This is a genomic window from Candidatus Poseidoniia archaeon (assembly GCA_030748895.1).
In the GTDB taxonomy this organism is placed as follows: Archaea; Thermoplasmatota; Poseidoniia; order MGIII; family CG-Epi1; genus UBA8886.
In genome coordinates, this window is sequence record JASMLC010000002.1 from 1 (window position 1) to 114,235 (window position 114,235).

The 114,235-nt window shown below is 64.7% G+C and carries 109 protein-coding genes, 3 tRNA genes, 1 other RNA gene and 1 pseudogene (1 of these 114 cut by a window edge); 57 read left to right on the top strand and 57 right to left on the bottom strand.

What is annotated here, in order from left to right; genetic code table 11:
* Nucleotides 1–58: 58 nt before the first annotated feature.
* Nucleotides 59–448 (bottom strand): acyl-CoA thioesterase, encoded by a 390-nt coding sequence (locus QGG57_00845; GenBank protein ID MDP7006730.1) that lies wholly within the window; start codon nucleotides 446–448, stop codon nucleotides 59–61.
* 68 nt (nucleotides 449–516) lie between these two features.
* Between QGG57_00845 and QGG57_00850 the strand changes: the two genes are divergently transcribed.
* The 3 genes from QGG57_00850 (at nucleotide 517) to QGG57_00860 (ending at nucleotide 3,610) form a co-directional block, all read left to right on the top strand.
* Nucleotides 517–1,281: an isoaspartyl peptidase/L-asparaginase gene (locus QGG57_00850; protein ID MDP7006731.1), complete on the top strand. Its 765-nt coding sequence runs from the start codon at nucleotides 517–519 to the stop codon at nucleotides 1,279–1,281.
* A 31-nt stretch (nucleotides 1,282–1,312) separates the two neighbouring features.
* Entirely contained in the window at nucleotides 1,313–3,271 is a 1,959-nt protein-coding gene (locus QGG57_00855) for a hypothetical protein (GenBank protein MDP7006732.1), read from the top strand.
* Nucleotides 3,272–3,355: 84 nt separating this feature from the next.
* Entirely contained in the window at nucleotides 3,356–3,610 is a 255-nt protein-coding gene (locus QGG57_00860) for a hypothetical protein (protein MDP7006733.1), read from the top strand.
* 55 nt (nucleotides 3,611–3,665) lie between these two features.
* Here the strand turns inward: QGG57_00860 and QGG57_00865 are convergent, their stop codons facing one another.
* The 4 genes from QGG57_00865 to QGG57_00880 form a co-directional block, all read right to left on the bottom strand.
* Nucleotides 3,666–4,031 (bottom strand): hypothetical protein, encoded by a 366-nt coding sequence (locus QGG57_00865; protein ID MDP7006734.1) that lies wholly within the window; start codon nucleotides 4,029–4,031, stop codon nucleotides 3,666–3,668.
* A gap of 179 nt (nucleotides 4,032–4,210) precedes the next feature.
* A complete protein-coding gene (locus QGG57_00870) occupies nucleotides 4,211–5,416 on the bottom strand; it encodes a DMT family transporter (protein ID MDP7006735.1) in 1,206 nt (401 codons plus the stop codon).
* Between the two features lie 21 nt (nucleotides 5,417–5,437).
* Nucleotides 5,438–5,752 (bottom strand): thioredoxin family protein, encoded by a 315-nt coding sequence (locus tag QGG57_00875; protein ID MDP7006736.1) that lies wholly within the window; start codon nucleotides 5,750–5,752, stop codon nucleotides 5,438–5,440.
* A 2-nt stretch (nucleotides 5,753–5,754) separates the two neighbouring features.
* The gene (locus QGG57_00880; protein MDP7006737.1) at nucleotides 5,755–6,600 is read right to left on the bottom strand and encodes a zinc metalloprotease HtpX; all 846 of its coding nucleotides are present in this window, start codon (nucleotides 6,598–6,600) and stop codon (nucleotides 5,755–5,757) included.
* A gap of 84 nt (nucleotides 6,601–6,684) precedes the next feature.
* Here QGG57_00880 and lonB point away from each other — a divergent pair, with 84 nt between their 5' ends.
* Nucleotides 6,685–8,640 (top strand): ATP-dependent protease LonB, encoded by a 1,956-nt coding sequence (lonB, locus tag QGG57_00885; protein ID MDP7006738.1) that lies wholly within the window; start codon nucleotides 6,685–6,687, stop codon nucleotides 8,638–8,640.
* Here lonB and QGG57_00890 read toward each other — a convergent pair.
* The gene (locus QGG57_00890) at nucleotides 8,637–9,452 is read right to left on the bottom strand and encodes a hypothetical protein (protein MDP7006739.1); all 816 of its coding nucleotides are present in this window, start codon (nucleotides 9,450–9,452) and stop codon (nucleotides 8,637–8,639) included. The genes lonB and QGG57_00890 overlap by 4 nt on opposite strands.
* Nucleotides 9,449–10,609 carry a glycosyltransferase family 4 protein gene (locus QGG57_00895; protein MDP7006740.1) on the bottom strand — a complete coding sequence of 387 codons (1,161 nt, stop codon included), beginning with the start codon at nucleotides 10,607–10,609 and terminating at the stop codon, nucleotides 9,449–9,451. The genes QGG57_00890 and QGG57_00895 overlap by 4 nt, the downstream gene beginning before the upstream one ends.
* Between QGG57_00895 and QGG57_00900 the strand changes: the two genes are divergently transcribed.
* Nucleotides 10,599–11,699 carry a glycosyltransferase family 4 protein gene (locus tag QGG57_00900; GenBank protein ID MDP7006741.1) on the top strand — a complete coding sequence of 367 codons (1,101 nt, stop codon included), beginning with the start codon at nucleotides 10,599–10,601 and terminating at the stop codon, nucleotides 11,697–11,699. The genes QGG57_00895 and QGG57_00900 overlap by 11 nt on opposite strands.
* Here the strand turns inward: QGG57_00900 and QGG57_00905 are convergent.
* Complete coding sequence (locus tag QGG57_00905; GenBank protein MDP7006742.1) at nucleotides 11,672–12,736, bottom strand: glycosyltransferase family 4 protein; 1,065 nt, start codon at nucleotides 12,734–12,736, stop codon at nucleotides 11,672–11,674. The genes QGG57_00900 and QGG57_00905 overlap by 28 nt on opposite strands.
* Before the next feature lie 51 nt (nucleotides 12,737–12,787).
* Here QGG57_00905 and QGG57_00910 point away from each other — a divergent pair, with 51 nt between their 5' ends.
* Nucleotides 12,788–14,245 (top strand): oligosaccharide flippase family protein, encoded by a 1,458-nt coding sequence (locus QGG57_00910; protein ID MDP7006743.1) that lies wholly within the window; start codon nucleotides 12,788–12,790, stop codon nucleotides 14,243–14,245.
* A gap of 99 nt (nucleotides 14,246–14,344) precedes the next feature.
* A complete protein-coding gene (locus tag QGG57_00915; GenBank protein ID MDP7006744.1) occupies nucleotides 14,345–15,433 on the top strand; it encodes a CDP-glycerol glycerophosphotransferase family protein in 1,089 nt (362 codons plus the stop codon).
* A 3-nt stretch (nucleotides 15,434–15,436) separates the two neighbouring features.
* Here QGG57_00915 and QGG57_00920 read toward each other — a convergent pair whose 3' ends face one another.
* Nucleotides 15,437–15,880: an adenylyltransferase/cytidyltransferase family protein gene (locus QGG57_00920; protein MDP7006745.1), complete on the bottom strand. Its 444-nt coding sequence runs from the start codon at nucleotides 15,878–15,880 to the stop codon at nucleotides 15,437–15,439.
* A gap of 37 nt (nucleotides 15,881–15,917) precedes the next feature.
* Entirely contained in the window at nucleotides 15,918–17,429 is a 1,512-nt protein-coding gene (locus QGG57_00925; protein ID MDP7006746.1) for a sialidase family protein, read from the bottom strand.
* 148 nt (nucleotides 17,430–17,577) lie between these two features.
* On the opposite strand from QGG57_00925, the gene QGG57_00930 reads away from it, so the two are divergent.
* From QGG57_00930 to QGG57_01005, 16 genes are all read left to right on the top strand, one after another.
* On the top strand, nucleotides 17,578–20,016 hold the full coding sequence (locus QGG57_00930; protein ID MDP7006747.1) for a hypothetical protein: 2,439 nt from the start codon (nucleotides 17,578–17,580) through the stop codon (nucleotides 20,014–20,016).
* A gap of 28 nt (nucleotides 20,017–20,044) precedes the next feature.
* Nucleotides 20,045–20,120: transfer RNA gene (locus QGG57_00935), tRNA-Gln, on the top strand.
* A gap of 92 nt (nucleotides 20,121–20,212) precedes the next feature.
* Nucleotides 20,213–20,389, top strand: coding sequence for a hypothetical protein (locus QGG57_00940; protein MDP7006748.1), 177 nt, complete (start codon nucleotides 20,213–20,215; stop codon nucleotides 20,387–20,389).
* Nucleotides 20,386–20,742 carry a PqqD family protein gene (locus QGG57_00945; protein ID MDP7006749.1) on the top strand — a complete coding sequence of 119 codons (357 nt, stop codon included), beginning with the start codon at nucleotides 20,386–20,388 and terminating at the stop codon, nucleotides 20,740–20,742. The genes QGG57_00940 and QGG57_00945 overlap by 4 nt, the downstream gene beginning before the upstream one ends.
* Nucleotides 20,739–20,879 (top strand): hypothetical protein, encoded by a 141-nt coding sequence (locus QGG57_00950; protein ID MDP7006750.1) that lies wholly within the window; start codon nucleotides 20,739–20,741, stop codon nucleotides 20,877–20,879. The genes QGG57_00945 and QGG57_00950 overlap by 4 nt, the downstream gene beginning before the upstream one ends.
* Nucleotides 20,872–21,876, top strand: a complete 1,005-nt coding sequence (gene dph2, locus QGG57_00955) for a diphthamide biosynthesis enzyme Dph2 (GenBank protein ID MDP7006751.1) — start codon at nucleotides 20,872–20,874, stop codon at nucleotides 21,874–21,876. The genes QGG57_00950 and dph2 overlap by 8 nt, the downstream gene beginning before the upstream one ends.
* A gap of 38 nt (nucleotides 21,877–21,914) precedes the next feature.
* Nucleotides 21,915–22,466 carry a hypothetical protein gene (locus QGG57_00960; GenBank protein MDP7006752.1) on the top strand — a complete coding sequence of 184 codons (552 nt, stop codon included), beginning with the start codon at nucleotides 21,915–21,917 and terminating at the stop codon, nucleotides 22,464–22,466.
* 1 nt (nucleotide 22,467) lies between these two features.
* On the top strand, nucleotides 22,468–23,412 hold the full coding sequence (locus QGG57_00965) for a KEOPS complex subunit Pcc1 (GenBank protein ID MDP7006753.1): 945 nt from the start codon (nucleotides 22,468–22,470) through the stop codon (nucleotides 23,410–23,412).
* Nucleotides 23,413–23,434: 22 nt separating this feature from the next.
* Entirely contained in the window at nucleotides 23,435–23,719 is a 285-nt protein-coding gene (locus QGG57_00970; protein ID MDP7006754.1) for a hypothetical protein, read from the top strand.
* Nucleotides 23,720–23,864: 145 nt separating this feature from the next.
* On the top strand, nucleotides 23,865–24,197 hold the full coding sequence (locus QGG57_00975; GenBank protein ID MDP7006755.1) for a nucleoside triphosphate pyrophosphohydrolase family protein: 333 nt from the start codon (nucleotides 23,865–23,867) through the stop codon (nucleotides 24,195–24,197).
* A 40-nt stretch (nucleotides 24,198–24,237) separates the two neighbouring features.
* Entirely contained in the window at nucleotides 24,238–25,380 is a 1,143-nt protein-coding gene (locus tag QGG57_00980) for a citrate/2-methylcitrate synthase (GenBank protein ID MDP7006756.1), read from the top strand.
* Nucleotides 25,381–25,416: 36 nt separating this feature from the next.
* Nucleotides 25,417–25,989, top strand: a complete 573-nt coding sequence (locus QGG57_00985) for an L-threonylcarbamoyladenylate synthase (protein MDP7006757.1) — start codon at nucleotides 25,417–25,419, stop codon at nucleotides 25,987–25,989.
* Complete coding sequence (gene map / locus QGG57_00990) at nucleotides 25,979–26,869, top strand: type II methionyl aminopeptidase (GenBank protein ID MDP7006758.1); 891 nt, start codon at nucleotides 25,979–25,981, stop codon at nucleotides 26,867–26,869. The genes QGG57_00985 and map overlap by 11 nt, the downstream gene beginning before the upstream one ends.
* The gene (locus tag QGG57_00995) at nucleotides 26,866–28,665 is read left to right on the top strand and encodes a chloride channel protein (GenBank protein ID MDP7006759.1); all 1,800 of its coding nucleotides are present in this window, start codon (nucleotides 26,866–26,868) and stop codon (nucleotides 28,663–28,665) included. Before map ends, QGG57_00995 begins: the two co-directional genes overlap by 4 nt.
* A gap of 21 nt (nucleotides 28,666–28,686) precedes the next feature.
* Nucleotides 28,687–28,818 carry a hypothetical protein gene (locus QGG57_01000; protein ID MDP7006760.1) on the top strand — a complete coding sequence of 44 codons (132 nt, stop codon included), beginning with the start codon at nucleotides 28,687–28,689 and terminating at the stop codon, nucleotides 28,816–28,818.
* Between the two features lies 1 nt (nucleotide 28,819).
* Entirely contained in the window at nucleotides 28,820–29,815 is a 996-nt protein-coding gene (locus tag QGG57_01005; GenBank protein MDP7006761.1) for an SAP domain-containing protein, read from the top strand.
* Here the strand turns inward: QGG57_01005 and QGG57_01010 are convergent.
* Both QGG57_01010 and QGG57_01015 read right to left on the bottom strand, forming a co-directional pair.
* Nucleotides 29,812–30,897, bottom strand: coding sequence for a 50S ribosome-binding GTPase (locus QGG57_01010; GenBank protein MDP7006762.1), 1,086 nt, complete (start codon nucleotides 30,895–30,897; stop codon nucleotides 29,812–29,814). The two genes, QGG57_01005 and QGG57_01010, sit on opposite strands and share 4 nt — an antisense overlap.
* Before the next feature lie 36 nt (nucleotides 30,898–30,933).
* Nucleotides 30,934–31,010, bottom strand: a tRNA-Val gene (locus tag QGG57_01015).
* Between the two features lie 50 nt (nucleotides 31,011–31,060).
* On the opposite strand from QGG57_01015, the gene QGG57_01020 reads away from it, so the two are divergent.
* Genes QGG57_01020 through QGG57_01040 form a run of 5 tightly spaced genes read left to right on the top strand, consistent with a single transcriptional unit; the run spans nucleotide 31,061 to nucleotide 36,404 of the window.
* Nucleotides 31,061–31,342, top strand: coding sequence for a hypothetical protein (locus QGG57_01020; protein MDP7006763.1), 282 nt, complete (start codon nucleotides 31,061–31,063; stop codon nucleotides 31,340–31,342).
* 25 nt (nucleotides 31,343–31,367) lie between these two features.
* Nucleotides 31,368–31,991, top strand: a complete 624-nt coding sequence (locus tag QGG57_01025) for a hypothetical protein (protein MDP7006764.1) — start codon at nucleotides 31,368–31,370, stop codon at nucleotides 31,989–31,991.
* 1 nt (nucleotide 31,992) lies between these two features.
* Nucleotides 31,993–34,134, top strand: coding sequence for a DEAD/DEAH box helicase (locus QGG57_01030; GenBank protein ID MDP7006765.1), 2,142 nt, complete (start codon nucleotides 31,993–31,995; stop codon nucleotides 34,132–34,134).
* 24 nt (nucleotides 34,135–34,158) lie between these two features.
* A complete protein-coding gene (locus tag QGG57_01035; protein ID MDP7006766.1) occupies nucleotides 34,159–34,926 on the top strand; it encodes a hypothetical protein in 768 nt (255 codons plus the stop codon).
* A complete protein-coding gene (locus QGG57_01040) occupies nucleotides 34,923–36,404 on the top strand; it encodes a replication factor C large subunit (GenBank protein ID MDP7006767.1) in 1,482 nt (493 codons plus the stop codon). The genes QGG57_01035 and QGG57_01040 overlap by 4 nt, the downstream gene beginning before the upstream one ends.
* Here the strand turns inward: QGG57_01040 and dinB are convergent.
* Nucleotides 36,401–37,453: a DNA polymerase IV gene (dinB, locus tag QGG57_01045; GenBank protein ID MDP7006768.1), complete on the bottom strand. Its 1,053-nt coding sequence runs from the start codon at nucleotides 37,451–37,453 to the stop codon at nucleotides 36,401–36,403. The two genes, QGG57_01040 and dinB, sit on opposite strands and share 4 nt — an antisense overlap.
* A gap of 55 nt (nucleotides 37,454–37,508) precedes the next feature.
* Here dinB and QGG57_01050 point away from each other — a divergent pair, with 55 nt between their 5' ends.
* Nucleotides 37,509–38,807, top strand: a complete 1,299-nt coding sequence (locus tag QGG57_01050; protein MDP7006769.1) for a tryptophan--tRNA ligase — start codon at nucleotides 37,509–37,511, stop codon at nucleotides 38,805–38,807.
* 10 nt (nucleotides 38,808–38,817) lie between these two features.
* Here the strand turns inward: QGG57_01050 and lipB are convergent, their stop codons facing one another.
* The 13 genes from lipB to idi form a co-directional block, all read right to left on the bottom strand.
* On the bottom strand, nucleotides 38,818–39,492 hold the full coding sequence (lipB, locus tag QGG57_01055; protein ID MDP7006770.1) for a lipoyl(octanoyl) transferase LipB: 675 nt from the start codon (nucleotides 39,490–39,492) through the stop codon (nucleotides 38,818–38,820).
* Nucleotides 39,489–40,901: a dihydrolipoyl dehydrogenase gene (lpdA, locus tag QGG57_01060; protein MDP7006771.1), complete on the bottom strand. Its 1,413-nt coding sequence runs from the start codon at nucleotides 40,899–40,901 to the stop codon at nucleotides 39,489–39,491. The genes lipB and lpdA overlap by 4 nt, the downstream gene beginning before the upstream one ends.
* A gap of 2 nt (nucleotides 40,902–40,903) precedes the next feature.
* Nucleotides 40,904–42,136, bottom strand: a complete 1,233-nt coding sequence (locus QGG57_01065) for a dihydrolipoamide acetyltransferase family protein (GenBank protein ID MDP7006772.1) — start codon at nucleotides 42,134–42,136, stop codon at nucleotides 40,904–40,906.
* A 1-nt stretch (nucleotide 42,137) separates the two neighbouring features.
* Nucleotides 42,138–43,154, bottom strand: a complete 1,017-nt coding sequence (locus QGG57_01070; GenBank protein MDP7006773.1) for an alpha-ketoacid dehydrogenase subunit beta — start codon at nucleotides 43,152–43,154, stop codon at nucleotides 42,138–42,140.
* The gene (locus QGG57_01075; protein MDP7006774.1) at nucleotides 43,155–44,381 is read right to left on the bottom strand and encodes a thiamine pyrophosphate-dependent enzyme; all 1,227 of its coding nucleotides are present in this window, start codon (nucleotides 44,379–44,381) and stop codon (nucleotides 43,155–43,157) included.
* Nucleotides 44,382–44,739: 358 nt separating this feature from the next.
* Nucleotides 44,740–45,330: a 2-oxoacid:acceptor oxidoreductase family protein gene (locus QGG57_01080; GenBank protein ID MDP7006775.1), complete on the bottom strand. Its 591-nt coding sequence runs from the start codon at nucleotides 45,328–45,330 to the stop codon at nucleotides 44,740–44,742.
* 2 nt (nucleotides 45,331–45,332) lie between these two features.
* Complete coding sequence (locus QGG57_01085; GenBank protein MDP7006776.1) at nucleotides 45,333–46,262, bottom strand: thiamine pyrophosphate-dependent enzyme; 930 nt, start codon at nucleotides 46,260–46,262, stop codon at nucleotides 45,333–45,335.
* 41 nt (nucleotides 46,263–46,303) lie between these two features.
* A complete protein-coding gene (locus QGG57_01090) occupies nucleotides 46,304–47,440 on the bottom strand; it encodes a 3-methyl-2-oxobutanoate dehydrogenase subunit beta (GenBank protein MDP7006777.1) in 1,137 nt (378 codons plus the stop codon).
* Entirely contained in the window at nucleotides 47,437–47,655 is a 219-nt protein-coding gene (locus tag QGG57_01095; protein ID MDP7006778.1) for a ferredoxin family protein, read from the bottom strand. The genes QGG57_01090 and QGG57_01095 overlap by 4 nt, the downstream gene beginning before the upstream one ends.
* A 64-nt stretch (nucleotides 47,656–47,719) precedes the next feature.
* On the bottom strand, nucleotides 47,720–48,691 hold the full coding sequence (gene lipA, locus QGG57_01100) for a lipoyl synthase (GenBank protein MDP7006779.1): 972 nt from the start codon (nucleotides 48,689–48,691) through the stop codon (nucleotides 47,720–47,722).
* Between the two features lie 68 nt (nucleotides 48,692–48,759).
* Nucleotides 48,760–50,172, bottom strand: coding sequence for a hypothetical protein (locus tag QGG57_01105; GenBank protein ID MDP7006780.1), 1,413 nt, complete (start codon nucleotides 50,170–50,172; stop codon nucleotides 48,760–48,762).
* A gap of 31 nt (nucleotides 50,173–50,203) precedes the next feature.
* Nucleotides 50,204–51,187, bottom strand: a complete 984-nt coding sequence (locus QGG57_01110) for a polyprenyl synthetase family protein (protein MDP7006781.1) — start codon at nucleotides 51,185–51,187, stop codon at nucleotides 50,204–50,206.
* The gene (gene idi / locus QGG57_01115) at nucleotides 51,178–51,849 is read right to left on the bottom strand and encodes an isopentenyl-diphosphate delta-isomerase (protein MDP7006782.1); all 672 of its coding nucleotides are present in this window, start codon (nucleotides 51,847–51,849) and stop codon (nucleotides 51,178–51,180) included. The genes QGG57_01110 and idi overlap by 10 nt, the downstream gene beginning before the upstream one ends.
* A 76-nt stretch (nucleotides 51,850–51,925) precedes the next feature.
* On the opposite strand from idi, the gene QGG57_01120 reads away from it, so the two are divergent.
* Nucleotides 51,926–53,440 (top strand): aldehyde dehydrogenase family protein, encoded by a 1,515-nt coding sequence (locus tag QGG57_01120; protein MDP7006783.1) that lies wholly within the window; start codon nucleotides 51,926–51,928, stop codon nucleotides 53,438–53,440.
* Here QGG57_01120 and QGG57_01125 read toward each other — a convergent pair.
* A complete protein-coding gene (locus QGG57_01125) occupies nucleotides 53,437–55,140 on the bottom strand; it encodes a hypothetical protein (GenBank protein MDP7006784.1) in 1,704 nt (567 codons plus the stop codon). The genes QGG57_01120 and QGG57_01125 overlap by 4 nt on opposite strands.
* A 120-nt stretch (nucleotides 55,141–55,260) precedes the next feature.
* Between QGG57_01125 and QGG57_01130 the strand changes: the two genes are divergently transcribed.
* Nucleotides 55,261–55,713: a DUF4234 domain-containing protein gene (locus QGG57_01130; protein MDP7006785.1), complete on the top strand. Its 453-nt coding sequence runs from the start codon at nucleotides 55,261–55,263 to the stop codon at nucleotides 55,711–55,713.
* Nucleotides 55,714–55,797: 84 nt separating this feature from the next.
* Nucleotides 55,798–56,709, top strand: a complete 912-nt coding sequence (locus tag QGG57_01135) for a prepilin peptidase (GenBank protein MDP7006786.1) — start codon at nucleotides 55,798–55,800, stop codon at nucleotides 56,707–56,709.
* Here the strand turns inward: QGG57_01135 and QGG57_01140 are convergent.
* The 10 genes from QGG57_01140 to QGG57_01185 all read right to left on the bottom strand — a co-directional run bounded on the left by QGG57_01140 (nucleotide 56,698) and on the right by QGG57_01185 (nucleotide 67,093).
* Nucleotides 56,698–57,294 carry a CoA pyrophosphatase gene (locus tag QGG57_01140; GenBank protein MDP7006787.1) on the bottom strand — a complete coding sequence of 199 codons (597 nt, stop codon included), beginning with the start codon at nucleotides 57,292–57,294 and terminating at the stop codon, nucleotides 56,698–56,700. The genes QGG57_01135 and QGG57_01140 overlap by 12 nt on opposite strands.
* On the bottom strand, nucleotides 57,291–58,754 hold the full coding sequence (locus QGG57_01145; GenBank protein ID MDP7006788.1) for an aminoacyl-histidine dipeptidase: 1,464 nt from the start codon (nucleotides 58,752–58,754) through the stop codon (nucleotides 57,291–57,293). The genes QGG57_01140 and QGG57_01145 overlap by 4 nt, the downstream gene beginning before the upstream one ends.
* A gap of 36 nt (nucleotides 58,755–58,790) precedes the next feature.
* Nucleotides 58,791–60,203, bottom strand: coding sequence for a dipeptidase (locus QGG57_01150; GenBank protein MDP7006789.1), 1,413 nt, complete (start codon nucleotides 60,201–60,203; stop codon nucleotides 58,791–58,793).
* A 180-nt stretch (nucleotides 60,204–60,383) separates the two neighbouring features.
* Entirely contained in the window at nucleotides 60,384–61,799 is a 1,416-nt protein-coding gene (locus tag QGG57_01155; GenBank protein ID MDP7006790.1) for a cytochrome c biogenesis protein CcdA, read from the bottom strand.
* Between the two features lie 9 nt (nucleotides 61,800–61,808).
* A complete protein-coding gene (locus tag QGG57_01160; GenBank protein ID MDP7006791.1) occupies nucleotides 61,809–63,140 on the bottom strand; it encodes a hypothetical protein in 1,332 nt (443 codons plus the stop codon).
* 32 nt (nucleotides 63,141–63,172) lie between these two features.
* Entirely contained in the window at nucleotides 63,173–64,624 is a 1,452-nt protein-coding gene (locus tag QGG57_01165; GenBank protein MDP7006792.1) for a hypothetical protein, read from the bottom strand.
* 33 nt (nucleotides 64,625–64,657) lie between these two features.
* Entirely contained in the window at nucleotides 64,658–64,813 is a 156-nt protein-coding gene (locus tag QGG57_01170; GenBank protein MDP7006793.1) for a GAF domain-containing protein, read from the bottom strand.
* An 18-nt stretch (nucleotides 64,814–64,831) separates the two neighbouring features.
* The gene (locus QGG57_01175) at nucleotides 64,832–65,350 is read right to left on the bottom strand and encodes a hypothetical protein (GenBank protein MDP7006794.1); all 519 of its coding nucleotides are present in this window, start codon (nucleotides 65,348–65,350) and stop codon (nucleotides 64,832–64,834) included.
* Entirely contained in the window at nucleotides 65,350–65,946 is a 597-nt protein-coding gene (locus tag QGG57_01180) for a hypothetical protein (GenBank protein MDP7006795.1), read from the bottom strand. Before QGG57_01180 ends, QGG57_01175 begins: the two co-directional genes overlap by 1 nt.
* Before the next feature lie 46 nt (nucleotides 65,947–65,992).
* Complete coding sequence (locus QGG57_01185) at nucleotides 65,993–67,093, bottom strand: SCO family protein (protein MDP7006796.1); 1,101 nt, start codon at nucleotides 67,091–67,093, stop codon at nucleotides 65,993–65,995.
* Between the two features lie 52 nt (nucleotides 67,094–67,145).
* Between QGG57_01185 and QGG57_01190 the strand changes: the two genes are divergently transcribed.
* Complete coding sequence (locus tag QGG57_01190; GenBank protein ID MDP7006797.1) at nucleotides 67,146–68,918, top strand: hypothetical protein; 1,773 nt, start codon at nucleotides 67,146–67,148, stop codon at nucleotides 68,916–68,918.
* On the opposite strand, the gene QGG57_01195 is transcribed toward QGG57_01190, so the two are convergent.
* Nucleotides 68,915–69,394 carry a peptidylprolyl isomerase gene (locus QGG57_01195; GenBank protein MDP7006798.1) on the bottom strand — a complete coding sequence of 160 codons (480 nt, stop codon included), beginning with the start codon at nucleotides 69,392–69,394 and terminating at the stop codon, nucleotides 68,915–68,917. The genes QGG57_01190 and QGG57_01195 overlap by 4 nt on opposite strands.
* Before the next feature lie 67 nt (nucleotides 69,395–69,461).
* On the opposite strand from QGG57_01195, the gene QGG57_01200 reads away from it, so the two are divergent.
* Entirely contained in the window at nucleotides 69,462–70,064 is a 603-nt protein-coding gene (locus tag QGG57_01200) for a methyltransferase domain-containing protein (protein ID MDP7006799.1), read from the top strand.
* On the opposite strand, the gene QGG57_01205 is transcribed toward QGG57_01200, so the two are convergent.
* From QGG57_01205 to QGG57_01220, 4 genes are read right to left on the bottom strand one after another with little or no spacing between them, the layout of a single operon-like run.
* Nucleotides 70,061–70,513 carry a Zn-ribbon domain-containing OB-fold protein gene (locus tag QGG57_01205; protein ID MDP7006800.1) on the bottom strand — a complete coding sequence of 151 codons (453 nt, stop codon included), beginning with the start codon at nucleotides 70,511–70,513 and terminating at the stop codon, nucleotides 70,061–70,063. The genes QGG57_01200 and QGG57_01205 overlap by 4 nt on opposite strands.
* The gene (locus QGG57_01210) at nucleotides 70,513–71,679 is read right to left on the bottom strand and encodes a thiolase domain-containing protein (GenBank protein MDP7006801.1); all 1,167 of its coding nucleotides are present in this window, start codon (nucleotides 71,677–71,679) and stop codon (nucleotides 70,513–70,515) included. Before QGG57_01210 ends, QGG57_01205 begins: the two co-directional genes overlap by 1 nt.
* Nucleotides 71,676–72,722: a hydroxymethylglutaryl-CoA synthase gene (locus tag QGG57_01215; GenBank protein MDP7006802.1), complete on the bottom strand. Its 1,047-nt coding sequence runs from the start codon at nucleotides 72,720–72,722 to the stop codon at nucleotides 71,676–71,678. Before QGG57_01215 ends, QGG57_01210 begins: the two co-directional genes overlap by 4 nt.
* Nucleotides 72,719–73,399: a transcriptional regulator gene (locus QGG57_01220; protein MDP7006803.1), complete on the bottom strand. Its 681-nt coding sequence runs from the start codon at nucleotides 73,397–73,399 to the stop codon at nucleotides 72,719–72,721. The genes QGG57_01215 and QGG57_01220 overlap by 4 nt, the downstream gene beginning before the upstream one ends.
* A 138-nt stretch (nucleotides 73,400–73,537) precedes the next feature.
* On the opposite strand from QGG57_01220, the gene QGG57_01225 reads away from it, so the two are divergent.
* From QGG57_01225 to QGG57_01250, 6 genes are all read left to right on the top strand, one after another.
* Nucleotides 73,538–74,095, top strand: a complete 558-nt coding sequence (locus QGG57_01225) for an arginine decarboxylase, pyruvoyl-dependent (GenBank protein MDP7006804.1) — start codon at nucleotides 73,538–73,540, stop codon at nucleotides 74,093–74,095.
* A gap of 40 nt (nucleotides 74,096–74,135) precedes the next feature.
* Nucleotides 74,136–75,377: a DUF5711 family protein gene (locus QGG57_01230; protein MDP7006805.1), complete on the top strand. Its 1,242-nt coding sequence runs from the start codon at nucleotides 74,136–74,138 to the stop codon at nucleotides 75,375–75,377.
* A gap of 155 nt (nucleotides 75,378–75,532) precedes the next feature.
* Entirely contained in the window at nucleotides 75,533–77,314 is a 1,782-nt protein-coding gene (locus QGG57_01235; GenBank protein MDP7006806.1) for an AMP-dependent synthetase/ligase, read from the top strand.
* Nucleotides 77,311–77,592: a hypothetical protein gene (locus tag QGG57_01240; protein ID MDP7006807.1), complete on the top strand. Its 282-nt coding sequence runs from the start codon at nucleotides 77,311–77,313 to the stop codon at nucleotides 77,590–77,592. The genes QGG57_01235 and QGG57_01240 overlap by 4 nt, the downstream gene beginning before the upstream one ends.
* A 38-nt stretch (nucleotides 77,593–77,630) precedes the next feature.
* Nucleotides 77,631–77,885 carry a translation elongation factor-like protein gene (locus QGG57_01245; GenBank protein MDP7006808.1) on the top strand — a complete coding sequence of 85 codons (255 nt, stop codon included), beginning with the start codon at nucleotides 77,631–77,633 and terminating at the stop codon, nucleotides 77,883–77,885.
* Between the two features lie 73 nt (nucleotides 77,886–77,958).
* On the top strand, nucleotides 77,959–79,977 hold the full coding sequence (locus QGG57_01250; GenBank protein ID MDP7006809.1) for a S8 family serine peptidase: 2,019 nt from the start codon (nucleotides 77,959–77,961) through the stop codon (nucleotides 79,975–79,977).
* 90 nt (nucleotides 79,978–80,067) lie between these two features.
* Here QGG57_01250 and QGG57_01255 read toward each other — a convergent pair whose 3' ends face one another.
* Nucleotides 80,068–80,544 (bottom strand): methylated-DNA--[protein]-cysteine S-methyltransferase, encoded by a 477-nt coding sequence (locus QGG57_01255; protein MDP7006810.1) that lies wholly within the window; start codon nucleotides 80,542–80,544, stop codon nucleotides 80,068–80,070.
* 98 nt (nucleotides 80,545–80,642) lie between these two features.
* Here QGG57_01255 and QGG57_01260 point away from each other — a divergent pair, with 98 nt between their 5' ends.
* Nucleotides 80,643–82,523, top strand: coding sequence for a hypothetical protein (locus QGG57_01260; protein ID MDP7006811.1), 1,881 nt, complete (start codon nucleotides 80,643–80,645; stop codon nucleotides 82,521–82,523).
* Here QGG57_01260 and QGG57_01265 read toward each other — a convergent pair.
* Nucleotides 82,487–82,681 (bottom strand): annotated as a pseudogene (locus QGG57_01265) (hypothetical protein). The gene QGG57_01260 and the pseudogene QGG57_01265 overlap by 37 nt on opposite strands.
* A 203-nt stretch (nucleotides 82,682–82,884) precedes the next feature.
* Between QGG57_01265 and QGG57_01270 the strand changes: the two are divergent.
* The 9 genes from QGG57_01270 (at nucleotide 82,885) to QGG57_01310 (ending at nucleotide 92,694) form a co-directional block, all read left to right on the top strand.
* Complete coding sequence (locus tag QGG57_01270; GenBank protein ID MDP7006812.1) at nucleotides 82,885–84,150, top strand: FAD-binding oxidoreductase; 1,266 nt, start codon at nucleotides 82,885–82,887, stop codon at nucleotides 84,148–84,150.
* 118 nt (nucleotides 84,151–84,268) lie between these two features.
* Nucleotides 84,269–84,409 (top strand): hypothetical protein, encoded by a 141-nt coding sequence (locus tag QGG57_01275; GenBank protein MDP7006813.1) that lies wholly within the window; start codon nucleotides 84,269–84,271, stop codon nucleotides 84,407–84,409.
* Between the two features lie 363 nt (nucleotides 84,410–84,772).
* Complete coding sequence (locus QGG57_01280) at nucleotides 84,773–85,075, top strand: hypothetical protein (GenBank protein MDP7006814.1); 303 nt, start codon at nucleotides 84,773–84,775, stop codon at nucleotides 85,073–85,075.
* A gap of 86 nt (nucleotides 85,076–85,161) precedes the next feature.
* A complete protein-coding gene (locus QGG57_01285; protein ID MDP7006815.1) occupies nucleotides 85,162–85,914 on the top strand; it encodes a hypothetical protein in 753 nt (250 codons plus the stop codon).
* Nucleotides 85,914–88,211, top strand: coding sequence for an ABC transporter substrate-binding protein (locus QGG57_01290; GenBank protein ID MDP7006816.1), 2,298 nt, complete (start codon nucleotides 85,914–85,916; stop codon nucleotides 88,209–88,211). The genes QGG57_01285 and QGG57_01290 overlap by 1 nt, the downstream gene beginning before the upstream one ends.
* 32 nt (nucleotides 88,212–88,243) lie before the next feature.
* Nucleotides 88,244–90,670 carry an ABC transporter permease subunit gene (locus tag QGG57_01295; GenBank protein MDP7006817.1) on the top strand — a complete coding sequence of 809 codons (2,427 nt, stop codon included), beginning with the start codon at nucleotides 88,244–88,246 and terminating at the stop codon, nucleotides 90,668–90,670.
* Nucleotides 90,670–91,614 carry an ABC transporter ATP-binding protein gene (locus QGG57_01300; GenBank protein ID MDP7006818.1) on the top strand — a complete coding sequence of 315 codons (945 nt, stop codon included), beginning with the start codon at nucleotides 90,670–90,672 and terminating at the stop codon, nucleotides 91,612–91,614. The genes QGG57_01295 and QGG57_01300 overlap by 1 nt, the downstream gene beginning before the upstream one ends.
* On the top strand, nucleotides 91,611–92,579 hold the full coding sequence (locus QGG57_01305; protein ID MDP7006819.1) for an ATP-binding cassette domain-containing protein: 969 nt from the start codon (nucleotides 91,611–91,613) through the stop codon (nucleotides 92,577–92,579). Before QGG57_01300 ends, QGG57_01305 begins: the two co-directional genes overlap by 4 nt.
* Before the next feature lie 38 nt (nucleotides 92,580–92,617).
* Nucleotides 92,618–92,694: transfer RNA gene (locus QGG57_01310), tRNA-Ala, on the top strand.
* Nucleotides 92,695–92,707: 13 nt separating this feature from the next.
* Here the strand turns inward: QGG57_01310 and queC are convergent.
* Entirely contained in the window at nucleotides 92,708–93,376 is a 669-nt protein-coding gene (gene queC / locus QGG57_01315; protein ID MDP7006820.1) for a 7-cyano-7-deazaguanine synthase QueC, read from the bottom strand.
* 28 nt (nucleotides 93,377–93,404) lie between these two features.
* Nucleotides 93,405–96,050, bottom strand: a complete 2,646-nt coding sequence (locus tag QGG57_01320) for a carboxypeptidase regulatory-like domain-containing protein (GenBank protein ID MDP7006821.1) — start codon at nucleotides 96,048–96,050, stop codon at nucleotides 93,405–93,407.
* 84 nt (nucleotides 96,051–96,134) lie between these two features.
* Here QGG57_01320 and QGG57_01325 point away from each other — a divergent pair, with 84 nt between their 5' ends.
* The gene (locus QGG57_01325) at nucleotides 96,135–96,803 is read left to right on the top strand and encodes a nitroreductase family protein (protein MDP7006822.1); all 669 of its coding nucleotides are present in this window, start codon (nucleotides 96,135–96,137) and stop codon (nucleotides 96,801–96,803) included.
* Between the two features lie 9 nt (nucleotides 96,804–96,812).
* Here QGG57_01325 and QGG57_01330 read toward each other — a convergent pair whose 3' ends face one another.
* Complete coding sequence (locus QGG57_01330; GenBank protein ID MDP7006823.1) at nucleotides 96,813–97,685, bottom strand: hypothetical protein; 873 nt, start codon at nucleotides 97,683–97,685, stop codon at nucleotides 96,813–96,815.
* Nucleotides 97,686–97,812: 127 nt separating this feature from the next.
* On the opposite strand from QGG57_01330, the gene QGG57_01335 reads away from it, so the two are divergent.
* Complete coding sequence (locus QGG57_01335) at nucleotides 97,813–100,146, top strand: hypothetical protein (GenBank protein ID MDP7006824.1); 2,334 nt, start codon at nucleotides 97,813–97,815, stop codon at nucleotides 100,144–100,146.
* Here the strand turns inward: QGG57_01335 and dnaJ are convergent.
* The 6 genes from dnaJ to ftcD are packed head-to-tail and all read right to left on the bottom strand — an operon-like array spanning nucleotide 100,143 to nucleotide 106,754.
* A complete protein-coding gene (dnaJ, locus tag QGG57_01340; GenBank protein MDP7006825.1) occupies nucleotides 100,143–101,294 on the bottom strand; it encodes a molecular chaperone DnaJ in 1,152 nt (383 codons plus the stop codon). The two genes, QGG57_01335 and dnaJ, sit on opposite strands and share 4 nt — an antisense overlap.
* A gap of 34 nt (nucleotides 101,295–101,328) precedes the next feature.
* Nucleotides 101,329–102,219, bottom strand: coding sequence for an ABC transporter permease (locus QGG57_01345; GenBank protein ID MDP7006826.1), 891 nt, complete (start codon nucleotides 102,217–102,219; stop codon nucleotides 101,329–101,331).
* Nucleotides 102,207–103,145 carry an ABC transporter ATP-binding protein gene (locus QGG57_01350; protein MDP7006827.1) on the bottom strand — a complete coding sequence of 313 codons (939 nt, stop codon included), beginning with the start codon at nucleotides 103,143–103,145 and terminating at the stop codon, nucleotides 102,207–102,209. Before QGG57_01350 ends, QGG57_01345 begins: the two co-directional genes overlap by 13 nt.
* The gene (locus tag QGG57_01355; protein MDP7006828.1) at nucleotides 103,142–104,011 is read right to left on the bottom strand and encodes an ABC transporter permease subunit; all 870 of its coding nucleotides are present in this window, start codon (nucleotides 104,009–104,011) and stop codon (nucleotides 103,142–103,144) included. The genes QGG57_01350 and QGG57_01355 overlap by 4 nt, the downstream gene beginning before the upstream one ends.
* Nucleotides 104,008–104,907 carry an ABC transporter ATP-binding protein gene (locus tag QGG57_01360; protein MDP7006829.1) on the bottom strand — a complete coding sequence of 300 codons (900 nt, stop codon included), beginning with the start codon at nucleotides 104,905–104,907 and terminating at the stop codon, nucleotides 104,008–104,010. The genes QGG57_01355 and QGG57_01360 overlap by 4 nt, the downstream gene beginning before the upstream one ends.
* A 29-nt stretch (nucleotides 104,908–104,936) precedes the next feature.
* Nucleotides 104,937–106,754, bottom strand: a complete 1,818-nt coding sequence (gene ftcD / locus QGG57_01365; protein MDP7006830.1) for a glutamate formimidoyltransferase — start codon at nucleotides 106,752–106,754, stop codon at nucleotides 104,937–104,939.
* Nucleotides 106,755–106,872: 118 nt separating this feature from the next.
* Here ftcD and QGG57_01370 point away from each other — a divergent pair, with 118 nt between their 5' ends.
* Nucleotides 106,873–107,298 (top strand): NINE protein, encoded by a 426-nt coding sequence (locus tag QGG57_01370; protein MDP7006831.1) that lies wholly within the window; start codon nucleotides 106,873–106,875, stop codon nucleotides 107,296–107,298.
* Nucleotides 107,299–107,817: 519 nt separating this feature from the next.
* On the opposite strand, the gene rnpB is transcribed toward QGG57_01370, so the two are convergent.
* An RNA gene (gene rnpB, locus QGG57_01375) (RNase P RNA component) lies at nucleotides 107,818–108,123 on the bottom strand.
* Nucleotides 108,124–108,203: 80 nt separating this feature from the next.
* On the opposite strand from rnpB, the gene QGG57_01380 reads away from it, so the two are divergent.
* Together QGG57_01380 and QGG57_01385 are read left to right on the top strand one after the other, a co-directional pair.
* On the top strand, nucleotides 108,204–109,919 hold the full coding sequence (locus tag QGG57_01380; protein MDP7006832.1) for a methylmalonyl-CoA mutase family protein: 1,716 nt from the start codon (nucleotides 108,204–108,206) through the stop codon (nucleotides 109,917–109,919).
* Complete coding sequence (locus tag QGG57_01385; protein MDP7006833.1) at nucleotides 109,919–110,470, top strand: AAA family ATPase; 552 nt, start codon at nucleotides 109,919–109,921, stop codon at nucleotides 110,468–110,470. The genes QGG57_01380 and QGG57_01385 overlap by 1 nt, the downstream gene beginning before the upstream one ends.
* Here QGG57_01385 and QGG57_01390 read toward each other — a convergent pair.
* The gene (locus tag QGG57_01390; protein ID MDP7006834.1) at nucleotides 110,467–112,050 is read right to left on the bottom strand and encodes a M20/M25/M40 family metallo-hydrolase; all 1,584 of its coding nucleotides are present in this window, start codon (nucleotides 112,048–112,050) and stop codon (nucleotides 110,467–110,469) included. The two genes, QGG57_01385 and QGG57_01390, sit on opposite strands and share 4 nt — an antisense overlap.
* A gap of 29 nt (nucleotides 112,051–112,079) precedes the next feature.
* The gene (locus QGG57_01395; GenBank protein MDP7006835.1) at nucleotides 112,080–112,823 is read right to left on the bottom strand and encodes a hypothetical protein; all 744 of its coding nucleotides are present in this window, start codon (nucleotides 112,821–112,823) and stop codon (nucleotides 112,080–112,082) included.
* A 24-nt stretch (nucleotides 112,824–112,847) separates the two neighbouring features.
* Here QGG57_01395 and QGG57_01400 point away from each other — a divergent pair, with 24 nt between their 5' ends.
* Together QGG57_01400 and QGG57_01405 are read left to right on the top strand one after the other, a co-directional pair.
* Nucleotides 112,848–113,207, top strand: coding sequence for a ribonuclease P (locus QGG57_01400; protein MDP7006836.1), 360 nt, complete (start codon nucleotides 112,848–112,850; stop codon nucleotides 113,205–113,207).
* Nucleotides 113,204–113,848, top strand: a complete 645-nt coding sequence (locus QGG57_01405; protein ID MDP7006837.1) for a protein-L-isoaspartate(D-aspartate) O-methyltransferase — start codon at nucleotides 113,204–113,206, stop codon at nucleotides 113,846–113,848. The genes QGG57_01400 and QGG57_01405 overlap by 4 nt, the downstream gene beginning before the upstream one ends.
* Nucleotides 113,849–113,889: 41 nt before the next feature.
* Here the strand turns inward: QGG57_01405 and purE are convergent, their stop codons facing one another.
* Nucleotides 113,890–114,235 carry the 3' portion of a 5-(carboxyamino)imidazole ribonucleotide mutase gene (gene purE, locus QGG57_01410; protein ID MDP7006838.1) on the bottom strand. 116 nt of this gene lie beyond the right edge of the window, so the window shows 346 of its 462 coding nt (coding positions 117–462); its start codon lies off the right edge, out of view; its stop codon occupies nucleotides 113,890–113,892.

The following is a 114,235-nucleotide window of genomic DNA, read 5'->3' on the forward strand; positions in this document are numbered from 1 at the left end:
GCCATTGCAAGGGTTGCGGGCGCTGCGAGCGTGACGGGGGCGCGTCCCCTGCTCCCACCTAATCCTGCGGGCGGCTGAGCGGGATCGGCTGGCAGTCGTCGCCGATGGCGACCATCGTGACGCGCGCCTCGGTCACCGGGATGAACTTGCCGCTCTCGGCGAACTGCCGCTGCGCCATGACGTTCACATCGACGCTGACCGAGCTCGTCCCGACGCGGTGCGTGGTGCAGTAGTAGGAAACGAGGTCGCCGACGAGGACCGGCTGCTTGAACTCGACCGAGTCCATCGCGATCGTCACGACTATCCCCACGTGGTGCCGGTGCGCCTCGATCGCGGCGGCCTGGTCAATCTGGCTCAGGATTACCCCGCCGAAGATGGTGCCGAAGGCGTTGGTGTCTTTTGGCATCATCAGCACGCGGATTACCGGCTGCCCCTCTCCATCGCTCATGGGCGGCGAACGGCGCGGTGCTTAAAGCCGAACCGTGCCGCCAAATAGCGCCTCCTTCTGCGCCGCGCATGCGCATCGTGGTCCACGGCGGCGCCGGCCATTCGCCGGAGGAGCAGGATGGCGTTGACGCCGCTGCCGAGGTCGGCTGGGAGCTGCTCGCCGGCGGCGCTGACGCGGTCAGCGCTGCGATCGCCGCGGTCGTTGCGCTCGAGGACGACCCGCGCTTCAACGCCGGCACCGGCTCCTGCCTGCGCGCCGACGGCTCGGTGCAGGTCGACGCGGCGGTGGCGTGCAGTGACGGCCGGCTGGGGACGGTCGCCGCTGTCGAAGATATCGCCAACCCGGTCCGCGTCGCGCGGCTGGTCATGGACGAGGAGTTCGACACGCTCGCCGGCAGTGGCGCGCGAGCGTACGCGCAGACCCATGGTATCACGCCGGCGCCGGTCACCGGCTCGCAGAGGAAATCGGCGACCGACACAGTCGGCGCTGTCGCGCTCGACGCCGAAGGCGTCTTCGCGGTGGCATCTTCGACCGGCGGCGTCAGCGGCCGCCCGGTGGGGCGCGTCGGCGATACGCCGCACTGGGGTGGCGGGCTCTGGACCGACGCGGGAATCGGGATTGCGGCGACCGGCATCGGCGAGGCGATTTCGCGCCGGCTGCTCTGCTTCCGCGTCGCGCAGAAGATGGCCAACGGCCTTTCGCTCGCCGAGGCGCTCGCGTGGGGCGTCGCGCTCTATCCCGCCGACGTGGAAATCGGGCTGATTGCGCTCTCCGAGGGTGAGGGCGTCGGAATCTCCAATGCGAGCATGCCGTGGGCGTTGCGGCAGGACTAAGTCTTTAATCACCGGTATTGTGGCCCGCGGCATGGAACTGACTCGGGAGCAGCAGCGTATAGCAGCGATTGCGATAGCGGGCCTGCTGACAGTTTCGCTGGCGTCTTTTGCCATCTTCAGCTTCAATGATAGTGATGACGATGGCAGCAGCCACTGGTCAGCTAACTGGGTTGACCCAGTCACAGAAATCACCGGTCCGGGAAACCACAACCACACCAACCTGTCCGAGCATTTCCTGGCGACCGACAACATGACCCTGATTGACTACCACAACCTCAACTGTGATGGGCAGTTGACTCCTCCTCCTGACCCAGAAAATGCATGGGTGGGTCGCCCTTGTGACAGTGGGTCCAAGAACACTGCACCGACTCCGGGTGACAACTCAGAGGTAACAATCGAGGGAGATTTCCCGGACTGCATTGAAGGCTGTTACGCATATGTAGCGGCATACAACCAGTTCCACATTCTGGATATTCGTGAACCGAACAATGTCCAGCAACTCTCAACATATTACGCTGATATCGCACGCATAATCGATATCAAGGTGACGCAGGACAACAATTGGGTACTCATCAACCACGAGCTGACTAACAGTGAACTTGATCCTATTCCAAACGGTACTGAGGTTAATTCTGGTGCGAACCGCCTCGATCTGATTGATGTCAGCAACAAGCGTTATCCAGTCAAGCGGGCCGAATGGAACAACCCGCCCGCGGGCTTCCACAACCAGGATGTTCATGTCTACTGTGACTGGTCCAACGCGCCACCAACCCAGCAGGATGAATGCCATGTCTTCCTGTTCGGAGCGGATCCCTACCCGGAAATTCCCGGGGGCGGGTATTACAAGGGCACGCAAATTTTCTGGGCTTCTGACTTCGGCAGCATCATCCCTGGTACGGGCAAGAACGAATCCAATCGGCTGATTGAGCGGCATGGAGCATATTCCCCGGAACCTGGAACGACGTGTGGCGGAACAGTTTTCAATCATGACAACGTCATCCACCGCCATCCCATTACTGACCAGCTCCTGCTCTATGCAGCATATTGGGATGCCGGCCTTCGAATCCTTGACGTGAGCTCTCCTCCACTAATCCCCGATCCGTGGGGTGAAACCACAGACGGCGTCGGTTGGCCACAGGGTAATGAGGTGGGCAGATGGATGGGGTGCTCTTCAGCGAGCGAGGGATGGTATGGCCCTGAGGGTGGTGGTCATGCCGGTATGACTGCTGAAGAGTGGACAAGTCCACCTGACGGTAACGGCAATATTCACTATGTTATCCCCTACGATCACCTGGTCTGCGAAGGTATCTACGCTGGCAGCCCGCAGCCGTGGCCTTCCAAGTGTGGTACTGGCTACGAGGACCCGAACTACGGTCTCAACTGGCGCCACTACACCCTCATTGCCCCTGAGTACGGCAGCAACGCCAACCACACTGGCTGGGTCTGGACGATTGACACGACCGACCCCGCCAAGCCGTTCCTGGTCTCAAAGTGGAGGCTGCCCGGCACTAGCATAAAAGTAGATGAGAACGGCAATGTCACTACGCATCCGCAGCACTACATCCCCGGCGGCTACATCTTCAGCCCGCACAACGGCGACACCGGGCTTGGCGGTAGCGTCTACTGGACGCACTACCACGGCGGCGCATGGGTTACCGACCATGGCGGTATCTGGAGCTCGATTGAGTGGGAGAACGGCAACCCCGAACCGGAGCTTGGATGGCAGGCAATCACCAGCCTCGGTACAACCCACTCGCGTGCTTACTATCTCTCGCACGGGCCTGACTGGATTGACGACCCGGCCACTGAGCTGGAGTACGACCTTGCTGACTGCTGGGCGTCATGCATTATTCCGTTCAACTGGGGGCTGCAGTTTGACCCGCGCGGCTACATCTACATCTCTGAGATGGTGAGCGGGCTCTACGTCGTGCAATACGACGATGACCGGCTACCGGGGTACCTGTTTCCGCCCCTCTATCCCGGCGCTTAACGGGGTCGAAGACAGTGCTAACCGCTATTAGCGCACGCTGCTCGCCAGCCATGGAGCTGCAGGCAGGCACTCACAGACGATGCGTTGCTGGCACGCTTCACCACCGCTCGCGAGCGCAACCGTGGCCTTGGGATGGCAGGTGCGACAGCACAGGTCGGACAGGCGCTTGGCATCGCGCTGGGATACCTGATGATGGGCTTTTTCCTCGACAGCGGGATGGCCAACCTGGACGCCTACCACTGGACCTACCGCGTCAACATCCTGTTCTGGGTAGCCGCCATCGGCTGTACCTGGTGGCTCTCGCAGAAGCTGCGTGGCGAACCGGGGCCAGAGGCATAAGCTCCGGAGCAGAAACCCCGAGCCGCTAACTCAGTAGTTCTACTTCCCTAGGTAGCTAGCGACGCTCCAAGTCCTCTGTGAGGCGATTGTAACGCTCCTCGGAGATGTAATCATCCCGGTTCAATTTTTCCAGTTTTTCCTGCTCTTTTTGATCCGAGTCCCGAGTCGTGGCTTCCTGCCCGGCGTCCGGTGAGTTCACCCCCATCATTCTGGGAACAATCTCCGAGATTAATGCCTGTGTTTCGCTGAGGTCAAGTTCACCGTCGGCATCCGAATCGTATTTCGCGAACAGCGCATCCGCGTCAAAGTCGCCGGGCCATCCCCCGTCCGATTTGGCCTGTTCGACCATCGTATCGTATTCCTCTTTCGACAGCTCCCCGTCACCATCACTGTCCCTTTCTGCCATGACCGCTTTTGCCATCATATATGTCAAGAATCTGAGAACGCTGGTAGGATCATAAATCGCGTAGAGTACTAGTAAAATACAAAATGACTGGGGAATTAGAAGAAAGACGGGGTCTTCACTAGTAATCCAGGATACGTATGTCCCAAGTAACACAATACAAAGAACAAAGGACAGTTCCCTGCGCGTGGGGTCTCTCAAGTTCCAACCACTAGGTCGAAGACCGCAATAATCGCCGCGGCGACCGCGACTGCACGAAGTGTCAGCAGCCACGCCTGCAGCTTCGCCTGCGCCGCCGTCTGCGGTTCGTCAATGGGACAGACGGCACCGCCAACCTCGCTCGTTGAAAAGGCGGCGTGGAAGACGCAGGTGCGGTCCCACGCCTCGAAAATACAGAGCCACCCGCCCGCCAGTGGCAGGAACAGCCCCCAGCTCCATGCTTCCGGCGCACCGGACTGGACCATCAATACCGCCCCGACGGCGGAGAATGCCACCAGTCCCCATCCGAGTCGCTCGCGTCTCCGTACGCCCGTGTCATCGATGTTGGAGCACGGTGTCCCCTCGGCGCGTGCGTAGCGAACCACCAGCCCCAGCAGGATGAGTCCACCGCCGACGATGGTGCGCTGGTCGATGACAGCGCCCCATGCTAGCAGTACCCAGATTGGATTCAGCACCGGCTCGATAAGTGAAATCAGCGACGCCTCCTGCGCCTTGATGTGGCGCACGCCGTTGGCGAACAGCCCGTAGGCGAGCGCCATCTGTACCGTTCCGAGCGCCCCGACCCAGACCCACTCTTCGCCCGCCAGCTGCCTCTCCTGTGTCAGTACGAACGGCAGCAGAACCAGTCCACTACAGACGAAGCAGAGAAACACAAGCCAGCCAGGATCTTCCTCTCGCAGGTAGCGCAGGCAGATGATTACGCCGGCATAGGTCACGCCCGCCCCGACCGCCAGCAGTGCACCGGTCGCTTGGGAGTTGCCGATAACGGCAGATCCAATCACGGCGACGCCCGCCAGCCCGCACGCTATGCCCGCGACGTTTGCGCGTTCAAGCCGCTCATTGAGCCAGAACGCGGAACCGAGCAGCACCCAGAAGGGTGCCAGATATTGCAGGAAGATGACGTTGCCCGCGTCAGTCGACGAGGTCATCGCCTGCACGTACAGGAGATTCATCGCAGCGAAGAATCCGACCAGCGGCAACAGCCCCGGCCGCCAGCGTACCTGTTTCCAGTCGACGAAGAGCGCTATCCCGCCCGCGGCGAAGAACGACCGCCAGCACGCCACCAGCAGTCCGCGCGCCTCCGGGTCGATGGCCTGGATGGCTGGTGCCTTGAGGAAGAAGCCGGAGAGGCTCCAGCAGACCGCCGCGGCCACGACCAGCAGCCGCCCCCGAGTCAACAGCACGCGCGGGCAGACAGGGGGGTGTTAAAGCGCCGCCCGCAGAGCATCGATATCTGCTCCGTTAAGGCCCACGTGCCGTGTGCCGTCACGACGCCATACGGCCACGCCGTCGCGGAACAGCACCATCGTCGGTACAACATTGAGCTCGAAATCGTCCCAGAGCGCGCTCTCTTCGTCGGTGACGTCGCCCATTGCCTTCTCCACTGAAAGCTCTGCTGTCTTGAACTCGGCCATGAAATCGCGGCAGTAGGGGCACCATTTGGCAGAGAAAGTGACCGCCAGCGTGCCATCGCGGGATAGCTTTGTACCATCAAAATCAGTGCCTGTGAGCCGTTCCATCCTTACAGCGCCTCGAGCGCGGCGATGCGCGCTTCCATTGGGGGGTGCGTCGAGAACATGCTCGAGAGCAGGTCGCCGCCGCGCAGCGGGTTGGCGATGCAGAGCGCCGCATGGGTCGGCGAGCCGACCTCCATCGGCCGGCGGGCGTTGCCATGCTCCAGCTTGCGCAGGGCGTTGACCAGCGCCCACGGCTTGTTGGTCAGCGCGGCAGCGGTCGCGTCCGCCTTGAACTCGCGCTGCCGCGAGACCGCCGCCTGCAACAGGAACGCCGCCAATGGAGCGGTAATGATGACCAGAATCAGCAGCGCCGGGTGGACGTTGCGGCCGCGGCCGAAGAGTGAGTTCCACCAGAGCATCCGCGCCGCGAAGGCAATCGCGCCCGCAATTGTCGCCGCGACAGCCATCACCAGCGTGTCACGGTTCTTGACGTGGCCCATCTCGTGCGCCATCACGCCTTCCAGCTCGTCGCGGTCGAGCATCCGCAGCAGCCCCTCGGTCGCCGCCACCACCGCGTGCTGCGGCGAGCGACCGGTCGCGAACGCGTTCGGCGTCTGCGACGGGACGATGGCGACGCGCGGCATCGGCAGGCCGTTCATCTGCGCCACCTTCTTCACGACGCCGAAGAGCTGTGGCGCCTCGCGCTCGTCGATGATGCGCGCGCGGTAGGCGCGCAGCACCAGCTTGTCGGACCAGAAGTAGCTGCCGATATTGATTAGCACCGCAATTATGAAGAACAGCGCCATCGCTCCTGTCGGTGAGGTGTCGTAATATGCTCCTGCAACGAGGCCGACGCCCATCATCAGCAGCGTCAGGAGCGTGAAGAGCAGCAGCAGCCGCAGGCGCGCCATCATGGCCGCCCGCTCACTGCCCCGGATAAAAACGTGCCGCCGCGACTCGAAACCTATATATCACTCGACAGTGCACCGGGGCAGATGGCGAAGAAGGCGAAGCCGCTGGCGGACCCGCGCAAGTGGGTCAAGAAGCTCGACCTCGAGGATACGAGCGACATCGCGGTGCCGAAGCAGCTGGTCGACCAGGTCATCGGGCAGGAGCCGGCGGTCGACATCATCCGCAAGGCGGCCGACCAGCGGCGCCACGTGATGCTCATCGGCGACCCCGGCACCGGCAAGTCGATGCTCGGCAACGCCATGGCCGAGCTGCTGCCGCCGGAAGAATTGCAGGACGTGCTGGTCTACCACAACCCCGAGGACAACAACGAGCCGCGCGTGCGGGTCGTCCCGTCGGGCAAGGGCAAGGAAATCGTCGATGTCCAGAAGGCGCAGGCGATGCTCGAGCGCGAACGCAAGTCGAAGTCGCAGATGCTCATCGTCTTCACGATAGTCGCCTTCGGGATTCTCTGGTTCGCGACGACCGGCTTCAAGGAGCCGATGGTCATCTTCTACTCGCTCATCGCCGCCGCCTTCATCTTCATGGCGCTGCGCTACACCAACCAGCGGCAGGAGAACGCGCTGGTTCCCAAGGGGCTGGTGCTCCACGACCGCGACGACGGCGCGCCCTTCGTCGACGCTACCGCTTCGCACGCCGGAGCGCTGCTGGGCGACGTGCGGCACGACCCGTTCCAGTCGGGCGGTCTCGAGACGCCGGCGCACGACCGCGTCGAGGCGGGTGGGATTCACCGCGCGCACCGCGGCGTGCTTTTCTGCGATGAAATCAATTTGCTGCGGATGGAGTCGCAGCAGTCGCTGCTGACCGCCATCCAGGAGAAGGAGTTCCCCATCACCGGCCAGTCGGAGCGCTCCGCCGGTGCGATGACGAAAACGGAGCCGGTGCCGTGCGACTTCGTGCTGGTGGCGGCGGGCAACCTTGACGCTATCCAGGGCATGCACCCGGCGCTGCGCAGCCGCATCCGCGGCTACGGCTACGAGGTGTTCATGAATTCGACGATTCCCGACACGCAGGAGAACCGCGAGAAATACGTCCGCTTCATCGCGCAGGAAGTCGCCAAGGACCAGAAAATCCCCCACTTCACGCGCGAGGCGATTGGCGAAGTGCTGGTCGAGGCGCAGCGGCGCGCCGGCCGCCAGAAGCATCTCTCGCTGCGGCTGCGCGAGCTGGGAGGGCTGGTACGCGTCGCGGGCGACATCGCGCGCGAGCTGGACGCCGAGACGGTCACGGCGGAGCACGTCGTGCGCGCCAAGCAGATTGCGCGACCGCTGGAGCAGCAGGTCGTCGACCGCTACGTCGAGCGCCGCCGCGACTACAAGACCTACATCACTGAAGGGGCGCATGTGGGGATGGTCAACGGGCTGGCAGTGATGGGCGCCGACTCGGGGCTCTCGGAGATGTCGGGCATCCTGATGCCCATCGTGGCGGAGGTGACGCCGGCCGCGTCGCGCTCCGAGGGGCGCACCGTCGCGACCGGCAAGCTGGGAGAAATCGCCAAGGAGGCGGTGCAGAACGTCTCGGCGCTGGTCAAGAAATATACGGGAGAGGACATCTCGAAATACGATATCCACGTCCAGTTCGTCGGCGCCTACGAAGGCGTCGAAGGCGACAGCGCGTCGGTGAGCATCGCCGCCGCGGTCATCTCCGCGCTGGAAGAGGCGGAGGTGGACCAGTCAATCGCGCTCACGGGGTCGCTCTCGGTGCGCGGGCAGGTGCTGCCAGTGGGCGGCGTCACCGCCAAGATTGAGGCTGCCGCCGAGGTGGGCATCCGCAAGGTGCTCATCCCCGAGGCCAATATGCAGGACGTGCTGCTCGAGTCGCACTACCGCGACAAAATCGAGGTGGTTCCGGTCGCGACGCTCAAGGATGTGCTCGACAATATCCTCATCGCCGGCCCCGGCAAGGAAGGCCTTCTGGAGAAGCTGGCACTGGCGCGCTTCCTGCCCGGCAAACTGCCGGGCACTTTGCCGAGTGCAGCCTAGAAGCGCCGCACTTCGCCGAACTGCTCCAGCTCGGCCGCGATGGGCTCAATATCTTCGTCGGTCACGACCACCGCGGTCCCGAGGTGCGCGACCGTTCCGACCGCGCCCATCGGCAGCTCTGCCAGCGCCGCGGCCGCTTCTGGCGGCATCAGCCCCGTGAGCTCACTGAAGAGCCGTCCCGCCTTGAGGAAGGCGCGCAACGTCGGCGCCGGCAGCGGGTGGGCGGTCGCGGCGCCGTTGATGATTTCGCGCCAGCCGTCGTCCCTGAGCACGTCGCCGGTGTTGCGCCCGTCGCCGCAGAGGCAGAGCGCCAGCGCGCCGTCGAGCGACGACGTCACGACGTCGCCGCCCACGCCCGGGCTGCGGCGCTGCACCAGCCGCGCGCCGGGGCCGTCGCGCAACGCCGCCGCCTGTGCCATCACGTCGCCGAGCCCCGTCGAGTGCTCGATTTCAGACTGGTGCGCGGCACGCGTCGCCTGCTCGAGGCCGACGCCCAGCTCGAGGCACGCCGCGAGCGCGGTCGCGCCCGACATCCCCATCCCGGCGCCGAGCGGCATTTCGCGCCGCAGCCAGAAGGTGAGCTTTTCGGGGCGGTCCAGCGCCAGCTCGACCGCGCGTCGCGTGACCGGGTCCTTCACCTTGCGTTTGCCTTCGTAGAATGCGATACTGGTACGCTTCGCCGGCTGCCGCTCGAGCGCGGCATAGGCGCCCTGCGGCAGGCAGATGCCGAGGCCGGTCGAGCCGTGCAGCAGCGGGTCGTCGTCGGGGTGAATGTGGAACAGCAGGCTCAGGTGCGCCGGCGCGAAGCTCATACGAATCTCGCATAGAGTTCGAGCGTCCGCGTGACGGTGCGCTCCCACGTGCGCTCGCGGAGTGCGAAAGCGTGCCCCGCCGCGCCAAGCCGCTCCATCAATCCCGGCGAGTCGAGCAGCCGCTTTACACCTGCGGCCATCTCGCCCGGTGGCGTCAGCAGTGCGTTCCCTGCGGTCGCTTCACGCACCGACGGCAGCGCGGTCGCCACGACGGGGAGGTGGCAGCCCATGTATTCGAAAATCTTCAGCGGCGAGAAGCCGTAGTCGCGCGTGGGGTAGGGCGCCAGCCCGAGGTCCGCTTCCGCCAGCAGCCGCGGCACGTCGGCGCGTTCCAGCCGGCCGATATGGTGCAGGTTAGGCAGCTCCGGCAGCGCCAGCCCGTAGCCGCCGCCAGCGATGACGACCGCCAGCTGCGGCAGCGCGCGCGCCAGCGCCAGCAGCTCGGCGGTTCCGTGCCACGGCCCCAGCGCTCCGACGAAGACCGCCAGCGGGCCGTCGAGGCCGAGCTGCTCGCGAATGCCGAGCGGCTCGGCTTCCTGCGTGAAGCGCCCTGACTCGTAGCCGTTCTGGATCGCTGCGAAGCCGGTCGCGTCGGGGTGCCAGTGCGCTGCCTGCTGCCGCAGCGTGCGGCTCACTGCAAAGCCACCGGTCGCCAGCGACACCTGCTCGCGGCACGACCGCCGCGCCGCTTCGAGGTAGGGCCAGGTCCGCGCCAGCCGGCTCGCCGTAGTCTCCGACCGCAGCCAGTTATCGTCAATCTGCAGTACCGACGGCACCCCCGCCCGCGCCGCCTCGCGGACGCCGGCCCCGGCGAAGAGGTAGCCGCGGTCGTGCACCAGGTCGAAGCCGCCCGCACCGAGCAGTTCGCGCACCCGCCCGGCGGCGAGCCGCGTGAATAGCAGTCGCTCTCCCGGCAGGCCACGGTCGGGCACCGGCTCGAGCTGCACGCCGTTCTCGCTGCGCGCGGTCCCGCAGCGGCAGAGCAGCGTCACCGCGACTCCCTGCGCTGCCAGCCCTTCGGCCAGCGCCAGCTGGTGCAGCGTCTGCCCCAGCGTGTCCGGCACTCGCACCGACGGCGCGACCATCAGCACCCGCACGTTGCCGGAGGCGGAGCGTCCGCTTTTAGGGGTGTCGCCTTCGGCGAGCGTGGCGCGCATCGGGGTAATCTGCGACCGCGAATTCCTGAAACCGTTCGACCAGCGCGTCTGGAAGGAGGCGCGCACGCTGGCCGACGCGGGCTACGACGTGGAAATTTTAACGCCCCACACATGCAATGAGGTGCAGGTGGTGGATGGCCTTATGGTGCGCTGCGTCTCGACCGCCGGCCCGCCCGGGGCGACCGCGCTGCGGCTGCTGCGGCTGGCGCTGCGCGGGCGCTACGATGCGTTCCACTGCCACGAGCTGGACCCGCTACTCTACGCGCTGCTTCTGCGACCGCTGACCGGGAAGCCGGTGGTATGGGACTGCCACGAGTACATGGTGCCGATGAAGCGTGAGCTGCAGGGGCCGCTGGCAGCGCAACTGACGGCGCTTGCCCTCGAAGTGGCTGCGCCTCGTGCCAGCGCCATCGTCACGGTTGACAACAGGCTTGGCCGCCGTCTTGCCAGGTATGGCCGGATTCTGGTCCTGCCCAACTATCCCCGCCTGGCGAACTTTCCATCAGTTTCCAGTTCCAGACCGGACGGTCCCCCGGTGATGCTCTATGTCGGTAGCCTGACCGAGCGCCGTGGTATCTTGGTGATGCTGGAGGCGTTGCGCCTGCTCCGGAAGTCATTTGACGTCCGACTGATGATTGCCGGTGGATTCTATGACGATAATCTGGAACAGAAATGCCATACGTTCGACCGGGAGCATGACTTGCAGGTGGAGTGGCTCGGGTGGGTAGACCACCGGGAACTGGCCGGAGTGGTGTCGCAGGCTAGCCTGGGATTGTCCCTGCTCCAGCCCACCGAGCGGTACCTGAAGGGACTGCCGACCAAGATTTTCGAATACCTGATTATGGGGCTCCCCGTCCTTTCGGCACGGGGACCGCTGCTGGACCGCCTGATTGCGTTGTCTGCCGCCGGCCTGTCAATAGAGTCCACGAGTCCCGCGACTGTGGCGGCTGGTATGCGGGAGCTGCTGTCCCGGGATGACCTGGCAACAATGGCCTCGAAGGGTCAACACATCGCACGAAAACTATTCACCTGGGATGCACGACAGGGCAAGCTGCCTGAGCTCTACGCGCGACTGCTGCAAAGTTCGTGATACAGTGCTTCAACGGTTGCGGCCGCTTCGTCCCAGCGCCAGTTTGCGTCAACGAGCGGCGGCCCCTGCTCCAGCGCCTGTTGCGACAGCCCCCCTTCGGTGAGCGCGCGAACCAGTGCCTTCGCCAGCGCATCCGCATCACCAGGAGGAAACAGGAGCACCGGCGCGCTGGTAGACGCCCATTGATGGTTGGCCTTGATGTCGCTGGCAACCAGGACTGCCCCGGAAGCCATTGCTTCGAGAGCCGTCAGCGGGATGCTGTCGGAAAGGGCTGGAGTAACCACCGCCCTCGCCCGGCCCATGAGATTTGCCAACTCATTTTCCGGCAAGAGACCGGGAAGGCTGACGTTTGGACCGGCATCTTCTAGCATCTCCGCAACTTCCTCCCGAAGTGGCCCGTTACCAGCTAGGATGAATCGTGCCTCTGGGACCTCCCTGATGACCTCGGGAATGGCTCTTGCCAGGCAAAGAGGGTCGTAAACGTCCCGGAAACCACGGCTGAATAACACCAAGAGTTCCTTGCGACCCGGCTTGAACAAATCACAATCTACTCCAAATATGAGGGAAAGCAAACGTTTCTCGTCAATCTTCCATTTCCGCAGGTTCTCCACGAGAACCGGCGGAGCAATCACCCGGTCCGCCCTCAGAGCAGTTTTATGGACTATTCTCGACAGTAGCCATGATTCATCCGGAGCTAACAGGACGTCAGAGCCCAGAGCCGTGACCACCACAGGATGGTGGCCGGCCCTGACCGCATAATTTCCATGATTGACAAGATTGAACCCGTGCACGACTTGCGGAGCAAAATCATCCAGCATCCTTCGCAACCGGCCGGTGGTCCGGCGCACGGCACTTCCGAGGGTGAAGAGGTAGCGGCGGTCAAGCGGCGGCTCTGGACCAAAATGGGTTGCACCATCGCCCTCCACGAGCGAAAAGAGCGCCACTTCGTGGCCGTGACCCTTGAGCCACTCCACCCAGCGGATGGTATGGATGCTGCGGGCGCTGGACACCACGGCAATACGCAGCGAAGAAGTCACGCCAGTCCATTTCGGACACCGTTATAGCCTGCTCCCCCCAGTATCTCAACCATGCTGGCCCGCAAGGTGGCTGTTCTCATCTATGGTCGCGCCATCGCGTTTGGCCTGAGTCTGGCTATTCCAATCGCCCTGACACGCCTGCTCATAAGAGATGAATATGGCACTTACCAGCAGCTGGTCCTGGTCTACGTCTCCATACAGGCGTTACTCCTGCTTGGAACGCCCCAGTCCCTGCAATATTTTTTCCCGCGTATGGAGGCCGCAGAACGGCCGCAGCTAATCCGACAGACCTGGGGATTGCTCGGACTGGCATCGCTGTTCGTCATCCTGCTCTTCGGGGCCGCCCAAGGGATGCTGGAAGTCTGGGAGCTCTCCCACCCGTTGAAACAGTATCTCCTCCTGCTGGGCGTTTACACCGGGTTGATGCTGCTGGTAACGCCATTCCAGAACCTGCTGGTGCTTGAAGACCGCGCCAAAGCAGCGATGTGGACCATGATTGGATTCAGCTTGCTGGACCTCGTTGTGCTCCCGCTCGCAGCGTGGCTGAATCCTAGCGCCATGGGGATGATTCACGGAATCCTGATTACTGCCACGATTAAGGTCCTGACGGTCCTGGCATACATTTTCCCACGATACTTGCGCCATGGCGTTTCTGGTGCAGCCTTCATGCGCGAGCAGCTGGCCTATGGCATTCCAGTGGGGCTTACTGCCCTGGTCTATGTTATCAACCTGAACATCGACAAATATCTTGTGGGTATATTCTTCTCGACGACGATTTTTGCGGTTTATTACATTGGGTCGCTCTGGTTCCCCATTTTCGGCTGGATAACCCAGTCCGCAGCCCAGGTGGTGACGCCCAGAATGTCTGCTGCGCATAAAGAAGGGCGACTTTCGGATATCGAAAAACTCTATAGCGAAAGCGTGCATACGCTGGCACTGGTATTCCTGCCCTTCGCGGTGGGGCTGGCTATAATCGCCCAGCCGCTGATTGTTTTCCTGTTCACGGCCGACTATTCTGGTGCCGTGCCTGTCTTCATGATTTACCTGCTCCTGTTGCCAAGCCGCCCGTTCAGCCTGGGTTGGGTCCTCATGGCTAGTGGACAGACACACTTCCTTTTCCGGCTGGCCGCCTCCATGTCCATAATCAACGTAATCCTCAGTTATACTCTGTTAGTTACGCTGGAAGGCGATATGCGCCTCCTGGGGATTCCCGTTGCTACGGTAGTAGTAGCCTGGCTATCAACGATATTTGTCATGCGCCAGACGGCTCGTACCCTGAAAATCCCTCTCTCCCGGCTCTGTCCCTGGAGGGCAATTGCTACTGCAACGCTGGTTTCGTTACTGGCTGGCGTACCCGCAGCATCACTCTGGGTCATCGGTCTCAGGGACGAAATCCTGCTGGCTGGTGGCCTGATAGTTTACTGCCTTGCGTTCCTGTGGCTTGCCTCCCGGTTTGGTGTGCTGGATATCCGGGACCGCAAGACCTTTCAGGCCCTGTGGCCATTCTGAAAAAGCAGGATAAACAAGCGACAAAGGAGCGAGGAAGAAAACTTGACCCCTCACCTGACATTTGAATTATTCCGCTATTTTCTGTTAATACTTGACCGTTTGTTTCCCAAGACTGAAAACCTGCTGCTCTTCCCGGTCCAAGACCGGCAGGAATTCCGTGATAACATTCGCTTCTTTCATGATTCAGCCTCCCGACACCCTGAATTTGAGTGTGTTATTCTCTGTTACCAGAAAGGAGGCTGGAATGGCGATGAGGCTATTTTCTTTCATAGTCTGGAGGGGTTGCTGGCCTGGTTGAGGGCCCGAATAATAATCATCCATCATGGCAGGGGTGACATACCATACTCGGATTCAATGGATTTCCGGAGGCGGAAATTAATCAACCTATGGCATGGTATCCCGGTCAAGGGAATCGGGTATACTGCCAAGAATGAAGACGAACAAACACTCAAGCAGCAATTTAAGGTCCCTAGGGCCACAATCTGTAGCTCAGAACTGGACCAGCTGGCAATGCAGGCCTCCTTCAGGCTGCCGCGGCAGAGTGTCTGGACCACGGGCCTGCCCCGAAATGACATGTTGCTCCAGGCTGAGAATGACCTTGCCCCGGACCTTCGGGAAGAGTCTGCCTGGTTCGAGGCAAAGCTCCAGGGCCGGAAAATGGTCCTGTACCTGCCCACCTGGAGGGAAGAGCTTGAGGACTTCACAGAATTTACCAGAGAACAATGCCGCAAGCTGGGTGAAATGCTGGAACGACATGATGCCGTATTTTGCGTGAAAAAACACCCGAATACACCGACCCTGGATTTTGATGGTATAGAGGTCCTTGATGTCTCTGATTCACCTTGCAGGGAGGTAGGTACCCTGCTCAGGCACGCCCACATCCTGGTAACCGATTATTCCAGTGCCTGGATTGACTACCTGTTGCTGGACCGCCCCGTTGTCAGCTACTGTTATGACTTGGAATCTTATATAGAAAATCGAGGCCTGCTCTATGACTACGAGTCTATTTTCCCCGGAAGACTCAACCAGACTTTTGACTCCTTCCTGGCTGAATTACAGAAGGCGTTGAATAATGGAACCCCTGACCGGCAGCAGGTTAGAGCGAAGCGCATTTTCCACAAGTATTGTGACGGGAATAATTCCCGGCGAGTTTGTGATTACCTGGCCAGCGAGCTCCGGGTTGCCTGATATTCAGTCCGTGTCCTCTCCGGGGGCTGACATTTCTCGCTCACGCAACTGGCTGCTACTGATGCCGGGAGTGTGGGGCAGCATGACTACCTGGATATTCCCTCGGTCGATTGCCGCCCGCCCCATGAAATCGATGTAGGGCTCCTTCTCCCAGTCGGTGCCGTGGAACAGGTGTGTAACCCCGTATTCGCGATAGAATGGTTCATGGTCGTTGTTATCGACCAGCACTACATGCTGGGCGATATCCAGAGCCTCGACAGCGGCCAGTCGCCACTGCTCGTCATACCTGATCGTCTGGGCCTTGTAGCGGGATGCAAAGTTGTCTGCTACCACCGCTACGATGAGGGCATCGCATTCCCCTGATGCCCGACGAATTATGTTTACGTGCCCCTCATGACAGTAATCGAAGACCCCTGCCAGGTATCCTGTCCGCACGTAGTCAGCCATACTGGTGGAAGCTGGAACTCGTTTATAGCAGGGGCGGTCAGGCCAGCTCGCCGCGGATGAACATCAGGTAGCGCTGCTCCTCGTCGGCTTCCCAGGGGTGCTGCCCGAGGTTGTACTGGTAGGCGATGTTGAGGCTGCCGTCGGGGGCGATGACTGCTTCGAAGAAGTCGTGCAGCGGGTGCAGGTCGTCGGCCGCCGCCTCCGCCTCGCTGGAAGTGTGCAGTGGTTGCGGGTCGGCCTTGAGGAACTCCAGCTGCTCGCCCACTTGCAGGTCGTCGGCGATGGCGCCGTAGAGGTACCAGCGGTCGCCGGAGGTGTGCTCACCGTGGGTGCCGTTGCCCTCGTTTGCGTAGTAGGCGAAGCCGAGCCGGTTTTCGGCGCCGAGGTCGATGGTGGGGTAGAGGAAGACCGCCTCGCGCGGGGTGACGTCCCAGTATTCCCATGTCACGCCGTAGTCGTCGCTGCGGCTGAGGTAGAGCGTCCCGGCCGCCCGGCCCCCCTCCGGGGACTCCTGCCAGGCGACCATCACGGTGCCGTTCTCCCCCGCCGCTATCCACGGATAGCCTTCGGGGTGCGAGCCCTCCAGCGGGCCGATTGTGACCGGCTCGGCCCAGTTGGCGCCCCAGTCGTCCGAGACCCATACCTTGACTCCGCCGCTGCCGCCGTTGTTTGCCTCCTGTACGATGTAGACGTGGGGTCCATCGGTCTCGGCAGCGATGTGCGCCCAGCCTCCCTCGATGACCCGTCCCTGGTCGAAGACTACCTGATCGCCGACGGTCGTGCCGCGGTAGTACCAGTAGCGGCCGACGCCGCTGGTTCCGTCGGTGAGCGGGATGCCCGGCACCGAGACGCCGTTGTTACCGAGGTAATGCACGACGCCGTCGCCGTGCGCGGTGACCCACGGCCGGTCGTCGGCGGTGGTAGATTGCAGCCGCTGACTGTTGGCGTGCGCGTTGCCGCCGTCGTCCCAGATGTGCAGCCAGTTGTCCTCGAGCGTCGTGTCGACAAAGTATACTCGCCCGTTGGCATCGACGCCGATGTCGCCCTCGTCACCGGGATACTGCGAGCCGAAATCGGCCGTCCCCCAGTCGTTCGGTGGCCCCCACGTTTCGCCGCCATCCTGCGAGACGAAGAACCACGAGGCGTAGTAGTCCCACGAGGTCTGCGCGCCGCCCGGCCACGGGAAGCCGCAGACGAACGGCCCCGGCCCGGGTGCCCCTCCCTCGCCGCCGCCAGGCCCACCATTGGGGCCGGACCAGCGCAGGTCCTTGTGTGCAGTGTAGTAGAGGTTGCCCTGCTGGTCGACGGCAATGCTCGGCTCGTAGCCGATGGCGTATTCCGGGTAAATCTGGCCGTTATCCTCGTCAACGCACTCGGACGCGCGCGGCAGCCAGACCGGCTCGCCCCACGTAAGGTAGTCGCCGCCGGGACTCCCCGGGCCACCCGGCAGTGGCTCCGCTTCACGCTCGTGCGTCGCGACCCAGTAGCCGCTTCCGGCGAGCAATAGCGCGACCGCGATGGCGAAGCCTCGCTCGGCAAGCTCCTGCATTATCTGCTTAGAATCCTGCCCGCTATTAACACCTACTCTAAGGGAAGTAACTTTATACGCCTCAGGAGATGCCCGCCGCCCGTCCCACGCGTTCTCCCGGCGACGTACTGCCGGAGGGTGCTGGCTGGCGGCGGCAGAGCAGGCGCACATGGTACAACCCCAGCGATACGGCAGCATCCGCGAATTCCTCGACAATCTGCCGCGCCAGCCCTGCATCTGGCAGCCGGAGAACCAGAACATCTGCGTCACCTGCCTGCGCATCAACGAGCCGGTCGCGCGAGTCTGCTCGGTCTGGACTCAGGCACTCGGCGACGCGCCGCTGGAAGAGCTTGATTTCGAGGAGGAAATGCGCTCGCTCCCGGCGGTCGAGAAGGTCGCCGAAAGCCCCGCCACACCGGGGCTGGTCGAGATAGACGTCGTCGGCGACTGGGACATGGAGCCGGCCACGGCCGCCCCCGTCGCGGCAGAGCCGGTCGTGGCCGAGCCCGCTGCCGAGCCATCCATCGCGGTAGTCGATATTGATACGGTCTCGCCGACAGAGCCTGCGGCTGCCGAAGAGCCCGCTGCGGAAGAGGCGGAGCCGGCGGAAGCTGGAGACGCGGAGGAGGACGAGCCGGTTGAGGTCGAAGCTGTCGCAGCCGAGGCGGTTGAAGTGGTTGAAGACGACGATACCGAGGCGGTCGCAGCCGCGGCAGCTCCCGTCGAGGAAAGCGAAGCTGGCGATGCTGAAGCTGGTGAAGATGCTGCGGTCCCGGAAGCGGTCGAAGTCGAAGCGGCGGAAGCCGACGAGGAAGTTGCGGAAGCCGCGCCGGCCGAGACCGACGCGGCTTCTGCCGACGCGCCGCCTGCGGGCACGTGGGGCAGCCGCCTGAAGTTCTGGGGCGGCGCTGCGGATGCCCCGGATGACGATACCGGTGACGAGCCTGTCGATGATACTGGCGAGCCTGCGGAGGATGCCGACGAACCCGCGCCTGCGGAAGATGCCGACGAACCCGCGCCTGCGGAGGAGGCCGACGAACCCGCGCCTGCGGAGGAGGCCGACGCCGAGGACGAATCCGAGGAGGAGCTGCCGACGGAGCCGGAGTCCGAAGCGCTACCCTCTGCCCCTTCGGACGCGCCGTTCGCCGTCGGTGAGGTGGTGAACCACGGCGTCTACGGTGGCGGCACGGTGCGCGAGTGCATCATGACCGGGAACCAGTGGTCGGTGCACATCGATTTCAACACTGGCCCCCGCACCATCCTGAGCCATTTCCTCGAAGGCAAAAGCGACGCTGAGGAGCTCGAACCGGCCGACGATTCGACTTGGGGTCGCGTCGGTGCTGGCCCGGAACCGGAGGACGCGCCCGAATCCCCGTCAGGCGACGATACGGTGGCCGGTGAGGACGAGGATGCTGGCGATGACGGCGATGAATCTCCGCCGGCCGCCGAACCCGTAGTGGAAGCTGCCGAGCCCGTAGAGGTGGAGGCAGTGGCTGTTGAAGCGGTCGCGGAGCCAGACGCGGAAGTCGCGCCGGTTGAAGTGGAGGCAGTAGAGGTCGCTGAGGAGGAAGCGGCTGAAGCGGAACCGGCCGAAGCCGAGTCGGTGGAGGCTGTGGCCGTCGAAGCGGTCGCGGAGCCCGAGCCCGAGCCGGAACCCGAGCCCGCCGTGGCCGAACCGATTGAAGTTGATGCGGAACCAGAGGCCGAAGCTGAGGAGGCTGAAGCCGTAACCGAGCCGGTCGTGGAGGAGGCGCCGGCCAACGATGCCGTCGAAGTTACTGAGGCGGAACCGGAGCCGGAGCCTGAGGCGAGCGAGGCCGAGCCCGAAGCGGCCGCTGACGCCGCTGCCGAGGTAGTCGAGGTTGAGGCTACTGATACTGCCGAGGCCGCCGACGATGCTGTTGAAGCTGCCGAAACTGAAGTAGCCGAGCCGATTGAAGCCGAAGCGGAACCGCTCGCGGCCGAGCCCGAGCCCGAAACGCCCGAGCTCGAGGCGTCCGCGGAGGCAGCTTCCGGCGAGAATCCATTCCAGCCGGGAGTGGAGGTGCATCACGAGTTCTTCGGGACTGGCGTCGTGCAGGAGAGCCGGCCCAAGGACGAGCACTGGCGGCTCGAGGTGGAGTTCAGCGACGGGGCGCAGCGGACGCTGCTCTCGTCATTCGTCACGCTGCCCGGGGAAGAGGCCGACGCGGAAGCTGCCGAGCCGGAGACGCCGGTGACGGCGGAGGAGCCGGAGGAAGCAGAGCCCGCCGAGGTCGCGCCGACAGTGACAGAGGAAGCGGAAGCAGAGCCGGAGCCCGAGCCGGAGCCCGAGCCAGCGGAAGTTGAACCTGAACCCGAACCGGAGCCCGTAGTAGCTGCGCCTGCCGATGCCGAGCCGGTCGCGGAGGCGCCGACGCCCGTCGAGCCAGTAATCATCGAGGCCGAGATGGTTGACGAGCCTCCCGTCGCAACGCCGGTCATCGAGCCGCAGGCGGTTCCGGAGGCCGACGACGAGGTGCCGCTGCTGGCGGAGCCGGTGGTGGTCGACTTGGGCGACCCCGGCGAGGAGAGCGACCCCGAGGTCTCGGCTGTCGGCTCGCTCGAGGCGAAGCGGCGCAAAGGGTAAATCCCCTGCGCAGCCGTGCCGCGGCCGTAGCCCCGTAGTGTAGCGGTCCATCATACGTGGCTCTGGACCACGTGACCCTGGTTCAAATCCGGGCGGGGCTACCACTTTTGCCCGTAACCTTGTGCTTAGTAAAATAGGAAATATTCGGCTTGCGAAGCTGGCGTTACCGTTTTTCACCGTGCTCTAGTAGCGCGCCATGGACCCTTGGCGCTTGCTGTTCGGCGTGCTGCTGCTGGCGACGCTGGCGACCGGCTGGACTGCGTGGGTTGCGCGGCACGCCTGGCGGGACCGCGAGCGGACGCTGCGCTGGTCGGCCGCGTCGGGCGGCTGCGCGCTGGCGATGATGCTGATGGTGGCGCTGGAGAAGGTGTGAGCGGTCCCGTTCCTTCGGCGGCGGTGCTGAACGCGCGGCCGCTGCGCAACGAGGAGAGTGCGAGCTGGGAGCTGGAGGATGGCTTGGCAGTCATCACCCACGCCAAGGAGTTCTCGCGGCTCGAAGGGTGGGTGCGCGACCGCATCGGCGGGCCGGGGGAGCTGCGGCGGCCGCTCGACCGCTTCACCACCTTCCTGTGGCTGAAGTGCGACGGCGCGCACACGGTCGCCGGTCTGGTTGCGGCGCTCGAGGCGGAGTTTGGCGAGGAGGCGGCCCCCGCCGCGGAACGGGTGCAGAAGTGGCTGCAGCGGATGCTCGAGCTGGGGCTGCTGCGGCTGGAGTCTGGAAAATGAGGGTGCTGCGCTGCCCCGACTGCGGCTCGACCGATATTGACTACGAGGCGGGGCTGGTCACCGGCAGTAAATACCGCTGCCAGAAATGCGGTTACATGGGGGCGCTGGTAATCGAGGAGGAAATCCCGGATGGCTGAACCGCGCTTCGATTGGGAGAGCGGCATCGACGCGCTGGCGCCGCATCTTTCCGGCGCGAAGCGCATCGGGCTGCAGGTTCCCGAGGGGCTGCGCCCGCGCGCGCCTGACATCGTAGCGCGGCTGGCGCAGCTGAGCGGCGCAGAGGTGCTGTTGTGGGGCGACCCCACCTTCGGCGCCTGCGACCTGGCCGACCGCCCGCTCTCGGAAGTGGGCGTCGACGCGCTGGTGCATCTCGGCCACCTGCCGATGCCGTATCACGCCGACTGCTATGCGGTGCCGGTGCACTTCGTCCCGGTGCAGCACATCGGCGCGCTCGTGCTCCCCCGCAAGGCCATCGCCCGACTGCACGAGCTGCTGCCAGAGGCCATCGGTGTCGTTACGACCGCGCAGCACTTGCACTTGCTCGGGGAGCTGCAGGAGCGGCTCGCCACGGCGGGCTTCGCGCCCGAGGTGGGCGAAGGCGGCCCGCGGCTAGCGGCGCCGGGGCAGCTGCTCGGCTGCAACTCGGCGGCGGCGCGCACGCTTGACGTTCCCGGCTATCTCTATCTTGGCACCGGCATCTTCCACCCGCTGACCGTCGCGCTCTCGACCGGCAAGCCGGTGGTGTGCCTTGACCCGCACAGCGGTGCGGTGACGGCGGCGGACGCCGATCGCTTCCTGCGGCAGCGCTACGCGGCGATTGTCGCGGGTGGGCGGGCGCAGCGCTGGGCGGTGATGTTCTCGACGCAAATCGGCCAGGAGCGGCTGGCGCTGGCGGAGCGCCTGGCGGGGGAGCTGCGCGACGCGGGCCACGAAGCGCTGCTCATCGGCGGCATCCACCAGTCCGAAGGCCAGCTCGCGGGGCTTGGCATCGGCGCGGCGGTGATTACCGCCTGCCCGCGGGTCGCCATCGAGGATGGCCCGACGTGGAGCATCCCACTACTGACGGTGCCGGAGCTGCAAATCCTGCTCGGAAGGCGCGAGTCGGAGCCATATCCCTTCGATGAATTCCCGTAACGCCAATCTCTTAAAGTGGGAGCAGGACTCGCCGGCCGATGGCTGCGCTGCAAGTCGAGAACGTTATCGCCTCCTCGAGCCTCGGCAAGGAGGTTGAACTGGTGCGGCTCGGGAGCGAGCTGGAGCACGCCCAGTATACCCGCGGGCTGACTCCTTCCGTGATTGTTGACCTTGACGGCGACGGCGCTGGCGGGCGTACCGGACTGGTGTTCGGCAGCGGCAAGCTCTACGTCACGGGCGTCGAGGACCTGACTGCCGGCCGCGAGGCGGTCACGCAGCTCCGCAAGGCCATCAAGGCGCTTGACCCCAAGGTGAGCCTGCGCAAGGGCGTCAAGCTGGAGAATATGGTGACGCGCGCCGACTTGGGTACGACGCTCGACCTGGCCGCAATCGCGGCGGCTGTCCCCGCTGCCGACTACGACCCGGCCCGCTTCACGGGGGTGGTGATGCGGCTCGACGAACCTTCCGCCAGTTTCATCCTCTTCCGCTCCGGCATCGTGGTTGTAACCGACGTCAGCAGCGAAACTCGTGCCCGCAGCGCACTGAAGGCGCTCAACAAGTTCCTGCATGCGGCGTCACTGATTGGGTAAAGTGGGTGGTAATGCTGGTGACACGCGAATCGCACAGCTGGCCAGCGCCATTGAGCAGGCGGTCGCTTCCGCAACGAGCGGCCCCGCGACGGTCGCGTTTTCGGGTGGCGTCGACTCCTCGCTGGTCGCAATGCTGGCGTCGCGCCATGCCGAAGTGGAGCTGCTGGTGGTTGGCACGCCGGGCGCGCACGACCTCGCCGCGGCGGAGGAATCGGCAGCGCTGCTTAATTTAAATATTCGTCGCCTTGAGATTTCTCCCACGCAAATGGTCGCCGCTAGCCAGGAACTGGCCGCGACGCTGAGGCTTTCGCAGCAGGAAGTCGAGTTCCTGCTCCCCTTCTGGCTGGTCGCCCGCGAGGCGACCCACCCGTGTCTGCTCTGCGGTCAGGGCGCCGACGAACTTTTTGGCGGCTACGACCGCTTCCGGCGCCCCGGCGCGACCCCCGACCTCGCCGTGGAGGTGGCAGACTTGCAGGCGCGGCTGACGCAGCGCGAAGAAATCATCACGCGCCACTTCGACCGCGAGGTGGCGTGCCCGTATCTCGACGCGCGCGTCATCGCCGCCGCTGAAGCGTTCCCGCAGGCGGAGCGCATCGCCGCGCCCGGCAAGGCGCCGTTGCGCGCGGCCGCCACAACGCTGGGATTGCCGGCGCCAGTCGCGCAGCGGCCGAAGAAGGCAGCGCAATACGGCAGCGGCGCGCAGAAGGCGATTCGTGGCGCGCAGCAGCAGCGGCTGAGGCTGACGCTGCGCTTCTCCTCCGCGGCGGTCGCCGCGGCGGTCGCTGCCGCGACCGGTCCCGACAACGCGGGCTGGGTGACGCTCGAACGCGACGGCGCGACGCTTGCGGTGCGCATCGTCGCCGCCAGCGTCGGGAGCCTGCGCGAGGCGGCCGAGGACTTCCTGGCGTGCGCCTCGCTCGCCGCCCGCGTGGCCGAAAAGGACTAGGCGCGGCCGCTGCTGGGTCGCTATGCAGGACCCCTACCCCGCGGGGCGACCGTTCCCGCCGCCCGTCGTGGCGTTGTCAGCGCTGGCCGCCGGCTTCGCGCTGGAGCACTACCAGCCGGCGCCGCTCGGGCTGGGGCTGGCCGGTTTCGCCGCTGGCGCGCTTATCGTCGGGGGCAGCGTGCTGCTGGCCATGTGGGCCGTGCTCACTTTCCGGCGAGCCGGAATCAGCGTCGATTTCCGCAGGGACACCCTCCAGCTGGTCGTCGCGACAGCGGCTGGTTCCTCGCGACGGGCGCGGCGCTGGTGACAATCCTCGACCGCTTCACCATCCGGCGCGAGGAGGAGCTGCTGGTCGCGCTCTTCGGCGACGCCTACGAGCGCTACCGGCAGTGTGTGCGCCGCTGGCTCTGACTGCGCCGGCAACGCCTAAACCGCACCGCGGCTCGGGAGCCATGTCGCAAAGCTTTGCGCAGATGCTCGATCGCGTGCGCGCCTTCCACGAGAAGCACGATTTTGCCGGGAACAACGGCCACGACATGGCGTACCGGCTGCTGCTGACGATGGAAGAGGTGGGCGAGCTGGCCGAGTGCATCACCAAGGGCAAGCCACAGGCGGACCGCGCGGAGGAGTTGGCCGACCTGCTTATCCTGACGTTCGGCCACGCCATCGCGATGGACGTGGACCTGGAGGCGGCGTTCGACGCCAAACTCGCCGAAGTCATGGAGCGCCCCGCTATCCGGGGCGATCTCGGCGTGCGGGTGACGCGTTATGAGCCTCCTGCCTGAATTCGGCAAACACTAAATATTGCACTGCCGTACGCCGGCCGTGGCCTCCCGCAGCGAAGCTAGCACTGCCCTCCCCGAGCCGACCAAAGGTCTGTCGGGAATCGTCGCCGCCGACACGACGCTCAGTTTTATCGACGGCGAAAAGGGCCTCCTGAAATACTGCGGCTACGGCATCGACGACCTCGCCACCAGTTCCAGTTTCGAGGAGGTGGTCTGCCTGCTCTATGACCGCGGGCTCCCTTCGGCGGAGCGACTGGCTGACATGCGTGCACGCATCGGCGCCGCCCGTGTGCTGCCTCCCGAGGTGAAGCAGGTTATCGAGCAGCTCGCCGGGCGCACATCGCCGATGAGCACGCTGCGCACCGTCGTCTCGGCGCTGGGCCACTACGAGTCAAACGTGAAGCTGAAGGAGCTGCCGCCCAAGGCGCTGCGGCTGGTGGGGCAGATTGCGGCCGCGGTGGCGATGATTCACCGCCTGCGCGAAGGGCTGGCGCCAATCGAGGCCGACCCCGAACGGGGGCACGCGGCCGATTTCCTGCACATGCTGCTCGGCAGCGAACCGACCGAAACACAGGCTAAGGCGCTCGATCTCTACCTCATCCTGCTCGCCGACCACGGCTTCAACGCCTCCACCTTCTCCGGGCGCGTCACTGCCGGCACGCTGGCGAACCTCCACTCGGCGATTACCTCCTCGGTCGGGACGCTCAGCGGCCCACTGCATGGCGGCGCCAACGAGAAGGCGATGGAGATGATAATCAAAATCGGCTCGCCCGACGCCGCCGCCGAATGGGTGGTGGAGAAGATTGCGGCGAAGCAGCGCATCATGGGCTTCGGCCACCGCGTCTACAAGGTTGATGACCCGCGCGCGCCGCACCTGAAGGCGTCGTCGCACGCGCTGTGGGAAGAGCGGGGCGACACGACGCTCTTCGACACCAGCGTCGCCATCGAGAAGGCGGTCAAGGCGGCGAAGCCGCTCATCACCAATGTCGACTTCTACTCAGCGACACTGCTCTACGGGCTCGACATTCCTACGGACCTGTTCACGCCGCTCTTCGCGATGTCGCGTGTAGCTGGCTGGACCGCGCACGTGCTCGAGCAGTATGGCGACAACCGGCTGATTCGCCCCCGCGCGCGCTACGTCGGCAAGGCCGACCGCACTTACGTCCCGCTCAAACAGCGCTGAACCGCAAACGGTTTTGGCGGCCGCTGCTGCCCCAGCGTGGAAATCGACGCGGCGCGGGCGCACTTGCGGAGCGGGGGGCTGCTGGTCTACCCGACCGACACGCTGTGGGGGCTCGGCTGCGCTGCGCTTGACGGCGTAGCAGTCGCGCGACTGCTGCGCCTTAAAGCCCGCTCTTCGGATGGGCTGAGCGTGATGGTCGGTTCCTGCGACGAGCTCTGGGCGCTCGGCGAGCGGTCGCCCACCGCGGAGGCGCTCGCCGTGCGCTGGCTGCCGGGGCCGCTGACGCTGGTGCTGCCCGCAGTGTGTGCGCTGCCGGCCGGCGTCGGCCGCGACGGCACTGTCGGCCTGCGCGTTCCCGACCACTCCGTCGCGCTGGCGCTGGCGCGCAGGTTGCCGCTCGTGACGACCAGCGCCAACCGCCACGGCGAATCGCCCGCGGCAACGCTGGCAGGGGCGCGCGCGGCGCTGGGCGACGCCGCGCGCTATCTCGACGGCGCATCCCCGCAAGGCGAACCGTCGACGGTCGTGCGCGTAACTGCCGACGGCTGTGAAGTGCTGCGCGCCGGTGCGATTTCCGAAGCGGAACTGGAGGCGTCGCTTGGAGGCTGACGAGCTGGTAAAATGGCGCCACGCCGGCGAGCTGGCGCGCGACGCGTTGCAATATGGGCGCAAGCTCATCGTCGACGGGGCGGACGTGCTGGCGGCGGTCACCCGGATTGAGGATTACGTGCGCCGCAATGATGGCGGGCTGGCGTTTCCGGTCAACATCGCCACCGACGAGGAGGCGGCGCACTGGACACCGTCGTCGCGCACCGCCCGCTGCTTCAAGGCGGGCGAACTGGTGAAGCTTGATGTCGGGGTCGAGATTGACGGCTACATCGGTGACAACGCGCTCACCGTCGAAATCGACGGCTCGCGGCACGACGAACTGCGCGCGGCAGCGCTGAAAGGGCTGGAGCAGGTGATTGAGCTGGCGGCGCCCGGAGTTTCCACGGGATTGCTCGGCAGCGCCGTGCAGGAGACCATCGAGGCGAGCGGGCTGCGGCCGGTCGCCAACCTGACCGGCCACGGCATCAAGCGTTACGACCTGCACAGCGGGCTCTCGATTCCAAGCGTCGGCGGCCACCGCGGGACCGCGCTGCGCAAGGACGACGTGATTGCGGTCGAGCCGTTCGCGACCAACGGTGCCGGTCGCGTCGGCGGCAAGCGCAATTCCAATATATACCATCTAGGCAGCCCCCGTCGCGTGCGCGACAGTGCGGCGGCAGAACTGCTCGAGCAGGTTCGCGGCGAATTTCACGGGCTCCCCTTCGCCGAACGCTGGCTGCACGCGTTCAGCGACGAGCCGCGCAAGCCGCTCCAGAGGCTGCTGCGCAGCGGCGCGGTGGGCTTCTACCCAGTGCTTGACGAACTGGGCCACGGGATGGTGGCGCAGGCGGAGCACACGCTGCTCCTGACCAGTGGTGGCGTGGAGGTGCTGACGGCGTGAATCTCTCGCTGCCTCCCGCGAGGCTGCAACGGATGGCCACTTCGCCGATGCTGCGGCTCAACATGCTGGCGGCGCTCACGGGCGCCGCGGTAGCGTGCCTGGCGTGGCTTTTCCTGCAGGCAATTGACGGCGTCCAGTGGCTATTCTACCGCGACGGTGGGTTTCTCGAGCATAATTATGGCGTCTGGATACTGCTGGTGCCGGCGGCCGGCGGGCTGGCGACGGGGCTGATTATCAAGTACTACGCCCGCGAGGTGCGCGGTCACGGGGTGCCGGTGGTGATGGAAGCAGTGGCGGTGAACCGCGCCCGGCTCGGCACCCATGTCGCGCTTGCCAAGGGCGCCGCAGCAGCCATCTGCATCGGCACCGGCTTCTCGCTGGGGCGCATCGGCCCGCTAATCCTGATGGCCTCGACCTTCGGCTCCGAGGTGGGGCAGCGCATGGGGCTGAGCGTCGAGGAGACGCGCACCATGGTCGGCTGCGGGGCAGCAGCAGCGCTCACGACAGCGTTCAACGCGCCGCTCGCTGGAGTCATCTTCGCTATCGAACTAATCGTGACCGAGTTCCGCACTCGCTCATTCATTCCGCTGGTAGTGGCGACCGTCATTGCTACGGCGTTCGCGCGCACCATCAAGGGCGATATTGCGGCGTTCGACAGCTTGCCACTATATAGCCTGAATTCGCAGCTCGAGTACCTGCTCTACCTCGTGCTGGGGCTGTTGGCAGGGCTGGCGGCAGCCGGCTTCATCAAGCTGCTCTTCGCCTTCGACCGCATGATGACGGCCCTGCACCAGCTGCCACTGCCGGCGCAGACCGCACTGGGTGGCCTGGCGGTGGGCGCCATTGCGCTGGCTTTCCCCGAAATCCTCGGCAACGGTTTCGACATCACCCACGGGATGTTGCAGGGGACCGCCGACACCTCCCGACTGCGCGGCCCCGACGGCTTGCTCACAATTGACAACATGGCGCTGCTGCTGGCGACCCTCTTTATCCTGAAGCTAATCGCCACCTCCATCTCGATTGGCAGCGGCGGCTCCGGCGGCGTCTTCACGCCTTCGCTGTTTCTCGGCGCCGCGCTTGGTGCCACTTTCGGGCTGGCGGTCGCGCCGCTCGGCTTCACCGCCCCGGCCGGCGCGTATGCGCTGGTGGGGATGGCCGCCTTCACCGCCGCGGCGACGCGTGGGACGCTGACTGCTATCGTGCTACTGTTCGAGATGACTGGCGTCTACGACATTATCCTGCCACTGATGCTGGCGTGCGTCGTGGCGGACGCGGTCTGCTACGTAATTTCGGAGCACTCGATTTACACTGCCAAACTGGCGCAGCGCGGCGTCCACATTGACATGGGTGCCGAGCAGGACCTGATGCGCATGCTCACCATCGGGGAGGCAATGTCGGAGGAGGTGATGACGCTTGCGCCCGACACGCCACTCGAGGTGGCCATCAGCCAGCTCGAGGATACGGGCCACATGTCGTTCCCGGTGCTGGAGCAGGGAAAGCTGGTCGGCATCATCACCTGGACTGACCTGCATAACGCGGTCGTGAACCGCGACCGCCACCTGACAGTCGGCGACTACTGCGTCCGCGAAGTGCTGACTGTGACGCCCGACGACCCGTTGACGCGTGCGCTGGACCTGCTGGGGCAGAAGCAAATCAGCCACCTGCCGGTAGTTGACCCGCGCGATGCTACACAACTGGTGGGGCTGATTACCAAGGGCGATATCATCAAGGCCTACAACCAGCGGCGGCTGGTGCGGCGCAAGCTGAGCTGGGACCAGAAAGGTGAAAGCCTTTAATTGGCGGGGTTCTGCGGCCGAGTGCCGTCAGAGACCTCCGTCGAGGAAGAGCTGGTCGTGGGCCGTTCCCGTACCAACGGTGGAGCCCAGCGCTCACCTACGCTCTCCAACCTCGGGGTGCGGTTGCTGACGATAATCAAACGGTACTGGTAACATGGGTCTGTTCGGACGAAAAAAGAAGAAGAAGGCGAAGAAGCCGGTGCTCGAGCCGGTTGCAGCAGCCGTAGCGCCAGCCGCGGCTCCGGTCGCGCAGGCGCAGCCCATCGTCGAGCTGGCGTCACCGCCGACCAACATCCAGCCTGACATGGTCATCGAGATGGACATGGACATCCAGCCGGCAGTCGTGGCCGCCCAGCCGGCGGTCGAACTCGCGCCAGCCGCGCAGCCCGCGGCGCCAGCCGGGCAATCGGCCGACTGGCACAAACGCAGCGAGAAGCCGCTGATGGATATTCACCGCCGCCTCGACAGCATGCTCGAGGAGGATTCGGCGTCGCTAGAGGAGCGCTACCACGAGCGATTCGGCGACAAGCTCCCCAAGTCGGTCGCGGGTAACGCACCGGCGAAGAAGGAAGAGCCGGCCGCCGAGGGGAAGAAAATCACCTTCAAGTCACGCTCCAGCATAAGTTTCAAGCCGCGCGCAGCGGCGGACCCCGAGCCAGCCACTGAACCGGAGGAAGAACCGGCTGCCGCGGAAGCGCCAGCCGCTGAAGATGCCCCGTCAGGCGACGCGTCGCCCGGCATCGGCTCGCGCATTGCGGGCGGCGCACGCAGCGCCGGCTCGCGCACCAGCGGCGCCATTGGCAGCGGCGCGTCCGCCGTCGGACGCGGAGCTCGCGCGACCAGCTCGGCAATCGGCAGCGGTGCACGCGCAACCGGCAGCGCCATCGGCAGTGGCGCACGCGCAACGGGTGCCGCCATCGGCAGCGGCGCCTCAAAGGTCGCCGGCCTCTTCCAGCGCGGCGATTCCGGCGACGCAAAGCCGGCGGCGAAGAAAGCAGCGCCGAAGAAGAAGGCAGCCGCGAAGAAAAAAGCGGCGAAACCTGATTATGGCGCGATGACCGGCGCCCAGCTCAAGGCGGAGCTGAAGAAGCAGGGACTGCCGGTCTCGGGCAAGAAGGCCGAGCTCCTCAAGCGGCTACAGAAAGCCTAGCGGTGAGTGATTATGCTCACCACGTCGCCATCAGCGACACGATGCCCGAGGCCGACAGTCTGTCCGGGAAACTTGGCTGACGGCCCGGTGACCAGCGCGTAGCGAAACTTGCGGCGGAAATCACGGTGCAGCGCCTGGCAGATTTCGGCTATGGTCGTCCCGCGCCGCACCACCAGCGGCTCCTCCATGTCGGCCGCCTGCCCCTGCGGTTTCATGAAGACCGAGATAAAGTCGAGCCGCGCATAAATCGCGTCACGCAAATCGTCGAGCCCCTCCCCCGTAGGCGGCGCAATCTCGATGGCGCCGGGGCAGAGTTCGCGCGCCCGCGCCAGCTGCTTTTTACTGGCGAGGTCGACCTTGGTCAGGACCGTCAGCGAAGGGACGTAGACGCGCGAGCCGGCGAGCAGGTCAATCAGGTCATCCAGCTCGATATATTCGCGCAGTACAATCTGTGCGTTGACCACCCCGTATTCGCGTGCAACCACCTTGATGGCCTCATCCTCAAGCTCCTGCTCGACGGTCGAAATGACCTCGATACCGCCCTGCCCCATCCGCGCTATCGAGCCATTCGGCGGCCGCCCGTCAAGCCGCAGCCCGGCGTCCTCCAGCTCTTTCAGGATGACGTGCGGCGCCGACTCGCAGGCGTCGACAATGTGCAGCACCAGGTCGGCTGCGCGGATGACCGAGAGCACCTCGCGCCCCCGCCCGGCGCCCCGCGCAGCGCCCTCAATCAGCCCCGGCAGGTCAAGCAGCTGGATAATCGCGTCGCGATGCTTGAGCACGCCGGGAATCACGTCCAGCGTCGTGAACGCGTACGCCGCAGTCTCGCTCTCGGCGGCGGTCAGTGAGTTGAGCAGCGTCGACTTGCCGACGCTCGGCAGCCCCACTAGCGCCACTGTTGCGTCGCCCGCCTTGCGAACGCTGTAGCCGCTCCCCTTCGGGCCGGACGATGCCGCGATGACCTGCTCGCGCAGCTGCGCCATCTTCGCCTTCAGCTTACCGATGTGGTGTTGCGTCGCCTTGTTGTACTTGGTGCTGGCGATTTCAGCCTCGATGTCGGCTATCTTCTCGGCGAGGGACACGTGTCCAGTGGCAGAAATGGTGCGATAAGAAGCCGATGGTGGGCCCGCGGAGGTTCGAACTCCGGACCTTCGCCGTGTGAAGGCGACGTCATAGCCAGCTAGACCACGGGCCCGCGGCGCGCACCGCAGGTGCAACCTATTTGTGGGTTGCGTTTCCCCGGTCGTGGTCGTCAAGGCAAAGCGGGGCCGTCGCCGCTACCTCCAGCTGCGCGTTACCCCGGCGGTGAGCCGCCGTCGGCTGGAGCGGCTGCTGGCGGGTCGCCTGGCGGAGTTCCGCGTGATTCGCTGTACGGAGGGCGAGGCGGTGGTGCGCGTGCCGCACACCGGCGCGGCCGCTGCCCGGGAGGCGCTCAACGGCGACCTCGGCGACGGCTTCGCTGGTGAGACGCTGGCGACGAGCGGCACGCTGAAGGGATTGCAGCGGCGGCTCGCGGAGCGAAAGTAATTAGCCGCTGCCGGCTGGCCCGGTGATGGAGGCGAGCGTAACCTGCCCCGAGTGCGGTGCAACGACCGAGGCGGAAATTGCTTCAGAGGGGCATTCCGAGTACGTCGGCTGCGGCGATTGCGGCCACCGCTTCCTGTGGGAACCGGCCGGTGGCGGCGGCACGGTTTCGGAGGAGCTGGACTGGGGTGACGGAGCGGCGGCGGGCGACTATGTCGCGCTCTACCCTTCGACCAGCCGGCCACAGATTGCGGGGCTGATGTTGCTACTGGCGGCACTGGGACTGCTCACCAACGTAATCCTGCTGAACGGGACGCTGGGCGACCCCGGCAAGGTTGAGGGCGCGACCGTGAAAATGAACGAAATCATGACCGATTCCGGCATGGGCTCATCGGAAGAATACGACGAGGATTTCGTCCGTTCGGTCCTGCGCGCCGCGATTGTCTGGGAGCTCTTCTGCACCGTGCTGGCGACCGCCGGCGGAGTGCTGGTGCTGCTGCGGCAGAACTACACGCTGGTGCTGGTGGGCTGCGCGGCCGCCATCGTCGGTATGGGGCCGTTCATGCTCTCGACGCTCTTCGGCGCGATTGCGCTCTATCTGGCGCTGCAATCGCGCCCCGAATTCGGACTGATTGACGAAGAGAGCTGGTAGGGTGCTGCCCGCTATTCTGGAGCACTTCGGTATCGCTGAGCTTTACCCGCCGCAGGCGGAGGCAATACCGCTGGTCGAGCGCGGTGAGTCGCTGCTGCTGGCGGTGCCGACCGCCGCCGGCAAGACGCTGGTCGCCTACCTCGCGCTGCTGCGCGCCGCGGCGGCAGGCCGCCGCGGCATGTACCTCGTCCCGCTGCGCGCGCTGGCGTGGGAGAAGGTCGAAGAGCTGCGCGCGCTCACCGCAGCGGTGCTGCCAGAGGCGCGCGTCGGGGTCAGCGTCGGCGACTACGACCGCACGCGCGGGCTGGGCGACTGCGATATCATCGTCGCGACCAGCGAGCGCGCCGACTCGCTGCTGCGCCACTCGCCCGAGTGGCTGCCGCAGGTGGGCTGCCTTGTCGCCGACGAGGTGCACCTGCTCAACGACTCGCGGCGCGGGCCGACGCTCGAGGTGACGCTGACGCGCTTCCGCGAACTGGTGCCCGACCTGCAGCTGGTGGCGCTCTCGGCGACGGTTTCCAACGCGGCCGAGATTGCCGACTGGCTCGGTGCGACGCTCGTGAGCAGCGATTTTCGGCCGGTGCCGCTGGCGCGCGGCATCTGCACCGACACGCGGCTCGAGTGGGAAGCGGGCGCGCGGCAGGTGCTGCCGCGCGCCGGCGCCGAGGGGTTAGTGCAGCAGCGGCTGCCCGACCAGTCGCTGGTCTTCGTCTCGACGCGACGCGGGGCCGAAGCGCAGGCGAAGCGGCTGGCGCCGATCATTGAGCCGGCGCTCACGCCCGACGAGCGCGAGGCGCTGGCGGAAGTGGCTGACGCGCTGGAGACGGGCGCCGACGAGGCGACCAGCTTCGACCGCGGGCTGGCGCAGCTGTTGCGTCGCGGCGTCGCGTTCCACCACGCCGGGCTGACGAACCGGCACCGCCAGCTCATCGAGGCGCAGTTCCGGGCGCGGCGGCTGAAGGCGCTGGTCGCGACGCCGACGCTCGCCGCCGGCGTCAACCTGCCGGCGCGGCGCGTTATCGTGCGTGACCTGAAGCGCTGGGAAGCTTCATTCCAGTCCAACCAGCCCTTGCCCGTACTCGAGGTATTGCAGATGCTCGGCCGGGCGGGGCGGCCGGGCTACGATGCCGAAGGCGAAGGCGTGCTGATGGCGAAGGACGTCGCGCAGGCCGAGGAGGCTGAGAGCGCCTACTTCCGCGGCGAGCCGGAGCCGGTGGTTTCGCGGCTGGGCGCCGAGCCGGCGCTGCGCACCCACCTGCTGGCGCTGATTGCGGCCGGCGCGGCGAGCGACCGCGAGGCGCTGCACAGCTTTCTCGACCGCACGCTCTTCGGCGCGCAGGGCGAGCTGTGGCGCACGCAGCACCGGCTCAACCGCGTGCTGGAGTTCCTGCGCGAGGAGGGGCTCATAACGATGACCGGCGCCGAGCCGGGCGAGTTCGCCCCCGCCAGCGAGACGCAGCGCGAGGGATTCGCGGCGACCGATTTCGGCCGCCGCGTCGCGCAGCTCTACGTCGACCCACTTACGGGCGTTACGATGCGCCGTGCGCTCGAATCGGGCGTCCCGCCCAACCCGCTCGGCCTACTGCACATGGTGGCGCGGACGCCCGACATCCACTCGCTCTACGTACGCAAGCAGGAGCTGGAGACCTACCTTGTGCGGATGATGAATGCCGAAGGCGAACTGATGCTCCCGACGCCCGAGGACCGGGTCGAAGTGGAGTTCTACCTGTGGGACCTGAAGACCGCGCTGCTGCTACAGGACTGGAGCGAGGAGATGCCCGAGGAGCAGCTACTCAAGCGCTACTCGACCACGCCGGGCGACATCCGCGCCAAGGTGGACGTCGCCGAATGGCTGCTCTACGCTGCCTGCGAGCTGGCGCGACTGCTCGCGCCGGAGGCGGTCGCGGAGCTGGAGCAGCTGCGCACGCGCATTAGCCACGGGGTGCGGCGCGAGCTGCTGCCGCTGCTCGCGCTCCCCGGCGTCGGCCGTATCCGGGCGCGGGCGCTCTTCAACCACGGCTTCGCGGCGCCCGACGCGTTCGCCACCGCCACCGAGGCGGAGCTGGCGCGGGTGCCCGGCATCGGCCCGCGGCTGGCGGAGCAGCTGGCGGGGCGGCGCGAGCCGGAGCAGACAACGCTCTAAAGGGGGCGCAGCGTTCCGGTCGTGATGGTACGGCTCATCGAGGACCAGCCCGACGCATTCACCTATCGCGCCTTCGGTCGCCGCATCTTCTTCACCGGGCTGCTGGTCGCCGCAACCTACGTCGCCGCCGGGACCATCGTGCTACAGGAATCGGAGGCGATTATGCGCCAGACCGGGATGGATTCAGAGGGTATTGTGGGGCAGATTACCGGTGCGATGGTGTTCGTGATGATAGTCTTCGCGCCGCTCGCGTTGAGCATGTTCCTGCTAATCCGGCTGATTCGCCGCGCCTTCGGCCAGCTGGAAGTCGAGCAGGGGCTGCCGCTGACGATGCTGACCGCTTCGCGGCTGGCATTCATGGCTGCGATTACGGTCGCCTTCGCCCCGCTGGGGCTGGCAATTGACGCTCCCGTGACGGCCATCAATTTCTATCAGGAGCGGTTCATGACCTGGTTTTTCACGCTGGTCGGCATCGGGCTGGCGCTAGTACTGCTGGCGCCAGTGCGGCAGCTGCAGCTGCGCACCGGCCGGCTGCTGTGGGTGCCGGCGCTGGCGGGGGCGTTCGCCGCCGGTTACCTGGTCTGGATGGCGCACTCGCCGGCGTGGGACATCTCGGTCTTCCAGCTCTCGCAGGAGAACCTTGACGCGGTCAAGGAGTTCCGCACCAGCTTCACCTTCACGATGCTCACCTGCGCAGCGGCGATTATGACCTGGAGCTGGACCATATCGCGCAACGCCAGCTCGATTCTGGTGCGCCAGAAAGCGCACTTTTTCACGCAATTGGGCCGATGAGCAACCTGCCCTGGAGTGAGAAGTACCGCCCCGCCACCCTGGCCGACGTCAAGGGCAACCCGCACGCGGTGGCGCAGCTGCGCGCGTGGGGTTCGGCGTGGGCGCGCGGCATCCCCGACCAGCGTGGCGTCATCCTGGCGGGGCCGGCCGGTTGCGGCAAGACCTCGGCCGCGCTGGCGTTAGCGGGTGAAATGGGGTGGGAAGTGGTTGAGCTGAACGCCTCCGACGCGCGGTCGGGGTCGGTCATCGAAGGCATCGCCCTCAGGGCGGGGCTCTTCGCGGGCTTCGCCACCGACGGCACCGCGCCGCGTACCAAGCTGATTCTGCTCGACGAAGCCGATAACCTCTACGAGCGGCCGGAGCAGTCGGCTGGCAAGGTGAAGGACTACAGTGACCGCGGCGGCCGCAAGGCGGTGATGCGCACGCTGCGCGAGACGCGGCAGCCGGTCATCCTGACGGTCAACGACCTCTACGCGCTGACGAAGGGCAGCGGCGGCGCGTTCCGGCGGCTGGCGCAGACCATCAAGTTCCAGCGGCTCTCCGCCGCAACCATCCGCGAAGTGCTGAACGCAGTCGCCGCCGCCGAAAACATCGAAATCGAGCCGGCGGTGGTCCAGCGGCTCGCCGCCAACGCGAGCGGCGACCTTCGCGGCGCGCTCAACGACTTGCAATCTTTGGCCGAGGGCGGGCTGACGGTCGACGACGAGCAGGTCGATGCGCTGGGCGTCCGCGATCGCGAGTCGGAGATGTTCGACACGCTGCGCGCCATCTTCGAAGGCGACGACTACGACGGCCCCCGCAAGGCGATTTTCGACCTGCATGAGCCGCCCGGCGAAGTCGCGACGTGGGTCAGCGACAACCTGCCGCTGATGTACCGCCAGCCGAACGACCTCGAGCGCGCCTACCGCCGCGTCGCGCACGCCGACCTGCTGCTGGCGCGCACCCGTCGCCAGCAGAACTACGGCCTGTGGGGCTACGCCAGCGAGCTGCTGAGCAGCGGCGTCGCGCTCTCGCGCCGCCATCCCCCGTCGGGCGCGCGGCTGCAGTTCCCGTCGTGGATTCGCAAGATGGGCGCCTCGCGCGGCAGGCGGGCAGCACGCGACTCGCTCGCCGCCAAGATAGGCGCGGCGGCGCACATGTCCAAGCGGCAGGCGAAGCTGGAGCAGCTCGCCGTCGTGGCGGCGAGCTGCCACGGCGACGCCGAAAAAGCGGCGCGCATCGCCGGCAAGCTGGAGCTGACCGAAGGCGAACTGGCGCAGCTGCTCGGCACGACTCCCAAAGACCGTAAGCTGAAAGCCATAATGGAAGCGTCGCAGCCCTTCCGGCAGGAGCGCGAAGTCATCACGCTCAGGACGCGGCCGCCCGCGGCGAAGCGGACGGCCGCGGCCGCCACCGACGGCAGCGACGACGAAGCGGCGGAGCCGGCGCAGCCCGACGTGGCGGCCGATAAGGCGCAGAAGAGTTTGTTTGACTTCTAAAACTCCCCCAGCCGCGTCTGCGCGCGCGTCCCGAGCCGGCTGACGCCGACGCCGAGCAGCCGCACCGGCTGCTCCGCCGCCCAGTTGCGGTCGAGCAGCGCGGTCGCGGCGCGCAGGATGTCGTTGGCGGCGGCGATTTCGCCGGGGAGCGTGCGCTGGCGGGTGATGGTCGTGAAGTCGGCCCAGCGCAGCTTCAGCGTCACCGTGCGCCCGGTGCGCCCGGAGCTGGCGAGCTCGCCGGCGACCTGCTCGCAGAGCGTGGCGAGCGCCGCCAGCAGCGGCTCGCGCTCTTCGACGTCTTGCGCGAAGGTGCGCTCGGTCGAGATTTGCTTGCGCTCCCACGGGCTGGGGTCAACCGGCCGCGTGTCGCTGCCGCGCGCCAGTTCGTGCAGCACCGCGCCGTAGCTGCCGAAGGCGGGGAGCAGTGATTGCACGTCCGCTTCGGCCAGCTCCCCGCAGGTCTCGATGCCCAGCTCGGCCAGCGCGGCGCCGGTTTTCGGGCCGACGCCGTAAAGTCGCCTGACGGGGAGCGGCGCGAGAAACTGCGCCTCGCCGCCGGGCGGCACGATGGTGCAGCCTTCGGGCTTTTCGAAGTCGCTCGCGACCTTGGCGACCAGCTTGCATGTCGCGAGCCCAACCGACGCCGGCAGCTTGGTTTCGCTCGAAACGTACTTACGGAGCCGCGGCGCCAGTTTTTCTGGCGCCGCGGCCTCACCCAGGTCGACGAACGCCTCGTCGACCGATAGCGGCTCGAGCGGGCCGAACTCGGCCAGCCGCCGCATCACCTCGCGCGAGCAGCCCTCGATGCGCTCCCAGTCGGGCGCGGCGAACTTCAGTTCGGGGCAGCGGCGCGCCGCCTGCGTGGCGGGCATCGCTGAGCGGACGCCGTGCTGCCGCGCCTCGTAGCTGGCCGACGCGACGACGCCTCGCGTCCCCGGCTTGCCGCCGATGGCGAGCGGCAGGCCGCGGTCGCCGGGATGGTTGAGCAGGTGAACGTTGACGAAGAAGGCGTCCATGTCGAGATGCAGGATTGCACGCGGCCACTCCATGGCGGGGGATGCGCGGCTGCGCATTACCTTTAACCCCCAGCACGGTCGCCAGCCAATGGAACTGGACCCGTGGGCCAGCGACCGCATCAAGGACTACGCGCGGCTGCGCGACCAGTTCGGGCTCGGGACGCTGGCGCCCGACGCTACGGGGCTGCCGGAAGGGCCGCTCTTCCGCCGCAGTATCGTCTTTGCGCACCGCGGCTGGGAGCTATTCGGCCGCGCGCTGGCTGACGGGAAACCGACGGCGCTGATGACCGGGCTGATGCCTTCGGGGAAGATGCATCTCGGCCACAAGATGCTGCTCGACCAGGTCATCGCCTACCAGCGGCTCGGCAGCGACATCTTCATCGCGGTCGCCGACCTCGAAGCGGCGGCGACGCGCAACATCCCGCTCGACGCGTGTCGCGACTACGCCGTCGCGGAATACCTGCGCCACTACGTCGCGCTCGGCCTCGAGCCGTGCCAGTTCTACTACCAGTCGGAGCGGTTGCAGGTGCTGCGACTGGCGCACCAGCTTTCGCACCGCGTCAACTGGTCGAAACTGGAAGCGTTTTACGGCTTCAGCGGCACGACCAGCCTCGCGCACGCCAACGCGCCGCTGGTGCAGGCGGGCGACATCCTCCATCCGCAACTGCCGGAATTCGGCGGCCCGCGGCCGACGCTGGTGCCGGTCGGGGTCGACCAGGACCCACACCTGCGGCTAACGCGCGACCTCGCCGCGGCGGTGCGCAAGGTGCGCTGCCGGCAGGCGAAGGACGGCCGCATCGGCGCCTTCGCGACCGGCGACGACGAAACCGCGAAGCTGCTGAAGGACGCCGGCAAGCTCTGCGCCAGGATCGGCTTCAAAAAGCAGGAGCTGAACGTCGATTACGGCGCGCTCTACCTCGACGATGCCGGCGAAGCCGACGTGGCGCACATCGACGCCGCGCTGGCGTTCGTCGACGCCTCGCACGGCGGTTTCGGGTTCATGGCACCCTCGAGCACCTACCACCGGCTGATGCTCGGCCTCACCGGCGGCAAGATGGCGTCGTCCGAGCCGGACAGCGCTATCTTCCTCGCTGACTCGCCCGGCAACGCGCAACGCAAGGTGAAGCGGGCGCAGACCACCGGCGGCGCGACGGTCGAAGAGCATCGGAAAACGGGCGGCCGCCCGCTAGAATGCCCGGTATTCGAGCTATATGCTTACCATCTGATGGATGATGACGCGAAACTGAAGGAGATCCACGACGGCTGCGCCGACGGCAGCTGGTTCTGCGGCGAGTGCAAGACGCTCGCGGGTGACCTGCTGGGCGGCTTTCTCGAAGGCCACCAGTCGCGGCTGGTAGAAGCCGATACGGAACCGTTCACAGTTTAAATATAGATCGTTAGAAATCCCAGCCGCGCTCCCCCGCCAGTTCGCGCCCCAGTACCGCAGGCATCTGCGCCAGCAGCGCCGCCTCCATCGCGGCCAGCGGGATGTCGTGGCCGAGCGCTGCCAGCGAAGTGTGCCGGCCCACCGGCAGGCCGCAGCCGGCGACCGCTTGCAACCGGTCGCCCGGCGTGGCAAGGTTGATATCAAAACCGTGGCGCGAGACCCACTGGCTGAACTGTAGTCCGATGCTGGCGACCTTGAAGCCGTCGAGCCAGACTCCCATCATGGCTGGATTGCGCCCGGCGGCAATGCCAAATGTCGCAAGTGCCCGCAGAATCCATTCCTCGATGAGCGTGATTACCGTGCGAATCGACTCCTCGCGCCAGCGGAAGACCGGATATCCCACCAGTTGTCCCGGCCCGTGCCAGGTGATGCCGCCGCCGCGGTCCACCTCGCGCGACGCGTAGCCGTCCGGCGCCGCGATGCCGTCCACCTTCGCACGCCGCCCGACGGTGATGACCTCGGGGTGCTCGACGAATATCAGCGTGTCCGGTATCTCCCTCGCAATGCGTTGCGCCTGCAACTTCTGCATCGCCGTGTCGACCGTAGCGTGGCTGCGCTGGCCAGCGCGCAGCAGCGTCACGGGCGCCAGCCGCGCCCGCGTTTCCAGCGCGGCGACCTCACTCATTTGGCGATGTGGATTGCGTGCCCCAGCCCCGCCAGCGCCGCCTCGGCGAACGCCTCGGTCAGCGTGGGGTGGACGTGGATGGTCCCGGCAATGTCCTCCAGCCGCGCACCCATCTCGAGCGCGTGCGCAAATTCCCCGCTCAGCTCCGCAACGTGTGCGCCGACAGCGTGGATTCCGACGATAACGTTGTCGTCGCGCCGGGCGGTGATGCGCACGAAGCCGCCGTCAGCGCCCGCCTGCATTGCCAGTGCGCGTCCGCTGGCGCCGAAGGGGAACTTGCCGACGGTCGTGGCGATGCCGGCCTCCTCCGCCTCGGCGGGCGTCAGCCCGACGCCGACGATTTCGGGTTCGGTGAAGCAGACTGCCGGGATAGCGACCGGGTCGAATTCGCGACGGTGGCCAGCGATGATTTCAGCGACCATTTCGCCCTGCGCCGACGCCTTGTGCGCCAGCATCGGCTCACCGACAAGGTCGCCGATGGCCCAGACGTTGCGCATCGACGTGCGGCACTGCTTGTCAACCTTGACGAACGGGCCGTCCATATCGACCGCCATCTCCTCCAGCCCCCAGCTTTCGGTGCAGGGGCGGCGGCCGACGGTAACCAGCACGCGGTCGCCCTTCGCCTTCTGCGGCTTCCCGTCAGAGTCGGTGAATTCGACCGTCGTCGTCTTGCCGCGCGTCTTTGCCGCCGTCGCCTTCGCACCGAGATGCACCGGCACCTTGTGCTTGCGCAGCCACATCGAAATCGGCCGTAGCAGTTCAGCGTCGTAGAGCGGCAGGATGCGGTCCAGCGCCTCAATGAATTCGACTTCGCAACCGAGCTTGCGGTATGCAATCCCCAGCTCAAGGCCGATGTAGCCGGCGCCGATTATCACCAGCTTGCGCGGCAGCTCCGCCAGTTCGAGCGCCTCCGTGGAAGAGATAATATTGCCGCCGAACGGCATGAAGGGCAGCTCGGTCGCCCGGGAGCCCGTGGCCAGGATAACATGCTCCGCTGTTATTTCCACGCTGCCTTCTGACGTTTCTACATCACAAGTTTTTCCGTCGCGGAAAGTTGCCCATCCCCTCACTAGTTCGACGCCCGCTTTCTTCAGCAGTCCTTCGACGCCGCTGTTGAGCTTATCGACTATCGATTCCTTCCACGCCACTAGCTGCCCCATGTTCAGCAGCGGGCCGTCGGGGAGCGAAATCCCCATCTCGCCCGCGCCGGCGTGCGCGCCCAGCTCCTCGAAGCGGCTCGCAGCGTGGATTACCGCCTTCGACGGGATGCAGCCGCGAATCAGGCAGGTGCCGCCGGCGCGGTCGCCCTCGACAACAATTGTGTCGAGCCCGAGCTGCCCGGCGCGGATGGCGGCGACATAGCCTCCCGGTCCGGCGCCGACTACCAGCACCTTGCATTTGCGTTCCATGATTAGATAAAAATGGTCGCCGGATGTTCCAGCATCTGTTTCAGCGTCTGCATCATCCGGGCGCCGTCATAGCCGTCGACGACGCGGTGGTCGAACGACCCCGAGAGATTCATCATGCGCCGCACGACGATGTTGCCGTCGCGCACGACCGCTCGCTCCTCGGCCTTGTGGACGCCGATAATCGCTACCTCGGGGTGGTTGATAATTGGCGTCGCACCCAGCCCGCCAAGTGCACCCAGGCTGGTAATCGTAATCGTCGAGCCCGAAAGTTCCTCGGATGTGGCAGTCTTGTCGCGCGCCGCCTGCGAGACGCGCCGCATTTCATTGGCGCAGTCCCAGACGTCGCGTGCCTCGGCGTGCCGCACCACCGGCACCATCAGCCCGCCGTCGGTCTGCGTCGCGATGCCGGCGTGTACCGCCTCGTGCTGGACGACAGTATTTCGTTCCTCTTCATAGAGTGCATTGCACTCTGGGTGTTGCTGCAGTGTCCTGACCAGTGCTTGCATCAGGAACGGCAGGTAGGTCAGCTTGGGCATATCTCCACTACGCTTCGCGTTGAGGTGCTGTCGCAGCGACTCCAGTTCAGTAATGTCCACTTCTTCCAGATAGCTGAAGTGCGGGATGCGCGACTTCGACGCGGCCATTTTGGCGGCAATCTTGCGCCGCAGCCCGATAACCGGGATTTCGGTCGTGCCGGTCCGCTTCTGTCCGCGCTGGCCCCCCATCAGGCGACCTCCCGATTGCAGGAACGCGTCCAGGTCGTTGTGCGAGATTCGCCCCGCCGGCCCGCTGCCGGGCACTCCCGCCAGCTCGACGCCCGCCTCGCGCGCCCTCCGCCGCACCGCGGGCGACGCGAGCGGCCGCTTGCCCGTCGCGGTCGGTGCGGCCGCGGGCGCTGCCGGTGCCGGAACGGGAGCCGGCGTGTCGGCTGGCGCGGGTTCAGGGGCCGGCTCGGGCTCCGGTTCAGGCTTCGGCTCGGCTTCCTCGCCCTTGCCCTCGACGTCGAACACAATCAGCTCGGCGCCGACCGGGACCATGTCGCCCGGCTTGCCGGTCGTCGAGAGCACCTTGCCGCTGACGGGCGACGGAATCGCGACGGTCGCCTTGTCGGTCATCAAATCCACCAGCGGCTGGTCCTCGGCGACCGTCTCGCCCTTCCTGACTTTCCAGTCGACAATCTCGCCTTCGACGATGCCTTCGCCGACATCCGGCAGCTTGAAAACGTATTTACCCATTTCAGTTATTCTCCATCGTCCGCGCAATCGCTTCCATCACTCGCTCCTGGCTGGGGAAGTACTCCCATTCCAGCGTGTGGGGAAAAGGAGTGTCCCACCCCGTGACGCGCTCTACCGGCGCCTCAAGGTGCCAGAAACACTCCTCCATCAGCAGCGCCGCCAGCTCGCCCCCGTAGCCGCTCGTCCGCGGCGCCTCGTGGACGATGACGCAGCGGCCGGTCTTCTGGACGCTGCCGACAATCGCCTCCAGGTCGAGCGGCAGCAGCGAGCGCAGGTCGATGACCTCGCAGCTCGCCGGGGAGCGTACAGCGGCCGCCTGCGCGACATGCACCATTGTGCCCCACGCCAGTAGCGTCACGTCGCTGCCCTCGGCGACGACGTTCGCCTCGCCTAGCGGGATGCGGTAGTGCTCCTCGGGGACTTCGCCTTCCGGGTGGGAGTCCCACTTCTTGGCGGCGGCAGTGTGGTCGCCGTCGAACGGCCCGTTGTAGAGCCGCTTCGGCTCGAAGAAAATAACCGGGTCGTCGTCCTCGACCGCTGTCGTCAGTAGTCCCTTGGCGTCGTAGGGATTCGACACGACGACCACCTTCAGCCCCGGTGTATGGGTGAAGTAGACCTCGGGGCTCTGCGAGTGGTAGTGGCCGCCGCGGATGCCGCCCCCGCACGGCGTGCGGATGGTGACCGGCGCCCAGTATTCGCCGCCCGAGCGGTAGCGCAGCTTCGCCAGCTCGTTGGTAATCTGGTCGAAGGCGGGGAAGATGTAGTCGGAAAACTGGATTTCCGCGACGGGGCGCAGCCCGTTGATGCCCATGCCGATGGCGATGGACGCGATGCCGCCCTCGGAGAGCGGGGTGTCGAAGACGCGGTGCAGTCCGTGCTTAGCCTGAAGGCCGTCGGTGCAGCGGAAGACGCCGCCGAAGTAGCCGACGTCCTCGCCGAAAATCACGATTTTCTCATCGCGCTCGAGCAACGTGTCGAGTGCGCTGTTAACCGCCTGGACCATATTCATCTGCGCCATTCAGACCCCCAGCTGCTGCCGCTGCTTGCGCAGGTGCGGCAGTTCTTTTTTATAGACATCTTCGAAAAGCGTGCTCGCCGGCGGACAGGGCCCCGCGTCGAGCGTGCCGTACTCTTCCGCCTTCTTGTAGGACTTGACGACCAGTTCGTCCAGCTCCTTTTCGAGCGCTTTATGGCGCTTATCGTCCCACTCGCCAATGGCCACAAGGTGGGCCTTCAGCCGCTCGACGGGGTCGCCCAGCGGCCACGATTCCCACTCATTTTTCGGCCGGTAGCGCGTCGGGTCGTCGCTGGTCGAGTGCGCCTCGCCGCGGTAGGTCAGGACCTCGATGAAGGTCGCGCCATCGCCGTTCCGCGCGCGCTCGGCAGCCCATTGCGTCACGCCGTAGAGCGCAAGGAAGTCGTTTCCGTCCACTCTTATGGATGGCAAGTCATACGCGATGCCGCGCGCCGCGAAGGTGGCGCCGCCGGTCGAGATATTCATGTGGGTCGAGATGGCCCACTGGTTGTTGACCACGTTCAGGATTACTGGCGCGCGGTAGACTGCGGCGAAGTTGATGGCGTAGTGAAAATCACCCTCGGCGGCGGTGCCGTCGCCCAGCCACGAAATGGCGACGCTATCTTCGCCGCGGTAGGCAAATGCCATCGCGGCGCCGACCGCCTGCGGGAATTGCGTTCCCACCGGACTCGATATGGAGACGAAATTCCCCTCGCGCCAGGAGTAGTGGACCGGCATCTGCCGCCCTTTGGTGTTGTCGCGCCGGTTCGAGATGCAGTGGCACATCATGTCGACCAGGTCGCGGCCGCGCACCAGCTGCAGCCCCGGCTGGCGGTAGCTCGGGAACAGGATGTCGTCGTTGCGCAGCGCCATCCCCTGCGCAATCGCCACGGCCTCCTCGCCCAGGGATTTCATGTAGAACGAGAGCTTGCCGGTGCGCTGGAGCGTCTGCATGCGGTCGTCGTAGATGCGCAGCAGCAGCATGTGTCGCAGCCCGGTGCGGAGCACCCCGGGCTCGAGCCCGGGGTCCCAGTCACCGACCGCGCGGTGCTTGTCGTCGAGCACGCGCACCAGCGAGAACGCCAGCTCGCGCATATCGGCCGCGTCGCCGTCGATCGCTGGCTTCGGCGCTTCGCCCGCCTTGGAAAGCTTGAGCTGGCTGAAGTCGGGCTGCTCGCCCGGCCGCGCCGGCGGTTCCGGCACGTGCAGCGTCTTTTTCTTCCGACTCATCCCATCGCATAGATTGCATTATATAATACAATAAAACAGTATGTCTATCACTCTTCCGAACGGCGTCGCCACAACGCTCGTTTCCATTTTTCGAGTTTAGACTGTAAAGCGCAGTATCCGCTCCAATATCCGTCGTGCGATATACCGCATCACTATCATCAAAAATGTTCATGCCCAGATTCCAGCATGTCCTTCTGTATCTCCTCTTTTGTAGATAATTCCGAATCAAATATTGTTTGGTATAATTCCCAATCAGTTTTATTGGATATTTTACTGAATATCCCGCCCGTCGCCTCGGAGGGTTTTGTTTGGCGCGTCGGGGTTGCAGTGCCGGGTGGGTTTAGGGTTTTCTCGGAGATCAGTCTCCCTGAGCTTTCCGGGCCGCCTCTGCCCCCAGCCGGACGGCCTCCATATTGATGGGGATGGCGGCAGCCTTGGACTTGAAAGCCTGCCTGACGGCCTTCTCAACTTCCGGGCTGCCCGGGTTCTCCCCCCGGAGCACTAGCAATGCCCCGTACGCCACTGCGTTCTGGACGACGGTTGCATCACGCAGGTTTCCCCGTAACTTGGCATACTCGGGGGCGTTCAAGTCCGCAGCGATGTCGGTGAGGGGGATGTTCACAATCCGGATATCATCCCGGGTTGCCTCCCGGACTGCCAGAGAGGAGTTGCGGAGCAGTATTCCGCCCGGCACCAGTACTTCCTCGAAGTCCATCGACGGCTCGTTCATGACGACCAGCAGGTCGGTTGCCTCGGCAATGGGTGAGTCGAGGGGGCGGTCATCGGTGAGGACGTAGCAGCGCACCTTGCCTCCCCGTGTTTCGGGGCCGTATGACGGGGTGTAGGCCACCCGCTTTCCCTGTTGTAGGGCGAGGTATGCGCAGAGGTTGCCAAGTTCCAGGACCCCCTGCCCGCCATGGCCAGCAATAAACATCTCGAAGTGGCCCACCCTCAGCCCTCCTCACGGGGGTGGGTCGCGGGACGCGGGTCAACCGTCTTCCCGGAGACCCCCAGGCGGTCGACGAAGAGCCCTACCGGGAAGGCCGGGAGCATGACTTCGTGGGCGTGGACCTTGCTCTCCAGCACCTTCATTCCCCAGTTGATATTGCAGGTTGAGATGAACTCGACGAAGGCGAAGCCCCCCCGCTCCTGCACCTCGAACGCTTCCCGTACCGCCTTCTCCGCCTTGATTGCCGGCCGGGCGATGAATCCCCGCGCCTCTCCCCGGGGAGTCTCCTGGTCGACTTCCTTGCGCGGAGGGGCTATGGTGATAGAGGCACGCCGGACGTATGCTGCACCTGGCGTCTGGCTGACGAGGGCGCAGGTGTCAACAGGATGGCCGTGCAGGTCGATAGTGCGCCCCTCCGGCGATGTGCTGGTCTTGCTCCCGATGGGGGTGGTTGGTGCTATCTGGCCCCCTGTCATCCCGTAGATTCCGTTGTTGACCATGAATATAGTAATCGCCTCACCGCGGTGGGCTGCCTGGAGGGTTTCGGAGAGCCCGATGGCAGCCGCGTCCCCATCACCCTGGACCATGAAGATGGTGTGGTCAGGTAACAGGCGCTTGATGCCGGTGGCGACCGCTGGGCTGCGGCCGTGAGCAGCCTGTATGGCGTCGATGTCGAGGTAGTCGTAGGCGAGAACGCTGCAACCAACACTGACTATCATGATAGAACGGTCCAGTTCACCCCGCCGGACAATCTCGTTACCGATGGCGCGGGTCAGCGTCCCATGTTCACAACCGGGGCAGTAGTGGGTCTTGAAAGGCTGCACGATGCCCTGGTCCGGGCCGTGCCTCGCTGTGAAGCCGGCTGGTGGCTCCGGGGTCGGGAGTGAACCGGAAGGGTCGTGGGTGAAGCCGGAATAGGCGTAGTCGGCCATCGAGAGGCCACTCGCCAGTCGATTAGTGTGAGGGTCCTGGCTCAGGCGAGCACCTCCTTCACCCTGGCGATAATCTCGTTCTGGGTTGGCATGATTCCTCCCGTACGGTTGACAGCCTCCATCCTCACACCGGGGTTGCTCGCGCGCAGGGCGTACTGAACGTCATGAAACATCTGGCCGTGGCTCAGCTCAACCGTGACGGCGGCCGTGAGCCCGGGGGCGAGGTCCGCCAAGGCCTTGGCCGGGAAGGGGGAGATAGTCGCCGGACGGAGGAGCCCGACAGGGAGACCCTCACCCCGCATTCTAGTGACGGCGGCCCGCGAGATGCGGGCAGTGATGCCATAGGCGACAATCAGGACCTCGGCATCCTCCACTTCGACCTCCTCCCAGAGCGCCTCGCACTTCTCGATACGCTTCCAGCGGTCATGGAGGGTGGCAGAATGGCGGTTGAAAACATCCTCGTCCAGGAACAGGCTGTTAATGACCCGACGCGCCCCATCCTTCCTCTGGTCCCGATGCCCTACAGCCCACTCCGTAGCCTGGAGGTCGAACTCCCAGTGGTCCTCCTCCGGGTTCAGGGTGCCACACCCCTTATTGAGCTGGGAGATAATGTCAAGGTCCGGCTGGACATCTTCCTTGAACTGGCCCGTGAAGGCGTCGAAGACCAGTAGGACCGGCGTGCGATACCGGAAGGCTGTGTCGAAAGCTACGCCAGGGAAGGAGAGAATCTCCTGCACGCTTGCCGGGGCATAGACTGGCAATCGGTATCCACCGTGGCCTCCGCCCCGCGTGACCTGCCAGTAGTCACTCTGTTCAGCCCCCAGGTTGCCAAGTCCGGGGCCGCCGCGGTTGACGTTGCCCACGACGAAAGGGAGCATCATACCCACGCCATAGCTGATGCCCTCCTGCTTGAGGCTGAATCCGGGTGAGGCGGTGAAGGTCATCGCCCGCATCCCGGCACTGGCAGATCCGAGCACCATGTTGATGGCCTCAAGTTCGCTTGATGCCTGCAGGTAGACCTTGTAGTCGGGCCAGCGCCCGGTGTGAATCTCCGCCGCCATGGTCTCGGCGACTTCGGTCGACGGGGTGATGGGATAGCCGAAGTAGGCATTAAGCCCCGCCCTCAGGGCGCCGATGGCGATAGCTTCGTTCCCTTTCATGAAAGCCAGCCCGGTCATGTCGCCAGCTCCCTCTCCCAGACCGCGATGATGGCTGCGTCGGGGCAGACCCTGTAGCATAATCCGCAACCGGTGCAGGTTCCTTCAAGCCCCTCCCATGAGTAGGCCACGGGGTTGTGCCCACCGGGTGTGAGGCGCTCTTTGTCGAGCAGGAGGTTGCCTCGCGGGCAGACCGAGACACAGATGGCACACCCCTTGCAAGTCACCTCGTTCACCTCCACCAGGAATCTCGCTTCGGCGGGAAGCTCCGAGGGACCGGCGATTCCGGACATGACAGCGTCACCGACGGGGCGTTGAATACACTTTGCCTCTGGATGCTGGAGAGTTTCCCTGAGCAGCAGCACTGGGTTGCCCCCCTCCCTCGCCGGCTCCCGCCGCCAGCAGCGATTCGGCGCGGTAAGATGAGCGCACCAGCGGCCCCGACGCAATCGCGCGGAAGCCCAGCTCGCGGGCGGTGCGCGCCAGCGCGTCAAACCGCTCGGGCGTCACAAACTCGCGCACGGGGTGGTAACCCGGCCCCGGCGCGAGGTACTGGCCGAGCGTCAGCAGTTCCACGCCGACGTCGCGCAGTGCGCCGAACGCCGAGAGAAGCTCCGCTTCGGTCTCGCCCAGTCCGAGCATGATGCTCGATTTGGTCGCCAGCTCCGGGCGCAATTCCTTTGCCGTCTCGAGGATGCGCAGCGACTGCGCGAAGCTGGCGCGGGGGTCACGCACCTCCGGCGTCAGCCGCTCGACAGTCTCGACGTTATGCGCGAACACTTGCAGTGGCGCGCCATCAAGTAGTTCTGCCAGCGCCGCTTCGTTTCCCGCCAGATCGCTACAGAGGAGTTCGAGGCCAACATGCGGCGCCAGTGCGTGAACTGCGTCGAGACAGGCGCGGTAGTGGCTCGCTCCCCCGTCGGGGAGGTCGTCACGGTTGACGACCGTTATGACTGTGTAGCTGAGCCCCATGGCGGCAATGGCGTCCGCCAGATACTGTGGCTCATGCGCGTCGGGTGCTTCTGGTGCGCGGAGTGTCTCAACCGCACAGAAACGGCATCCTCGAGTGCACTCCCTGCCGGCGACCATGAAGGTGGCGGTGCCGCGCCCCCAGCATTCGTGGATGTTGGGGCAGTGTGCCTCCTCGCAGACGGTGTGCAGCGCGTTGTCGGCGATTTGGCCGGTGGTCGCGCGGTAGCGCTGTATCGCGTCGCCTGTCGGCAGCTCGACGCGGAACCATTCGGGCAGCCTCGTTCGTGTGCGCGTGGACAAGGGAGCCGGCATCAGTCGTGCGGTTTAATGCTAATGGCCGTGCAACGGCGGTGCGCGGCTTACGGCCGTCAGTGGCGCCACATAGGCAGCGCGGCGTCGTAGCCGGCGAGCGGGACGCCGGTCAGTGCGGCCGCCTCCTGGTCGAGCGCACGCAGGTGGGCCGGCTGCAGGTCGCTGGCGCTGCCGGCGCCCAGTGCGCCCATCGCGTGCGCCAGCTGGTCGCCCAGCTTGCCGAGCTTGTTGAGCGTGACCTTGCCGGTCAGCACCGCCCCCGCGCCGCCGAGCGCCAGCAGCTTGAGCAGGTCGTTCGCGCTCGCCCTGGGCAGTTCGGGCAGCACCGGCAGTCCGCTGCCGCGCGCCGCCGCGAGCGCTGCCTCGTGCGGGACGCTCCCCGGCGCCAGGATGACGCCGTCGGGCGCCGCGCTGCGCAGCGCGCCCATGTCGCCGCTAAGGTCGCCGGCGGGGAGCCGCACCAGCACCGGCACGCGGTTGCACGCGTCCTGTCGCACCAGCTCGACCACCTGCGCCAAGTCGTCGGGCCGCTCCATGTCGAGCCGCCGCGGCAGGCTCCCGGCGCAAAGGTCGATGACCGCCAGGTTGCACTTCTCGAAGCTCGGGGCTTTCGCGCCGACCAGCCACGTCGCCATTTGCGGCGCGTGGTCGCCCTCCCACAGCAATGGAATCGTCAGGTTCAGCGGCTCGCCGGTCCCGGGGCCGAGCACCAGTCCGGGGCTGACGCGGTCAAGCCCGGGGCGGCGCGGCCGCCGCTTCAGCACCGCCGGCACCAGCCGCAGCCGCGACAGCAGCTCCGGCGGCTCCTCCGCATCCGCCTTCAGCGGCGCGGCGACCGCCGCGCCGCTGACGCGCTGGAACTCCAGCCCGTGCGGGTCGATGCCGTGCTCCTGCAGCAGCCGCTGGACCGCCTTGCGCTCGGCGGGCGCGGCGGGCTTTGCTCCCGCCGCAGGCGGCACAAAATTGCCGGCGATGAACAGCTTGCCGCCCGCCATGTAGCGCGCCACGTCGCCGCCGACGTCGCCCGCCACTACGACGGTGCCGCCCTGCATCCCGGCGCCGAGCGCCCCCTCGACGTCGCCCGCGACCAGCAGCTCGCCGTCGAGCATCCCCGCCGCAGCGCCGCCCCGTACCGAGCCCTGCACCACCAGCGTCCCGCCCGCCAGCCCGTGGCCGGCGCCGCTGCCGGCGGAGCCGTTGACGATGATTTCGCCACTGCGCATCGAGTTGCCGGTGAAACGCCCCGCGCCGCCGTTGAGTATCAGCTGCGCGCCGCGGTTCAGCCCGCCAAAGTTGTCGCCGCCGGTGCCGTCGAACGTCGCCGTCTTGCCTTTGGGGAAGCCGACCGCGATGCACGCCAGCGGCTCGAGCCGCTTGGCGGCGACGGTGTCGCTCTCCGCCAGCCGCTCCAGCAGTCGCGAATTGATGTCGCCCGGCGTCGGGTCCCAGACCTCCTCCTCGTCCGCCATCACCACGGCATCTGCGGTGGTATTTAGGTGGTTAGTGTCCCCGCGTGACCATGTATTCGAGCAGCGCCTCGAAGAGCTGCCGCGGCTCGCCTTGCGGGTATTTCGCGAGCGTGTTGCGGACGCCCTGTAAGTAGCTGTTCGCCCGCTCGTGGCACGCCGCCAGCGCGCCGCTGCGCTCCATGATGGCGACCGCCTCCGCCACGTCGGCGTCGCTGCTGTCGCCGTCGTCGAGGATGGCGGCGAGCCGTGCGCGGTCGTCGGGCGCGGCGCGGTCCAGCGCCTCGATGACGAGCAGCGTGCGCTTGCCCTGCCGGATGTCGGAGCCGGACGGCTTGCCCAGGGCTTCCGCCGGGGCGGTCGCGTCGAGGTAATCGTCCCATATCTGGAAGCCGAGGCCGACCTCGATCGCCATCTGTCGCAGCTCCCCCGCCTCGCGCGCCTCGGCGCCACCGAGGCGCGCGCCGCCATACGCGGCGGAGCCGAACAGGATTGACGTTTTGAGCCGCACCATCTCGAGGTACTCGGCCGGCGCGACCGTTTCGCGTTCCTCGAAGTCGAGGTCCATCTGCTGCCCCTCGCCGATTTCCCGCACGGTAATCGCCAGATGGCGCACCAGCTCGGCGCGCAGCGCATCGCTGCAATCGCTGTCGGTCACCATCTCGAACGCGTAGGCGAAGAGTGCGTCGCCCGCGTTAATCGCCGCCGCGACGCCGAACTCGGCGTGCGCCGATGCGACGCCGTGCCGCAGTTCGTCCTCGTCCATCACGTCGTCGTGGACCAGCGTAAAGTTGTGGACCGCCTCGAGCGCGGCGGCGTACGGCACCGCTTTCGCCGATTCGCCGCCGACCAGCTCGCACGCCAGCAGCGCCATCACCGGCCGCAGCCGCTTGCCGCCCGCGAGCGGGATGTGCGCCATCGCGCGGTAGAGCTTCTCGGGCTCGCGCACGCGCAGGTATTCGCGCAGCGCCGCCTCGACCGGCGCCGCCCGCGCAGCGAGCGCCGCCTTCAGTTCCATGCCACCTCGCCCATGTTGTGGATTTCGCCGTCGGCCATCCCCGCCAGGCCATCAAGGTCGGCCCACCACGCCGGCAGCAGCCGCTCGGCAATCAGTCGGAACCACGGGCCGATGGCTTCGCTGTCGAGCAGTTCGCGCAGCTCGGCCTCGGTCACCCAGCGCGCCTCGGCAATCTCGTTGGGGTTCGGCCGCGCCGTGACATCGGCGCGCAGGCAGATGACGTGGTCCAGCTCGTGCTCGACCCACTCCGCGTCGGCGCGGGCGCGGTAGAGCATGCGGGTCATGAAGACCATCCGCTCGAGCGGCGCTTCGGCCGGCGGAACGCCCAGCTCCTGCTCCAGCTTGCGCTGCGCGGCGCGCTTGACGCCCAGCGCGTCGCGCTCCTCGAGCTCCGCCTCGCGGTGCAATGGGTGGCTGCAGCAGCTGTTGGCCCAGACGCCGGGAAAGGTGATTTTCCCCGGCGACCGCTGCTGGAGCAGCAGACGCTCGCGCGAGTCGAAAATCAGCAGGCTGAAGGCGCGGTGCAGCTGCCCCGAACCGTGGTGGCACTCGACCTTGCTCGCGCTGCCGATAACGCTGTCGCGCTCGTCGACGAGGATGCACTCCTCGGCCATCAGCGCGACCTGTTCTGCGTCGTGCCCCGCGAGCGGCTCCGCCTCCATACTGGCCGGCAGGTGGCGCCGCTATAAAGGCAGTCGGCGGCCCAACCGCTATAATGCAGTCGCGAATGCGCCGCGCATGGGCAGGCTCGACTTCCTCGCCGACCTCGGCCTCGAGGCCGAGAACGCGGGCGGCTACGCTACCGAATGGTGCGGCGCCGGCGCGCTGCTCGAGTCGGTCGCGCCGGCCGACGAGTCGCTCATCGCCTCCGTGCGACAGTGCGACGCGGGCGACTACGAGACCATCATGGCCAACGCTGCCCGCGCCTTCGCCTGCTGGCGGCTCGAACCAGCGCCAGCCCGGGGCGAAGTGGTGCGGCAGCTGGGCAACGAGCTGCGGAAGTACAAGGTGGCGCTCGGCAAGCTGATTGCGTGGGAGATGGGCAAAATCCAGGCCGAAGGCGAAGGCGAAGTGCAGGAGATGATTGACATCGCCGATTTTGCGGTCGGCCTCAGCCGGCAGCTCTACGGCAAGACCATGCACTCCGAACGGCCGCGCCACCGCATGTATGAGCAGTGGCATCCGCTCGGCATTGTCGGCGTCATAACGGCGTTCAACTTCCCCGGCGCGGTCTGGGCCTGGAACGCGATGATTGCCGCCGTCTGTGGCGACGTGATGGTCTGGAAACCATCCTCAAAGACGCCGCTCACCTCCATCGCCATCCAGCACATCGTCAACCGCGTCCTCGAGCCGCTCGGCTGGAACGGCGTCATGTCGCTGCTGGTTGGCTCGAGCCGCGACGTCGGCGAACTGCTGATTCACGACCGACGTGCGCCGCTGATTTCGGCTACCGGCTCCTGCCACATGGGACGCAAGGTGGGCGGCGCGGTCGCGCAGCGGCTCGGCCGCTCGCTGCTCGAGCTGGGGGGCAACAACGGCATCATCGCGCTCGCGGACGCCGACCCGGAGCTGCTGCTGCGCGGCGTCCTGTTCGGCGCGGTCGGCACCGCCGGCCAGCGCTGCACCAGCACGCGACGCCTCTTCCTGCACCGCGACATCGCCGGCGACATCACCGAGCGGCTGGTCAGGGCCTACGGACAGGTGGACATCGGCGACCCGCTCGACCCCGCGACGCTGATGGGGCCGCTGGTCGACGGCGGCGCGGTCGAGACCTACCGCGCCGCGCTGGAGACCATCCGCGAGCAGGGCGGCGAAATCCTGTGCGGCGGCAACGTGTTCGACCGCCCCGGCTGCTACGTCGAGCCGACGATTGTGCGCGCGACGCCCGACATGGAAATCGTGCGCGACGAGACCTTCGCGCCCATTCTCTACCTGTTCGAGTTCGACGAACTCGACGAAGCCCTCACGATGCACAACTCGGTCGACCAGGGGCTCTCGTCGTCGATATTCACCCGCGATATGCAGTCGGTCGAGCGCTTCCTGTCGGCCGCCGGCAGCGATTGCGGCATCGCCAACGTCAACATCGGCACGAGCGGCGCCGAAATCGGCGGCGCGTTCGGCGGCGAGAAGGATACCGGCGGCGGCCGCGAAGCGGGCTCCGACTCGTGGAAGGTCTACATGCGCCGGCAGACCAACACGCTCAACTGGAGCGACGAGCTGCCGCTGGCGCAAGGGATTCAGTTCGGCGACTAAATCGCATAACACTCCGTCAGTGGAATCATGTCAAACAGCTCGACCCAGTTGCGCGGGTCGGTTGAATTGGTCGGGTTCGGGAAGAGTTCCTCGGCGAACTCTCCGCCTTCGTTCCAGATATCCTTGGCGAAGTCGGGCGCCTCGTCGGGGAGCGGCGGAATGCCCGTATTGGGCTCCTCGCTCGATATCATGGCGATGCCCATCGCGACGACCAGCAGGTTCAGCTCGGGAACCTTCCACGCCTCGCCGATGTAGCGCGACTCGGCGCCCTCCGTGAAGTTGTAGGCGATGTCGCCGACGCCTTCGCGCCACGCGGCGGCGGTGCCGTTGTAGACAATATATTGGGTTTGGTAGCCCTGCGCGGTGGTGCGGCTGCCGTTGAGCACCTGCGCGGTCAGGTTGATGTTCTCCTCCAGCGCCATTTCGTGGAACTGCTTTTCAATCTCGTCCAGCAGGTTCGCTTCCTTCAGGTTGAATGGCATCTTGATGGCCGCCAGCACCAGAAACGCCGGATAGCCGTCCTGCTCGCCCTCCGCGTCCTCGCCGTCGTCCATGTAGAAGCTGATGCGCACGTCGACCAGCCCCAGCCCGAACGACTCCTCCTGCTGGAACGCGCTGACCCAGCCGTTGCCGGAGTCGCCCTGCACCGCGGAGTGCGGCAGCGACGCGCTGGCGCCGTTGTAGAGCGGCGCCAGCGCCAGCGCCGGAATTACCAACAGCAGCCCGATGAAGACCGCTGCGACCGACCGCAGGGCGATGCGCCAGCGCGGTCCCGGCAGGCCCGCCGCCACTTTGCCGGCGAGCGCGACGATGGCTGCGAGTGCGAACAGGAACAGGAACGGCCGCAGGTTCGCTATCCAGAGCGCCCACAGGAAGCCGAGCGCCAGCAGTCCTACGGCACTCCAGCCGCCCACATCGGCGGCGCGCCACTTGCGGCCGAGCGCCCAGAACTCCCAGCGCGCCGGGAGCACCGGCATCCGCAGCTTGCGCAGGCTCCAGTACCAGCCCCGCTCGAGCCAGCCCGGTTTTGGTTGCCGCTCGGCGAGCTGGTTGCGGGTGCGGCGGTTCCACCAGCGCCAGTAGTTGCCAGCGGCGGAGAGCAGCGACAGCAGCACCCAGAAGCCGGGGCTGCCGCCGAAGGTGCCGGCGTACCACGCAATCCAAGCTCCTGCGACCGAGAAGTGGCCCCATCGCCGCGGGCCCGATTCATTTTCGCCCCAGTCGGCCGCCTCCCCGTCGGGGCCGAGCAGCAGCTGCCGCTGCTCGTGCTCCATCTCTGCGTCGGCTATGGCGCGCTCGCCTTCGGGGGTCAGCGCCATCACGGTGTTGAGTCGCAGGTTGTCGACCAGGTCGTCGAGCACCTCCGGCTCGGCGAAGAGCAGCCAGCGGCGTGACGGGGTGCCGACGACCAGTGCCTCGGTGCGGATGTAATACCAGAGCGCAATCAGGAACGGCGACGCGAGCCATCCCAGCCATGGAATCAGGCAGAGCAGCAGCCACGCCGGCGAGAAGCGGGGCCGCAGCCCGCGCGAAAGGTAGTCGATGCGGCTGGTGTCGATATCCCACAATTCGTCGCGCGAGCCGATGAAGAGCCGGCGGCTGGTCAGGAACGCAGACCAGCCGCGGCGGCGGTCAACCTTCAGCGCCGGATATTCCTTCAGGAACTCCTCGCCCGGCAGGAATCGTTCTTGCAGGTCCACGACGCCGGAGAGACACAGAGTTATTTAGGTTCGCAGTCGCGTGCCGCTCTACGCGAGTCGTAAGCTGGGGATCATTGTCAGGGGCTAAACTTAAGTAATCAGTCACTCTGTGAGGCTTCCATGACACCTCCCGTAGCACCCCCGCTACCGCCTCCACAGCAACAGATGGAGCCACCACCAGTGGCATATCAAGCGCCGGGAAGCGTGATGCAGTATGGCACTCCAAGAAAACCTGTGATGGTTATACTTTACAGTATATTAACGCTGGGCATTTATAGCTTATATTGGAATTATCAAATTGCAGAAGAAAACAAGAATGTGGCGGGAGTAGGCCCTGGTGGTTTGGTGCATCTGTTACTGATGTTCATACCTTTCGCAAATATATACAGAGTAATCATGATAACTGCTGAAACCGGGGAAATGCAAGCACTAAATGGCATGCCAAAAACCGTCTCGGGATTAACCTTTTTCTGGATTTTTTTACCATTACTGGGAGGTTTTGTACGGCTCTTTAAGTTACAAAACGCAGTAAACAGTGTATGGTATTTGAAAGGTGCTCCAAAAACATTCTAACACCCTGATAATTTAGCAAAAAAGGACTGATTAAGAAAATCGCACCACATGGTGCGATATTTAACTCCCCCTTGCTCCCGCACCGTGGAACCGCTCGACGGGATACGGCTCGCGATTGGCGCCGCGGCACTCGGCTACGGCGCCTGGAGCGACTGGCAGACGCGGCGCGTCCCCGACCGCACCTGGCAGATTGCCGGCGGGGCCGGGCTGGCGCTGCTGGCGGCCGAGCTGTGGCAGGCGCAGGCGAGCCCGGGGACGTGGGGGCTGGCGGTCGCCCTCGGCGTGCTGTTCTGGTATTCGCAGGTTGACGACGACGCCATCGCCGGCCGCGAGCTGGCGGCGTGGCGCGCGGCGCAGCTGGCGGGCGTCGCCGGGATGGGCTATTTCGCGCTCTTCGAAGGCTGGGACGCGCTGCTCGCGAGCGCTCAAGCGGTCGATTTGGTCGCGGCGCTGGCGCTGATGGCGATGATGTACGGCTGGTACTACTACGGCCCGACCATTGGGGGAGCAGACGTCAAGGCGCTGCTGACGGTGGCGGTGCTGGTGCCGTTCGCCCCCGACGCCGGCGCGACGCTGCACGCCTTCGGCGAACAGGGCTTCCCGTTCCCGTGGGTCGTATTCATGAATTCACTACTGCTCTACCTCGCCATCCCGGTCGGGCTGCTGGCGTGGAATATTGCACATGGTGACCTGGAAAAGCCGTGGCTGCAGGCACTGCTCGGCGTCCGCATGCCGCTCGCGCAGGCGCGCGACAGCCACGTCTGGCCGATGACGCGCGTCGTCGGCGGCCGCACCGTGCTGGCGCCGATGGTGCGCCGCGGGCTGGACCTCCCGGCTGAGTGGGACGCGCTCGACGTTGCGGACATTGAGCGCCCATGGGTCAGCCTGAAGATTCCCTACATCATCCCGCTCTTCGGCGCGTTCCTGCTCGCTGCGTTCGTCGGCGACCTCTTCTCGGAGTTGCTGGTCGCGCCGCTCGGCGAGCTATTCCAGTAGCGCCGCCAGCTCCGCCAGCACCATCGCGGTCGCACCCCACACCTTCTCGTCGCCGAGCGCGAAATAGGGGATGGCGACCGGGCGGCCGCCGAACTCGCGCGGCTCGCTGCACCGCAAGGCGCCGTCGCGCAGCGCCGCCAGCGGGACGCTGAAGAGCGACGCCACTTCGCGCTGGTCGAGCCGCCACACCGGCTCGCCCGCCAGCGTCGCGACGACCGGCGTGACCCGGAAGCGTGAGACCGGGATGGGGAGCGGCGACAGCCGCCCCAGCAGTTCCGCATCGGCTGGCGCAAGGCCGGTTTCCTCGTGCGCCTCGCGCAGCGCGCCCGCCTCCGGGCTTTCGCCTTTTTGCAGCGCGCCGCCCGGCAGCGCCACCTGCCCGGCGTGGATGCCGCCGTCGTCGGTGCGTACAATCAGCGGCAGCCGCCAAGCCCCGTCGCGCGGGAAGAGCGCCAGCAGTACCGCCGCGTCGCGGTAGCCTGCCATATCGGGGGGAAACGCGCGATTGCCCGGCGCCATATCGCGCCACGCGGCGACCCCCGGTAGCGGGGTGGCGAGCCGGGCGCGCAGCGCAGCCGGTTTCACGCTTCGGCCATGTCTGCCAGCAGCGCCAGCAGCAGGTTCCAGAACTTGGCGACGGTGGGAATCTCGACCCGCTCGTCGGGCGAGTGGGCGCCGGTAATCGTCGGGCCGAACGAGACCATGTCCATCCCCGGGACGCGCTCGCCGATGACGCCGCACTCGAGCCCGGCGTGAATTGCCCCGACTTCGGGCTCCTCGCCCAGCTGCTCGGCGTAGATGCGCTTCAGCCGCTTCAGCACCGGCGAATCGGGGTCGGGCTGCCAGCCGGGGTAGCTGCTGCTCCGCGTCGCGCTCGCGCCGCAGAGCGCCGCGATGGTTGCGATGCGTCCGCGTACGTCCTCCAGCGCCTCCATGATGGATGAGCGTGACGAGCAGACGATGCGGTAGCTGTCCCCGTCGGCAGTCACCGACGCCAGGTTGTTCGACGTCTCGACCAGTCCGGGGATGGCGTGCGAATACTTCAGCACGCCGTGCGGCAGCGCCCGCAGCAGCCCCAGCAGGCTGTCCTGCGCGCCGGCGGAGAGACACTCCGCCGGCGCGTCGTCCAGCCCTGAAAGCGTGACGCGCAGCCCCGTCTCGAGCGTGCCGAACTCGGCCTGTAGCGCCGCGGTGCGGGCGCCGACCGCAATCTGCGCGTCGGCCATCGTCGCCGGCGGCAGCAGCAGGGTTGCGAACGCCTCGCGCGGAATCGCATTGGTCTTGTCGCCCCCTCGGACCGAGACGAGCCGCGCGCCTATTGTGGCGAGCGGCTCGAGCAGCGACGCCAGCAGCACGATGGCGTTAGCGCGGTATTCGTGGATGTTGACCCCCGAATGACCACCCATCAGTCCCTCGACCGAAAGCTGGAAGCTCAGGTAATCGCCAGGCGACGCCTTGAAGCCAATGGGCAGCGTCAGTTCGCTGTCGCCGCCGCCCGCGCAGCCGATGCAGATGGCCCCCCACTCCTCGGTATCAAGGTTCAGCAGCGTCCGCCCCTGCAGCAGCGCACCGTCGAGCGCGAACGCCCCCGTCAGCCCGGTCTCCTCGTCGACGGTGAACAAGCACTCCAAAGGCGGCAGCCGCGCATTGGCCGCCATCTCGAGCAGCGCCAGCGCGGTCGCGACGCCGATGCCGTTGTCCGCCCCCAAGGTAGTCCCGTCGGCGGTGAGCCAGTCACCGTCGCGCAGTAGTCGGATGGGGTCGCAGTTGAAATCGTGCTCGACGTCGGAATTCTTCTCGCAGACCATGTCGACGTGCGACTGGATGACGACCGTCGGCGCCGACTCGCCGCCGCCGCTGCCGGGGCGACGCACGCCGATATTGCCCACCTCATCCTGTTGCCACTCAAGGCTGCGTGTGTCGGCAAACTCCTTCAGCCACGCCAGCACCTGCTCTTCCTGCTTTGACGGGCGCGGGATGCGGCTCAGCGCCGCGAAATTATCCCACAGCGCGGCCGGCTCCAGTCCCGAGATGGCGCTTGCCATGCTTGCCCACGGTGCGCCGACTTTAAGCCCGCTCCGTCAGCCGAGCCGCGCCAGCTCATCCCACAGCGCCGCGCTGGTGCGGATGCCGCCGTAAAGGCAGTCGAGCCGGAAGTGCTCGTTGGGCGAGTGCGGCATGTCCTCCGCCAGCGCGAAGCCGATGAGCAGCGGCTGCGCCCCCAGCACCGACTGGAAGTCGGCGACGACCGGAATAGTGCCGCCTTCGCGGATGAACGCCGGTTCCGCCCCGAAGCCGGTGCGCAGCGCGTGCATCGCCGCCTGCACTCCGGGCGAGTCGGTCGGCGTCAATACGGCGGGCGCGCCGGCGAAAACCCGGAGCGTCCAGCGCACGCCGACCGGCAGCCGTTCCGCGCACGCCCGGCGCAGCGCCGCCTCAATCGCGGCTGGCTCCTGTCGCGGCACCAGCCGGCAGGAGAGCTTGGCGGAAGCGCGGGCGGGCAGCACCGTCTTGGCTCCCTCGCCGGTGTAGCCGCCCCAGATGCCGTTCACCTCGAGCGTGGGCCGTGCCCAGCGCCGCTCGAGCGTCGTGTAGCCCTCCTCGCCGGCGAGAGTGGGGGCGCCCAGACCTTTTAAATATTCGTCGTCAGAAAATTCGAGCGCCGCCAGCGCCTCGCGTTCCGCCGTCTCGAGTGGCGTGACGTCATCGTAGAAGCGGGGCAGGTTGACGCTGCCGTCCGGGTTATGCAGCGTCGCGATGAACTCCGCCAGCGCGGTGGCGGGGTTCGGCACCGCACCGCCGTGCGTCCCCGAATGCAGGTCGGCACTGGCCGCGGAGATATCGAGCTGGAAGTATGCCAGCCCGCGCAGCCCGTATGAGACGGCCGGCATCCCGGGCGCGAGCATCGGGCCGTCACTCACCACGCCCCATTCGGCACGCAGCTCGTCAGCATGGGTCGCGACGAATTCGCCCAGCGACGGGGAGCCGATTTCCTCCTCGCCCTCGATGAGCAGCCGCAGGTTCACCGGCGGTCCACCGGCGACCTCGAACCAGCCGCGCAGCGCCGCCAGGTGCGCAAAGAGCTGGCCCTTGTTGTCGCTCGCGCCTCGGCCGTAGAGCGCGCCGTCGCGCACCGGTTCGGCGTTCCCGCCGACCGCTTTGCCGCTGCCCCAGTTGTCGATGAACGGCGGGCTTTCCCACAGCTCGAGTGGCTCGGGTGGCTGGACATCGTAGTGGCCGTAGAGCAATACGGTCGGCGCCCTGGCACCGGCGTCGTGGCGTGCGATGATGGCGGGATGCCCCGCCGTCGGGTGGATTTCGGTCTCGAGCCCCATCGCGTGGCAGTAGTCGGCGGCCCAGTCGCACGCGCGCTGCAGGTCGCCGGCGTGCTGTGCCTGCGCCGAGATGGACGGAATCGCAGTCCATTCGACCAGCTCCGCAAGATGCTGCTCGCGCCGCTGCTCGAGCAGCTCCAGGATTTCCGGCAGTGCCATGTCCTTCTAGGGCGCCGGGGGCTTAAGTGGACTCAGCCGCCGCCGCGCTGCTCGCGAGTGCGACGCAGTTCGGCGAGCAGGCGCTGGTCACCGCCGGGAGCCGCAGGTGGCCTAGCGAGGACGCGGTTGCGTACCGTCGCTGCCGGACGGGTTTCTCGAGTACCGCTACGAGCGAGTCACCTAGAGCAGATTAGTCTTGACGTAATACCAGATGAGGTAAAGCCCGACAATCACCATCACAGACCCACCCACCTTGTGAATCTGGTGAGTCGAGGCGCGCAGCCGGTTGACAATAGTGTCCTCTGACGAAGCAACTAGGAGAGTAACCACGACCATCAGGGCGGCTGCTGAAAATGAATACAGGCCAAAAACCAGTAAAGCACCAAGAAAGGTGTATTTCATACTGGCTAATATCAAGGCGATGAAGACCGGTGCTGTACATCCTGCAGACGCAGAGCCATACCCCACACCATACCAGTACTGGCCTATCAATTCGCTATCCTGGCTCTGCGCAAAGCTGAAATCGCTTCCGGTTACTTTGCCAATCCCTCTCTCTGCCACAGCCGTAGGATAGCCCTGAGTAATCCTGGCCACCTTGGCCGTTATTGAACCGGAAATCTTCCGCATTGGTTGTAATACAGGTTCTAGGCTATAATCAAGCAGCATTGAGAGGCCAAGTGCAAAAACAGAAACTCCTACCACCAACTCAAGAAACGGCACAAAATCTGCGAGCAGATGTGCGAAGGGAACTACCAGAATTGCCAACAGAAGGAAAACGGACATTATGCCAGCTGCAGCTGCTAAGCCCGCAGGTAGTGCGTCGCGGGCAGTCTGTTCAGTCAGACTACCGCTCCCTGTTTTTTTGTTGGTGAGATAGAAAGAAACGTAACCGGGAAGTAAAGGAAATGAACATGGGGAAAAGAACGCTAGAACACCGGCTCCGATGGCCATTAGAAAGACGGAACTCTCCTTAATCTTTACTAGGTCACCTTGACCAGCCAGGGCCTTGTCGACTTCCAATTTCAAATCATTCTTCTCCAGCAAACCCAGATGTGAAAAAGTAACTCTTCCCTGCTGGTCGATAACCAGCACCTTGGGAATCATCTGGGCACTGTACTTGATGAGAACATCATCGACTCCTGCAACCCATTTTCCTTCATCGTTATAGCTCCCATCAGTAGCATGAATCCAGTTGTATCCTTCATCCACCTGAATATCCTTCAGGATGTCAATCTCGTCACCTGCCACGCTGACGGAAATAATCACTACATTGTTGTTATCTTTGTACTCCTCATCGTAAAGCGGTTTCAGAGTATCGGTCGCCAATTCTCCGCAAGGCCCGCACCACTCAGCCATTAAGTCCAGAATAATGACCTTTCCACGGTAGTCAGAGAGCGATATTTCCCTTGAGGTTTCCTCTTTTCCATCAACATATCCTGTTGTTGTAACAGTGAATTCTGGAGCTTTCTCACTACCTCCCAGTAGGGCCAGACCGAGAGTACCTGTAATCAATAGCGTGACTATTCCCGCAGTTACTAGCACGCGGTTCCGGCTAACGCGTTCTACGAGCACATCCCAGTTAGTCTTCTGCGCCATATCCAGTCCCTAAACGCGGCGCCGCAGAGAAATTCCTGTCAGTGCAAGGAGCGCCAGCGCGATGCCAGGCCCTGGAAGTGCTTCCTCGGTGTCGTCGCTGCCACCGGTACCTTCGACCTGCCGCGCGTCGGTAGCAGCGAAACCGCCCTTGCCATCAACTAGCAGGATGCGGTACCAGACCGGGTCACCCGCGGCAAATTCGACTACCGCAGTCCCATGGTCGCCCTCCAGCGCCATCGGGGCGACGCCCCACTTTCCGTCGTCGTAGGTTCCGTTCCGGAAGTTGTAGATAACGTAGGCCGAGCCAATACCGTCCTCATCAGCCAGAGTGGCGCTGATGACCGCCTGGCTGCCTTCGAGCCGGTCATCGTATTCCGTCACGGTTGGTGGCTCGTTCTGTTCATCATACGCAGTCGAGCGTGGCGTTGCCGAGTTGATGGCACGAGGTGTGTCAGCGGCATTACTGGTCTTGCTAGAGTGCCGTGAGTTATCATTCAGGTCGTAAACAACTGCCACTACCTCGGTCTTGGCGGGATTGATAGGCGTCGGGATGGGATGTGCCCCCTCCTGCGGGTTTCCGTCCCTGTCCTCATGGCCATCAACGTAGTCAATTATGTCCGGAATGACCCATTCCACCTCGGTTGACCATTCCTCTCCCGGCTGCATCGTTCCGGGGCGTTCGTCGTGCAACGCGGTCTCGCGGTGGGTGTTGTGCTGCATTACCTCCTTGCCCTCCTCCGAGCTCCACGCCATGATGTCATCCTCGACTACGAATAGGTAGACTGCCGGTTCAAGCTCGTCCGGGTCGATGAACGGATCGTGGAGACCGCCATCGCCGAGGTAGGTGAGGTTGACGCGGAAGACAAAGCGGTCTTCGCGGAATTCCTGCCACACCCGCAGCTCGGTCGGCTTGACCTCTCTCTCACCGCTGTCGGTGTAGTGGTCCAGGTAGGTTTCGTAAGTTCCGTCGCCGCCGCCTAGCTCCTCGATATAGCCGCCGTCGAACTGTGCGTCGGGAGTGCCCTGCACTACGTAGTGCTCGTAGCGCTGCTTGGCTTCCTTGCTCGCGAACTCGTCATCTGCGTAAGCACCATTGCGCTGGTGAAACGACACGTACGTCCATGGCACCTCTGGCTCGTTACGGTAGTCAGTCCAGAGCCTCCCCACGTCAGGGTCAATCGACATGCAGGGGGGGCACCCCAAGCTGGTGAAGTGCTCCATGACGGGGCGATGGGTCCACCCGGCCGGAACGGTTTCCTGCGGTTCCGCAACGGGCGCCGCAACCGACGGCAGTGTCAGCAACAACCCGAACAGTAGTGTCAGCACCAGCTTTGCATACACTTTTCAGCATGTGGTTGGGGGCTATTTGACGCTTACGCAGGGCGTCGCGCCCAGACTACGAACAGTGTACCGCCGAGAACCCCCCCCGTCGCCACGCCACTTATCAGTAGCCACGGCAGCGCCCCATCAGTAACAACTGGGCGCCCCCCTCCGTCGCTGCCGACAAACATCTGCACATCCGATCTCCCGGAAGTGCCGTTACCATCGACGTAGAGCACCTGGTAGTAGATATTGTCATCACTCTGGTAGGGGAAGGTCGCAGTGCCGGTCGCGTCAGCGTAGGCGTAGCAGACGCCGTCATCGTCGCACACCTCCTCGCCCACAATCTTGAGCTCGGCTATTTGCCACTCGCCAGTGTAGTTTTGGCTATCATAGTTGTAGACCGCGAACGAGGTGCCGATGCCCTCCTCGGCCTCGAACTCCACCTCGAGTTGTGCGCCAGCTTCGGTGAAGAGTTCGCGCTGCCGTTCGATCTCGGGCACGTCGCGCTCAGGATTATCGTAAATAGTGCTCTGCGGCGACGCCGACTGGATTGAGCGCGGGGTAGGGTAGGTGTCGTCGCTCGGATCGTCGTTCTTGCCGCCCGACTCGGTGTCATCCCGGTCAAAGACCGCTGCAATCGGGGTAATCCGGCCGGGGTTGATGGGAATCTTGATGGGTCCCTCGACGCCATCGGCGTCAACTTGCGTTGTCGGCACCTTCCAGACAGCTTCGTAGGTGGCTGCCTCATCCTTCTGCAGGGTGAATTCCTCACCCTCAATGGCATATCCGCGGAACACTCGCATGTTAACCCAGTCCTGCTCCAGGTACGAGGACCAGGCAGTAACATCATCTTCAACCATGAAGACATAGAGCGTACCGTCCAGATTAGTGTCCTCGAGCCCTGCCTGCTGCTCCCACGACTCCGGTCCAGCCAGGCCGTGGTAGGTCATGTCGACTCTGACTTTGAATGTCCCGACTTCGCCCTCGGTCGAGCTGCCTATGAACTCGCTGTAGATGTCCAAATCGACTATCTTGAAATCTTCGCCGTCGTCACCGTCACGGGGCCCGGAGTCCTCCAGTTCGGCCTTGTAGTCGTCGTAATTGCTTTCGCTGCCGCCGCCCTCGTAACGGTAGTTGCCGTCGAACTGCGCGTTTGGAGTCCCAGTCTGCCCGTAGTGGTCACGCATACGTGCATTGGAGTCCTCAGTGTGGAATGGGTCGTCGCCGGCACCACCGTTAGGTTGGTGGAAGTAGACGATGTGGTATGGCACCGAAGAATCACCCTCGATGTCATGCAGCACCTCGTCCATGGCGGGGTCGGCATAGGACATGCAGAAGACGCAGCTGAGGCTGGTAAAGAGCTCGACCAGCGGCCGGTGGGTCCAACCGTTGGGATACTCGCGATCCGCACTAACTGTGGCCACAGTATCAGGTGTTGCGGTAGTCACGGCGGGCGCTGCCATGAGCAGCAGCGCCAGCAACAGGATGGAAAAGCTGCGCATAATGCACCGGGCTCGGCGTAGCGTATCGGCTATTTAAGTTTCGTTCCAGAGCTGCGCCAGCCGCGTGCAGAGCCGCTGTAGGAATACCACCTCGTCCTGCGAGAAAGGGTCGTGCGTGTGCGAGTCGATATCGAGCTGTGCGACGAACTCGCCGTCGGCATGAATTGGAATGACAATTTCCGACTGCACCCCCAGCCTGGCTGGGGCTTAAGCCGCTTCGTAGAAGATTTCGATTAAGAGGTAGGGGCCAAGTTCCTGCGTTTCCCATGCCTGTGTTTCGACTCCATCCACAGTCATCCGCAATGCGTGGGTCTCATCCACTGCATGGTCGAGTACCTGTTCGCTTGAGAAGGGTTGCTCCCAGATGGCAAAAAAATCTCCCAGTGTTACCGTCGCATTAGGGATAGTTTCGATGTGGACCTGCCCCGAATCATCGTATGTATGGACTGGATGGATGAACAGAACACTGCCATCGTCGTTGTATTCGAAACCGACGTTTGCTGGTATTTCGACCCGGTCGCCGTTGGCAGTTATGTTCAGCCAGAGGTGGTAGTGGTAATCGCTCACGATGCCCTCCACGGCATAGATACAAATGGATGTTTTCAGCAGGTCGCCGTAATCCTGCTCCTGCGGTTCCGGCTCAGGCAGGCTGAGCCAGTAGATTCCGCTCAGCACGGAAATAGTCATGAGGCTGAGGGCAAGCCCCGTCACCAGCTCCTGCCGCATCAGCTCTTCGGTTGGCCCTGCAGCACCAGATAGCCTAGGAGAGCGGCACCGACTGCCGACAACCCTGCGACCGCCAGCAGCCAGCTGGGTCGCCCCTCCTCTTCAGGAGTGGATTCTTCTGGCGGCGGCTGCTGGAAGCCAGCAGCTATGTGGCCAGCCCCCACGTCGGGATTGACCACGATCGTGGCGTTGAGAATCCCGCCGTCGGAGAGCAGGTCCTGGTAGTAATAGGTCCCGGTCCCGAAGGTGGAGTTGAAGCTTACCCGGAACGAGGTCTGGCACTCTTCGTCCAGCTTGGTACCATTTTCATCACTCTCGCACTCGTTCTGCAAGGTGCCGGAGTCCCAGTCGTAGGTGCCATTGTAGAGTCCGTCACCGTCACCGTCGTAGACAATCCGGTGGGTGAGGTTGTCGTCTTCGCCGACATCTATCCAGAGTGCAGTGTCGTTGTACTGGAAACTGGCGGTTTCTGGGACTATTCCGTCATCCCTCACAATGATACTGAAAGTTCCTGCATCATGTGCCTCTGCCGATGGGAGTACCAGTGCCAGCACCAGTACGAGCAAGACGACAATGGCAATCCTCACCTGACTCATCGGCGAGGCAGCAGGGGGTGGTATAAATTAGCGCCCTGAGCGAGGATTAATCCAGCAGCAGCGCCACGTCGTGGTGGATGTCGCGGTAGGTCCAATCTAGCCCTGGCCACGCGACCTTCAACCGACCCTGCTGGTCGATAATGTAAAGGATAGTCGAGTGGCTGATGCCGTAGTCACCGTAGCCACCTGCTCCCTCCGTCAGCACGCATGACAGCCTGTCTTGTCCGGACCAGCCGTATCCCTCATCGCACATGCAGTGCATTCCGGAGCCTTCACCCATCAGCCAGCCATGACCGTCACAGGTGAACGCGCTGGGCAGTGGCAGCTGCGAGGTATTGGCGTTTCCAGGCACCCAGGCGGCGTGCGCGGATTCGGTGAGCGGAATCTCCGTGGCGTTCGCGCCGGCTGGTTCCCAACCCCCACTACTAGCATTCCAGGCATGCAATGTCCAAGACCAGTTGGCATTCGCTTCGTGGCCGGAGACGTTGGTAATGGAATCTGCTCCTGTATAGTTGTAATCCAGTTGTAGCTCCTCTAGCCCCTTCTGGGTCAGGTTCCACATCGTGGCAGCGGAGTCAAACGCGCTCGCTGGAACCTCTACAGCAGCGGTCGAGTTGTCGGGCAACATGATTACCAGTGAGTGGTCCGCCGGCGCGATCTCCATTTCCTGGTCCTCGAGCATCTTCTCAACATAAATGCCGTACGGCCCCCATACAGAACTGTTCATCGCCATCTCCGGCATGGCATCACTAGATGTGAGGTGCGGCCAGCTGGCGTTCCGCATCATGGCCCACTGGGCAAGATGCTCGACAGTATCGCGCTCCGGGTCGACCGTGATGGAGAGAATTTCCACTCGTTCACCGTAGTCGCCACCGAGTGCTTCCTGCAATTTCGTGAGTTGGTAGGTGACGGCAGGGCAGACGTCGGGACAGTGGGTATAGACAAATGTCATCACCACCACCTTGCCCAAGGTGTCACCAAAGCTGAAATTGTCACCATGTTGGTCAACCAGCGTGAAGTCGGCCGCCGTCTCCTCAGGTAGTTCGACGCCCCAAAAATTTTCCTCTGAAGGCGTATCGTGTAGGCAACCTGTCAGCGTCAGCACCAGCGCTAGCAGCATGGCTCGAAAGCTAGAGTTAGTGTTCATTTGCGGGCCACCAGCCCGAGGTATAAATAGCCGTCATAAGTCTGCGTGCAATATGCAACAGGCGGTCCTGCGAGTCTCCGCAATCCTGCTGCTGGTCGTTGCCGTCGCAGCGACTGCAGCCTACCTGTTGGAGGGCGACGGCGGTCCTAGCGGTGGCACCGGCCCCACGACGGGGCGCCCCTTCGCCGACGCGCTGCTACAGGATGAGGAACATGACCATCGTAATGCGTCGGAACACCAGCTTTACACCAACAATATCGAGTATGTTGGCTTCAACCCCAATTTTGACAACGCCGAAATTCAAGTCGCCGAAGCGCCTGATGGGCGCACCTACGCCTACCAGGCAGGCTGGAATGAGATGCGTATCATCGATGTCACGGACCCTTACAATATGAGCGAGGTAGGTAGGTACAGCGATCCAAATACTCAGGTGCTTGACGTCAAGTACATCGAATTTGACGCACGCGAATACGTGATTATTCAAAACCAGATTATAGACCCCGGCAACGCTGACCCAGACTTTACCACCTGGAACGATTTCGTACAGGTAGCGGTAACGCTGGTTGATGTCACGAACAAGGCCAACCCAATCTGGGTCGACCACTGGAACGACATTGACCACCCCTCAGGACCACACAACCTCTACACCCACATGATTGACGGCGAGTGGTATATTTTCGTTGCTAACCCGGATTACACAGCCTGTCAAATTGGGAGTGAGGAAGCATGTGGTGGTATTACTATTGCGCACTTGAACCTGCAGGGCTCGGCATCACGCTTACTCGACGGGGTCCCTGCCTCTGGCGAGGGGCACACGATTAACAAAGTAGGCGAGGCCGAAGTGGCATGGTCAACCACCCGTGGCGGCTGGATTTACATCCATGACATGACCGTCCAGAAATGGCCGGGTGAGGACACTAATGACCCACGCTATGGTCACACCTACATCTACGGCGCCTACTGGGAAGCGGGACTACGCATCTTTGACCTCGAAACCATTCCTCACCCAGTCAATACACCAGCCCAATACATAGCGATGGCAACTACCTGTAAGGCGGGGCTTGGCAATCCAGTCACCTGTCGCTGGCGCGCGCCCGAGGTCGGACAGTGGATGGACTTTGCCGACTTGGACCATGACGGGCAGCCCGACTCCAGCACGACCGGTAACGTCAACGGCGGCCGCGCCTCCTACATCCACTACGTTGAGCCCTTCCCGGTACTGGTCGACGGCAGCCACCTGGGTCTCGGCAGCGAGCTGCGCCACGTCACTTTCTGCGCGACCGAGGTCCTGGAGACATCTGTCGGCACCGGGCTGACATACATTCTTGATACCACGGAGTACGAGATGGTTAATGGCAACCTGCGCTTCAAGCCGCAGCTGCTCAGCTACTGGGAGAATCCTTTCGGGGTAGACCACTACATCCCCGGCGGCGAGGAGTGGCTTATTTTCAGTCCACACAACCTAGACAGCGCGTGGTTTCCCACAACACCTGAGACAGATGCTTCTATGGGCGGTAACTGGGACGGCCGGCTCTACATGGGTAACTACCATACTGGTCTCTGGGTACTCGACTTGGAGACGCTGATGGCGCCACCTGTAGAGAACATGACTGACCTGCATTTTGCTGCAACCGTCGGCTACTACCTGCCGCACGGCGCCGACGGCCAGACGCTCGATTCAGCCTTCTACGACTTCGGCTGGGTGCCGTTCCTTTGGACCGCCGAATACCACAAAGGCTACATCTATCTGAGTTGCATCACCAGTGGGCTATACGTTGTGCAACTGGATTTGGATGTGCCATACACTGGACAGGACTACGGTTAGTCCCGCTTCACCGAGATAATCTGTTTTGGATTCGCCGGTCGGTCTCCCCCGCCGGTCTTGCACGTCTCAATCTTTCGTACGACGTCCATCCCTGAAGTAACCTCGCCGAAGATGGCGTGCTTACCGTCGAGCCAGGGGGTCGCGACGGTCGTCAGGAAGAACTGGCTGCCGCCCGTATTGGGGCCGGCGTTGGCCATGCTCAGCAGCCCGGGGCGGTCGTGCTTCAGCTGTGTATGGAACTCGTCCTTGATTTGCCAGCCAGGGCCGCCGGTCCCGGCGCGTGGGCTGCGCGGGTCTTTCGAGTGGGGGCAGCCCGCCTGTAGCATGAAATCGCGGATGACGCGGTGGAAATGGAGGCCGTTGTAGAACCCCTTGTCGACCAGCTTCAGGAAGTTGGCCGTGGTCTGCGGGGCGCGGTTAACGTAAAGCTTCAGCGAGATGTCGCCGGCGCTGGTGCACATTGTGAGGGTGGTCATGCAGCCGCCACCCGGGCGGGCGATAAAGCGTTGCGGGAAGCTTTTTGAAACCGGGCCTTGCCCGAGCGTGGAGGACCCTGTCAGCACCCCCGATTTCTGGGAGGCCTGCTATCACGCCGGCGAAGACCAGTGGGACCTGGGCCAGCCGACGCCGCTGTTCGAGCGCGTCGCGGCGGAGCTCGAGCCGGGGCGCATCTGCCTCATTGGCTGCGGCCGCGGCTGGGACGCAGTCACCTTCGCGAAGGCGGGCTTCACCGTCACCGCCATCGACTTCGCCGAGCCGGCGGTGCTCGCGGCGCGCCGCAACGCGCTCGCGGCGGGCGCCGAGGTGACTGTCCTCAAGGAGGATATTTTTGACCTGCCCGGGGAGCTGCACGGACAGTTCGACTACCTGCTGGAATACACCTGCTTCTGCGCCGTCTCGCCGCTGCGTCGCTTCGAATACGACCGCGTCGCGTGGCAGCTGCTCAAGCCGGGCGGGATGCTCGTCGGCGCCTTCTTCCCGCTCGACAAGCCGCTCGCCGAGGGCGGCCCGCCGTGGGGCGTCACCATCAGCGAGCTGCACGCCCTCTTCTCGCTCCACTGGCAGCTTGACCGCGAGGAAGCCCCCGAAGACTCAATCGAGCCGCGGCGCGGCCGCGAAGTGCTGCAATACTGGCGGAAGGTCTAGAGCTCGACTTCGACCGAATCGGCCGATTCCTCGTCCTCTTCCTCGGGCTCATCGACCGGCGTGAACTTGGTGCCGTAGTAGATGATGCCGGACTCGCTGTCCTCGCCCAGCTTGCGGAAGACCGCCTCGACGCGCATGCCGCGCTTCACCATCTCTGGCGCGACATCGACAATCTGCGCTGTTATGCGTGCGCCTTCGTCCATCTCAATAATTGCCATGGGGTAGGGGCCGTGCATCTCGTAGCCCTGCTGCGGCTGGTAGACCACGGTGTTCGCGACTATCTGGCCGGTGCCAGCGAACCGGTGCTCCTCCATCTTGCCGAGCGACTCGCGGTGGCAGCCGGAGCACATCGCGCGCGGCGGGTAGTGATACATGTCGCAACCGGTGCAGTGCGAACCAATCAGGTTGTAGCGCACCGGCATCTCGCGCCAGAAGCGGGGAACCGCCATCAGTTCATCTCCAGCAGGTGGACCACCGCCGTCGCGCCGGTCCCGCCGTGGTTCTCGAGCAGCCCGAGCGTCGCGCCCCTGACCTGCCGCTCGCCGGCGGTGCCGCGCAGCTGCTGCACGATTTCGACCGCCTGCGCGACGCCGGTTGCGCCGGGTGGGTGACCGCGCGCCTTCAGCCCGCCGCCGGTGTTGACCGGGATGGCGCCCCCGAGGGCGGTGGCACCATCGAGCGTCAGCTGCCCCGCGGAGCCGCGCTCGGCAAGGCCGATTTCCTCGAGCGCTATCAGCTCGGAGATGGTGAAGTTATCGTGGATTTCGGCGACGCTGACGTCGGCCGCCTTACGACCGGCGTGCGCGAACGCCCGCTCGGCAGCGACGCCGATGGCCGGCATGCGGCTCAGGCTGGCGCGGTGGTGCAGGCTGAGCGTGTCGGACGCCTGCCCCGAGCCGATAATCGAGACTGGCTTCTTCGAAAATTCCTTGGCGCGGTCGCTGGCGCAGAGCACGACCGCTGCGCCGCCGTCACTCTGCGGCGCACAGTCAAGCATCCGCAGCGGGTCGGAAACCAGCCCCGAGCCGGAGACCGCTTCTGGCTTGATTGGGAAGGGAAATTGCGCCTGCGGGTTCAATGCCGCGTGGCCGTGGTTTTTCGAAGCGACGGCCGAGAGCATCTCGCGCGTCGTCCCGAACTCGGTCATGTGCGCCTGTGCCATCATCGCGTGCAGCGACGCAAAGGTTGCGCCCTGCTGCGATTCCCACTCCTCGTCGGCGCCCATCGAGAGCGTGTGCGCCGATTCCGAGTCGCTGACGTCGGTCATCTTCTCGGCGCCGCCAACAACCGCGACGTCGATGAAGCCGCCCGCGACCGCCATGTACGCCTGCCGCAACGCCAGCCCGCCCGAGGCGGAGGCGCCTTCGATGCGCGTCGACGGGACGTGCGCGCCAGCCATGGCGCAGTAGTCGGCAATCAGCGCCGAGACGTGCTCCTGCTGCACCAGCGAACCGGCCGCCATGTTGCCGACGTAGAGTGCGTCGATATCGCTGCTGCCGATGCCGGCGTCCTGGATTGCTTCCAGCCCCGCCATCAAGCCGAGCTCGCGCAGCGACTTGTCCCACAGTTCGCCGAACTTGGTGACGCCGGCGCCGATAATCGAGACTTCCCTCATCCGCCCGACCCCATGTGGATTTTCCCGCGATACTTGGCGTAGGTGGGATAGTTGATTATTTTCATCCTGCTAATCATCTGCTCGACGGTAACGCTGCGGTCTAGTTTCTCAATGTGGTCAGTGATGGTGATGTCGAACCCGTCGCTGCCGGCGCCCGAGCCGTAGGCGATGGAGAGGATGCGGTCGCCCGGCTTCGCGACATCAAAGACCGCCGCGAGGCCAAGGAAGACTGCGCCGGAGTAGGTGTTGCCAACGCGCGGCGTCATCAGCCCCGTCTCGACCTGTTCGGGGGTGAAGCCCAGCGCCTTGGCGACCCGCAGCGGGAACTTGCCGTTGGGCTGGTGGGTGACGATATACTGGTAGTCCTTCGCCTCGGTTCCCGCCATCTTCATCGTCAGCTGCGCGCAGCTGGCGACGTGCCGGAAGTAGGCTGGCTTGCCAGTGAAGCGGCCGCCGTGGCGCGGGTATTGCTGCCCCTCACGCCGCCAGAAGTCGGGGGTGTCGGTCGTGTAGGAAGTGGTGTGGTTAATTTCGGCAATCACCTTGTCGCGCCCGATCAGGAACGCGCCGCCGCCCGCCGAGGCGGAATATTCCAGCGCATCGCCCGGCGCCGCCTGCGAAGTGTCGACGCCAATCGCGAGGCCGTAGTCAATCTGTTTGTCGCCCACCATCCCGAGGCAGGTCTGGATGGCGGCAGTCCCCGCCTTGCAGGCGAACTCGTAGTCGGCCGCTGTCAGGTGGGGCGTCGCGCAGACCGCCTCTGCCACGACGGTCGAGCTGGGCTTGACCGCATAGGGGTGCGACTCGGACCCGGTGTAGATTGCGCCAACCTGCTGGCCGGTCACGCCGCAGCGCTTCATTGCCGTGCGGGCTGACTCGACCGCGATGGTAATCACGTCCTCGTCCGGCCCGGGGACCGACTTGGAGTAGACGTTCAGGTTGCGCGCCATGGCACTACCGTCCTGGCCCCACACTGAGGCAATCTCGGTGGTCTCAATCTTGTAGCGCGGAATATACGCGCCGTAGCTTACGATTCCGTTCATAATTTCTCCAGTCCTGCCTGAACCTGCCCGAGGGAAAGTTCGGTACTGACGAGTACGATACGCTCCATTTCTGCCAGCTTCGCAGCCAGTTTGTCAACGCTGCCGGGCTGGATGTAACAGACCAGCCGCGGCTTGACCGGGTGCGCCCGCACCGCAATCATTGGCGAGCGGCCGAACTTGACTCCCGTGAAGAAGAGCGCACGCTCGTTCGACCAGCCATACATTTGCCCGAAGTTGGCGCCCGAGAAAGTGGTAATTGCACGCAGCGCGTCAACAATGGTATAGCCGTAGATGGGCCGCTCCAGCTCCTCCTCCCCGGCGAGCACCTTGCCCCCAATCGCCTCGACAAGGCTCGCAATCGGCAGCCCGATAGCGAATTCCTGGATGCTGGTGATGGCCGAGTTGCCCTGTTGCCCCTCCATGTTGGTAACGATGCGGCCACCATGCGCGCGGTCGTAGCTCACCATGGTTTCGACCAGTCGCCGCACGGTCCCGATTCCGGGCGAGCGGCGGCGCCCCTTCTCGAAATCGCACACCACGCTCGGGTTCACTCCGAGGAGGCTCGCCAGATGTTTTTGCGAAAGCTGGAAGATTTCACGCCACTTGCGGAGCGTCTCGCCGGGGCTGTCCGAGACCACGATTTCGCCCGCCATACGGCGGGTCAGCTGGGCGTCCACGCGGCGGCAGCCAGAGGGTCTATATAACGATAAGCGTATCGCGCTTCGTCAATCGCCAAACATGCGGCGTTACAGGGGCTGCTGGCCGTCGGCCGGCTTGCAGACGACCTATATAAATACCGCCGGTAGTGCATTCGAGTGCCCCGCTCCGTCTTCACGCCGCACTCGCTTTTCCTGACCCGTGGCACCGGCACTCATCGCGAGAAGCTCGCTTCGTTCGAGCTGGCGCTGCGTGAGGCGGGCATCGAGTGCTACAACCTCGTCTCGGTCTCCTCCATCCTGCCGCCACGCTGCGAATTTGTCGAGCCGGCGGCTGGAGCAAGTTTGCTCCAGCCGGGGCAGGTGGTGCCGGTCGTCATGGCGCGCAGCGACAGTAACCTGCCGGGAACGCAGGTCTGCTCGGGTGTCGGCGTCGCGGTTCCGCGCAACCGCGACCACTACGGCTACCTCTCCGAGCACCACGCCACCGGCATGGGCGAGCAGGAGATGGAGGATTATGTCGAGGACCTCGCCGCCGAGATGCTCGCGACTACCTACGGTATCGAGTTCGACCCTGACGCGTCGTGGGATGAAAAACGTGAAATCTGGAGCATCGACAACCGCATCGTGCGCACCCGTTCAGTGAACCAGGTCGCGACCGTTGGCGAGAATGGTTTCTGGACCACGACCGTCGCTGCGGCGGTGCTGGTACTCTGACGGGAACCGCTTAATACCGGGAGCACATCGTCGAGGCAACATGGCCGAGGCGCGCACTCTCTGGACATACCGGGACAAGTCGCCAATTACCGCTATGGCGGTCGGCAGCGAGGGGGAGTTCTGCGCTATCGGCAGCCGGCAGGGCGGAGTCACGTTCCTTGGGCCTGATGGCCGGCAACTCTGGCGGATGCAGGAAATCCCCGACATCCGCGACATCTCGCTCGCCGGCAACGCCCGCGCGGTACTGGTTGCCAGCGGCGACAACGCCATTCACTACCTCGACCGGCGCGGTCGCGAAATCTGGAACCGCACCACTAGTCACGCCGCAACCTCGGTCGGCGTCTCCAATCGCGCCGACCTCGTGGTCGTCGGCACCCGCCGCGGGAACCTCTCGGCCTACGACCGCACCGGCAAACTTCTCTGGGAACACCAGCCGGGCGGGACCGACTTCCGCATCAATGACATCGTCATCTCGGCCAACGGCCACTACGTCGTGGTCGGGACCGACTACATGCACATCTACCTCTATGACGCCAAGGGGAACGTTCTGTGGGCTACCGAGACCACCGGCAAGGTGCTCGAGGCGTGCGTCAGCAACAACGGCGACTACATCGGCTACATGACCGACGACCAGCGCATTTACTTCGCGGTCAAGAACTCGCGCGTCATCTGGGAATACCACTTCAACCGGCAGCCGTTCTGGATTGACATGGCCTCGACCGCCGACTTCCTCGTCGTCGGCGAGTCCCTGCGCAAGGTCTCGGTCTTTACCAAGTCGGGACGCCGCGCCTGGAGCTTCGAGCTTCCTGACGGCAGCCCGGTTGGCCGCATGGCGCGCAGCGGCGGCCACGTGCTGGTCGGCAGCCGGCAGGGGGGCGCCACAATGCTCGGCATCGAAGCGTTCCTCGGGAAGTTGCTGCGGCAGTCGCAGCGACAGGTCGAGCGGGCGCGCGGTGAAGGACTTGACACGTCCGAAGCAGACCAGTTGCTCTACGCCGCCAAGCGCGCGCTCGCGGACGGTTCGCATCAGGAATTCCTTGAAACTGTCGGTAAAGCCAATGCCGCCGCTCAGGAGGCGCCGCTGGCGCGCAAGCAGGAGAAGGCGTCAGTTACGGGAGTGGGAGGCGACAGCAACGCCTGCGGGAGCTGCGGGACGGGCAATCCTTCCGGCTTCCAGTTCTGCGGTGGCTGCGGCCAGAAACTGGCGTTCAGCTGCGCCGGCTGCGGGACGCCGGCGCAGCCCGGGTTCAAGTTCTGCGGCAACTGCGGGCATACACTATGATGCCGCGAGCGCAGCCTGACGTCACCGCTCGCTCCGCTGAGCGGCGACGCGGCTGCTGCGGCAACTACGGGCATACACTCTGACGGAACGCGGATTGGCCCGTCTCGTCGATGCGGGCGGGAGCAGGTTGTTTAATACCTGAGCGGGTGCCCCCCATGGCCTCCACGACTCCCTCCCGTTTGCTCGAGAACGCAATGAAGTACGCCGACCAGCCGGCGCTTTCATCCCCGTCAGGCGACGACTGGATGACCGAGACCTGGTCCGAAGTCACCGAATTCGTGATGGACATCGCCAAGTCGCTGGTCGCGCTGGGCTTCGAGCCGGGCGATAAACTGAGCATTTACAGCTACAACCGTCGCGAATGGTACGGTGGCTACCTCGCCGCGCAGATGGCGGGCGGTGTCGGAGTTGGCATTTACCACACTTCGTCAGCCGAGGAGGTCGAGTGGGTTGCCGGCAACTCGGAATCGAAAGTGCTGTTTGTCGGCGACAACCCGATGGCGGCTGGCGACAAGGACAAGATGCCACAGCACCGGCTGATGCAGGTTATCGACAGCCTGCCCGAGGTCGAGCACTTCGTGCTGCTGCCGGGCGTGGGCGGAGTAGAGCACGAGCGGATGATGACCTGGGATGCGTTCATGGGCCACGGCAGCGGAGTCGAGACCGCGACGCTCCACGAGCGCGTCGGCGCGCTGACCGACGCCGACACGAGCGCGCTCATCTACACTTCCGGGACAACGGGCAACCCCAAGGGCGTCGAGTTGACGCACGGCAACTGGAATTTTGAGGTCAGGGCGGCAGACTTCGCCTTCCTGTTCACCCAGGGTGAGCGCTATGTTTCGTGGCTGCCGCTGGCGCACGTTTTCGGCCAGCTGATTGACAACCATTACTGGGTCGACAAGGCGATGCACATGTATGTGGCGGACAATCCGCTCAACGTCGTCGACCTTGCCAAGGAGGTGCAGCCGCACCTCTTCATCGGAGTGCCGCGCATCTACGAGAAAATCTACTCTAACGTCAAGGCCGCTATCGACGGCAAGGCGGTGCTGCGCATAGGGCTCAAGCTGCCGCTGCTTTCGGGCATCTTCCGCAAGGCGCTGAAGAAGAAAATCGGCATGAAGGCGTGCCGCTTCGCGATTACCGGCGCAGCGCCCATCAACCCCGACATTCTGGAACTGTTCCAGTCGCTCGGCATCCCCATTTTCGAAGGCTACGGCATGACCGAGAACACCGCCGGCGCGACGCTGAATTACGCCGAACAGAACCGCGTCGGCAGCGTCGGCCCGGTCTTCCCCGGCACCGAGATGAAGGTAGCCGATGACGGTGAGCTGCTGATTAGCGGCCCGCATGTCATGAAGGGCTACTACCGTGACCAGACGGCGACCGACGAGGTGCTCCGCGACGGCTGGCTCTACACTGGCGACGTCGGGGCCATCGACGGCGACGGCTTCGTGAAAATCACGGGTCGCAAGAAGGAAATCTACGTCAGCTCGGGCGGCAAGAATATCGCGCCGCTGGTCATCGAGGAGACGATGAAATCGATGCCGCTGGTGTCGCAATGCTTCCTCGTCGGCGACGCGCGCAAGTATTGCTCGGCGCTGCTGACGCTCGACGCCTTCGCCATCATGCGCGACGAGCTCGGGATGGACCCGCTCGAAATCCCCAAGAACCCGGTCGAGCAGGTGGCGAAGCTGGAGGAGCTGGGGCACCCGCTCGACGAGTATACCGGCTCGGCCGACATCCGCGCTGAAATTCAGGCGCAGGTGGACGAGCTGAACCAGAAATTCTCGAACCCCGAGCAGGTCAAGAAATTCGCCATCCTGTCGCGCGACTTCACCGTTGACGACGGCGAACTGACTCCCACGCTTAAAATCCGGCGCAAACAGATAACCGATAACTGGGCGGCGGAAATCGAGTCGCTCTACGCCGACGCATGAGCCTGCTGCGCGTCAGCTTCGCTGGTTGCGGCATTCTGGCGCTGGCCAACACGTTGCTGGCGCAAAGCGCCCCGGTCGAGTACCTCGCCTACCTCGCGGCGCTCGCCGCCTTCGGGCTGGCGGCGTGGTGGCCCGACCCGTTGCCGCCGCCCCCCGCGCCGGGGCAGTGGAGCGAGCCCGCTGGCGGGCAGGAGCGTACGCTGGACAGCTGCGGCGGCTGCGGCCGCGAAGTGGACGCCGACTGGTCGATGTGCCCCTACTGTTCGACGCGGCTGTGAATCCGGCAGCCTAAAGAGCCCCGGCGGCTTGGGGAAGCATGGCCCAGACGGAGGTCGGCCGGGTTGACAAGTATTTCCGCAAGGTTGGCGTCGCGGCGCTCGAGCTGAGTGCGGCCATCGCGGTTGGCGACAAGCTGCGCTTTTCCGGCGCGACCACCGACTTCGAGATAAAGCTCGAGTCGATGCAGATTGACCACAAGGTAGTCGAGAGTGCCGCCGCGGGGGCGGACGTCGGCATCGCGGTCCCGGAAAGAGTGCGGCGCAGCGACACGGTCTTTCGCGTCAGCGACTGACACAAACACGTCTTCGCGCCGTACAGCCGGCGGTGACGCCAACTTTATCAGCCGCCGACGCTCCGCCGCCGTGATGCGACGACTCGCGGCACTCCTGCTGGTGGCGCTGCTGCTGGCGGGCAACCTGCAATTACCAGCGGCGAGCGAGCCTGAAGCGTCCGCCGTTTCCACGGCGCCAGCGTCCGCGGCCGGCGGCGGCGCGCCGCCGCCGGCCGTGCCGTGGTGGGAGCGCACCTCGCGCGACAGCGACCGCGACGGCATCGTTGACTGGCTCGAGGTACGTGATGAGCCCACTGCCGTCGGGGTTTCCTACGGCTACCCGCCGGGCGAGCGCGAGCTGGAGCTGCTGCTGCTAGCCGGCTTCGCGCCGCGGCTGCTGCTCTCCGACGCGGTGCTGCTCGGGAGCGTGGCTCCGGAGCGGTTCGCGCTGGCGGCGTCGCTGCCGGGGGTGGTGATGGTCGAGCCGTACGGCAGCGTCGAGTTCTACGGCGACGTCCAGACGCCCAATATCAAGGCGAAGAATTCGACCGCCTACCCGCTGGGCGCGTGGGACCTGGGCTACACCGGCCGTGGGGTCAACGTCGCGATTGTCGATACCGGGATTGACAACGAGCATCCCGGATTGGCGGGCAAGTTCGTCGCGGGCTATGACGCGGTCTGCTACATGCACACCGATATTCCGCGCTGCCTGCTCTCTGGGACTGGCGGCCGGCAGGATGACGGCTCGTTCGACCCTGACGACGGCAACCAGCACGGCACCGCCTGCTCGGGGATGGCAACCGCGACCGGGCTGCTCGCCGACGGGAGCCTGACCGACTACCAGGGTGCCGCGCCCGACGCGTCGTTGGTCGACGTTAAAATCGGCTCCGACGTCGGTGCAGGACCGTTTGAAAACTACCTAACCGAGCAGGAAGTCTATGAGTCGGCGATGAACGGGCTACAGTGGGTTATCGACCACCGTGATGACGCGTGGGCCGGTGTGGGGGAGGCGAACTACGGCATCGATATAGTCTCGCTCTCGTGGGGCATAACCTCGCACGAGGATGGCGGTAGCGACGGCACCGACATGCACTCGCGCAAGCTCGATCTGGTGACCGAGGCGGGCGTCGTCGTCAGTGTCGCGGCGGGAAACGACGGCCCCAATAACGACGGCTTTTCTGGCATGGGCTCGTCGAGCCTCTCAGTCACAGTCGGCGCGCTCGACGACCAGGACACCATCGAACGCGGCGACGACACCATCGCCGGCTACAGCAGCCGCGGCCCGCGCCGTGATAACAATGACGGCTACCCCTACGACGAGCTGAAGCCCGACGTCTCGGCGTCCGGCAGCAACATCGTGCAGGCGCAGGGCTGCTACACTTCGGGCGGCTGCAGCAACAGCATCCCGGGGCAGGACGCGTCGGACAACGGCTACTCCGGCCGCGGCTCCGGCACCAGCTACGCGACGCCGTCAGTGGCGGGAGTCATGGCGCTGCTGCTCGAGGTCAACGACAACCTGACGCCCGCGCTGGTCAAGGAAATCCTGCGCACCACTGCCGAGCCGCGCGGTGAGCCGACCTACCCGGAGCTGGACCCGTTCTGGAACCGCGATTTCGGCTGGGGCATGGTCGACGCGCTGCTGGCGGTCGAGGAGGCGACAAAGCTGGAAGACCCCGGGAACGTCGATGTTGAATTGCAGGCGCACATCCTCGAGACGCAGGCCAACGACTCCGTCGTCATCAAGGGCGTTTCGTGGGCGCGGCTCGGCAACGTCTCGGCGGTGCAGTATCGCCTAGACGGTGGACCGTGGCGCGAGGTGCATGACTACGTGGTCGAGCTGCCGCAGCCGACCGGCGCCTACATTCCGTGGAGCATCACGCTCGACGAGCAGGAGCTGGCGTTCAGCGGCAACCACACGCTCTTCGTCCGCGCGCTCGGCAACGGCGGCTTCCACTCGCTAACCCCGCACGTCCATTTCGTCGCCGACGGCTTCACCCCCGAGTCGAGCGCGCGCGACCTGCTGCCGCTGATTCTCGCCCTCGCGGTGGCGCTGGGCGGCACGGTCGCGGTGGTGGCGTGGCGCGGTGGTTACCTCACGGCGCCGCGCGACTAATCTGCTACGCTCACATCCTTCGCTCGCTCGCTTCGCGGGCGCAGCTCGCCGTCACTGCTTGTTACACGGCGCGGCGACGCGGCTGCTGCGCTATTTCCCGCCGCTCGCTTCGTGCGCGAGCAGCCACTTCTTCGCGCCCGGCTGCCCCGACCAGCCGCCCGGACCGCTGGAGCCGACCGCGCGGTGGCACGGAATCAGGACCGGAATCGGATTGCGCGCGCACGCCTGCCCCACCGCGCGGGCGGCGCGGGGCGAACCAGCCCGCGCCGCCAGTTCGCCGTAGGTAGCGGTCTCGCCGGCCGGAATTGCCCTGAGCGCTTCCCAGACGCGCTGCTGGAAGGCGGTGCCGCCCGGCCGCAGCGTGAGCGCGGGCGGCTTCCCAGCAGCGAAATACGCGCCGAGCGCCGCCGTGACGCGCTCGCCCGCGGGCGAGCGCGGGCCGTTCCCGGTCGGCTGCGCCGTCGCGCCGGTGCGTGGGGAGCGGGGGAACTCGAGCCGCGTGACCGCGTCGCCCTTGAGCGTCAGCGCCAGCGGGCCGAGCGGCGAAGCGACCGCGAAGAGCTCCATCGCGCGGGGAATCGCGGCGCGGGATAAGGCAGCGGGCCGAGCGCTTTCAAAATAAATTTTTGAAACAGGGTTAAATACCAGTAGTCTCGGGGGCGAGTATGTCGCAATACCTGGTCTGGTTCCTGCTCTGGCTCTGTGTCTGCCTGACGCCTGTCGCTTACGACCGGGGCGGGTTTGGCATCACGAAGGTCAGGTCGAACCGCCACGACGTTCCCGAATTCTTGCGAAACTTCCGCTTCGTCACTGCTGGCGGTTACATCCTTTTCCCGCTCGCCAGTGGCATATTCTGGGCGGTTGCGCTACTCGGCTGGGCTATTTTCCAGGACTTTACCTTTGCACAGTGGACCGGCTCCGTGCTGGGTCTCCTGTCGCTCTCAATCGCTTTTCTGGTCATAGGAACCGTGACTCGCAATATCACGGTCTACTACATCCGTGGCAGTGGTCCGGACGGCAGGAACTTGCTGCAATATGCCGGGGTCCGTCCGCTCGTCGCAATCGGCATTATTATCCTGCTCGTGGGGGCAAACATCACCCCGCTGATGGGAAACCTCGAGTTCAACCCGATGTTCAGCAACCTGAACGAGAGTGCCGAGAACACTGACGCGCCAGCAAACTACCTGACCGACCCCAACGAAGTGCGCGTCATTTCATGGTACCTCGCCACGCAGTACCTGGAACGCTCGTACGGTGACTCAGCCTCCTCACTGAGCACGGATGAGTGGGAAATGATGGAATACACCGCGCCTACGCTGGTCAACGGCGAATTCGTCTGGGTCAACGCACCCAAGTTCGAGGCCTGGAAATGGACCGGTGGCAAGCAGGTGCCGTTCTACGTGACGGTGACCAACGACCCTGCCAACATGTCGAGCGAAGGCTTCGACCCGGTCCGGAGTTCGAGCGAGGGCTTCGCAGTCCACGTTTCGCAGATTAGCTGGGCCAACCGTGTTGACCAGCTCCTGTTCGACGAATACGCGCTGGAGCTGGTCAAGGTGCAGGTGCGCTTCGACATCGACGACAACGAGAACCCGTTCTGGATTGTCTACCTTGGCGAGCGCGGCGTCGTCAGGGATGTCGTGACGCTGGAGAAAATCCTGATAATCAATGCCCGCGACATCGACGACCATGCGGTCTACGATGTCGACGACCCGGAAATCCCGGCCTGGCTGGAGGTGGTCTATCCCGACTACTACGTCGAGGACTGGGCCAGCCTCTGGGGCGAATGGCGGGAAGGTATCCTCTACCACATGTTCACGAAGACGCACCTCTCCACCCCGTCCGACTCGGCGCGTTTCGTAGTGCTCGACGGGCAGACCTACTGGTATATCCCGATGAACCAGCTCAGCTCGAACGTGCTGGCGGGCTACATCCTGGTCGATACCCGTTCCGGGGAAGCGGTCTACCACAACCGCGAGGCGAAGTCGCTCGCCAACCTTGACACTGCCTTGGAACAGGTCTACGCCTACCTCGCCAGCGGCGCCGAAGGTTTCAGCCAGCTGCGGATTGACGAGGGCTACCTCTACCCGATTATGAGCGATTCCGGCGCCGTACGGGACGCCTACATCTTTCCGCTCTACAGCGGCTTCTCAATCCAGAAATTCGCGCTGGTTGATGCGGAAGAATATACGCAGACGCCGGTGCTGGAGACCAGCCTCGAGTCGGCGCTCACGAAGTACAAGTCCCGCGCCTGGGGCGAGGCGCAGGCGAACCTCAGTTACGACTGGGTCGAGTGGCGGCTCGAAAACGGCTACTGCGAAGAGGCAGAGTGCGTCGTAACCGCCGCTTCCGCGACTTACGTGATTGCCGAGGACGACCTTGCGGGTGGTGCCATCAACAACGGCGCCAATGAGTGGCGCGAGCTGAAGCTGGCGGTGAGCGAATTCGAGCGAACCGGCAACGCCACCATCTTCGTCACGGTCAACTCAGGCCTCGTGAGTGACGTGGATTACGAAGGCTCCGACCTGGTAGAAAGAGAACAGTAGTTTCTGCGCATATCCCTAGACCCGCCTGGGATTACTCCCGCCACCAGCCCCGTGAAGAGGCAGTAGAGCATCCCGCCATTGAACAGGTGCCACAGGAAGTGAGTGCCGGGCGGAAACGCGTCGCACACCTGCTGGTCGATTGAGCGGAACAGCAGCGCCGTCGCCGTCATCTCGCTGCGTCGGCGACGCTGATTCAGACGAAGAATTATCTGCAACGAACGAAAGAATCGCTAAGCCATAATCTCCGATAGGCACGTTTGCTGAATGCCCTCTCGCTAATATATGATTGTTCACAAAAAATATTGTGACTGACGTGGGTTAGTTGTAAATACTGAATGATTGTAAGAGCAAAGGAGATTAAGTGAAATCAGAAAATCACAATGATAATGACTGTGACGTCACAGTAATCGGGGGAGGAGTAATTGGCATATCTAGTGCCTATCAACTTGTCAAGGCAGGTTACTCGGTCCGATTACTGGAAAAGGGCTTGATTGGAGATGGATCATCTCGAGAAAACTGTGGATTGATAACACCTAGTCATGTGTTACCACTTTCTCGTCCCGGCCTTATCGTAAAAGCTGTGAGCATGATGTTGCAAAGTGATGCGCCTCTCTACGTCAGTCCCTGGATGAACTGGACTGCAATGCGTTGGTTCATGCAAACTGCGCGCAAATGCAATCTGTCTGACATGAAACATGCTATGCTTGGACGTCTGCAATTGCTTGACGCTTCTCGCCCAATGTGGAACGAAATGGTCAATCGTGAGAATATGGAGATTGAACTAGATGAGGTGGGCTGTATTCAGGTGCATGCAGGAAAGGAAAACATGGAAACCTTTGCTCCAATTCAAAAGATGTTAGATGAAATTGGATTATTCGCAACGCCCCTGATAGGTGATGAATTATTCCAGACTGAGCCTGGCCTGCAATCGGATCTGTATGGAGGTTGGCTCTACAAAATGGATGCCCACATGAGGCCTGAAAGCCTGATGTCGGAATGGAGGCGCGTTATCTCTGAAATGGGAGTTAACGTAATTGAGAAATGTAAAGTTACAGATTTTAAGACAAATGGAACAAGGATTGACTCTGCTGTCACCAATAAAGGCAATTATTCCTCAAAAAATTATGTTCTGGCTTCTGGCGCCTGGTCTCCCATCTTATCAAAAAAACTGGGCGTAAAAATCCCTATCCAGCCTGGTAAAGGATACAGTATTACTTTGGAAAGGCCTGAAGGGTGTGTCAAAATCCCACTTATACTGAACGAGGCAAGTATGGCTGTTACACCTTGGAAAAGCGGATTGCGATTAGGGGGTACTATGGAATTTTCTGGTTATAATTCTAAAATCAACCATCACAGAATAGAGGCCTTGAAGCGTGGTGCACGTCGTTATCTAAAGGAACCTGGAGAGATTCCTATGAAGGAAGAATGGTATGGCTGGCGCCCCATGACTCCAGATGGAATGCCCATAATCGATCGCTCTCCCAATTATGGTAATTTGATAATCGCTACTGGACACAATATGCAAGGCATGGGTATGTCACCAATTACTGGAGTTCTTGTCAAAGGCCTGATTGCTGGCGATGAAGCACCTTTCGACATATCTTTTTACTCTGCCGCCAGATTCTGAATTATCTATGGGCGGTTTTTGTTGTGATATGGGGAGTAATGTTTCTCATAAATAATCCCTGAAAGTTAAATCTCTGAGGGGCCCGGTAGTATTTAATGGAGGAAGAATTTAGGGAATTATGACAGATAAAACAAGAGAATGTACTTGTGACCCCAAAAAAGAAAGTCATACTAAACCAAAACAAGGATCACAACCAACCAAGAAATTATTTTCTTCTCCTTGTAGCATGGAAGAAATTGAAAACTTAGAAGAAGAATAAAAAAATAAATTAGACTGAGGGGGCCGGATGAGGAAGATTGGGCCTAAAGCAAAAAAAGTTTTTAATGTAGCTGCGTTGGGAGATTATGGCCGAATGTACTAAATGCAATTGTAGTGATTGTAATATGATTCAAGAAAGAGTCGTGGAATTAGAAAAATTCATGGAATATCTTTTGGAAAATCATTTCCAGTTGGTGAAAGACTGAGGGGTCCGGGGCTCTCAGACTAAGACAAGCTGGATGAGGAAGAAGTTCTAGAGAAATAGTAGCCATAATCGGACCCGTACCTTGCCCTACGGATTGAATATACCTTGCAGTCCTGAATTCTATTCGCTTCCTGGTTTCTTCAGCGTGTAGGTTAGCCGTTGTTTTCCGCTGCCCTTGTTATCGCGCTTGATGAATTCCACCTCGCCAATCTCGGCGGTGGAGCGGACGTGGGTCCCGGCGCAGGGCAGCGCGGTGCAGGGCGCCTCGCTGCTCTCTATCGAGAGCCAGGCGCGGCGCGGCGCGGCGCCACGATGATCGTGGCGCCGCTGCTCGGCTACGCGGTCGACGCAGCGGTCGCGACCGGTAGCGCCAGCCCGTGGTGGCCGGCCGGCGTGCTGGGACTAGCCTGCTCGCTGCTGTTCCTGCTCAGGAGCGTCCGGCCGGACGCCAGCAGCGGGTAGTCCCGCACGGCCATTTCCCGACGACGAGGATGGCAACCGGGGCCGGCGACCGCAGGCTTATATCGCTTTTGAATCTCGCAGGGGAGATGGTCGCGCGACCGCTGCTGCTTGGAGGCGCCCTGCTACTGGTGCTGGGACTGCTGGGCGAGTTCCTGATTTTCCCCGGGATGATCGCGTCGGATGGCGACGAGTTTGCGGCGCAGATTAGCAGCTCGGGCGACACCGAGTCCTTCAACGACTATGACGTGGGTGAGACGGTCACCATCGTCGACACGGTCGCCCGCATCCAGCTCGATGAGGGGCAGACGCGCATCTGGCTCGCGAGTATCGGCGCCGGCGATACCGACATCGCGTTCCGTTTCAATGGCGACTTGCTCGCCGACTTCGGGCCTGACGACAAGGTCGTGATTAGCTTCGAGGTTGCCCAGCTCGGTGCGGGCGAGACGCCTGCCGGCTACGAGACCAGTGCCGAGGCGCTCCCGGCCGACGCCATCGCGCCGCGCTACTCATCGATGCCCGAGCTGGCGTTCGCGGGGCTCGCGGCGCTCGGCCTCGGGCTTGTCGTCTTCGGCGGCTTCAACTCCTGGCGTGGCAGCGGCGCCCCGGAAGATGACTGGGACGCGCCCGCTGCGCCCGCGGCTGCGCCCATGGCTGCACCGCCCGCGATGACACCTGCCGCTCCGGCGATGGCTGCCGCAGCCCCGGCTGCAGCAGCTCCGGTCGCGCAGCCGGTTACCATCCAGTGCCCCGCCTGCCAGGCCGGGCTCCAGATTAACGACCCGACGCGTCCGCTGAACATCACCTGTCCAGCGTGCCAGGCGGGGATGGTGGTGAGATAATGCACGAACGAAAACCTTTCGCAGCAGTCATGGTCGCGATGCTGTTTCTCACTGGTTGCCTCGGCACCGGCGGCGGCATTGGTTCCAACCAGAACCCGCAGTCGGTTGTCACGCTTACGGGCGGCACGAATGTCGTCAACGTCGGCGACACAGTCCAGCTCGACGGCTCGCAGTCGTGGGACGAGGACGGCGCCCTCAAGTCGTGGAACTGGGACTATGGCGACGGCCAGTCCGGTTCCGGCCAGATTGTGACGCACACATACTTCCAGCCGGGCGAATACATTGTCGCGCTGGCAGTCACCGATGACAAGGGCGCGGTCGGCAACAACGACCACCGGCTGACCTACGTCACGGTGCTGCCGCTGGAGACCAGCAGTTCCGGTTCGTCGCCGCCGACAGCGATGATTTCCGCCTCCGCTTCGGTCGTCAAGCCGGGCAGCACGGTCCGCTTCTCGGGCGCCGCCTCGTGGGGCTGGTCCGACGGAAGCGCCTCGACCAGCGCGGTCACCGGCTGGCAGTGGCAGTTCGGCGACGGGGCGACCGACAACGGGGTCGAGACCACCCACGCCTTCGGCAGCGGTGGCGGGCTAACCAGCGACCGCACCACCGGCAACTATCCGGTCATACTGACTGTCACGGGCGAGAACGGCCTCACCAGCAATGCGGTCTACACCATCCGCGTCATCCGCGAGAAAGCGGTAGCGGGCGAGGTGAAGAATCCCGATACGTTTACAACGGTTTCCATTGGCGACCCGCAGGAACTGGACCCGGCTCACGCCTACGACACCGCCTCGGGCGCGGTCATCATGAACGCCTACGAGACGCTGGTCTGGTATGAGCGCGAGCGGACCGACAAGCTGAAGCCGATGCTGGCGACCGTGGTTCCGACGCAGGCCAACGGCGGCATATCGCCTGACGGGCTCACCTATACCTTCAATATTCGCCAGAACGTAAAATTCCATGACGGTTCGACGCTGACGGCCGACGACGTCGTCTTCTCGATAAAGCGGCTGGTGGTAATGAACCTTGCCGACGGCCCGGCCTGGATGTATACCGAAATCCTGAACGAAAGCGGCATCCAGAAGATTGACCAGTATACTGTCCAGTTCACGCTGACCGAATCGGCGCCGCGCTTCCTCTCGATTATGGCCTACAACGCCGCTGCCATCCTCTCGCAGAACTGGGTTGCCTCCCGGGGCTGCGGCGACCCCATCGAGGGCGTCCCGTGCGAAAACATCGAGAGGGACGCCATGGGTACCGGCCCCTACAAGTTCGTCAAGTGGGTTCCCGACCAGTATGTGCTGATGGAGTACCACCCCGACTACTGGGGCGGCTGGTCGACCGCCGAGCGCAAGGCGCAGGGGTACCCGGACGGCTTCATCAAGACTGTTTACATGAAGAAGAACAACGACAAGGATTCGCGCATCCTCGAGCTGCTCGCAGGCGACGCCGACTTTGCATACGTCCCGATTGCCGACCGCGACAAAGTGGACGGCAAGGATGGCATCCGCATCATGGAGGGGCAGCCGACCTTCAGCATGGGGTTCATCGGCTTCAACCATGATATCCAGAACTGGGATCAGACCGCCCCCTCATCTGACTTCTTCGCCGACATCAACGTCCGCAAGGCGTTCTGCTACGCGTTCCCCTACCAGCAGTTCATCACCGATGAACTGGACGACCACGCGCTCAAGCCCAAGGGGCCGGTCCCGTCCGGGATGCTTGGCTACAACGAATACGGCCCGGAATACAATCTCGATCTTGAGCAGGCTGAATACTACTTCAAGGAAGCTGGCGTCTGGGAAACCGGCTTCACGCTGACGGTCTACTACAACTCGGGCAACACCGCGCGTGAGAACGGGCTGCTGATGCTCGAGAACAACGTCGAGTCGCTCAACGCCAAGTTCGACCTTGTGGTGCAGGGGCTCGAGTGGCCCGACTATCTGGACAAGTTCATCCAGTCCGAGATGCCGCTATTCTTCCTCGGCTGGGCACCCGATTACGCCGACCCGCATGACTACGTCCAGCCCTTCCTGCACAGTAGCGGCCACTTCCCGCACTACCTGGCGTACCACAACGATGAACTGGACGAGCTAATCATGGACGCCGCGCGCGAGACCGATGACGCGACCCGCATCCAGCTCTACGCCGACATCATCGACCTGGAGCACGAGGAGGCTATCTACATCTGGACCCATCAGGGCATCACTTTCCACGTTGAGCGCGACTGGGTCGATGGCTGGTATTCAAACCCGATGTACGGCGGCACCTACTACTACTCGCTGAGCAAGGGCTGAGCGGTTTTTAGCGGCGGCTGCCTGCCGCTGCCGTGAAGCTGTGGCAATACGTGTTGCGGAGGCTGGCTTTCACCATCCCGGTGATGCTGGGGGTGACGCTCATCACCTTCTCGCTCTCGAACCTGATGGGCGACCCGGTCGCGCCCTACGTCACCGAGAAATCAACTCCCGAGCAGATTGAGGAGCTGCGCAAGCTGCACAACCTCGACAAGTCGCTCCCGGTCCGCTACTTCACCTACATCAACAACCTGCTCCACGGTGAATGGGGCTACTCGCAGACCATCAACCAACCGGTGTCGGATGCCATCGTGTTGAAATTTGCTGCGACTCTCGAACTTTCGTTGTTAGCATTCGCCGTCGCGGTCGCGACTGCATTACCGCTCGGCATCTTCTCCAGCGTCAAGCATAATCGCTGGGAGGACCACTGGATTCGGCTCTTCGCGCTCTTCGGCTCGGCGGTGCCAATTTTCTGGTTCGCGCTCATCCTGAAGTATTTCCTCGCCTTCCAGTGGGGCGACGCGACGCAGCTGCCGCTGGGGTATCGCTACGACGCCATCCTGTGGGACCTCGAAGACCCGATTGAGCAACGCACGGGGCTGCTGCTGGTCGACGCGTTGCTCGCCGGTTCGTGGGTCCACTTCAAGGACGCATTGATGCATATGCTGCTGCCGGCGACGACGCTGGCGTACGCGTCGATGGCGACCACCATCCGGCTGATGCGCGGCAGCATGCTCGACGTGCTCGAGCAGGATTACGTGCGCACCGCGCGCGCCAAAGGGCTACCGGAGCACAAGGTGGTGGTCAACCACGCCGCGCGCAACGCCATGATTCCGACCGTGACACTGCTTGGCCTCGCCTTCGGCGGGCTGCTCAACGGCTCGGTGCTGACCGAGACGGTCTGGCAGTGGCCCGGGCTGGGGTTGTGGGCGGTGACGGCGATGCGCAACCTCGACACCGCTGCTATCCTGGGCTACACGCTCTTCGCCGGGATGCTCTACGTGCTGGCGAATCTTGTCGTCGACGTGGCGTACGCCTGGCTTGACCCGCGCGTCGAACTGAGCGGCGACGTCGGCCTCGCCGAATGGGTCATCGCCGGGATGGCCATCCTGCTGCTCGCCGTTACATGGCTAAGCGTCGACCTCGGTCTCGGCCTGGCCCAGCTGCTGCTCTACGCACTGCTGCTGGGTGCTCTGGTGGGGCTGGTGTGGCAGCTTCCATTGCGCGCCAGCTTTAGTGTCTGTGGAATTCTGGCGTTTGTAGATGCACTGCTGGCGGAGAGCGTGCTGGTTGAATACATCGCCTACTTGATGGCGCTGGCTGCCTTCGGTCTGGTGGCTTTGTGGCCAGGCCATCTGCCGCAACAGGACCATCGCGATTTCCTGGCGCAGTTGCGGGAATACCTGTGGGTGCCGGCGCTGGCGGCAGGGACCGTGCTGGCGGTCGTTGGAATCTTCCGGGGCTACGCGACCGAGATGGTGCTGTTGTTCGTGCTGTTCGTGCTGGTGCAGCTGGCCCTGAACTGGCGGGATTTCGTCGCCGAAATCCCGCCGCGCCGGGCCGAGCTGCGGCGGATGGCGCACCAGTTCCGGCGTAACCCGCTGGCGCTGCTGGGGCTCTTCATCGCGCTCACCATCCTGCTGGTCGCGCTCATGGCGCCATTCCTGGCACCGCTCGAGCCGGGGCAGCGCGACGCGGACCGCATGGTCGAGCACTTCGAGTTCAACCACGACCTGCAGCCCCCTTGCTACTGGTCCTGCACTGGCGAGCGGGGGGAGGCTGACGGCTACATTCTCGGCTCGACCAGCAAGGGCTACGACATCTGGTACGGCATCATCTGGGGCAGCCGCACCTCGCTCGACGTAGCGCTGAAGGTTGTCATCAGCGGCACCTTCATCGCCGTCGTGCTGGGGGTGATTTCGGGCTACTACGGCGGGCGCGTCGATGAAATCATGATGCGCGTCACCGACGTGTTCCTTGCGATTCCGGGGCTGATACTGGCGCTGGCGATTGTGGCGGTGACCAATAATCCCTCGATTGAATACCTGATGTATGCGCTGATAATCGTCTGGTGGCCCGGTTTCACGCGCATCGTGCGGGCGCAGGCGCTCTCCGTCCGCAACCTGCCATACGTCGAGGCGGCGCGCGCCGCCGGCGCGAGCGACTTCCGCATTATCTTCCGGCACGTGCTGCCCAACTGCCTGACCCCTGTCGTAATCGCCGCGACGATGGACATGGGGTCCATCGTGCTGGTGCTGGCGGGGCTGGGCTACCTCGGCTTCGGCGGCGGCCCCGACCTGGCCGAGTGGGGCAAGCTGGTCGGCTACGGGCAGGAGCACCTGCTGGCGGGCGACTGGTGGGCGTTCTTCTTCCCGGGACTGGCGATTGCGCTCTGGGCGTTGGCGTTCTACCTGCTCGGTGACGGACTGCGGGATATCCTCGACCCGCGGCAGAGGGAATGATGTTACGCGTCGAGAACCTCGTCACCCGCTTCCACACCTACGACGGCGTGGTGCGCGCGCTCGAGGGCGTCAGCTTCGAGGTGCGCGAGGGCGAAATCTTCGGTCTGGTCGGCGAGACCGGCTGCGGCAAGTCGGTCACCACCTATTCGACGCTGCGGCTGCTCCCCTCGACCGGCCGCGTCCATTCCGGGAGCATTACCCTCGCTGGCGAGTCGCTCCTCGACGCGAGCGAATCGCGCATACGCGAAGTGCGCGGCGGCGAAATCGCGATGATATTCCAGGACCCGCTCTCGGCGCTCAACCCGGTGATGCGCGTCGGCGACCAGATAGCGGAGGCGGTGCGGCTGCATGACGACCTCCCCGACGCGAACGCGGTCACCGCGCGCGTCGTCGAGGTGCTGGGGCAGGTGCGGATGCCCGACCCGGCCGGCGCGGCGCGCGCGTTCCCGCACGAACTCTCGGGCGGAATGCAGCAGCGGGTGATGATTGCGATGGCGCTCGCGGGGCGGCCGAAGCTGCTGATTGCCGACGAGCCGACGACGGCGCTCGACGTCACCATCCAGAGCCAGGTCCTGCAACTGCTGCGGCAGTTGAAGCAGGAGGCGGGGCTGACGGTGCTGCTCATCACACACGACCTTGGTGTCGTGGCGGAGCTGTGCGACCGCGTCGCCGTGATGTATGCCGGGACGATTGTCGAGACCGCCCCCGTCGCCGAGCTGTTCAGCGACCCGCAGCACCCCTACACGCAGGGGTTGCTGGCGGCGCTCCCGGGCGCCAGCGAAACGCTGGCGCCAGTGCCGGGACGCGTGCCGGACCTGCTCGCGCCTCCGTCTGGCTGCCGCTTCCACCCGCGCTGCCCGCTGGCGGTCGACCGCTGCCGGGCGGAGGCGCCGGAGCTGCGCGGTGACACGCGACAGGTGGCGTGCCACGAGGTTGAGCCATGATACTGCGCACGCACGGACTGGCGAAGCATTTTCCCATCCGGGATTTCCTCGGCCGCGTCGAGGGGCAGGTCCGTGCGCTCGACGGCGTTACGCTGACGCTGCCCGAAGGGAAGACGCTCGGTATCGTCGGCGAGAGCGGCTGCGGCAAGACCACGCTGGCGCGGACGCTGCTGGGTCTCGAGACGCCGACCGCCGGTTCGGTCGAACTGGGACCGGCGCTGGCAGATGGTCTGGCAGGGGACCGGCTGGAGGAGCTGCGGCTGGGCGACTTGCGGCGGCTGCGCCGGCGCATCGGCGTCGTGTTCCAGGACCCGCTGGGGGCGCTGAACCCGCGCATGCTGGTCAAGGACCTCGTCACCGAGCCGCTGGTAATCCACGGCCAGACGCGGGGGCTGCGCGACCGCGCGCGCGAGCTACTCGAGTTGGTCGGCCTCAACCCCGACCACCTCTACCGCTTCCCGCACCAGTTCTCGGGCGGGCAGCGGCAGCGCATCGTGATTGCGCGCGCGCTGGCGCTGGAGCCGCAGCTGCTGGTGCTCGACGAGCCGACCAGCGCGCTTGACGTCAGCGTGCAGGCGCAAATCCTCAACCTGCTCCAGCAGTTGCAACGCCGCCTCGGCCTTAGCTTCCTCTTCATCTCGCACGACCTCGCCGTCGTGAAGCACATGTGCGACCGCGTCGCTGTGATGTATCTTGGCCGAGTCGTCGAGGAGGCGGACGCCGCGCAGCTCTTCGCCAACCCGCGCCACCCCTACTCGCAGGCGCTGGTCAGCGCTACCCCCGAGCTGGACCCCGCAAGGCGACAGGCGCGTATCGTGCTCGAGGGCGACGTCCCGTCGCCCGCCGCACCCCCCAGCGGCTGCCACTTCCACCCGCGCTGCCCCATCGCGGTCGATAATTGTGCGGTGGAATACCCCGAGCTGCGCGAGGGCGATGGGTGCGCGGTTGCGTGTCATCTGGTTTAGCGGAGCCCCTAAAAACCGCCCCAAATACCGGCCCACGTGGGCCGGTAGATCAGCCTGGAAGATCGCCTGCTTTGCAAGCAGGAGGCCGTGGATTCAAATTCCGCCCGGTCCACCACGCCCCCGCACCGCTACCCCTCGAGCGGGTCCGGGATGCCCGCCGCCTCGAAGCCGCGCCGCCGCAGCAGGCAGGCGTGGCAGCTTCCGCAGGGCGGCCGCGCGCCGTTGTAGCAGGTGTGCGACAGCGCCAGCGCCGGGAGCGCGCCGACCTCCTGCGCCAGCAGGACCGTCTCGCGCTTGGTGAGCCGCATCAGCGGCGTCTCGATGACGATGGGCGGCGCGGCGCCCTCGATGGCGGCGTTGATTGCCGCCTGCATCGCGTCGATGAAGGGCTGGCGGCAGTCGGGGTAGCCGCCGAAGTCGGTCTCGCAGACGCCGGCGACGATGGTGTCGCAGCCGGTGGCGGCAGCGCGGTTGGCGGCCAGCGACAGGAAGAGCAGGTTGCGGCCCGGGACGAAGGTTGCCTCGACGCCATCCGGCAGCGCCTCGCCATCGGCGTATTGCGCGACCGCGCGCGAAGCGTCGGTGAGCGGCGAGCTGCCCGCCAGTCCCGGCAGCTTGACCAGCTCCCACTCGACCCCCGCCAGCGCGGCGATTTCGCGCGCCGCGTCGATTTCGACGCGGTGCCGCTGCCCGTAGTCGAAGGTGAGCGCCGCGACCGATTCGTGGCGCGCGAGCGCCCAGTAAAGGCAGGTGGTGCTGTCCTGCCCGCCGCTGAAAACTACGAGTGCCTTGCCCATCGTGCTCCGTGGCGGGGATGGCGTGCGGTTATAGGAACCCACGCCGCCACGCGACCCACGCCGCGCTGCCGTTCGCCAGCGCGGCGGCCGCCAGCCCGAGCGTCAGCGCCAGCCGTTGCGCCTCGTTGAGCGGCAGCTTCCCGCGCGGTTGCCCCTGCCCTTGCGGCGGCTGGTGCTGATTCGCGACCGGCTGCTCTCCGTCGGGGCCTTGCAGGTGCTCCAGGTCAGCGGCGCTCTGCAGGAAGAGTGCGAAATCGTTCTCGGGATGGTTGTCGGCGCGGAACTGTGCGCTGACCGCGATGCGTTCGCCCGGCTCGAGCGTGACCGCATGCTGGCCGAAAACCAGCATCACCGTCGCGTTGCCCTCGACCGGGTCGCGCAACAGCGCCGCGCTGGAGCCGCGCAGCTCGACCACCTCGGCGCCCCCGACGTGGACGCGCCGGTCAAGGAACTGCTGCGGCGTCGCGTCGAGCTGGAAGATGGTCGCCTCGGTCGTCGGCTGCTGCTGCTGCCCGCTGCGGTTCCAGCGCTGCTGCAGGTCGGTTTCGGCGTCGGCGAAGGCGACCGCGCCCGACGCGATGATGAGCGCTGCGATGGCCAGCGCCAGCCACTTGCCCCGCTCCAGCGAACCGGAAATCTGCGCCAACCCGGCCGCCGCTAGGATTCCGGCCGGCGGTGCCAGTGGGAGGTAGTAGCGGATGTCGGTGAAGGTATTGGCGAGTACCCACCCTTGCGTCAGGTAGATGGCGCTGATTGAGCCGAGCCACCATCCCAGCGCGATGCCAGCAGCGGGCTGGCGCCGCAGTGCCAATGCGCCGGGGAATGCGCAGAGCAAGGCGGGGAAGAAGGCGGCGACGAACTTCGCGACCTGCGGCAGGTTCTCGCGCTCCTGCTCGCCCAGGTTGATGTAGCCGTCCCACATCGAGACCGACGCCTCGTGCGTCTCGACCGTCAGGTTGTCACCGTCGCTCGAGACCTCGAGCTGGTTGCGCGACTGGTAGCCGGAGTTGAGCGCACCGCCGAAATAGTGTGCATTGTAGGCGGCGAGCGGGATGCCGACCAGCAGCAGCCCCACAGTCAGCGCCCCCGCCTGCAGCAGCGGGTCGCGCACCGCCGGCCACGCTAGCGCTTCGCGCAGCCGCCGGGGCAGTTCGCGCGTCCGGCCCGCCGGCAGGTTGAGCCAGCCGATGTAGAGATACGGTGCGCCCGCCATCACGACCGTCGTATAGCGCATCGACACTCCCAGTCCGAAGAGCACCCCGCCGCCGAGCGCCAGCAGCAGCACGCTGCGGCTGGCGCCTTCCCGCCGGCCGCGGTGCGCCGCCTCGACCACCAGCCACAAGCCGGGCAGCGCGAACGAGACGGCGGCCAGGTCGCCCATCCACTGGCTGAACCAGAGCAGCAGCACCGTCGCGTTGGCGAGCGTGAAGGCTGTCGCCAGCCACGCCACGCGCCAGCCGCACCAGCGGCGCGCCAGCCCGTAAGTGGCGGCGCCCGCTATTAGCGCCAGCAGCGTGCCGAAGAGCGGTTCGGCGCCGAGCAGGATGAGCGGCATCAGCGCTGCGCTGGGGCCGGGCGGCCAGTGGTTGACGTAGTGGTATTCGCCGTCGACCTCGGCGATGCCGGATGCCAGCGGCGGGTCGTAGCCCTCGATAAGCCAGTGGCTCGCCAACTGGTATTCGCCCAGCTCCAGCTCGCGCTCCGCGACCAGTTTCCCGTCGGCGCCGGTCATCCCGAGCGGCTCCGGCGTGGCGTCCGGCCCGCGCTGCGACAGCTCGACCTCGGCGCCAGCGACGGGGACGCCCAGGGTATCCTGCAGAGCGACGGTCAGCCGCACCTGCTCGACCACCATCGCGGTGCGCCGCCCCTGCGCGTCGGTCGCCCCCAGCTCGTGGCCGTCGAGCAGCAGGCGCGCGCCGGCGACCGGGTCGCCGTCACGCTCGACCCGCAGCGTGCCGCGCTTCGCCCCCAAATCGCCCAGCGCCAGCCGCCCCTGCGCGTCGGTCTCGCCGCGCGGTTGGCCGTTGAAGCGCACCGTGAGCCCTTCGCGGTCGCCCTCCAGCTGCACCTCGAGCAGCCCGCCCAGCGTGCGGTCGGTCAGGAACTCGATGCTCGCCAGCGACGCAATGCCGTAGCGCACGGCGTTGCCGAGCGGCACCTCCAGCAGCGTGCGGTAGACCACGCTCTGGCCGTCGCGCGACGCGCGCACCTCGAGCGGCGGGTTGCCGGCCGGGAGCCCGCGCAGCTCTGCGCCGCCGTCGGCGTCGGTGACGGCCGTGAGTGCGCCTTGTGGGCGCGGGATGCTGACGCTGGCGTTGACCGCCGGCGCGCCGTCGTTGAACGCCACGCTGACGCGCAGGTCGTCGTCGAGCCCGTCGGGGTCGAGCGCGACGATTTCCCACGCCACCTGCAGCGGCGGCACTCCGCTATCGATGGAGATTGCCTCTTCGTCACGGTGGTCGCCGTTGGCCAGTTGCAGCGGCAGCGACCAGTATCCGTCAAGGTAGAGTTCGGCCCACGGGTAGTAGCCCTCCTCGTCCTTCAGGTGCCCCGCCGCGACCAGGTCGTGCGGCTGCGCGAGCATCCAGCCCGTCAGGAGCAGGAACGCCAGTACCAGCAGCGCCAGCGCCGGCCGCTCGCGGTCCAGCCTGCTCATCGCCGTGCGGAGTTCCACGCGGTCGGAGCCGCCGCGCGATATTTAGGAGTCGTGCAGCCTTACCGGGCGCTGAATAGTAATAACCGCCACCGCTCGCCGCGCGTGACCACGCCGGAAATGCAGCCGCTCGACTTCCGCGAACTGCCGCTGGAGGAGATGCAGACGCGCGTCAGTGATTTCGTCGCCGACCTGCGTCGCCGCCGCACGGTGCGCCACTTCACGGACCGGGCGGTACCGCGCACGCTCATCGAGGAGTGCCTGCGTGCCGCCAACTCGGCGCCGAGCGGCGCCAACCGGCAGCCGTGGCACTTCGTCGCGGTCGGCGACGCCGGGACGAAATCGTGCATCCGCACGGCGGCCGAGGCGGAGGAGCGCGAGTTCTACCACGGACGCGCACCCGACGAGTGGCTCGACGCGCTGGAGGTGCTGGGCACCGATGAGCACAAGCCGTTCCTCGAGGTAGCGCCGTGGCTCATCGTCATCTTCGCCGAAACGTATGGCGTCGCGGACGACGGGGAAAAAATAAAAAACTACTACGTGCCGGAGTCGGTCGGCATCGCCACTGGCTTCCTGATTGCGGCGCTCCACCGCGCCGGGCTGGCGACGCTGACGCACACGCCCAGCCCGATGGGGTTCCTGCGCGACATCCTCGGCCGCGGGGAGCACGAGCGCGCGTTCCTGATTCTCGTGACGGGCTACCCCGCCGGCGACGCACAGGTACCGGCGCTCGCGAAGAAGAGGCTGGCCGACGTCGCCAGCTTCGTCGAGTAGCGCGCCCGGCTACCGCTTGCGCGAGCGGGTGCGGGTGGAGCGGCTGCGCGAACGCCTGACGGGCGAGCGACCGCGGCGTGAGCGGCGGTGGCCGAAACGGCCCCCGAACATCCGGCCGGGCCGGCCCCAGCCCCACCTTCGTCCTGACCCGAAGTTGCCGCTGCGGAGCTGGAAAAAGAGGCCCACGATGATGAGTATGACGATAACCGGCAGGACGCAGAACAGCGCCGCGTAGCCTGCATCCGGCCCGTTTACGATGAAATTTTCATCCGGGTCGTCCGGGTTGTAGTGGACGGTGACCGTTCCGTTGACCACGTACCGCCCCTCCAGCTCGGACTGGCACTCGCTCTCGCCGTATTCGCCGTCGACAACCTCCGAGCCGCGGTAGGTGCGGTTGGCGAGGGTGAAGTTGTAGCTGACGTCGATTTCGCACCAGAAGGTCTCGGTGCACTCGTTGTCGTCATAGTAGCCGTCGTCGTCGCGGTCGGTGCACTCCTCGTCGAAGCCGTCCTCGTAGAGAGTCTCCGACACCAGCCCCGCCGCGGTGGGCCAGCTGGCGACGTCATCGGCGTTCTGGAAATACAGGTAGGCACCGAACAGCCCGCTGCCGACCAGCAGCAACAGGACGACCGCAGCGCCGATGACGAGGTTCCGGTCCGAAGATGAGCCGCCCCCGGAATCGGCAGGGGCACTGGGCGGCGCGGAGCCGGACTCCGCGCCGCCGAAATATTCTGTGTCGGACATGTAGGTGTCGTCATCAGTCCCCTTGCGCCACTCCTCGTATTCCTTGCTGTCGAGCGCAATCGACTCTTCCTCGTCATCGGCGGGCTTGCGCGGCTTTCCGCTGTCGTGCGAAACCCAGCCTTCGTCGTCGCTTGCCATGTTCGTTTTCCCCGGCCCAGCCCGGTATAGCAGGAGCCAGATAACCGCTATTTAACGCTAATACGATAATTCCCGTTCAAAATATTTTGTGAAACGCACTTATATATGGCGACCACGTCCGAAACCCATGCGCCAAAGCCTGTTTGTGGCCCTGATGCTTTGCCTGACGCCCGTGCTAGCGGGCTGCCTCGACTCCCTGACCGGAGACGAGGAGCTCCGCACCGGCTGTACCTACACCGAGGCGGAGAACTGGGACCCCCAGGCGCAGATTGACGATGGATCCTGTGATCTGGGTCTTGAAGGTTGTACGTATGAAGGCGCTGAAAACTACAATCCCTCATTCGTGGTAGACGATGGTTCCTGTGTTTTTGCCGATCCGGTCGTTGGATGTATGGACCCTGCAGCCAGCAACTACAACTCGTATGCTGAATATGACGACGACTCATGCGTGTACCTGCTTGGCTGCACATACGCGGACGCCGGCAACTACGATTCGTCTGCACAGGTAGATAACGGAACCTGTGAATTTGCAGAACCAGTGACCGGCTGCATGGATGACACAGCCACTAATTACAATCAGTACGCCGAGTATGATGATGATTCATGTGAATACATCTCAGGTTGCACCTACGATGATGCTGATAACTACAATTCCAGTGCAACTGTGGATGACGGGAGTTGTAATTTCCCCGACCCTGTTCTTGGCTGCACGGATGATACCGCAGCTAACTACAACCCCTACGCGACGATAGACGACGATTCCTGCTATTACCTGTACGCGAGCCTGACGAGCGAGGAGTTCAACGACTTTGCCAACCTGTTCACGGAGCAGAAAGATTTCACGCAGTGGTCGGATGACTTTGACCGCTTCGGCTCTGAAATGAAAATAAATCCGATAATGATGGGAGAAATGGATGAAGGCGGTGAGGGGGGCGATAATGGCACTGAAGATGATGAAGAGGAGGAAATGCCTGAAGAAATGTACATTGTCCTCGGGATGCAGAAAGATGACGCGAGTCAGATTTTCACGGCAACCTTCGGCATGGAAATGAGTATGGAGGGAGATCCCATGGAGATGGGGGCAGAAGATGGTGAAGCCAAGATGTCACTCAGGATGACGTCAGTGAGACAGGGTCCCGGGTGCACCAGTGGGGACTGCACCTTGACCAACGAGGTCATGGAGGTTTCCATGTACGGTGGCTCCGAAAGTCCCGGTACAAAGATGATTATGTCGATGTACATGTTTGCCACCACCTACAGCCGTGACATGGTGCCCTACTATGGTGACCCTGTTGCCGAACTCCCGGGTGGCGGCAGTTTCTTCTTGGGGCAAAGTGAACCTGAAGAGGTCGAAATCATAAGGGATGGCGATAACGTGATGTTTTCGCCCGCTGAAATAGAGATAGAGGTCAATACCACCGTAATCTGGTACAACGATGATGATACGACCCATACTGTCACCGATGAGGATGGAACTTTCGACTCAGGTGATATAGACCCATATAGTGAGTGGGAATACACTTTCGGAGAGGTCGGTGAGTACGCCTACTATAGTGATAAGACCGAGGACAAGCCGCCTCTTGGAGATTTAACTGGCAAGGTAGTTGTCACGGAGATAGAGCCGATTGACCTGGATTGGGATACCGAAGCGGGAGTGGGATTGGATTCCGATGACGATGGCAAGGATGACTGGATTGAATATTACGCCTATGCCTGGGATGACGAGGACAATATGAGCATTGCCGCGACTCTGACACAGAATATCGAGACTGGTACGTTGTATCCGAGGCATCTGGAGTTCCACAATGAGACTGGCGTACCAATCATGGCTTTCGAGTTCTGGTACGGTGACGAAGTCTACATCGAGCTGAATGACGACGAAGGCCTGAACAAGTCCGCAACCCAGTTCAATTGGGACGCAGACTCCTACGATGACAACGAAACATCGCAGAACGTCTATGAGGGGACGATATCGGAGGGTAATGGCAATTACATGCAGGAAGCCCCCAACGATGAGATGGAGATTCGGGTTCTTGAGGCGTATGAAGGCAGCGATGATGAAGGTCCCGATATTGGTGATCCTTTCGGCGGGGACGAGGAAGAAGGCGGCCGGGAGAATGCCAGGGTAGTGGCTAGTATGATCCTCTCAGATGGAGGGGCCGACATGCTTGATACCGAAACTGGCTGCCATTGGTACATCACGTGGAACGATAACGATGGGGATGGTCTTGTATCTGTGAACGACACGTACGAAATCCGCAGCGACAAGATGGGCACCGGCGGCGAAGTCTGCAACCGCGAGGACGAGAACGGCAACGCCACCTACGTAATCGAGTTCTTCGACCTCTGGGCCGATGCATACGTCGATGGTCCCAACCCGGCATTAGCGCCTGGTTTCACGGGGCTGTTTGCGGCCTTTGCCATCGCGGGCCTGGCCGGCCTGCGCCGCCGCCGGCGTTAGCCGAAGCGGTCGCGAACCCGCTCGAAGAGCGAGGGCGATTCGCCGTCCAGCTCGCGTAGCTGCTCCCACGCCGGACGCGACTTGCGTCCCGCCTTCGGGATGCGGACGTTTACCCGCACGTGCTGGTCTCCGTAGCGGCCGGCGCGCGCTAGGTCAGGCATCCCCTTGCCGCGCAGCCGCAGCACCGCGCCCGACTGGGTTCCCGCGGGCACCTTCAGCATCACCTTGCCGGCGAGCGTCGGCACCTCGATTTCCTCGCCCAGCACCGCCTGCGCCGGCGTTATCTCCAGCTCGAGCACGATTTCGGTCTCCTGCCGCTGGAAGGTGCGGTGGCGCCGGACGTTGGTGACGACGTAAAGATCGCCGCGGGGGCCGTTGCGCGGGCCGGCCGAGCCCTGCCCACGCAGGCGCAGCCGGTGGCCGTCATCAATCCCGGGGGGGATGGTTAGCTTGATTTTCTTCCGCGCCTCGCGAACGCCGCGCCCACGGCAGCCGCTGCACGGCTTGTCGACAGTTTTCCCGTCGCCGCCGCACTGCGGGCACTCGCCGGTCTGGACCGTCTGCATAAAGCCGCGCCGCTGGACGTGCTGCACCATCCCGCGACCGCCGCACTGGCTGCAGGTCACAGCGCTGCCCCCTTCGGCCGCGCCGCTGCCGGAGCAGTCGCCGCACGCTTCGTCACGCGGGATAGTCACTTGCTGCTCGAGGCCGCTGTAGGCCTGCTCGAGGCTCAGCGTCAGGTCGTAGCGCAGGTCGGCGCCGCGGTTGCGCGGGCCGCGCTGCCGGGCGCCCCCGCCGAAGAACTGCGAGAAGATATCGCCCATCCCGCCGCCACCACCGCCGCCGAAGAGCTGGCCGAAGATGTCGGAGATGTCGCCCTGGTGGGTGAAGTCGTCCCACGAGAAGCCGCCGCCGCCGAAGTTGACCCCCTCATGGCCGTGGCGGTCGTAGCGTGGCCGCTTCTCGTCGTCGGCCAGCACTTCGTACGCCTCGGAGATTTCCTTGAATTTCTCCTCGGCTTCGGACTGGTTTTCGCGGTTGGCGTCGGGGTGGTATTTCCGCGCCAGCGTACGGTACGCCTTCTTGACATCGGCCTTCGACGCATCCCGGCTGACGCCGAGCACTTCGTAGTAATCCCGCTTCGCCATGGCGGCGGCGCTACTTCCCGGCGGATTTAAGCTTTCAGAATTGCTTGCGTTCGAGCATCCGTGAGGCGAGCATGAAGGCGAGCGCCGTCACCGCCAGCAGCACGGCGACCGCCTGCCCCGGGTCAGTTGCGATGGAGACCACGGTGGCAAATTCACCACTCAGGCTCTCGGCGGTCAGCCCTAGGTCGCCGGCTTCTATCCTGAGATACTTCAGCTGCGGCAGCGCGAACGAGCGCAGGTAGTGCATGATGCTGAAGCGTTGTGAATCGCCGCTCGCCAGCATCACTTCCCATACCAGCCAGTAGACCAGTGAGATCGGCAGCGGCCGTTGCACCAGCGCGTTGATGAGCAGGAATATGCTGGTGTAGGCGAGCGACGCCAGCAGCAGCGTCCCGAGCACCGCGCCGAGCAGCGGCAGGTGCTCGCGCAGGCCGAAGCTGCCGCCGTGCGCCAGCAGCGCCAGATAGAGGATCGTGAGCGGCGTTCCCACCGCGACGAAAGTGCCTAGAGTGCCAGCGAGCAGCTTGGGGAGCAGGATTTCGTACATCCGCACCGGTGAGGTGCGCAGCAGCTGCATCGTCTTTTGCTTGAACTCGGTGTTGAGCAATTCGGCCGCACCCAGCAGCGCCACCAGCGCTACTACCAAGGGCAGATAGAGGTTGAAGGCGAGACCGTAGAACAGGTTTGCCATCTCCGCGTGCAGCACTTCCCCTTCAAAGACGCGCACCTCGTCACCGGCGATGACCTGCGTCTCCACTTTACCGCGGCTGTCGTACCAGAACCAGCCTGAGAGTAGCCCCGGAGTCAGCAGCAGCGCGGCGATAATCAGCGTGCTGCGCGCCAGCAGGAACTGCCGTACGCCGTCGCGGAACACCGGCCGGCCAATTTGCAGCAGCCGCGCCACTTCCTCGCCTACGCTTCCCACTGCTCGCCTCCTACCAGCTTCTCGTAGAGCGCTTCCAGGTCCTCACCCGGTGAGTCGATGCCGTGAATCGCAATCTTTGCCTTACGCAGCAGCGGCGGCAGCAGCGCGTGGAACGCCTCGGCGTCGGTCGTATCGACCTCGACCCAGTCGCGCTGTAGCGAGACTCCTTCGACCGACGGTTGCTCGAGTAGCAGCCGCGCCAGCTGCGGCCGCTGCCCCGCATCGGCGGGGGTCAGTCGCACCTTCTGCCGCACGTGCGGCATCAGCTTCTGGATGGCGTGGCGGTCGCCGACGGCGAGCATCTGCCCGCCCGAGAGGAAGACGATGCGGTCGGTCAGCGCCTCGACGTCGTGCAGGATGTGGCTCGAGAGCAGGATGGTGCGCCCCGCGTCAGCCCAGTTCCGGATGAGTTCCATCAACAGCCGCCTCGTCGTCGGGTCGGTACCCTGGAACGGTTCGTCCAGCACCAGCAGGTCGGGGTCGTGCGCAATTGCCCGTGCGAACTTTGCCTTCTGCCGCATCCCGCGCGAGTAGGTGCGGATGCGCCGCTCCATCGCGTCGCCGAGGCCGACGTCATCAAGCAGCGCCGCGGCGCGCTCGCCCGCTTCATCCGGGGCGACACCCTGCAGTTGCAGGAAGTGCGCGACGTATTCGCGGGCAGTCATGTGGTCATAGAAGCAGTCGTATTCCGGGACGAAGCCGAAACGGCTGCGCAGCTCCCAGTCGCTGGCCGGATCGCGTCCGTCAATGCGGACGTGTCCCAGCGACGGCCGTGCCAGCCCCAGCACCAGCTTCATCAGCGTGCTCTTGCCGGCGCCGTTGGGGCCGAGGATGCCGGTGATGCCCGGGCCGAGCTCGAGCGAGACGCTGGAAACTCCCTGCACCAGCCCGTAGTTCCGCGTCGCGGCCTCGAGGACGATGCTCAATGGGTCACCTCCAGCCGCTGCAGCCGCAGCGTGACCGCCGAGGCGGTCGCCGCCCAGATTGCCGCCAGCAGCAGCAGCGGCGTGCGCCAGCCGAGGTCAATCCGGAAGAAAAATCCGTAGACTGTGACCCACTGCGGCGCATCGAACATCTCGTGACCCACCATGTCGAGCAGGTGCAGCACCGAGAATAGCAGGATGCGCTCGTCCTGCACCAGCCCATAGCCAGTCTCAACGAGGAACGACGGGAAATAGACGGCGAGGAAGAAGCCGACCGCAGCGTAACCGCTGCGACCGGTCAGCGCCGAGCACGCCAGCGCCAGCAGCGAGAAGGTAATCGAGACCAGCAGCCCGTAACCGACCGTCGCCAGCAGCATCCAGCGATAGTCACCGAACCATCCCAGTGCGTAGCCGGAGTCGGTCCACTGCGCCAGCGCTAGATAGAGGTTGGGCGCCAGCGCCGCCAGCAGGAAGAGCAGCAGCAGCGTTAGCAGTCGCGCCAGCAGGTAGTCGACGCGGGTCAGCGGCCGCGCGAGGTAGAGGTGAATTGACTGGTCGCTGAGGTCGCGCGAAACCAGCTGGCTACCGGTGATGGCGGCGAGTAGCACCAGCTGGATGCGAATGCCGCCACCCGCTAGGTCACCGTAAAGCCGCAGGTGGATTTCCTGCGGCGTGAAGAACCCCTGCGGCATCACTATCAGCGCAATCAGCAAGGTCTGCGCCCACGCGAGGCCAATCACCAGTAGCACCCAGCGGTTGCGCACCAGTCGCTCGAATTCGCGCCAGCCCATGCCCCAGACAATGGTGCGCCGGTCGGCCAGCGCAGCAGTGTAGCGGCGGTAGCGCTCCATCACGCGCGCCTCGCTCACTTGACCACCTCGAGGTAAAGGTCCTCAAGCGCCCGCGTCGCGCGCTCCATCTGCAGCAGTGGCGCGCCGCTCTCCCCCGCGGCAGCCAGAATGGTGTCGAAGGTCTCGTCGCCGCGGAAGCCGACGCGCAGCGCCGGGCCGTGCTCCTGCCACTCCAGCTTGCGCTTGTCGAGGGCGGCGCAGAAGGCGGTGCGCGGTTCGCCGACACGTACCTCGACCCAGTCTTCGAACCGGGCGAGCAGCGACTCGACTTGCTCTACCATCTGGAGGCGGCCCTGCGAGACGATGATGACATGGTCGCAAACCTGCTCGACGTCGTGCAGGATGTGGGTTGAGAGCAGCACGTTGGAGTGCCCCAGCTCGGTCAGCGTGCGAATCGTGCGCAGCATCTCGCGCCGCGCCTGCGGGTCCAAGCCGGATGTGGGCTCGTCGAGGATAACCAGCTCGGGGCCGTGCACAAGGCCCTGCGCCAGCTTCACCTTCTGCCGCATCCCGCCGCTGTATTCCGAGATGGGACGATATTTCTCCTCGCCCATGCGCAGGTGGTTGAGCACTTCGTGCGTGCGCTGGATGGCCGCCTGCCGAGCCATGCCGGAAACCTGCGCCATCTCGACCACGAACTCAACGCCGGTAAGCCGGTCGGGCAGGCAGTCGTGCTCCGGCATGTAGCCGATGCGCTGCCGCAACTCGGGACCGGCGGTGGCGACGCTTTCGCCCAGTACCGTAACCGAGCCACCGCTCGGCGCGAAGATGCCGAGCGCCAGTTTGATGAACGTGCTTTTGCCGGCGCCGTTGGGGCCAAGCAGCCCCACGCGGCCTTCGGGAACCTTGACCGAGAGGCCGGCCAGTGCGGTCACCGCGCCGAACTGCTTGACAAGCCTGCGCGCCTCAATCACGGTCGCTCACCAAGCGGGGGGATATTGAACTAACGCAGCGTCGCCTCGACCGCTTCCGCAACCGCGGCTGCGTGCGCGTCACACTCGCCCAGCAGCGTCTCGAGCGCCACGCTGGTCTCGCGGCAGAACGCCTCGTCGGGGATTTCCTTCAGGTTGATGCGCACGTTGTAGCCCGCGGCACGGGCGCCAGCGTGCGCCAGCAGCGCCCCGGAGCCGACGTCGCTCGCCATCGCGGCGTCCATCAGCGGCGCCATCTCGCCGCAGACCGCGAGCGCGTCGCGGCACTGCCCGACGGTCGCCAGCGGCACCGCCGTCGCGTCGCGGTAGCCGGCCTCGAGCGCAGCGTCGCGCGTAGCGCGTTGCTCGTCGCTATCCTTCGGCATGCGCATCGCCGCAATTACGCCGTCGAAGGCGCTGGTGTCTGCGTCGACGCCCGCGACGAGCGCCTCTTTCACCGCTTGCCCGCGCTCGGCGATGCCGGCCAGCGCATCGTAGTTCGCCGCCTGCGTCCCTTTCGTGGCGGAAAGGTTGGCGACCATCGTCCCGAGCGCAGCGCCCAGCGCGCCGGCAAGCGCCGCGACCGAGCCGCCGCCGGGGGCGGGCGAGTCGCGCGAAACCTCGTCGACGAAGTCGTAGGTGACGCGGTTGACCAGCTCGCCTTCCTGCTTCGGCATCCCCAGCACCTTGCTGGCGGGGTTAAAATCAGCGACGTCGCGCAGGCCGAGCGACTGGATTGCCGCCGCGGCAAGGTCGGGAACCGGCAACCCGGGCGATTTCCCCATCCGCCGCAGGTAGTGGACGGCGGCCTGCCGCAGCACTTCCCACGGCACCAGACCCACGATTTCGGAGCCCGTGACGCGGATGCCGCGTTTTCGCGCCTCCTCGCAGGCGGCGTCGAAGACCTCGTGCAGCGGCGTGGTGCGGAAGTTCGTGACGTTGAAGCTGAGCTGCGCACAGCCGTATTCGGGGATTTCCCAGCCGATGCCCTTCAGGTTCGTGAAGCGGCCGTCTTTGTAGACTGGCTTGCCGACCAGCGCGCGGGGGTCGAGCCCGCGCGCGCAGTATGCTTCGGTCAGGTCGCCGCCGTGCACCTCGGCGTAGTGCGCCGCGAGCGCATCGAAATCGGCGCCCGTGAAGTCGCAGTTGCCGCACGGGAACTCCCCGTTGGCGAAATGGACGACGTCGCCCTTGTAGTAGAACGCGTCGGGCGACCCGCTGCGTTTCCAGCGACCGCGCTCGCGCAGCTCGTAGGCGAGCTCGTTGGCGTAGGTACGGTCGCGCGTGTTCAGGTTGATGTTCCACGCAATCAGGAACTCGCGCGCCCCGACGGCGGTCGCGCCGCTGCGCGCGTTGAACTTCGCGGGGCCGGCGTCGGGCGCCCCCCCATCGAGCCGCTCCGCAAGCCCCTCATACTCGCCGGCGCGGACGCGCGCCAAGTTGCGGAACTCGGACGACCGCGCCGCCTCTTCATAGAACCAGACCGGGATGCCCAGCTCGGCGCCGATGCGCTCGCCGGTCGTGTGCGCAATAGCGATGCAGTCGTCCATGTTCACGCCGCTGACCGGCACGAACGGTAGCACGTCGGTGGCGCCCATGCGGGGGTGCGCGCCGGCGTGGGCACGCATGTCAATCAGCTCGGCCGCGCGGGCGACGCCGGCGAACGCCGCGTCGCCGACGCTCGCGGGGGGCGCTACGAAGGTCACGACCGTGCGGTTGGTCTCGCCGCCCATGTCGATGTCGAGCACCTCCGCCCCCTCGACCGATGTGATGGCGGCGGCGATGGCGTCAATCACCTTGCGGTCGCGCCCTTCCGAGAAGTTGGGCACGCACTCGACCAATCCGCTCACACCGGGCGACGATTAGGGATGTTAATAGGATTATAGCTGAATCTTCTTTTCCATCTTCGGTTATTATGTGTCGTTGTTTCTGTAAAGGCTTTTATAACTAAGATAGTTCAAGCGGCAAGTGGACCGACACGACCTGCAGTATGGCGACAACACCCAGGTTCTGGCCCCTCAGAAGGATAAACTTGTCGCAGGGATATTGGGAATTGTTATAGGTGGTTTAGGGATTCACAGGTTTTACTTGGGTTATATAGGGATTGGGATAGCCCAGATTTTAGTCACCTTGATTACATTTGGAGTGGGGGCTATCTGGGGTTTAATCGAAGGAATCCTGATTTTAGTCCAAGACGACTGGACTGACGCGCAGGGCAGGCCTTTGAAGGGCAATGAAGCGACAAATTATCTATCGAACCCTTCCGCGCAGTTTGCGAGTCAACAACAATCAGGCGACAGGGTTTCCCAACTCAAGGAATTGAGTGAACTGAAAAAATCGGGCCTGCTCACCGAAGATGAATTTGCGCGCGAAAAGCAAAAAATTTTGAGATAATTAATTAACGTTGCAGGCACCCCCCTCTAAATTTTAACAAGTAGACCAGCAGCCGGTGGTCGTCGCCCCGCGACGGCCACTCAGGCTGCGCTTGGCCACGCAGCGAGTCCTGCGAGCGGAGTCGGCCAGCACGCTCACGGTTGAAGACCTGCGGGGGGATTTAGAGTTAGTCACGCCGCCGGGGACGCGCGCCTGCCTTGCCGCTGCCGGTTTCCGGCTTCCGCTGCCGGCGCCTCCGCCGGCGCACCCGCTTCACAGGCTGCGCCTGCGAAAGCCCGCCAAAGTCCGTCCAGTCCGAACCGCGCTGCGCGCAATCCGGCTCCTCGCTCCAGTCGCTTGCCATTTTTTGTTTCCTCCCTCTAATGGGGTTCCGCCGCCCGGCCATGTCTGATATATATAGCTATCGTCGGAAAACATGGACGAGTGGGGTGGCCAGCAGCCGGTGGTCGTCGCCCTGCGACGGCCACCCAGGCTGCGCTCGGCCACGGAGCGATTTACCCTGCAAATCGCACAGTGGCCAGATGATGGGAATAAGCCCCTTTCTGTTCACCCCGCGCAATTACTCGCGCGAGGTTGGCGGCATTCAGCTTTGCGTCCTACCTGGCGCTCCCGGGCCGGTCGTCGCGCCTGCTTGGACTTGCTCCGGCAGGGGTGGCCGTTTCACCAAATCCGCCGGCGACGTCACGCCCGAGGCGCTCATCCCGTTAACCGGCGGCTGTGCCGTTTCTGCTCCATTGCCGACCCTCGCGGGCCCCCGAAGGCTGCCTTGCCCTTGGAGAGGGGACTTTCCTCAGCCCGAAGGCCGTAAGCCGCCCTCCATCTCCTGGCCGGGCCAATTGTGTTTGGCGGTGATTTAAGCCCTCGCTCGCCGATAATCCTTATTACATCCACACCTCCGGAGCGCGATGACTCCTCCAAGTCGGGCCGCCGCCGGGAGCGGTGGCGGCGAAAAGTCGCGGCCCGGCGACCTCGAGGCGGAGCGGGCGCGCTGGGAGCGCGAGACGCTCGCGCCGGCGCTGGAGCGGCACCCCGAACGGCGGCCGCGTTTCATCACTACCTCGGGGCAGGAGGTGGGGCGGCTCTATACCGCGCTCGATACGGCGCACCTCGACTACGACCGCGACATCGGCTTCCCGGGCGAGTATCCCTACACCCGCGGCATCCACGCCACGATGCATCGCGGCCGGCTCTGGACGATGCGCATGTTCGCCGGCTTCGGTTCGGCGCGCGAGACCAATGCGCGGTTCAAGTATCTCCTTTCGCAGGGGCAGACCGGGTTGAGCACCGCCTTCGACCTGCCGACGCTCTACGGCTACGACTCCGACTCGCCCACCGCGGCGGGGGAGTTCGGCGAGTGCGGGGTGGGCGTCTCGTCGCTGGAGGACATGGCGCAGCTGTTCGACGGGATTCCGCTCGACAAAGTCACGACGTCGATGACCATCAACTCCCCCGCGGCGATTATCTGGGCGATGTACATCGCCAACGCCGAGAACAACGGCGTCCCGCGCGCGAAGCTGGGCGGCACCATCCAGAACGACATCCTGAAGGAGTTCATCGCGCAGAAGGAGTATCTCTATCCGCCGCTGCCGTCGCTGCGGCTGGTGACCGACACGGTCGAGTTCGGCACTCGCGAGATGCCGAAGTGGAACACCATCTCGATTTCGGGCTACCACATCCGCGAGGCTGGCTCCACCGCGGCGCAGGAGCTGGCGTTCACGCTCGCCGACGGCTTTGCGTATGTCGACGATGCAGTTGCGCGCGGGCTGGGCGTCGACGAGTTCGCGCCGCGGCTCTCGTTCTTCTTTAACGCGCACAACGACTTCTTCGAGGAGATTGCCAAGTATCGCGCTGCGCGCCGCATCTGGGCGCGCGAGATGCGCGAGAAGTATGGCGCGCAGGACCCGCGCTCGTGGAAGCTGCGGTTCCACACGCAGACCGCCGGCTGCTCGCTGACGGCGCAGCAGCCTGAAGTCAACATAGTGCGCGTCGCCATCCAGGCGCTCGCGGGCGTGATGGGCGGCACGCAGAGCCTGCACACCGACGCGATGGACGAGGCGCTGGCGCTGCCGTCGGAGAAGGCGGCGCAGATTGCCCTGCGCACGCAGCAGGTAATCGCGCACGAGTCGGGCGCCGCCAACGTGGTCGACCCGCTCGGCGGCTCATACTATCTTGAGTGGCTCACCGACGACCTTGAGCGGCAGGCGCGCGACTACTTCGACCGCATTGATTCGCTCGGCGGCGTCATCCCCGCCATCGAGAAGGGCTGGTTCCAGAAGGAAATCGCCGCCGCCGCCTACGCCTACCAGCGCGAAATCGACTCCGGCGAGCGCAAGGTGGTCGGCGTCAACGCGCACACAGTCGATGAGCCCATCGAAATCCCCATCCTGGAGATTGACCCCAAGGGCTTCGAGCGGCAGTGCGCGCGGCTGGCGCGGCTGCGCAAGCGACGCGACCCCAGGAAGCACGAGGCGGCGCTGGACGCGGTCCGCAAGGCGGCCGAGGGCGACGACAACCTGATGCCGCACTTCATCACCGCGGTCCGCGCCGACGCGACGCTCGGGGAACTGTGCGAAGTGCTGCGCGGGGTCTTCGGCGAATACCGCGAGCCGTCGGAGTTCTGATGACCATCATCGCGCTGACCGGCATGCCCGCCGCCGGCAAGGGCGAGGTGGCGGCGGTCGCGCGGGAGCGCGGCTGGGCGGTGCACCGCATCGGTGACCTAGTGTGGGAGGAGACCGAGCGGCGCGGGCTCGAGCTGGCGCCCGCCAGCGTCGGCGCGGTCGCCAACGGCGAGCGCAAAGCTCTGGGCTACGGCATCTGGGCTTCGCGGTCGCTGGAGCGCATCGACGCGCTGCGCGCTGCCGGCAGCCACGTGCTGATTGACGGCATGCGCGGCGAAGAAGAGCTGGCGGTGTTTCGCGCCGCCTACGGTGACGCGCTCGTTACGGTCGCGGTCGTCGCGTCCGCCGAGGAGCGGCTGGCGCGGGTCCAGCAGCGCGGCCGCGTCGACGACGGCGACGCGGCCGCGTTTCACGCGCGTGACGAGCGCGAGCTAGGGTGGTCGCTGGCGGAGACGATTGCGGCGGCCGACGAGACGCTCGCCAACGAAGGGGAACTCGATGCGCTGCGCGCGGCGGCGGGGGAACTGCTGGCGCGACTCGAATCGCTTTAGCTGCGGTCGTAGACCGGCCGCTCGTCGAGATACCAGAATAGCCCGGCGAACCACCACGCAATCATGTCGAGCGACCCGACTAGGTTCTGCTGGCCGGTGCCGTTGGCGGTTGCCATCCAGTCGACCATTTCGGGCAGCGTGTCGCACGGCGCGTGGTAGCAGTCGTAGCCGCCGGTGATAGCGCCGAAGTCCAGCGAGACGACCCCGAGCCGGTCGGCGAAGCGCACGTAGTCGCTGCGGCCACGCTGCGACTCGTGGACCGAGATAGTTTCCGGATGGGGGTGGTCGTGGTCCTTCATCGCCGCGTAGCCTTCGCTGTAGTAGAGCTCGCGGCCGTTACGCAGCACCGGCGCGATGTCGTAGAAGGTGGAGCCAATCCACTCGGTGAGCGAAATCATCTCCCACTGCTCGTTGAGCTGGTCGTCGCTGTCGGGAATGATGTCGACGACCAGCGTGTATTCCCCGGGATAGTTCACCCCGGCGCTGTCGATGTTCAGGTAGTTGGTCACGGTTACCCCGGCCGGCAGGTTGTCAATCCAGCGATCGGCGCCGTCGTAACCGTTCTCTTCGTTCGACCAGAAGCAGACCGCGAGCGTGCGCCGGCTGTCGAACTGCGCCAGCGCGCCCGCCGCCGCGAGCGCCATCGCCACTCCCGCAGTGTTGTCGTGCGCGCCGATGTGGGTCCCGCCGCCCGGTGGGCTGCCCGGCTCCGCGAGGTCGAGGTGCGCCCCGAGCACCAGCCACTCATTGGGGTAGACCGTCCCCGTCCTGTAGCCGCAGACGTTGACCGCGTAGGGTGAGCTGGAGAACTCGTAGCGGTGAATCTGCCCGTCGAGCCCCATTGAGTCAAACTCGCCCTCCAGGAACGCCAGCGCCCGCTCATAAGCAGGATCGCGCGGGACCAGTGGCCCCCAGCGCTCGTTATAGCCGTCCTGCTCGTCCGTTACGAATTCCAGCCACTCATAGATGGAATAGCCGTCGACTAGCCCGGTGCTGTGGTTACCTCCCTGCTCCAGGGCAATACCGTCACGCATGGGACGCGAAACCGGGAACTGCAACGTCTCGATGCCGGCGGCGGTGAGCCTTTCCGGGACCAGCGCCGGCAGTTCACCGTCACCAGCTACGCGCAGCGCGCCGATGCCGTCGGCCATGCCTTCCGCGGGGCCGCCGCGGTCTATCCACTCGCGCCAGCTCTCATTGGTCGCGCGCAGCGGCCACGCATCGCGCCCCTGCTCGGCGACGAGGAACGTGGCCGTGGCGTGGCCGGGCGGCGCCAGCAGCATCACCTGCCGCGAGTCCCACGCCTGCGCGAAGTCAAGCACAGTGCCGTTCTGCACCAGCCCCGAGATGGAGTCGCGGACCGGGTAGGGCACTAGCAGGCTCAGCGGCTGGCGCGCGGTGAATTCGACCGGCTGGAAGGTGCCGCCGATCAGCTCGCCCGGCGCCATGCTCACGGAAGCGGCGAGCGACGGCTGCGCCGGTTCGCCGCTGTCGAGGCAGCCGGCGAATGCCGGGAGCAATAGCAGCAGCGCCAGCGCGGGGGTGAAGCGTGGCGTTGCCGGGCTGCTTTTGGGAATCATGTCGCGTCGTCACGCACAGTTAGCGCCACTTATGCTATTTCCTGCGTCACGACTAGCAGGAACAGGAACACCATCGGCAGCAGGTGGAACATGAGGCCGATGCCGACGTTGACCAGCATCCAGCGCCGCGCGTAGGCGTCCGGCTTTTCCATCACCTTGTCGACGACCGTGTTGGTCGTGTCGATCACGCGCGTGGCGAGGAAGCCGACAAAGCGCGCCACCCGTTCGTGCGGCTGCGCCTGCACGCCGCGCTCGGCCGAGCCGTGGAGCCAGTCACCCATCGAGAGCATTCGGTCGACCATCGGCCGGTAGCGGCTGATGTCGATGCTGATGATGCGCACCGCCAGCTCGCGTGTGTCCCACACCCGCCGGAAGTCGAGGTAGGTGTGCGCGATGAAGAAGACGGCGATGGCGAGGTAGTGCCACTGCGATATTTCGCTCCACGCCGGGACATGCAGCGTCACGCCCGCCAGCGTGACGAGGCCATCCGCGTCGGGGCTCGGGACGAAGAAGCGCAGCAGCGCAATCGTCGCCGGCACCAGCAGCCCGATGGTGAACTTGACCGCGATGGTGTAGCCGCGCGGGATTTCCTGCAGCCGCTCGAAGAGCCATTTGAGGTGGTGGCCGTGGAGCTTGATGGCGGTCAGCGCCGGCCCGCCCAGCACGCCCAGTCGCAGGACAATCGGAACGAAAATCAGGAAGTGGAAGTAGAGTTCCCATGCGGAGTCCCACCGTAACAGGTCGCCGAGCACGCTCGCGCAGCCGGTGCCCATTAAAAAACCGGCCACTCGCGGCGCATGTCGTCGCGTCGTCGCGGTCGCCGCACGAACCGCATGGAGACCATCGCTCGCGAGCGCATCGCGCACCTGCTCGAGCAGGCGGAGCGCTGGGCGCTGGAAGGGCGGCAGGAGGACGCTGACCGCTGCGCGCAGCTGGCGCGGCTCATCGGCAAGCGCTACCGGCAGAAGCTGACGCGCGAGCAGCGGCTGCGCGTCTGTCGCGGCTGCGACGGCTTCCTGGGGCCGGCGACCGCCCGCGTGCGGCTCTCGCGCAAGGGGTGGCGCACCACCACTTGTCTGCAGTGCGGGCGCGTCTATCGCCAGTCGCTACGAAGCAAGGCCAGCGCCCCCGCACGGCGAGCGCTAGACGAGCGATGAGTGCAAACCCCGCGCGGACGCGGCTGCTCGACTACCTTGAGCGGCGCGAATACCTACGCACGCCCGCAGTCCGGGCGGGGATGGAGGCGATCGACCGCGCCGCGTTCGTTCCGCAGCCGCAGCGCTACGCTGCGTGGGACGACACGCCGCTGCCTATCGGCCGCGGGCAGACCATCTCTGCGCCGCACATGGTCGCGATGATGCTCGAGGAGCTGCAGCCGCGCCCCGGCCAGCGGCTGCTCGAGGTCGGCTCCGGGTGCGGCTACCACGCGGCGGTCGCGGCGGCGATGGTCGCGCCGGACGGCGAGGTGCATACCGTCGAGCGCATCCCGCAACTGGCGCAACGGGCGCGCGCCAACCTTGCGGGCGTCACGAACGCGACGGTGCACCACGGCGACGGCTCGCTCGGCCTGCCCGAACTGGCGCCGTTCGACCGCATCCTGGTCACCTGCGGCGCGCCGCGGCTGCCGGGGCCGCTGCGCGAGCAGCTCGCCGTGCGGGGGCGCATGGTGGTGCCGGTCGGCGGCCGCACGTTGCAGGAACTGCTCGTCATCGAGCGTGACAGCGACGAATGGCGCGAAGAGCGGCGGCCCGGCGTCGCGTTCGTGCCGCTCATCGGGAAGCACGGCTACGAAGATTAAATAGCAGTCGTCGAGAAAATCGGCGCGCTGAAACGACCGTTTCAGCTCGACTCGATGACCTTGCGTTCCAGCTCGGCGTGGTAATCTTCCAGCGCGGAAGCCACCGCATCGTCGCCGAGCGCGAGCATGCGCGCCGCGAGCAGCGCGGCGTTCTCGCCGCGGCCGAGTCCGACCGCGGCGACCGGGACGCCGGGCGGCATCTGCACCACCGAGAGCAGTGAATCGAGGTTGCCGGGCGAGCTGCCCGAGGTGCACGGGACGCCGATGACCGGCTTGCGCGTGTGCGCCGCCACGACGCCCGGCAGCGCTGCGGAGAGGCCGGCGACGGCGATGAAGACTGACGCGTCGCTGCCTTCCACGAGCTCGACCACGCGGCGCGGGGTGCGG

Coding starts and splice junctions, on each gene's coding strand:
- QGG57_00845 (MDP7006730.1), bottom strand. CDS start 448: ATGAGCGATGGAGAGGGGCAGCCGGTAATCCGCGTGCTGATGATGCCA.
- QGG57_00850 (MDP7006731.1), top strand. CDS start 517: ATGCGCATCGTGGTCCACGGCGGCGCCGGCCATTCGCCGGAGGAGCAG.
- QGG57_00855 (MDP7006732.1), top strand. CDS start 1,313: ATGGAACTGACTCGGGAGCAGCAGCGTATAGCAGCGATTGCGATAGCG.
- QGG57_00865 (MDP7006734.1), bottom strand. CDS start 4,031: ATGGCAAAAGCGGTCATGGCAGAAAGGGACAGTGATGGTGACGGGGAG.
- QGG57_00875 (MDP7006736.1), bottom strand. CDS start 5,752: ATGGAACGGCTCACAGGCACTGATTTTGATGGTACAAAGCTATCCCGC.
- QGG57_00880 (MDP7006737.1), bottom strand. CDS start 6,600: ATGGCGCGCCTGCGGCTGCTGCTGCTCTTCACGCTCCTGACGCTGCTG.
- lonB (MDP7006738.1), top strand. CDS start 6,685: ATGGCGAAGAAGGCGAAGCCGCTGGCGGACCCGCGCAAGTGGGTCAAG.
- QGG57_00890 (MDP7006739.1), bottom strand. CDS start 9,452: ATGAGCTTCGCGCCGGCGCACCTGAGCCTGCTGTTCCACATTCACCCC.
- QGG57_00895 (MDP7006740.1), bottom strand. CDS start 10,609: ATGCGCGCCACGCTCGCCGAAGGCGACACCCCTAAAAGCGGACGCTCC.
- QGG57_00910 (MDP7006743.1), top strand. CDS start 12,788: ATGCTGGCCCGCAAGGTGGCTGTTCTCATCTATGGTCGCGCCATCGCG.
- QGG57_00920 (MDP7006745.1), bottom strand. CDS start 15,880: ATGGCTGACTACGTGCGGACAGGATACCTGGCAGGGGTCTTCGATTAC.
- QGG57_00925 (MDP7006746.1), bottom strand. CDS start 17,429: ATGCAGGAGCTTGCCGAGCGAGGCTTCGCCATCGCGGTCGCGCTATTG.
- QGG57_00930 (MDP7006747.1), top strand. CDS start 17,578: ATGGTACAACCCCAGCGATACGGCAGCATCCGCGAATTCCTCGACAAT.
- QGG57_00940 (MDP7006748.1), top strand. CDS start 20,213: ATGGACCCTTGGCGCTTGCTGTTCGGCGTGCTGCTGCTGGCGACGCTG.
- QGG57_00950 (MDP7006750.1), top strand. CDS start 20,739: ATGAGGGTGCTGCGCTGCCCCGACTGCGGCTCGACCGATATTGACTAC.
- dph2 (MDP7006751.1), top strand. CDS start 20,872: ATGGCTGAACCGCGCTTCGATTGGGAGAGCGGCATCGACGCGCTGGCG.
- QGG57_00960 (MDP7006752.1), top strand. CDS start 21,915: ATGGCTGCGCTGCAAGTCGAGAACGTTATCGCCTCCTCGAGCCTCGGC.
- QGG57_00970 (MDP7006754.1), top strand. CDS start 23,435: ATGCAGGACCCCTACCCCGCGGGGCGACCGTTCCCGCCGCCCGTCGTG.
- QGG57_00975 (MDP7006755.1), top strand. CDS start 23,865: ATGTCGCAAAGCTTTGCGCAGATGCTCGATCGCGTGCGCGCCTTCCAC.
- QGG57_01005 (MDP7006761.1), top strand. CDS start 28,820: ATGGGTCTGTTCGGACGAAAAAAGAAGAAGAAGGCGAAGAAGCCGGTG.
- QGG57_01025 (MDP7006764.1), top strand. CDS start 31,368: ATGGAGGCGAGCGTAACCTGCCCCGAGTGCGGTGCAACGACCGAGGCG.
- QGG57_01035 (MDP7006766.1), top strand. CDS start 34,159: ATGGTACGGCTCATCGAGGACCAGCCCGACGCATTCACCTATCGCGCC.
- QGG57_01040 (MDP7006767.1), top strand. CDS start 34,923: ATGAGCAACCTGCCCTGGAGTGAGAAGTACCGCCCCGCCACCCTGGCC.
- dinB (MDP7006768.1), bottom strand. CDS start 37,453: ATGGAGTGGCCGCGTGCAATCCTGCATCTCGACATGGACGCCTTCTTC.
- QGG57_01050 (MDP7006769.1), top strand. CDS start 37,509: ATGGAACTGGACCCGTGGGCCAGCGACCGCATCAAGGACTACGCGCGG.
- lipB (MDP7006770.1), bottom strand. CDS start 39,492: ATGAGTGAGGTCGCCGCGCTGGAAACGCGGGCGCGGCTGGCGCCCGTG.
- lpdA (MDP7006771.1), bottom strand. CDS start 40,901: ATGGAACGCAAATGCAAGGTGCTGGTAGTCGGCGCCGGACCGGGAGGC.
- QGG57_01065 (MDP7006772.1), bottom strand. CDS start 42,136: ATGGGTAAATACGTTTTCAAGCTGCCGGATGTCGGCGAAGGCATCGTC.
- QGG57_01070 (MDP7006773.1), bottom strand. CDS start 43,154: ATGGCGCAGATGAATATGGTCCAGGCGGTTAACAGCGCACTCGACACG.
- QGG57_01075 (MDP7006774.1), bottom strand. CDS start 44,381: ATGAGTCGGAAGAAAAAGACGCTGCACGTGCCGGAACCGCCGGCGCGG.
- QGG57_01085 (MDP7006776.1), bottom strand. CDS start 46,262: ATGGCCGACTACGCCTATTCCGGCTTCACCCACGACCCTTCCGGTTCA.
- QGG57_01090 (MDP7006777.1), bottom strand. CDS start 47,440: ATGACCGGGCTGGCTTTCATGAAAGGGAACGAAGCTATCGCCATCGGC.
- QGG57_01105 (MDP7006780.1), bottom strand. CDS start 50,172: ATGGCGGACGAGGAGGAGGTCTGGGACCCGACGCCGGGCGACATCAAT.
- QGG57_01110 (MDP7006781.1), bottom strand. CDS start 51,187: ATGGAACTGAAGGCGGCGCTCGCTGCGCGGGCGGCGCCGGTCGAGGCG.
- idi (MDP7006782.1), bottom strand. CDS start 51,849: ATGGAGGCGGAGCCGCTCGCGGGGCACGACGCAGAACAGGTCGCGCTG.
- QGG57_01120 (MDP7006783.1), top strand. CDS start 51,926: ATGGGCAGGCTCGACTTCCTCGCCGACCTCGGCCTCGAGGCCGAGAAC.
- QGG57_01130 (MDP7006785.1), top strand. CDS start 55,261: ATGACACCTCCCGTAGCACCCCCGCTACCGCCTCCACAGCAACAGATG.
- QGG57_01145 (MDP7006788.1), bottom strand. CDS start 58,754: ATGGCAAGCGCCATCTCGGGACTGGAGCCGGCCGCGCTGTGGGATAAT.
- QGG57_01150 (MDP7006789.1), bottom strand. CDS start 60,203: ATGGCACTGCCGGAAATCCTGGAGCTGCTCGAGCAGCGGCGCGAGCAG.
- QGG57_01155 (MDP7006790.1), bottom strand. CDS start 61,799: ATGGCGCAGAAGACTAACTGGGATGTGCTCGTAGAACGCGTTAGCCGG.
- QGG57_01165 (MDP7006792.1), bottom strand. CDS start 64,624: ATGCGCAGCTTTTCCATCCTGTTGCTGGCGCTGCTGCTCATGGCAGCG.
- QGG57_01175 (MDP7006794.1), bottom strand. CDS start 65,350: ATGCGGCAGGAGCTGGTGACGGGGCTTGCCCTCAGCCTCATGACTATT.
- QGG57_01180 (MDP7006795.1), bottom strand. CDS start 65,946: ATGAGTCAGGTGAGGATTGCCATTGTCGTCTTGCTCGTACTGGTGCTG.
- QGG57_01185 (MDP7006796.1), bottom strand. CDS start 67,093: ATGAACACTAACTCTAGCTTTCGAGCCATGCTGCTAGCGCTGGTGCTG.
- QGG57_01190 (MDP7006797.1), top strand. CDS start 67,146: ATGCAACAGGCGGTCCTGCGAGTCTCCGCAATCCTGCTGCTGGTCGTT.
- QGG57_01195 (MDP7006798.1), bottom strand. CDS start 69,394: ATGACCACCCTCACAATGTGCACCAGCGCCGGCGACATCTCGCTGAAG.
- QGG57_01205 (MDP7006800.1), bottom strand. CDS start 70,513: ATGGCGGTTCCCCGCTTCTGGCGCGAGATGCCGGTGCGCTACAACCTG.
- QGG57_01210 (MDP7006801.1), bottom strand. CDS start 71,679: ATGAGGGAAGTCTCGATTATCGGCGCCGGCGTCACCAAGTTCGGCGAA.
- QGG57_01215 (MDP7006802.1), bottom strand. CDS start 72,722: ATGAACGGAATCGTAAGCTACGGCGCGTATATTCCGCGCTACAAGATT.
- QGG57_01230 (MDP7006805.1), top strand. CDS start 74,136: ATGGCCGAGGCGCGCACTCTCTGGACATACCGGGACAAGTCGCCAATT.
- QGG57_01235 (MDP7006806.1), top strand. CDS start 75,533: ATGGCCTCCACGACTCCCTCCCGTTTGCTCGAGAACGCAATGAAGTAC.
- QGG57_01240 (MDP7006807.1), top strand. CDS start 77,311: ATGAGCCTGCTGCGCGTCAGCTTCGCTGGTTGCGGCATTCTGGCGCTG.
- QGG57_01245 (MDP7006808.1), top strand. CDS start 77,631: ATGGCCCAGACGGAGGTCGGCCGGGTTGACAAGTATTTCCGCAAGGTT.
- QGG57_01250 (MDP7006809.1), top strand. CDS start 77,959: ATGCGACGACTCGCGGCACTCCTGCTGGTGGCGCTGCTGCTGGCGGGC.
- QGG57_01255 (MDP7006810.1), bottom strand. CDS start 80,544: ATGGAGCTCTTCGCGGTCGCTTCGCCGCTCGGCCCGCTGGCGCTGACG.
- QGG57_01260 (MDP7006811.1), top strand. CDS start 80,643: ATGTCGCAATACCTGGTCTGGTTCCTGCTCTGGCTCTGTGTCTGCCTG.
- QGG57_01275 (MDP7006813.1), top strand. CDS start 84,269: ATGACAGATAAAACAAGAGAATGTACTTGTGACCCCAAAAAAGAAAGT.
- QGG57_01285 (MDP7006815.1), top strand. CDS start 85,162: ATGGTCGCGCGACCGCTGCTGCTTGGAGGCGCCCTGCTACTGGTGCTG.
- QGG57_01290 (MDP7006816.1), top strand. CDS start 85,914: ATGCACGAACGAAAACCTTTCGCAGCAGTCATGGTCGCGATGCTGTTT.
- QGG57_01300 (MDP7006818.1), top strand. CDS start 90,670: ATGTTACGCGTCGAGAACCTCGTCACCCGCTTCCACACCTACGACGGC.
- QGG57_01305 (MDP7006819.1), top strand. CDS start 91,611: ATGATACTGCGCACGCACGGACTGGCGAAGCATTTTCCCATCCGGGAT.
- queC (MDP7006820.1), bottom strand. CDS start 93,376: ATGGGCAAGGCACTCGTAGTTTTCAGCGGCGGGCAGGACAGCACCACC.
- QGG57_01330 (MDP7006823.1), bottom strand. CDS start 97,685: ATGGCAAGCGACGACGAAGGCTGGGTTTCGCACGACAGCGGAAAGCCG.
- QGG57_01335 (MDP7006824.1), top strand. CDS start 97,813: ATGCGCCAAAGCCTGTTTGTGGCCCTGATGCTTTGCCTGACGCCCGTG.
- dnaJ (MDP7006825.1), bottom strand. CDS start 101,294: ATGGCGAAGCGGGATTACTACGAAGTGCTCGGCGTCAGCCGGGATGCG.
- QGG57_01380 (MDP7006832.1), top strand. CDS start 108,204: ATGACTCCTCCAAGTCGGGCCGCCGCCGGGAGCGGTGGCGGCGAAAAG.
- QGG57_01385 (MDP7006833.1), top strand. CDS start 109,919: ATGACCATCATCGCGCTGACCGGCATGCCCGCCGCCGGCAAGGGCGAG.
- QGG57_01390 (MDP7006834.1), bottom strand. CDS start 112,050: ATGATTCCCAAAAGCAGCCCGGCAACGCCACGCTTCACCCCCGCGCTG.
- QGG57_01395 (MDP7006835.1), bottom strand. CDS start 112,823: ATGGGCACCGGCTGCGCGAGCGTGCTCGGCGACCTGTTACGGTGGGAC.
- QGG57_01400 (MDP7006836.1), top strand. CDS start 112,848: ATGTCGTCGCGTCGTCGCGGTCGCCGCACGAACCGCATGGAGACCATC.
- QGG57_01405 (MDP7006837.1), top strand. CDS start 113,204: ATGAGTGCAAACCCCGCGCGGACGCGGCTGCTCGACTACCTTGAGCGG.